A 113188-nucleotide genomic window follows, 5' to 3' on the forward strand; every position below is an offset into this window, starting at 1 on the left:
AACGACTGCGACCACATCGCAGCTGAACTCAACGACCGGCCACGTGAGCGGCTGGGCTTCAGGACACCGAGGGAGGCCTTCTCTCGGTACTAGCGGTGTTGCACTTCAAAGTTGACTTCAAGCCACTGTCGGATGAGAGCTCTGGAACTGTTCATGGCACTGAATGAAGATCCTTCGCTTCGGCGTAGCAAACGGTACAAACAACCGACATCTGGTTGAATTCACGGAAGACTTCCGTCAATTCGCCTTCGCGCCCATACAGATCTTCGCAGGCTAAGCACCAAGCCTGAAGGTCATTGGGGTCGCTAGAGTTCTCAACAAACCCAGCAGGGGCTGGCGCGCCACCGAGCAGGTGGCAACAAACCACAGCTGACGTTCGTTCTCCGTGGTCGCCACAGGCGATCATCATTGGCGCGACGGTGGACATGACTTGCAGAGGCCTAACGTTGAAGCTAACCGGCCCGCAGCGGCGTGGCGCGGCTGGCCGAGAATGAAATGACGGCCAGCCGGGGCATGCCGTTGCGGGTCCGGTTGAGCGACTGGTTGGGCCTCAGCCGGCTCGCGCTGCGCACGAACCCGCGAACCCCAATTGCTGGCGCTTGGCAAATTGCTCTTTGCATGGCTCGATTCTGCCTTCGCGCTCCAGCAGTGGCACTCGGTGAATGCCACCAGTGCAGCTCAACGCTCCAAACCCAAACGCTCCCGCGGACCGCCAACCCGAACTGCTTCAACCTGGCCAGAGCGCTCCGAATCGCACAGCTGCAACGCCAAACGCAAAGCGCCACCAGATTCTTCGCAGCGCTCCAACCTCACCGGCAAGAGGCCCAACGTTGAAGCTAACCGGCCCGCAGCGGCGTGACGCGGCTGGCCGAGAATGAAATGACGGCCAGCCGGGGCATGCCGTTGCGGGTCCGGTTGAGCGACGGGTTGGGCCTCAGCCGGCTCGCGCTGCGCACGAACCCGCGAACCCCAATTGCTGCCGCTTGGCAAATTGCTCTTTGCATGGCTCGATTCTGCCTTCGCGCTCCAGCAGTGGCACTCGGTGAATGCCACCAGTGCAGCTCAACGCTCCAAACCCAAACGCTCCCGCGGACCACCAACCCGAACCGCTGCGACCTGGCTGGAGCGCCCCGAGCCACGAAGCTCCAACGCCAAACGCAGAGCGCCAACAAGTGCTTCGCAGCGCTCCACCCTCACCGGCACGAGGCCCAACGTTTGAGCTGAGCTGCGAGCAGCGGCTGGGCACGTAAGGCCCAGAATGAAATGAGGGCCTGAAGTGACCAGCCGTTGCGAGTCAGCTCGAGCGCGAGGTTAGGCTTCTGGTGAGTGCAAACAATTTCCGAAAATTCCGTCAGCAAACTAACTCCCCCAGTTCGACAAGGTCGCCGTCGTTGAGTGCAAAGGAAGTATCTTGCTTTGGGCAGATTTCTGACTCCCCGCGGAAGACATGAATGTCGACGATGTACTGGATCCTTGACTCGCGCTCAGTCACGGTGAAGTACTTCACTTCTGACTCACCGGGCAATGGCTCCAAGCAGGGCGCTACAAGTACATTGAATGCCCGTTCATATTCGCGAATCGCTTCACCAAGAGTCTTGGCTTCAGAAGGAAGAGCGAGGTCGTTGTGCGGGCAAGTAGATCCCGTGTAGGTGTATCGCGAATTTTTTGGCCCGAAGAGTAGCGGCATTTCCTGACGCCTAACGTTGAAGCTAACCGGCACGCAGCGGCGTGACGCGGCTGGCCGAGAATGAAATGACGGCCTGCCGGGGCATGCCGTTGCGGGTCCGGTTGAGCGACCTGTTAGGCCGCAAATCGCCCGAAAGTCGCTCGAAAACTTTCATTTCAAATCAATCACTTAGAACAAGCGACTTGAGAGGCTTCACACCACCAGTTTATGGCCCCTGCTGCTAGTCGCTACTTGATAGTGGACTTCTCAAGCGCAATTTCCGCCTCGATTTCTCGCCTCATTTCCGTGATTTCCAAGTAGAGCTTCTTGGCTCCTCGTTTTCTAGCCAAATGCTCCTCCATCTTCTTGTACGACGTTAGCAATTTAGCTTTGAGCGCGATATCCGCCTTCGCCTTGCTGCGTGCCGAGGTAAAGACGCTTACGCTTGCGCAGCCTTCAGGTTTGGGGACGTTGGCCTGGTCTTTGCCCAGGATAGTGAATATCTTTGCACCGATCGAGCGTCTGCAATCCAGAATGTGTTCAAGCCATATTCGTCTGGCTTGAATCAACTCGCCTCGACTAAGTTTCGGCTTGACTACTTGGTTGCGAAACTCAGTCCCTGCACCGATCTGATGCATGTCATCCGTAATGGAGCGGCTAAATACTCGAACTTCTTCTACAACATCTGAAAGTCGCTGAGCTACCACTGAGTCGCGCGCGTGCACTGCCAGCTCAATCTGTTGCATCGCGTCAACTGAATCTAGGAAGGCCTTTGTTCGCCAGTACACGAGCTCGCCCCTTTCGCCAACTGGATTCCGGAGCTTGGGATCCACAAGTTGTGCCATACGATAATTGCTCTGGGTCATTTGGCCGAGAACTATATTGACAGCGGCAGAGAACTCTAGCACGCGATCCAGTAGCCATTTCCGCTCATCATCTGCGTGAGTTCGCTCCCAACGAGCCTGTTCCAGTGCAGTGGCTTGCGCGGCGGAGAGATACTGGAGCACCGAACTAGTAATCGCAGCAGCCAGGGCAGCCAGGATCCCAACTATGAGCGGGTTGGTCCAACGCGAGCGTGCGAACTCTCTTTCCTTCAGGCTCAGTTCAGCTCGCTTAATGTCCAATTCAGTAGAGATGGAAGGCTCAGCTGTACCTGCTTTCATCGGCACGCCCCTTGATCTGGTTTGACGAGTGCGAAGCGAACTTGAGGTTGGCACAGCATCTCAAGTGAAGCCTAACGTTTGAGCTAACCGGCCCGCGACGGCAGGACGCCGAAGGGCCAGAATGAAATGAGGCCCGAAGACGGCATGCCGTTGCGGGTCCGGTTGAGCGAGTGGTTAGGCCGCATCGCTACGACCCAAACCGAGGATCACCGTTGGAAAACTTAGGGCTGGAATGAGTCTTGCGCCGCAAGACTCCATCGGCATAGACATTGTGGCCAAAACCACACCCACTGACGTCTCCTAATTGCCGCAGTTCGACGTACTCAGGAGAGAACTGAAAGCCGATCTCGCACGTGCCACCGTAGTCAAGCACTTTACGAAAAACGCCAATGTTGCGTCGAAGCTCAAGTTCCCCATCAATCCATCCTGAGTTGTAGGAAGGAGCTCCTCTTTGCAACTCAAGTTGAAAGCGCAGCGTACTTCCCTCTTGCTTCGTTTTTAGCCACATGCCTGACTCCGCCGGGCCGTTGTATTCCCAGGTTCCGCTCATGTCTGCCGCAATCGCCTCTCCTTGGAGGACCGCTAAAAGAACTGCGACGGCATAGGTGAGGCGGCGCATTTTGAGGCCTAACGATGTAGCTGAGCTGCGAGCAGCGGCTGGGCACGCAGGGCCCAGAATGAACTGGGGGCCCGAAGTGCGCAGCCGTTGCGAGTCAGCTCGAGCGGTAGGTTATGCAGAGCGCCAACGACGAAGGCACCCTGCTTGCATGCAGCTTGTGCTGCCCAGGGCGCGAGCCGAGCAGGCGCGCCCGGAGCGCGACGGCGTGTACGGACCAGCGCGCAAGCCCCAACAGACCATAGACTTGAAAACGCGACCACGCACTGAGCGCTGCGAACTGAACCAGAAGCAGCCTTCGCTCGCGTGCGGCGCAAGCAAGTGAATGCCCGAGCCTCGCGACCGCGCGCGGACACCCAGCGGCGGCAGCCGCTTGCGGAAACCTCAATCGCAGTGGCTGTAAGACGCTGCATAACGTTGTAGCTAACCGGCCTGCAGCGGCGTGGCGCGGCTGGCCGAGAATGAAATGACGGCCAGCCGGGGCATGCCGTTGCGGGTCCGGTTGAGCGACTGGTTGGGCCTCAGCCGGCTCGCACGGCGCACGAACCCGCGAACCGCGATCGCTGACCCTGCCCACATTGCTCTTTGCATGGCTCGATTCTGCCTTCGCGCTCCAGCAGTGGCACTCGGTGAATGCCACCAGTGCAGCTCAACGCTCTAAACCCAAAAGCTCCCGCGGACCACCAATCCGTACTGCTTCAACCTGGCCGCAGCGCCCCGCGCCGCGAAGCTCCAACGCCAACCGCAAAGCGCCACCAGATTCTTCGCAGCGCTCCACCCTCACCGGCAAGAGGCCCAACGTTTGAGCTAACCGGCCCGCGACGGCAGGGCGCCGCAGGGCCAGAATGAAATGAGGCCCGAAGGCGGCATGCCGTTGAGGGTCCGGTTGAGCGACTGGTTAGCCACCTTGCCGCTCCGATATGAATTTGACGACGACGAACACAGCAACTACTGCAAGTAGCGCCCAACCATAACGAGCCGCGGCTTTTGCTTGGCTCTGTGTGGTTGGCACCAGCGGGGCACTATGCCAAGCCCAGAGATAGTACGCGGTGACGAACAGGCCTCCAAGCACCAAGACAACCAAAGACTGAGTTGCGATGGCCGCGACTACAGCAACGGCACAAAGCAAGCTGGAGATCGCGAAAATGCCACTTGATTCGCTTGTACTTACGTAGGACGGTTCACCACAATGGCTGCATATCGCTGGTGATGACGAGCCTGACCACCACTTGGCAATCGAGGAAACGCCGGGATACTTGCAATGCGGACACGTATTCAAGGTGGCTAACGTTTGAGCTGAGCTGCGAACAGCGGTTGGGCACGCAAGGCCCAGAATGAAATGAGGGCCTGAAGTGAACAGCCGTTGCGAGTCAGCTCGAGCGAGTGGTTAGACCTCATTTTTCGTCAACGCCCTTGCGGCGCAACTCGAGCACCCGGCCAAGTGGTTGATCCGGTGATTTGCGCCACTTCCTCGGCTTTGTAGACCGGACGTTTCCGTCAGCTTCGAAAAGTGCATCTTCGCTATCTGATCGAAGGGTCTGTGCGAGCACAGTGTCTTGTGCATGCCGCTCGGACCGAATGTCAAGAGCCTTCGCCTTTGGGATGAGCTTTCTAGCAGCCTTGTCGCTGCCGTCGTAGACATTTCTGCGATCCTTCTCGTAGCTCAAGCGCTTCTTCTCTTGCGGCGTCATGTTGAGGTCTAACGTTGTAGCTAACCGGCCCGCGACGGCAGGACGCCGCAGGGCCAGAATGAAATGAGGCCCGAAGGCGGTATGCCGTTGCGGGTCCGGTTGAGCGACTGGTTGGGCCTCAGCCGGCTCGCGCTGCGCACGAACTCGCGAACCGCGATCGCTGACCCTGCCCACATTGCTCTTTGCATGGCTCGATTCTGCCTTTGCGCTCCAGCAGTGGCACTCGGTGAATGCCACCAGTGCAGCTCAACGCTCCAAACCCAAACGCTCCCGCGGACCACCAACCCGAACTGCTGCAACCCGGCCAGAGCGCTCCGCATCTCAAAGCTCCAGCTCCAAACGCAAAGCGCCACCAGATTCTTCGCAGCGCTCCACCCTCACCGGCAAGAGGCCCAACGTTAATTGTGCAAACGCCCCCAACAAGAATTGGGCTGCGTATGCGGAATTTGATTGGCAGAGATTTTGACGCTGAACTCGCCCGTTGAGTCAGTCGGAAATTCCCTTCTTTTGGGGGATGTTGGTAGTGCGTTGGGCCGCCTAATTTTCCTGGGATGGCTGGCTGGTCGTTGGGGGATGTGATGAGCCTTCGGTACTTGCGTTCAGGGATTGATTCATCCTATGGGCCGTTCAGGTTCGATGCCTATGGTCTGGGCGCTTGCACGACGGTGCTCACCACCGGTCAGCGAACGGGTGGCCCTGACGGCGCCATCAGTTGTTGGCAGGCCCGCGAGCCGCAGGACCCATTTGGCCGGCCCGATCCCCCCTGGCCTGAGGGCTACACCACATGCCCGCCACGGAGTGGCGCAGCTCCAAACGAATCGCCCCCTCGTCCAGATGCGACCACAGCGCCGAAGCGCTCGCCCGTAGCAGCGGCGCCAAGCCTGCAGCCGGGCATGTGCACTGCAGCTGTGGGCAGGACAGTCTGCACGCCCGCACCCCCATCAACAAGGCCTGAGGTGTTTACTGCTGGCTTTGTACCCAGCCATGCTTCACGGCCTGCAAGCGGCAAGGCATCAGCCGCTATGACTGACAAATGCGCAGGTGGGGACCCCAGTCAGATGCCGCAAGACGTCGAACCGAGCCGAGCCACGAACACTGGCCGCGCGGGCGCAACATCAACTGCAGGGCAGGCGCCGGGCTGTTCCGCCGCAAGCAAACCAGGCGCAGCGCCAGATCATCCGCCGCTTGCTGATCTCCATTCCAGCGCCGCACCCGCCTTGAATGACACCCTGGCCGCCCTGCTGCAGCGCATGCGCAGCGAGCTGCGTGTGCGCCACTATTCGCTGCGCACCGAGCAGGCCTATCTGGAGTGGGCGCGGCGCTTTCTGTTGTTCCATGGCCGGCGCGAGCCTTCGGCGCTGGGTGCAGACGAAGTGGCGGGCTTTCTGAGCTATCTGGCCGCGGAGCGCGAGGTCGCACCGTCGACGCAGAACCAGGCCAAGGCCGCCCTGCTTTTTTTGTTTGGCCCGGTGATGGGCTTGGAGTTGCCCTGGCTCGATGAGGTGATCACCGCCCAGACCCGGCGCCGCCTGCCCGTGGTGCTGACGCCGACCGAGGTGCGTCAGCTGCTGCTGGCGCTCGAGGGCGGCACGCCGTGGCTGATTGCCTCGCTGCTGTACGGCACAGGCATGCGGCTGCTGGAAGGACTGCGCTTGCGCGTCAAGGACGTGGAGTTCAGCCGCCGCGAGATCATCGTGCGCGAAGGCAAGGGCGCCAAGGACCGCATCACCGTCTTGCCTGAAAACCTGATTGCGCCCCTGCAGCGCCAGCTGGCGCTGGCCAAGCGCCTGCATGAGGAAGACCTGCAAGCCGGCTATGGCGCCGTGATGCTGCCGCACGCGCTGGCCGCCAAAGACCCGCGTGCCGCGCTGGCCTGGGGCTGGCAGTGGGTGTTCCCGAGCCCGACGCGTTCGATTGACCCGCGCAGCGGCGAGCTGCGGCGGCATCATCTGCTGGAGTCCAGCGTGCAAAAGCCAATCGCGCTGGCGGCGCGCCGGGCCGGCATTGCCAAGCCCTGCTCGCCACATGTGCTGCGCCATTCCTTTGCCACCCATATGCTGCAGGCGGGCTACGACATCCGTACCGTGCAGGAGCTGCTGGGGCACAGCAATGTCAAGACAACGATGATCTACACCCATGTGCTGAACCGCGGCGGGCGCGGTGTACTCAGCCCCTTTGACCATATCTAAGAACGTCTGCATAGCGTTCTGAAAACGCGCCACGCCCGGCATGAAAGCTCGGCTCACCGCAGACCGGGTGCGGGCCAGGCCCGCTGCGGCCCGCGCAGTGTCTCGTAGGCCTGGGCCACGCGCAGCACGCCCAGATCGTCGTGCCGGCGCCCGGCGATCTGCAGACCGATCGGAAACCCAGCGGCGGTGTAGCCGCAATTGATGCTGGCGGCCGGCTGCTCACTCATGTTGTAAGGCAGCGTGAAGGCGATGTGCTCGAAGGGGCGCTCGGGGTCGTTGATCGGGCTGGCCCATGCGGCCGGAAAGGCGCTGACCGGGCTGACCGGCGAGAGCACATAGTCATACGGTTGGCAGGCGGCGATGCAGCGGTCGCGGATGGCCGCGATCTGGCTGTAGCCGTGGAACAGCTCGGCGGCGCTCAGCCGCTCTCCCCGATCGACCCAGGCGCGGATATAGGGCAGCACGCGCTCGCGCCGTTCGGCCGGCAAGGCCGAGATGTCCAGCCAGGAGCGCATCCGCCAGAAGGCGTCCAGCCCGTCCATCATCGCGCGGGTGCACAGGCTGCCCGGCGCCAGGCGTTCTATCTGCGCGCCGTGGGCAGCAAACAGCGCCGCCGCGGCCTCCACCGCCGCGGCAATCTCGGGCTCGACACGCAGACCCCAGCCGGCGTCCATCAAGAGGCCGATGCGCAAGCCCTGGAGCCGCTCGGCGGCGCTGGCAGCGTCCAGCGGCCTTGCGCCGCACAGGCTCAGCCAATCGATCTGCTGATGCGGCAGGCTCATGCCATCGCGCCAATCGGGCCGGGCCAGGGCGGCCATCATCAGCGCGGCATCGGCCACCGTGCGCGTCATCGGGCCGGCCACACGGCCGGCATAGGGCGGCTTGATGGGCACGCGGCCCAGGCTGGGCTTGAGCGTGAACACGCCGCACCAGGCCGCGGGCAGGCGCACCGAGCCACCGATATCGGTGCCCAGATGCAGCGGCCCATAGCCGGCCGCAGCCGCCGCGGCCGCCCCGCTGCTGGAGCCACCGGGGTTCTTGCTCAGGTCCCAGGGGTTGCGCGTCAGCGGGTGAAAGCTGGACAGGCCCGAGCTCAGCATGCCGTAGTCCGGCATCGTCGTCTTGGCCAGCAGCACGGCGCCCAGCTCCTTCAGCCGTGCGGCCGGCGGCGCGTCTTCGCTGGCCAATGTCAGCTCGCTGGCCGCCGTGCCCAGCGGCATCGGCGTGCCGGCGGTGGCGATGTTTTCCTTCAGCGTCAGCGGCACGCCATCAAGGGTCAGGTCTTGCCCGCCGAGGCGGATGCTCAGCGGCGCACCGGCCTGCCAGCGTGCCGCCGAGGCCCGCGCCTGCGCGCGCGCCGCCTCGGCATCGAAGGCATAGAGCGCCTGCAGCTGGGGCTCGCAGCGCGCGATGCGCGCCAGCACCGCCTCGGTCACGCGCACCGGCTCCAGCCGCCCGGCGCGGTAAGCCGCGATCAGCGCAACGGCGCTGTAGTCGGCCAGATCGAGGCCATCGTTCGTTTCTCTGCTCTGCTCATTGCTCTGGGCATTCATCGGCCGCTCACTCCCAGCGCAGCGTGGCGATGTCATTGACGAAGATCGGCATTTCGGTCCCCAGCCCCTTCAGGCCGCGCTTGGCCACAGTGATCCATTGCGGCTGGTAGAGATAGGCAGCCACCGCATCGTTGGCGATCTGGCGCTGCAACTCACCCAGCAGCTTGAGCCGGTCGGCCTCGCGCGGCGTGTTCAGCAGCTGGGCATAGCGCTCGTTGAAGGCCGCACTTTCATAACCCCAGTAATAGCCGGGCTTGGCGAAGTTGCCGAGGTCAAAGGGTTCGACATGGGCAATCAGCGTCATGTCAAAGGCCTTGTTGGCATAGACGCCCGACAGCCACTGCGCCCACTCGATGTTCTCCAGCTTGGCCTGCACGCCGATCTGCGCCAGCTGCGCGGCGATCAGCTCGCCGCCCTGGCGCGCGTAGGGAGCCGGCGGCAGCTTCAGGCTCAAGCCCAGTGGCAGCGCAAAGCCGAGCTGCTGAGCCGCCTCCTTGAGCAGCGCGCGGGCGCGGGCCGGGTCGTAGGCGTTGACGGCGGTCAGGTCGACATAGCCGGGCGCGCCGGGCACATAGTGGCTGCCGATGGGCACGCCAAAGCCATCGGCCGCGGCGGCGATCACGGCCTTGCGGTCGATCGCCATCGCAATGGCGCGGCGCACGCGCACATCGTCCAGCGGCTTCTTCTTGTGGTTGAAGGCCAGGATGGTCTTGGCCCGCGAGGGCGCGACGATGACCTGGAAACGCGCCGCGCCGCCGGCCTCACGTGCATCGCGGAACTGCGCCAGGCTGCGCGCCGCGGCCACGCGCGGGAAGGCGTCCACATCGCCGGACAAGAGCGCCGCCACCTGCGCCGCCGGATCGGCGATGAAGCGAAACGTCACCCGCCGGATCGCGGGCAAGGCCTGACCCCGTTCGGCATAGCCCTCGAAGGCCTTCAGCGTCAGGCTGGCGCCGCGCAGCCAGCTGCCCAGCTGGTAGGGCCCGGTGCCGATCGGCTGCACGTTGTTGCGCTCGGCGCTCTTGGGCTCGACGATGGCGGCCGGCGCCTGGCCCAGCAGGAAGAGCAGGTCGGGCTCGATCTGCTTCAGGCCCAGCACCAGCAGATCGGGCTCGGGAGTCGCGATGAAGGCGATATTGGCAAAGACGCGCTTGTCCTTGTTCGTGCTCTTCTCGGCCGCCGCGCGTTCGAAGCTGAACTTGACCGCCTGCGCATTGAAAGGCTCGCCGTTGTGGAAGCGCACGCCTCGGCGCAGCCGGAAGGTGTAGGTCTTCAGATCCGGCGACAACTCCCAGCCCAGCGCCAGCAGCGGCCCCGGCCGGCCATCGGGGCCAATGCGGGTCAGCGTCTCGAAGACGTTGTAGTGAACGATCTCGGCAATCGCCGAGGCCGCGCCCAGCGTCGGGTCCAGGCCCGGCGGCTCCAGCGTCATGCCGATGACCAGCGCGTCGCGGGCCGATGCGGCCTGCGCCGTCGCTACCAGCCAGGCTGCGGCGATGCCGCCAGCCCTTGCCATGATGTCCCGCCGCCGAATGCTCATGCTGTTTGACGCTCCTTGCACTTGATCGTTTGAGTCAACCGGCCTGCAGTGGCATGACGCGACTGACCGGGATTGAAATGCGCCAGCGGTGGCGTGCCGTTGCGAGTTCGGTTGAGCGTCAAGTTGGCCTTACGAGCTACTGCAAATGTATGGCTGAGATCGTGATCTTCTCGAGACCGGCTTCAAACGACTGCGACACAGAAAAGTCCATGTACTCCGCTGCGGCGAACTCGAAGGCAATCCCACTGGCTTGCTGCCGGATTGCTCGCGGCTTGCGCGCCAGAATGGCAGCGGCTTCGCGTCCGTAAGGATCAGGCCAACTCAACAGGGCTAGACGCTTGGCCATAGCCAAGATGGCACTGCGCGATGAACGCTTCGCCATCTGTCGTTCAGACGTGGCCTCAAGACCAAAGCTCTCGCAGCCGCCCACGACAGCGGCGACCGTTCCCATGTCTTTTGAATTCCAGCGAACCAAGCGCTGTTCGCGAATGTATTCGGCATCAGCGTGACGACGAGCCAATGCCGTGGCTTCAGCCTCGAAGTACTCCTGGTTCAGCAGGCAGTCGTCCGCAAACGCGGTCGAACTTGTCAACGCGAGGCACAAGGCCGAAAAGACGCAGCAGCAAATTCTCATGCGGCCTAACTTTTGAAGGAAACGCCCAATCAACTCTCCATGGCAATGCCATCAATCTGGCCAGACTCATCGAAGTGCACAGACAGAACATAGTCTGTCACATCCCCTGGCAGGGTGAAGTCGAAGTTCTCTGCATCATCTTCACCCCAGGAATCCCGCAGAACCAAGAGGCCAAGTACTGCAGACGGTTGCGGATCGCCTGACGATAGATGCTCGACCCAATAAGAGTTCGGCAATTCGTCCAGATGATGCTCGATGAACAGGTCAACGCTGTCGGCGCCTGCGTCAGTACCAAAGGCACTCTTAATGGCATCGAGTGCAAGAATGGCTCGCTCTTGGATGACGGACATTGTGTTCAGTCTTTCTAACTTGTGTTTGTCCAGGCCGCCATCATGGCATGCGCGGATCCAGCAGATCGCGCAGCGCATCGCCGAGCAGATTCAGGCCCAGCACCGCCAGTGCGATCGCCAGCCCGGGCCAGACGGCCAGCAGCGGCGCGCTGAACAGCCAGCCCTGGGCCTCGGCCAGCATGCGGCCCCAGGAGGCCTCGGGCGCCTGCGTGCCCAGGCCCAGATAGGCCAGCGCCGCCTCGGACAGAATCGCCAGCGCGAACTGGCTGCTGGCCTGCACGATCAACAGCGGCGCAATCGCCGGCAGCACATGCACCCAGGCAATCGCCAGCGGGCCGCGGCCAAAGGCGCGGGCGGCGCGCACATGGTCCAGCTGCCACTGCACCCGTGCGCTGGCTCGCGCCAACCGCGCGAACGCGGGCACGCCGTGCAAGGCGATGGCGGTAATGGCGATGGCAAGACCTGGCCCCCGCGTGGCCGCCAGGATGATGGCCAGCAGCAGCGCCGGAAAGGCCTGGCCGAGATCGCAGCCGCGCATGATCAGCGCCTCCGGCCAGCCACCCAGGGCCGCCGCCAGCAGGCCCAGCGCCGAGCCCATCAGCGCCGCCAGCCCGGCCGCCAGCAGGCCCACCTTCAGCGCGTTCAGCGCGCCGGCCAGCAGCAGGCTGGCGATATCGCGGCCCAGCGCATCGCAGCCCAGCCAGTGCTGGGCGTCGGGCGGCGCCAGCTTGCGCGCCAGATCGATGGCCTCGGGCGGCCAAGGCGTCCACAGCAGCGAGATCAGGCCGGCGGCCAGCAGCAGCGCGCACAGCAGCCCGCCGGCCACAAAGCCGGGGTGGCCGAGTGCACGTGCGGCAAAGCGCTCGCGGGCCGGCCTCATCGGGGCAGCTCCCGGCGCAGCCGCGGGTCGATCAGGGTCTGCAAGGCGTCGACGATGAAGTTGATCAGCAGCACCAGCGCCACCAGCAGCATCAGCGCGTTGCGTAGCACGATCAGGTCGCGGTTGGCAATGGCCTGGAAGATCAGCTGCCCAAGGCCCGGCAGCTGGAACAGCTGTTCGATGACGACCGCCCCGGCGACCAGCTGCGCGGCCTGCAGGCCCAGCAGCGTCAGCACCGGGATCAGCGCATTGCGCAGTGCATGGCGCATCAGCACGACGCGCGGCGACAGGCCCTTGGCGCGGGCGCTGCGGATGTAGTCCTCGCCCAGCACCTCCAGCAGCGCGGCGCGCAACAGCCGGGTCAGCTGTGCCGCCTGCACCAGGGCCAGCGCCACGGCCGGCAGCAGCAGGGCTTGCAGCGCGGGCCAGAAGGCAAAGCCACTGTCAGCGCCCTCGCTGCCCCAGCCTGGGAAGCCACCGGCCGGCAGCCACTGCAGCTTCAGCGCAAACAACAGCATCAGCAGAATGCCCAGCCAGAAGCCCGGCAGCGCCAGGCCCAGCTGGCTGAGCAGCAGCACCCAGCGCTCGCCGGCCCGGCCCTGGCGCGCCGCGGCATAGCAGCCGCAGGCCAGTGCCAGTGCGAGCGCCAGCAGCAGGGCCAGCGCGGTGAGCGGCAGGCTGACGCTGAGCCGTTCGGCAATCAGCTGCGCCACCGGCGCGCCATAGGCATAGGAGTCGCCCAGCTCAGCGCTGAGCAGGCCCTGCAACCATTGCAGATAGCGCTGCCACAGCGGCCGCTGCAGGCCCAGCTGCTCGGCCAGTGCCGCCACCGCCTCGGGGCTGGCCTCAGTGCCCAGCATCAGCTGAGCCACATTGCCGGGCAGCAGCTCCAGCGCGGCAAAGATCAGCGCCGAGGCGGCCAGCAGGCTGGCGGCGAGGCCGAACAGGCGCAGCAGCACCCGGGCAAGCAGCCGCCAGGAGGCCGGCGCGGGCATCACGAGGGAATCGGGCCAGCATGCGGCTGGCTGGTTGAGAAATACGTCATGGCTATGTTGGCAATACCGTAGCCATTTTGTGCGAGACCGGCGATGCCGGCAGCGGAGCCGGCTACCATGGCCCAAAACACCAAGGTCCGCCGCATGAACGTCAGCCCTGAGTCCACCGCCGCCAGCGCCACCACGGCCACGCGCCTGGCGCAGGCGCGCTGGACCGAGATCGACGATCTGATCGACGCCACCCGCCGCGTCGAGGCGGAGTTGCTGATGCGTGAGCTGCACGCCGACACCAGCCTGGGCCCGGTCGACCGGCTGCGCCTGCAGGCCCGCGAGCAACGAGTGGCGCTGCTGCAGGGCATGAACCAGGAGCAGGTGGACGCCGCGTTTGCGCTGGTCGACCAGGCCGAGCGCTTGGGCGACGCCTACACGCTGGCCGATTGCCTGTGCTGCCTGGCGCGGCTGCAGAGCAAGGCTCAGCTGACCGAGATGGCGCTGCAGGCGCTGGGCCGGGCGCAGGCGCTCTACGAAGGCCTGGGCGACGACACCGAGCTGGTGCGCTGCGTGACGCTGGCGGCCAAGCTGCTGCACGACGCCGAGATGCATGATCAGTGCATCGCAAGATTGCAGCCGCTGGTCGACAAGGCCGAGTGGCTGGCCCAGCTGGCGCCCCAGCAGCGCTACAGCCTGATGGTCAATCTGGCCGCCGCTTATTCCTACACCGAGCGGCGCGACAAGGCGCAGGCGATTCAGGAGGTGCTGTACCGCGAGTCCTGCATCGACGGCTCGCCGGAGCAGCGCGCCCGCGACACGCTGAACCTGCTCAACCACTACATCTGGGCCGGCGAGCTGGGCCGCGCTCGCACCATGCTGGACGAGGTGGCCGCGCTGGTGGCACAGCAGGCGCTGAGCCCCGACCGCCACATCTTCTACTTCCAGAACGAGGCGCTGTGGCTGTGGAAGAGCGGCCGCCATGCCGAGGCCATGCCCTGGTTCCACCGTGCGGCCGAGGAGGCCGAGCAGCGCAAGCAGTGGCCGATCTACGGCCGCGCGCTGCTGCGCCGCGCCGAGTGCGCCGAGGAGGGCGGCCTGTGGGACGAAGCGCTGGCAGCCCGGCGCACCCAGGTCAGCCATCTGGAATCGCGGCTGAAGACGCTGAAGCAGTCGATGGGCGGCAGCCTGGTCAGCCTGATCGGCCATGCCCGCACGCTGGCGCAGAACGAATACCTGCGCCAGCATGGCAACGAGCTGGAACGCGAACTGGCCGAGCGTAATCGCGAGCTGAGCCAGGCGCTGACGCGGGTGCAGAACGAGGTCGAGGTGCGCCGCCTGGCCGAAGCGGCGCTGGCCGAGGCCCGCGATGCGCTGGAGGTCAAGGTCGAGCAGCGCACCCAGGAGCTGGAGCGCGCGATGCGCCTGCTGCTGGAGCGCGAGAAGCAGACGGCGCTCAGCCATCTGGTCGCCGGCGTTGCCCACGAGCTGAACACGCCGCTGGGCAATGCGCTGCTGGCCATCGGCACGCTGGCCGACGCGCTGCGCAAGAACCAGCAGGCCTTTGCCGAGCAACGCCTGCGCCGCGAGGACATGCAGGACATGCACGAAGGCATGCATGAAGGCCTGAGCCTGGCCTCGCGCAGCATCGAACGGGCCGCCGCGCTGGTGGGCAGCTTCAAGGCGCTGGCGCTGGAGCAGGCCAGCACGCAGATCATCGGCTTCAAGCCCCGCGAGGTGATCGCCAACACGCTGCAGGTGATGGGCCCGGCGCTGCGGGCGGCCGCGGTCGAGGTCGACAGCAGCGCGCTCGACGACCCGCTGCTGCACAGCGACCCCGGCGCGCTCGGCCAGGTGCTGGCCCAGCTGCTGGAGAACTGCCTCAACCACGCCTTCGCCGATTGGGACGGGCCGCGCCGGCTGCGGCTGGCCAGCCGGATAGCCTGCGAAGGCGCGCACAGCAGCTGGCAACTCAGCATCAGCGACAGCGGCCGGGGCATTGCGCCCGAGCATCTGCCGCGCGTCTTCGACCCCTTCTTCACCACCCGGCTGGGCCAGGGCTCCTCGGGCCTGGGCCTGCATGTCGTCTACCGGCTGGTGACGCAGCGCCTGCAGGGCGAGATCACGGCCAGCAGCCCGGCCGGCCAGGGCTGCACGATGGAGCTGCGCCTGCCGCTGCAGGCCGGCTGAGCGCAGCCGAGCGCCGTGACGCTCAGTGACGCTCAGTGGCGCCCAGTGGCGCCCAGTGGCGCCCAGTTCTGCCCAGTTCTGCCCAGTGCTGCCCAGTGCTGCCCAGTGCTGCTCAGTGCCGCGCGGCCCGCAAGCGCCGCCGCGCCGCGCGGGCATGGGGCACCCAGCCCAGGGCGGCCCAGCGCCGCCACATCAGGAGGCCGCGCAGCCATTCATCGGCCGCGTAGGCGATCCAGATGCCGGCCAGGCCCAGACCCAGCCGCTCGCCCAGCAGCCAGCTGCCGCCAGCCAGCACGATCAGCATCGAACCGGCGCCAACCATCACCGGGTAACGCGCATCGCCGGCCGCACGCAGCGCATTGATAACGACCAGATTGAAGGTGCGGCCCGGCTCCAGCAGCACCGTCAGCGCCATCAGCGTGACGCCCTGGGCGATGATGGCCGCATCCTGCGTGAAGCCGCGCAGCAGCCAGGGCGAGGCCATCGCCGCGGCCGTCGCGACGACGACGCTGACCACCAGCCCGCGCGCCAGCGCCCGCCGCACCAGCCGGTGGGCATCGTGCAGGCGGCCGGCGCCGATCAGATGGCCGACGACGATCTCGGCCGCAAAGCCGGTGGCCAGGCCGAACAGCAGCACGAAGTACATCAGCTGCGAGACATAGGAATGGGTGGCCAGCGCGGTGGCACCCAGCTGCCCGGCCACCGCGATGCTGACCATGAAGGCCAGCCGGTAGGCGATGTTCTCGGCCGCCCCAGGCAAGCCGATGTGCAGGATGGCGCCCAGCTCCTGGCGGGGCAGCCGCCACCAGTCGCGCCAGCCGGGCCGCAGGCTCAGCCGCGCCCGCCACAGCCACAGATGCAGGCCCAGGCCGAGCCCGCGGCTGGCCAGCAGCGAGAGGGCAAAGCCCGGCAGGCCGAACTGCTGCATCAGCGGCACGGCCAAGCTCAGCTGCAAGCACTGCATCACCACCAGCACCGCCAGCGTGTCGCGGCCGCGCAGATGGGCGCGCATCACGCTGGCCATCGCGGCATTCCAGGCATCCAGCAGCATGGCCGGCGCCAGCCACTGCAGCAGCGGCACGGCCAGCGGCAGCAGCTCGGCCGGTGCATTCATCAGGCGCAGCAAGGGGGCCGCCGCCACGGCCGCCGCCAGCGCCGTCAGGCCGCCAATCCAGCTGCTGGCCCCCAGGGCAGCGCGCGCACTGGCGTCAGCCCGCGCCCGCTGTCCGCCACCCAGGCTTTGCGTGATGACCACGCTGATGCCGGCGCCGATGATGCGAAACAGAATGAACAGCGTGCCCGCGACATGATTGGCCAGCGCGAAGGCCGCCCCAGCGGCGTCGGAAACACGCGCCGCCAGCAGCGTGCCGACCAGGCCCACGGCAATGCCCAGGCACAACTCGAGGAACAGCGGCCAGGCCAAGGGAAACAGGCGAGGCGCGGGGATGGCAGGGGCGGGACTGGCTTGCATCGGTACTGCTGATGAACGGGAGATCCTAGAGCAGTCGCCAATGCGGCTTGGTAACCGCGCGGTAACCCCTTGGCGGCGCCGCGGCGCTGCGCCGACGGCCCGGCTGCGATTCAGCTGGCGGGCGCGAGCGTTTGCGCGCTTGGCGCTGCATCCGTCTGCCGCACGCCCGGCAGCCACAGCTGCACGCACAGCCCGCCCAGCTGTGTGGAACGCGACAGTGCGACCCGCGCGCCATGCAGCGCAGCGATGCGTTTGACGATGGACCAACCCAGGCCCGAGCCGCTTTCAGCCTGGCCGGCCGGGCGGAAGAAGCGCTGGCCCAGGCGGGCCAGCACGGCTTCATCCAGGCCCGGGCCGCTGTCGTCGACCTGCAGCAAGACCTGACCCTCGGGTGCCGCCTGCAACTGCAGCGCGATCTGGGCACCGGCCGGGCTGTAGCGCATCGCGTTGTCGATCAGATTGCGCAGCAGCACCGTCAGCAGCAGCTCATAGCCCAACACCCGCAGGCCCCCGTCCGGCGCCTGCAGGCCGAGCTGCTGCGATTTGGCCAGCGCCGCATCGGCCTGCTCGGCCAGCATCTGGCTGGCCAGGGCGGACAGCTCGACCGGTTGTGCCACACCACCCTCGCCGGCCTCCAGCCGCGCCAGTACCAGCAGCTGGTCGACCAGGCGCGCGGCGCGATCGCAGCCCCCCAGCGTGGCCTGCAAGGCGTGATCGCGTTCCGCCGCGTGCTCTGCGCCCAGCGCCACCTGAACCTGGGCGCGGATCGCGGCAATCGGCGTGCGCAGTTCGTGGGCAGCATCGGCGGTGAAGCGTCGCTCGCCTTCAAGCAGGCGAGCGATGCGCTCGAACAGGGCATTGAGTGCCGCCAGCAAGGGTTGCAGCTCAGTGGGTAGTTCGCGTTCGGCCAGGGGCTGAAGCTCGCGACCATCACGGCGGCGCAGCTCGCCGCTGAGCCGGCGCAGCGGCGCCATCGCGCGGCGCAGCGTCCACCAGACGATCAGCACCATGAAGGGCATGGCAGCCAGGCGCGGCAGCAGCACGTTGCGGCGCAGCGCCAAACGCAGGGTCTCGCGCGAGGCCAGCGTCTCAGCCACATGGATGCGCAGCCCGCCGCCACTGGCGGTATAGACCCGCCAGTCCTCGCCGCCCACCTGCACGGTACGCGCCCCCGGCTCGGCTGTGCTGATGGCCGCAGTCGGCATATTGACCGAGCGCTGCAACAACTGGCCGCGCAGCCAGATCTGGAATCCCAGCTGTGGCGATAGCGTGTGCAGCAGCGGCGCGTCGGGCTGCGGCTCGTCCTCCTCCAGCTCACTGGCCTGCTGGGCCAGCAGCAGGGCAGCCGACTGGGCCAGGTGGGCATCGAGCAGCTCATCGAGCTCGCGCTGCACCTCGTACCAGCTCCATCCCCCGGTACTCGTCGTCAACAGCAACAGCATGCCCAGCTGCGACAGCAGCAGGCGCAGCTGCATGGAACGCGGCGGCCAGAACCTCAGCAATGAGCGCATCAACGCGGCTCGGCCAGCAAGCGGTAACCCACGCCGCGCAGCGTCTGAATGCGCTCGGGCCCGATCTTGCGGCGCAGGTGGTGGATCTGCACCTCGACGGTATTGCTCTCGACCACGCTGCCCCATTGGTAGAGCTGCTGGGCCAGCTGCTCGCGCGACAGCAGCCGCGGCGTGGCCAGCATCAGCGCCTGCAGCAGATCGAACTCGCGGGCCGTCAGGTCCAGCGCCTCATCCTGCAGCTGCACGGTGCGCGCGGCCGGGTCCAGCGTCAGCGCGCCGCAGCTCAGCTTCTCCTGCGGCCGGCCATGGGCGCGGCGGATCAGGGCGCGCAGCCGGGCAGCCAGCTCATGCAGATCGGCCGGCTTGACCAGATAGTCGTCGGCGCCATGATCCAGGCCGCTGACCCGCTGCGCGATCGCATCGCGCGCGGTCAGCACCAGGATGGGCGTGGCAATGCCATCGGCGCGGGCACGGCGCAGGATGTCCAGCCCGTCGATGCGCGGCAGGCCCAGGTCCAGCACCATGGCGCCATAGCCGGCGTCATGCAGCTGCACCAGCGCCGCCTCGCCGTCCTGCACCCAGTCGACCAAAAAGCCGGCCTGGCGCAGGCCGGCACGCAGGCCGTCGCCGAGCAGCGGGTCGTCTTCAGCGAGCAGGATGCGCATGGTGGGCGCCAAGCATAACGGCGAAAGGAGGTGGCAACCGCGTCGCTCAGCCTGCCTTCTTGGCCACCAGCGTCAGGATGTCATAGCTGGCCACCAGTTCGCCGCGCTGGTTCATCACCTGCACGTCCCAGGCCACCACGCCTTGCGGCGGCTGGTCGGGGCGGTTGCCGCGGTCGATGCGGCGCTTGCAGGTCAGGCGTGCCTGGATGGTGTCGCCGATGGCGACCGGGTTGACGAAGCGCAGCGTGTCCAGGCCGTAGTTGGCCAGGACCGGGCCCGGGGCCGGCGAGACGAACAGGCCGGCGGCGGCCGAGAGCACGAAATAGCCATGCGCGATGCGCTGGCCGAACTGGGTTTCCTTGGCGGCGACTTCGTCGAAGTGCATGTAGAAGTAGTCGCCCGAGACGCCGCCGAAGTTGACGATGTCGGCCTCGGAGACGGTGCGGCGGTGCGTGAGCAGCGAATCGCCGACCTGGATCTCCTCGAAGTACTTGCGGAAGGGGTGGATCGCGTCTTCCTGCATCTTGCCGCCGCGCTGGTACTCGCCGGTGATGGCGGTCAGCATCGTCGGCGAGCCCTGCACGGCCACGCGCTGCAGATAGTGCTTGACGGCGCGGATGCCACCCAGCTCCTCACCACCGCCGGCGCGGCCCGGACCGCCGTGCTTGAGCATGGGCAGCGGCGAGCCGTGGCCGGTCGATTCCTTGCTCGATTCGCGGTCCAGCACATGGATGCGGCCGTGGAAGGCGCCGGCGTGGAAGACGGCTTCAGCGGCCAGCGCCGGTGTCTTGGTGACCACCGAGCCGACCAGGCTGCCGCGGCCCTTGGCGGCCAGCGCCAGGGCCTCGTCGAAATCGCCATAGGGCATCAGCGTGGACACCGGGCCGAAGGCCTCGACGCTGTGCACCGTCTCGTTCGTCAGCGCGTCGCGGCACAGCAGCAGGGTCGGGCTGTAGAAAGCGCCCTCCGCCACGCCCTCACCGACCGGCGCGAAGCCGTCGCGCTCGCCGTAGACGACCTCGTTGCCCTGGCTGAGCATCGCCACACGCGCGGCCACATCGGCCTGCTGCTCGCGCGAGGCCAGCGCGCCCATCTTGACGCCCTCGACCGACGGATCGCCGGCGCGGATCTTGGCCAGGCGTTCGCGCAACTTGGCGGCCACCGCATCGAGGTGCTGGGCCGGCACGATGGCGCGACGGATGGCCGTGCACTTCTGACCGGTCTTGGCGCTCATCTCGCGGAAGACCTCGCGAACGAAGAGATCGAACTCGGGATCGTCGGGCGTCACGTCCGGCGCCAGGATCGCGCAGTTCAGGCTGTCGGCCTCGGCGTTGAAGGGGATGGAGCGGGCGATCAGGTTCTTGTTGACGCGCAGCATGGCCGCGGTGTCGGCCGAGCCGGTAAAGGTGACCACATCGGTCTCCTCCAGGCGATCCAGCAGATCGCCGGAGCCGCCGATGATCAGCTGCAGCGAGCCTTCGGGCAGCAGGCCCGATTGCTGGATCAGGCGCACGCAGGCCTCGGCCACATAGCTGGTGGCGGTGGCCGGCTTGACGATGCAAGGCATGCCGGCCAGGAAGCTGGGCGCGAACTTCTCCAGCATGCCCCACATCGGGAAGTTGAAGGCATTGATGTGCACGGCCACGCCGCGCTTGGGCACCAGCACATGGCTGCCCCAGAACTGGCCTTCCTTGCCGAGCTGCTGGGCCGGACCTTCATGGACCACATTGCTGGATGGCAGCTCGCGCCGGCCCATCGAGGCATAGGCGTAGAGGGTGCCGATGCCGCCTTCGATGTCGATCCAGTTGTCCGAGCGGGTGCCGCCGGTATGGGCCGAGATCGCATACAGCGATTCCTTGTGCTCCATCAGATAGGCGCCGAGCTGCTTGAGCAGCGCCGCCCGCTGCTGGAAGGACAGCTTCAGCAGGCCAGGCAAGGCCTGACCCCGCGCATAGGCCAGGCTCTCGGCGAAGTCGAGCCCTTCGGCATGCGTCTGCGCCACCAGGCGACCGTTGACCGCGCTGTGCAAGCCGCGCGCGGCCTGTGTGCCGATCCAGCGACCGGCAATCAGGCTTTGTAGAACAGGGGTGGTGGCGCTCATCGCTAACTCCTCCGGAAATTGAAAACAGCGCTTCGCTGGGGCAAAGAAACAAACCACAGAGACACAGAGACACGGAGGAATTCAAGCAGCAGGCCTGTGAGCCTGCTTGGCCTGCCGGTTCAGCGTCTCGTTGCAGCTGGGTCTCAATGCATCAGCTGGAAGCCATGACAGTTGAAAGAAAACAATGGCCCTTGCGGGGCCAGGTGTTGCGCTAGCTTCGCCCGAACGCATTTCAAGCGAAGACATCGGGCAAAGGCAGTTCGTCGGCAGAGGGCGTAGCGAGCAGGTCGAGGTCAGTGCGAGCAGCACAGCCGTACTCTCGTACGGCGCGCAGCGCAGCGCTGAGATCGGCCTGCGCAGTAGCCAGATGCCGACGAACTTAGGGTTGGTAGAGCCAGGTGGCCTTGTCGATCTTGACCATCACCCGCGCCCGCTGATCCAGGCCCAGGTGGTCGTTGGCCGACATATTGAACACGCCATGGGCGCCCGGCTGCTCCTTGACCGCTTCCAGCGCATCGCGCAGCGCGGCGCGGAAGGCCGGCGTGCCGGGCTGGGCCTTTTTCAGTGCCGCCGGCACCGCCGATTGCAGCAGCAGGCCGACGTCCCAGGCATGGCCGCCAAAGGTGCTGGCCGAGCCCTTGCCATAGGCGCCTTCGTACTTGGCCACATACTCGAGCGCGCTCTTCTTGACCGGGTGATCGGCGGGCAGCTGGCTGGCCACCAGCACCGGGCCGGCGGGCAGGAAGGTGCCTTCGACATCCTTGCCGCCGACGCGCAGGAAATCGTTGTTGGCCACGCCATGGGTCTGATAGTACTTGCCGGCGTAGCCGCGTTCCTTCAGCGTCTTTTGCGGCAGCACGGCCGGCGTGCCGCTGCCGGCCACCAGCACGGCGTCGGGCTTGGCCGCCAGCAGCTTGAGCGCCTGGCCGGTCACCGAGGTGTCGGTGCGGTTGTAGCGTTCGTTGGCCACGATCGACAGGCCCTTGGTCGAGGCGACCTTGTTGAACTCGTTGTACCAGCCCTCGCCGTAAGCGTCGGCAAAGCCGATGAAGCCGACCGTCTTGACGCCCTGGCTGGCCATATGGGTGGCAATGGCCAGCGCCATCATGATGTCGTTCTGCGGGGTTTTGAAGACCCAGCGCTTCTTGGCGTCAACCGGCTCGACGATGCGCGACGATGCAGCCAGCGAGATCATCGGCGTCTGCGCCTCGGCCACCGCGTCGATCATCGCCAGCGAGTTCGGCGTGACGGTGGAGCCGACGACGACATCGACCTTGTGCTCGGTGATCAGCTTGCGGGTGTTGGACACGGCGGTGGTCGTGTCCGAGGCATCGTCGAGGATGATGTAGTTGACCTTCTGGCCGCCCAGCGTGGTGGGCAGCAGCGCGATGGTGTTCTTTTCCGGAATGCCCAGCGAGGCGGCCGGGCCGGTGGTCGACAGCGTCACGCCGATGTTGACGTCGGCCCAGGCGGCTTGGCACAGCGCCGCGCCGGCGGCCAGCACCAGCAGGGATTTCTTCAGGCTTGCTTTCACGTTGTCTCCTTGTCGATGTTCAATCGTTCGAATCGGGGTGAAAAGAGGTCGGGCAAGATGTCAGTCAAGTGGCCGATCCTTGGCCCTGCCAGCCAGCGATGAGGCTTCATCAGGCTTGCAGCGGGCTGACAGCGCCCAGGCCGCCAAAGAATAGATCAGCCACCATCGGCGCGACCGACTCATAGCTCAGTTCGCCATCGGGTTTCAGCCAGGTGAAGGTCCAGTTGATCATGCCGAACAGCAGCATCGTCAGCGGCTTGTGCAGCTTGGCCGCCTGCAGCTCGGGCCGCACCGCCGCCACCGCCTCGGCAAAGGCGCCGACGACGCCGCGCTCGATCGCCAGCAGCCGTGCCTGGTCGTCGGCATTGAGGAATTTCACGTCCTCGGTCAGCACCCGGTGTTCGTTCTGCGCCTGGCCATAGGCCTGCATAAAGCCGGCAATCAAGGCACGCAGATGGGCCTCGGCGTTCAGGCCCTGGGCCGCGGTCTCGCTGCGCACCTCGTCCACCAGCGCGGCCAGCGCCTCGACGTGGGTTTCGCAGATCTGCATCAGCAGCTCGTGCTTGTCGCGCACATAGTGGTAGAGCGTGGGCTTGCTCACCTCGCAGGCCTCGGCCACCTGATTCATCGAGGTGCCGGCATAGCCCTGCGCCGCGAACAAGCGCGCCGCCTGCACGAGGATCTGCTCGCGCGTTGCATCAAATCCGGGGGCTCTGCCTCTGGCCATGTCTTTGAAAACCTTGAAGATTAACCACAGAGCCACGGAGACACAGAGGAAAGCAAAGAAACCTCTATGAATTTTCTCTGTGACTCTGTGTCTCTGTGGTCGGTTCCGTCTGTTCAGCGTTCGTCAAACGAGATGACGACACGCGGTGTCAGCGCATGCGCCTGGCAGCTGAGGATGAAGCCGGCGGCGACCTCGTGCTTTTCCAGCGCGAAGTTCTTGTCCATGCGCACCTGGCCTTCGATCAGCTTGCAGCGGCAGGTCGAGCAGACGCCGCTCTTGCAGCTGAAGGGCACTTCCAGGCCGGCGCGGGCCGCGGCGTCGAGCAGGCTGGGGTCGTTCTTGCTGAAATCGAACTCGCGCGCCAGGCCGTCGCGGATCAGCACGATGCGGGCATTGTCGGCATCCTCGGGGCGGGCCTCGTGCGGCGCCGGCTTGCCCTGCTGCATCTCCGGCGTGCCGAAGCGTTCGATGTGGATGCGTTCCTGCGCCACGCCGGCGGCCAGCAGCGCGGCCTCGGCCTCGTCATTGACCTGATAGGGGCCGCAGATGAAGGCCTCGGAGATGCCGGCCGGATCAATCAGCGCGCCCAGGTACTCGGCGATCTTGTCGCGGTTGAGCATGCCGGCCATCAAGGGCGAATCGACATGCTCGTCGCTGAACACATGGTGCAGCGAGACGCGGGTCAGGTAGCGGTTCTTCAGATCCTCGATCTCTTCCTTGAACATCGTCGAGGCCTGGCGGCGGTTGCCGTAGATCAGCGTGAAGCGGCTGCCCGGCTCGCGCGCCAGCACCGTCTTCATGATGGACAGGATGGGCGTGATGCCCGAGCCGCCGGCGATGCCGAGGTAGTGGCGCTCGGCCTGGGCATCGACCGGCACGAAGAAACGGCCCTGCGGCGGGAAGACCTGGATCACATCGCCGGCCTTCAGCTCGCTATTGACCCAATTGGAGAACCTGCCGCCCAGCACCTTGCGCACACCGACGCGCAACTCGCCGTCGTCGACGCCGGCGCAGATCGAGTAGGAGCGGCGCAGGTCTTCGCCATTCACATCGGCACGCAGGGTCAGGTATTGCCCCTGGGTGAACTTGAACAGCTCGCGCTGCTCGGCCGGCACGTCAAAGCTGACGATCACGGCTTCTTCGGTGTCCGGCCGGACTTCGCGGACACGCAGGGGATGGAAGTTGAGGCTCATGATTCAGATGGGCTTGAAGTATTCGAAAGGTTCGCGGCAAGAGAGGCAGCGATACAAGGCTTTGCAGGCCGTTGACCCGAAGGCAGACAACTTCTCCGTCTGCTCCGAGCCGCAACGTGGACAGGCCAGTTTGCTCAGCGCATTGCGATGCACCAGGCGAATGGGCTGGCCGTGCGCCGGGCCCGCAGGCCCAGGCGGCGCAATGCCATAGGCCTTCAGCTTGGCCTTGCCCGCCTCGCTGATCCAGTCGGTCGTCCAGGCCGGCGCGCGTTGCATCGTGATGGTGATCTCGCCGAAACGGGCCAGCGCCTCGCGGACGTTGTCCTGAATCAGCTCGGTGGCAGGGCAGCCCGAGTAGGTGGGCGTCAGCACCACCTCCAGCCCGTTCGCTGTCTCCTTCAGATCGCGCACGATGCCCAGCTCGTCCAGCGATATCACCGGCACCTCGGGGTCGGGGATCTGGCGCAGCACCTCCCAGGCCGCCGAGAGGCGACCACAGGTGTTGGCGACCGGCAAATCGCTCATGCCCTCACCACACCCCGTTCGGGTAGCTACGCTGGAGATATTGCATCTCGGCCAACATATGACCCATATGCTCGCTGTGGATGCCCACGCGGCCGGCCGGCACATAGGCGCTGGCCTTGGGCTGGGCCAGGCCGGCTTCGCCGAGGATTTCGTCCATCGCGGCCTGCCAGTCGGCCTTCAGCTCGCTCCAGGCCGGGCCCAGCTTGCTCTGCACCGCGGCGGCGTCAACGGCATCGTCGGCGAACAGCTCGTTGAAGTAGGGCCACAGCGTCGCCAGCGCGGCTTCCATGCGCGCCCTGGACTCCTCGGTGCCATCGCCCAGGCGCAGCACCCAGTCGGCTGCATGTTGCTGGTGGTACTGGGCTTCCTTGACGGCCTTGCCGGCAATCGCAGCCACTTCGGCATCGCTGGACGACTGCAACCGTTGCCACAGGCCCAGCAGCCAGCTGGCCACGGCGAAGTTGCGCAGCGTGGTGAAGGCAAAGTCACCACGCGGCAGTTCCATCAACACCGGGTTGAAGTACTGGCGCTCGTCGCGCAGAAAGGCCAATTGGTCTTCGTCATGGCCCTGGCCATCGAGCTGGCCGGCACGGGTCAGGAGGCCACGCGCCTGGCCGACCAGATCCAGCGCCATATTGGTCAGCGCCAGGTCTTCTTCCAGGATGGGCCCGTGGCCGCACCACTCGCCCAGCCGCTGGCTGAGGATCAGGCAGCTGTCGGCAATGCGCAGCAGGTAGCGGACGTCGGCCTTGTCGCCGACCTTGATTGATTGTTGGCTCATCAGTCTTTCTCCCACCGCACCCCACCGGTATTCCCCAGCGGAGCCCGGAGATCCGGCTTTGCCGGGCTCTCGGGCTCGCCCCCTTGAGGGGGCGCGCGCAGCGCGTAGGGGGTGGTCACATATGGTTCACGGACTCTGGCAGCTCGTAAAACGTGGGGTGGCGGTACACCTTGTCTTCCATCGGGTCGAAGTACATGCCCTTCTCGCCCGGGTCCGAAGCGACGATCTGGCTGGACAGCACCACCCAGATGCTCACGCCTTCCTGGCGGCGGGTGTAGACCTCACGGGCCAGTTGCACGGCCATCTTGGCGTCGGCGGCATGCAGGCTGCCGCAATGCTTGTGGTCCAGACCGGCCTTGCTGCGTACGAAGACTTCCCACAGCGGCCATTCGTTCTTGGGGGCTTGCTTGACGTCGCTCATATAGATCCTTGCAAAGGGTTCAGTGGCAAACACACAGCCAGGGAGTTACTGAGAAGGCAATGCTTGGCATTTCTCTGTGTCTCCGTGGCTCTGTGGTTGGTTCGTGGTTGTTCAAGCGGCTTGTGCTCGGGTGGCTTGCTTCTTGGCATGGGCCAGCGCGGCTTCGCGCACCCAGGCGCCGTCGTCCCAGGCCTTGACGCGGGCGGCCAGGCGTTCGCGGTTGCAGGGGCCGTCGCCGCCGACGACGCGCCAGAACTCGGCCCAGTCGATGCGGCCGAACTGGTAGTGCTCGGTCTCGGCGTTCCACTTCAGATCGGGGTCGGGCACGGTCACACCCAGCACCTCGGCCTGCGGGATCGTCGCGTCGACGAACTTCTGGCGCAGATCGTCGTTGGAGATGCGCTTGATGCCCCAGCGCATCGACTGCTCGGAGTTCGGTGAGTCCTTGTCCTCAGGGCCGAACATCATCAGCGAGGGCCACCACCAGCGGTTGACGGCGTCCTGCACCATGGCCTTCTGCTCGGCCGTGCCCGTTTGCATCATCACCAAGAGGCTTTCGTAGCCCTGGCGCTGATGGAAGCTTTCCTCGCGGCAGATGCGGATCATCGCCCGCGCATAGGGCGCATAGGAGCAGCGGCACAGCGGCACCTGGTTCATGATGGCCGCGCCATCGACCAGCCAGCCGATCACGCCGATATCGGCCCAGGTGAGCGTCGGGTAGTTGAAGATCGAGCTGTACTTGGCCTTGCCTGTGTGCAGCGCGTCCAGCATCTGGTCGCGGCTGGTGCCCAGGGTCTCGGCGGCCGAGTACAGATAGAGGCCGTGGCCGCCTTCATCCTGCACCTTGGCCAGCAGAATCGCCTTGCGCTTGAGCGTGGGCGCACGCGTGATCCAGTTGCCCTCGGGCAGCATGCCGACGATCTCGGAATGCGCATGCTGGCTGATCTGGCGCACCAGGGTCTTGCGGTAGTGATCCGGCATCCAGTCCTTGGCTTCGATGAAGTCGCCCGCATCGATGCGCGCCTCGAAGGCATCGGTGCGCTGCTTGTCCTCGGCGCTCTGGACCTTGGCCGCCGTGTCCTGCGGACCGACGCTCATGGCTTGGGTGTACATAAAAAGATCTCCTGCTGCTTACTCAGCCAACAAACCGACCACAGAGACACGGAGGCACAGAGAATTTCAGTCCTCTTTGGCCGCCGGCTTGCATTGCTCTGTGTCTCCGTGTCTCTGTGGTGTATTTCTTACCGCCCAACAGCCGTCATTTCGGCCTTTGGTCGATAACCCGGCGGGCCTTGCCCACCAAGGTGCGTTCAATCGAATCCGGCGGGCCGACCACCACCTTGGTGGACACGCCGATCAGCGTCTTGATGCGGTGCTGCAGCGATTTACTGATCTCGGCCGGATTGGCGCTGTTGACGGCCTGCGGCTGCAACTCGCAGCGCACTTCCACCGCGTCCAGCGGGCCTTCGCGGGTGACGACGATCTGGTACTGGCCGGACAGCTGAGCCTCCTGCAGCACCAGCTCCTCCACCTGGGTGGGGAACATGTTCACGCCGCGGATGATCAGCATGTCGTCCGAGCGGCCGACGATCTTGCCCATGCGGCGCATGCTGCGGGAAGTGGGCGGCAAGAGGCGCGTCAGGTCGCGGGTGCGGTAGCGGATGATGGGCAGTGCTTCCTTGGAGAGCGAGGTGAACACCAGCTCGCCCTCCTCGCCATCGGGCACCACCTCGCCGGTCTCGGGGTTGATGATCTCGGGATAGAAATGGTCTTCCCAGATCACCGGGCCGTCCTTGGACTCGATGCATTCGCTGGCAACACCTGGCCCCATCACTTCGGAGAGGCCGTAGATGTCGACCGCATCGATGCCGGCCTTGCTCTCGATCTCGCGCCGCATCGCCTCGGTCCAGGGCTCGGCGCCGAAGATGCCGACCTTCAAGGAACTCTCGCGGGCGTCCAGGCCCTGGCGCGCGAACTCCTCGATGATTACCTGCATATAGCTGGGCGTGACCATGATGGCGTCGGGCTTGAAATCCTGGATCAGCTGGACCTGCTTCTCGGTCTGGCCGCCCGACATCGGGATCACCGTGCAGCCGAGCTTCTCGGCGCCGTAATGCGCGCCCAGGCCGCCGGTGAACAGACCGTAGCCGTAGGCGACATGAACGATATGCCCCGGGCGCACGCCGGCGGCACGCAGCGAGCGGGCCACCAGGCCGGCCCAGGTGTCGATGTCCTGCAGCGTGTAGCCCACCACCGTCGGCTTGCCCGTCGTGCCCGAGGAGGCATGGATGCGCGCCACCCGCTCGCGCGGCACGGCGAACATGCCGAAGGGGTAGTTGTCGCGCAGGTCCTTCTTGGTGGTGAAGGGGAACTTGGCCAGATCGGCAAGCGTCTTCAGCTCGCTGGGGTGAACGCCCTTGGCATCAAAGGCGGCCTTGTAATGCGGCACCTTGTCGTAGGCGTGCTGCAGCGTCCATTGCAGGCGTTGCAGCTGCAGGGCCTGCAGCTCGTCGCGGCTGGCGGTCTCGATCGCCTCCAGCTCAGCCGGCGCGGGGTTCTTCACGATCATTCGTCTCACTCCTCGTTCGCCTGCAAGCCCGGCACCACGGGCTTGCCCTTGATGCGGTAGGACTTGCCGCGAAACACCGCCACCAGCTCATCACGCTGGTTGCGCACGTTCACGTCGTAGACACCGGTCCGACCGGCGAGCGAAACCTCGTGGGCGACGGCGGTCAGCACGTCGCCAAGCCGCGCCGGCGCCACGATGTCTATCGTGATGCCGGAGGCCACCGTCAACTCGTTGTACGCGTTGCAGGCGAAGGCAAAGGCCGAATCGGCCAGGGTGGTAATCAGGCCGCCATGGCAGATGGCGAAACCGTTGAGCATGTCCTGGCGCACCGGCATCCGCAGCGTCGAGCTGCCCGGGCCAACGGCCAGGATCTCCATGCCCAGGCCCTTGGACGCATGGTCCTCGCGGAACATCGCATCGCGAACGGCTTCAGCCAGTTGCTGGGGATTCATGTGAGCCCCTCGTCCGATGCGTACATCGTCCGGTCCCCCGAGGGGACGCGGGCCGACTTGGGGCGGCCCGGCGTTCGGCCCGCTGCGCGCTTCGTAGCCATGCTCATCGGTCTTTAAATTGCGGCGCGCGCTTTTCGAGGAAAGCGCTGCAGCCTTCCTGGTAGTCATGGGCAAAACCGAGCTGGCTCTGCATCACCGCTTCGAGCTTGAGCGCGTCTTCGTAGTTCAGCTCCATCGCCTCGTCGAAGGCGCGGCGGGTCTCAACCAGGGCACGGGTCGGCATCGAGGCCAGTTTCAGCGCCGTGGCCTGCGCGGTGGCGGCCAGGTCTTCATCGGGCACGACGCGGGCGATCAGGCCCATGGCATGTGCATCGGCGGCAGCGAGCTTGTCGCCCAAGAGGGCCAGCTGCAGCGCGCGGGCGCGACCAACCAGGCGGGTCAGCAGCCAGGTGCCACCGCAATCGGGCACCAGGCCAATCTTGCTGAAGGCCTGGATGAAGCTGGCCGACTGGCCGGCGATCACCAGATCGCAGCCGAGCGCGAAGTTGGCCCCGGCGCCGGCCGCGACCCCATTGACGGCGCAGATCACCGGCACCGGCATCGAACGGGCGCGCAGTGCCAGCGGGATGTAGTAGTGGTCGAGCAGATGGCCGATGTCCTTGGCCGGCTTGCCCTCGCCAAACTCCGGCTTGATCAGCGGATCAGACAGATCCTGCCCGGCGCTGAAGGCCCGGCCGGCGCCGGTGATGACGACGGCACGGACGCTGGCATCGTTGGCCGCCTCGTCCAGCGCCAGGCGCAGCTGGGCCAGCAACTGGGTGGTGAAAGCGTTCAGCGCGGCCGGGCGGTTCAGCGTCAGCGTGCGCACCGCGCCTTCCTGGCGGGTCAGCAGCACGGACGCGGCGGCGTCTTGGGTCTCGGACATGGGGGCGGGCTCCGAAGAAACACAACAGCTTGAGATCGGCTTGAGCGGCATCAAACACTCTTGACCGACCGGTCGGTAGATCGTAAGGTGCGTCTTGACTTGGCACAAGGCCGCACCGCCTCGGGTAAACCCGCAAATTGCTGCCCGCCACACCCAAAACCCTGGAGTCTCTCCATGCCTTGCTACTCGATTGACGGCGTTGTGCCGGTCGTCCACCCCAGCAGCCATGTGCACCCGACCGCGGTGCTGATCGGCGATGTGATCGTCGGCCCGGGTTGCTATATCGGCCCCTGCGCCAGCCTGCGCGCCGACTTCGGCCGCATCGTGCTGCACGAGGGCGTCAATGTGCAGGACAGCTGCGTGATCCACGGCTTCCCCGATTCCGAGACCGTCGTCGAGCGCAACGGCCATATCGGCCATGGCGCGGTGCTGCACGGCTGCATCGTCCGGCACGATGCGCTGGTCGGCATGAACGCGGTGGTGATGGACGAGGCCGAGGTCGGCGCCTACAGCATCGTCGCTGCCTGCGCCTTTGTGCGCGCCGGGCTCAAGCTGCCGGAAAAATCGCTGATCGCCGGCCTGCCGGCCAAGGTGATGCGGCCGCTGAGCGAGGATGAGATGCGCTGGAAGCTCGAAGGCACCGAGACCTACCAGCGCCTGAGCGAACGCTGCCACGCCAGCCTGCGCGAGGTGGCGCCACTGGCCGAGCCCGAAGCCGATCGCCCAAGGCTGCAGGTGCAAGGGCCGCAGACCCTGGTGGCCAGCAAGCGCCAATAGCGGTCGCGGCGTGACATATCTGTGGCGCGAGGGCCGCAAGATGCAGCGCGGTCTACCCAAAGTCCCAGGCTGCGCTTAGTCTCTTCCCCATGCTTGCCCTGCAGTCCCGATGAGCAACGACACCGCCCTCAGCCCCTCACCCCCTTGCGAGTCCTGGCTGGAGCGCGCCCGCCAAGCCAACGACGCCCATCAGGCGCTTGAAGCGCTGCGCTGTGCCGAACAGGCCGAACAGTGCAGCGAGGCCATTGCCGAGCCGGACCGGCGCACGCGCCTGGGGGCCGAGGCGGCACGGCTGCAGGCACTGGCCGGCTGGGCCCTGGGTCGCCACGCGCTGGCCTATGCCTGCGCCATGCGCGCGCGCGCCCGGCTGAACGCCGGCGACGATGTCGACGGCGTGGTCGCCATGCTGACGCTGGCCGCGCTGGCGGCCTGTACCGTGGGCCTGCCCGACGACGCCCTGCCACTCGCTGTTGAAGCCACCGAGCTGGCCGCCGCAACGCCGGCGCTGTTCAAGGCCCTGCCCTCGGCGCTGGGCACCCTGGCTCATGTTCATGCGGCGCTGGGCCAGGTCGAGCAGGCCGAGTTGCTGCATCTGCAGGCGCTGTCGCGCGCCCGCGAAGCCGGCGACGGCCAGACCCTGGTGCGTGCCTATGCCAATGCGCTGCTGGCCGGCGCACTCGCGCACGACTCGTTGCAGGATCAGGGCCATGAGGCGCAAGCACAGGCCCTGGCGCAGCGCCAGCTGAAGCTGGTGTTCCAGGCCCGCCCCCATCTGGACGAGCCCTTCATGAGCGAGCGCCAGAAAATCGTGCTGCGCCTGAACAGTGCGATCTGCCTGATGCAGGCCGGCCGGCTTGATGAGGCCGACGGCTTGCTGAGCCAATCGATGCAGATGCTGGGCCGCGTGGAAAACGACTCGCTGGCCGATTCCCTGCACCATGCCTGTGCCGAGCTGAGCTTGCGGCGCGATCATCTGGCCGAGGCTCAGGCGCTGCTGGCACCGCTGCTGAGCACCGGCGGTCTGGACGCCAGCCCTTTTTTGCAGGAGCCCGTGCTGCATACGGCGCTGCGCCTCTATCAAAGGCTGGGCGATGCCGCCCGTGTCGATCAGCTGAACAAGCGCCTGCAACGGCTGAAGCAGGACCTGAAGGAACAGCGCGAGCAGGCCGCCAGCGAGCTGCGCAGCGCCCAGGCCCGCGTGCTGCAGGCGCTGCACAAGGCCTGAGCGCCGCGGCGCTCAAGCGTCCCGCGCAGCGCCCCTGTCAGGCGGCATCGGCCGCGAAACGTGACTCTGGGGCGACAACGGCCTTTTGCGGGCCATGCACCTCGATCATCTGCACCATGCCCGCGGCCATGGCGGCGGAGAGGTCGTGCTCCAGCACCGGCAAGGCCTGCTCGGCGGGCACCAGCAGCCTGTCGAGGCCGTAGGCACGGTTGCGCCCGTGGATCTTGCCCAGATAGAGCGCCATATCGGCCAGTTGCATGGCCTTTTCCCATTCGAACTGCAAGGGCCCTTGCTCTGGGAAGGGCACCGAGATGAAGCCGCCGCTGACGGTCACGGTAATGGCCTTGCTACTCGGCAAGGTGATGGGCGTGCCGCCGATCTGCTCGAGCACCCGCTCGACCAGCGCCGTCAGCTGGCTGACCTGGGTGCGCGGCGAAAAGATCAGGAATTCCTCGCCGCCCCAGCGCATCACCATATCGGTGTCGCGTACCGCCTCGCGCAGGCGCCGCGCCACCTCGATCAGCACCACGTCACCGGCCGCATGGCCGTGGGTGTCGTTGATGGACTTGAAGTAGTCAATGTCCAGCAGCAGCAGGCAATCAGGCTGCTGCTGGCTGTTCTCGCGCCGCTCACGTTCCACCCGGGCCGGCCGTGTGGCCATCAACTCATGAAAGGAGCGCCGGTTGTAGAGCCCGGTCAGCGGGTCGCGCACCGAGTGGAATTCCAGCTGCTTGTTGGCGGCCTCCAGATCGGCGTTGGCCTTCTTGACGCGGCGGTACAGCATGTAGACGAACACACCGATGATCAGCGCCAGCACCGCGCCCAGCGTCGCCGCAATCTGACGCAGGTGGTGGTTGGCGATCTCGACGTCCTTCAGCCGGTTCTCGCGCTCCAGCAGCGCGATTTCCTTCTTGCGCTTGTCGGCATCGAACTGCTCTTGCAGCGAGGCCACCGTGCGTGCGCGATCGGTGCGGAACAACTCGGCACTGATCTGCTGCTGCTCGCGCACCGCGACCAGCGCTTCCTTGTACAGCCCGGCCCGCTCCAGCATCTGGCTGTACTCACCGAGCAAGGCCTCGATATCGACCTGCGACTTCAACGCCCGGTAGTAATCCAGCGACTCCTTGATCGGCACCATGGCCTGCGCCAGCTTGCCCTGCCCACCGAGCGCAAAGCCAATATTGGCCTTGGAAGTGAAGAAGTTGGCCTTGTCATCAATCTTCTCGGCCAACTCCAGCGCTTCGCGGGACACCTTCTCGGCGCGAACGAAATCGTGGGTGCGCAGGTGATAGTCGGCAATATTGACCAGCAGCGACAGCTCCAGCGGTGGCACCTTGCCCTCGCGAGCACGGCCAAGGGCCCATTCATAGGCCTTCAGCGCCTCCGGCATGCGGCCCAGCTCGACCAGGGCGCTACCGCGGTTGAGGCTCAGCGAGGCCATGGTCTTGGGCGCCTGCACCTGGGTGCCCAGGGCCAGCGCCTGTTCGGCCGTCTCGAGGGCCTTCTCAGGGTTCTGCATCGCGCTGTACAGGCCCGACAAGGCCTGCAGCCGGTAGATCTTGTTCATCACCTGCCGCCGCGGCAGGCTGTCGCAAAGGCGCAGCGCCTCCAGCCAATGGGCCAACGCCAGCTCGAACTTGCCGGCCAGCTGATGGATGAAGCCATAGGCAACGGCCAGACGCAGCTGCACCTCGGGCAGCGGCTTCGTGCCCAGCGAGTCCTTGATGCGATCCAGCTCGGCCAGTGCGGCGCTTTGCTGCCCCGCCTCGACCAGATCAAAGCTCTTGGCAATCTGCGCCAGCGCAATCATGTTGCGGTCGCCCTGCCGGCTGGCCAGTTCGGCCAGCTCCTTGGCGAAACCCTCGGCTTCCTTGCCGCGCCCGGCGTCGTAGAGCAGCCCGGTCAGGCGGCGCAGGATCTCGGTACGCACCTTGTAGCTGGCGCCGGCCGGCAGCGATTTGTGGAACAGCAGCAGCTCGTTCAGTGCCGCATCGTTGTCCTGCTCGGACAAGGCTTCCAGCTGCTCAATCCGGGCCATGTCCGCCCGCTCATCGGCCCAGGCCGGTGCGGCGGCCACGCTGATGACGCTGAGCAGCAGACTGATTCCAAAAGACCTGATCGTGGACATACGCTTCCCAACCCTGGCCTGGCCTGCCTCATGGGCACCGCGTGGCCAAGCGAGTCTGCAGCCCGCCAGGGGCTGCTGCTTTTGCAAGGCGCAAGACCTGACCCCGATCGGGGCTTGCGCCTGCGCCGTCCAAGTATCACACCAGCTCGGCGCAAGATCGGGCCGGAATCGCGGCAATACCGGGCAGAACGCCGAGCATTGCGCAGGACCCAGGGAAAATCACTAGGGCGGCGCTGCCACAGATGGCGGGGCAGCCCTTCCCTACGGCGCCAGCAACTGCACGCCCGCAGCCAGGGTTTGCACCAGGGGCAAGGAGGGCGGGCTGGCGCCCGCCGTCATGCAAGCGCCAGCGCCGGCGGCCAAGGCAAAGCGCAGATGCTGAGCCGGCTCGGCATGCTTGTGCCGCAGCAGGCTGTAGAGCAGGCCGGCCATGCTGGCGTCACCGGCGCCAATGCTGTCGACCAGCTCGATCTCCGGCGGCCGGGCCGACAGTTCCACGCTGCCATGAAACAGCGTGCCGCCCTCGGCGCCGCGGGTCAGCAGCAAGAGCGCGCCAGGATTCCAGGCGCTGATCTGCGCCACGCCGGTGTGGTGATCGCCGCAGCGGAACAGGCCGCGCAGGTCTTCGTCAGACACCTTGATGACATCGGCCAGCCGGCACATCTGCTCCAGCGTGTCGTCATAGCGCGAGTCCATGGTCTGACGGAAATTGGGGTCGTAGCTGATCAGCTTGCCCTCGGCCTTCAGTTGCGCGGCCAAGAGCACCAGGCGCTCGGCCAGCGGCTGGCGTGCCAGGCTGATGCCGCCAAAGTGGGCGCAGCGCAGCGCGCGCCGCCAGCCTGAGGGCAGCCCTTCCGGCGCGAAATGCAGGTCGGCGCTGTCGTCACCGATGAAGAAATAGCGCGGCGGGTTCAACTCATGCACCACGGCCAGCAGCGGTGCGCGATCGAATTGCTGGATGAAACGCAGGTCCAGGCAGGCATCGGCACTGGCCTGCCAGATGGCCTGGCCAAACAGATCGCGGCTGATGCCGCCGGCAAAGGCCGACAGCTCACCCAAGCGCGACATCGCCATCGCCACATTCCAGGGCGCGCCGCCGCTGACCGTGCGCCAGCTGTCGTCGCCGGTGCGAATCAGATCGGTCAGCGCTTCACCAAAGGCGATGAAGCTGGGCAGGTCTGGATGCAGGACGGAACTCATGCCCTGATTCAAACCCCTCACGCCCAGGCTGGCAAGTGCTGATACCCATCTGCCGGGCGCGCTGTCGCTGCGACGGTGTAAGCATTTGTCAATGCTGGCAGCCCTGTACCGTGGGCACAGACGGGTCGCTACACAATGCGCCAGCGCCGCAGCCGGGCGCGCCCCGCCATGAACCTGTTTGTCTCGCTGAAATACCTGGTCGCGCTGGACGATCATCGCCACTTCGGCCGTGCCGCACTGGCCTGCCATGTGACGCAGCCCGCCTTGTCGAACGCGATCCGCGCGCTGGAGGAGAACTACGGCTGCGCCATCGTCAAGCGCGGCCGCAATTTCGCCGGCTTCACCGAGGAAGGCGAGCGGGTGCTGCACAGCGCGCGCCTGATGTTGCGCGAACAGGAGTTGCTGACGCAAGACCTGGCCAGCCGCGCCGAGGCGCCGCGCGGCCAGCTGCTGATCGGTGCGGTACCCACGGCCATGCCCATCGCGGCCCGCTTCGCTGCGCTGCTGCAGGACCGCCATCCCGGCATCGTGCCGACGCTGCGCTCGCTGAGCTCGGTGGAACTGGAGTCCGGCCTGGAGGCGCTGGCCCTGGACATGGCGCTGGGCTACATCGAACGCATGGCCGACAGCCGCGCCCAGCTGCGTGTGCTGCCCCAGTACACCGAGCACTATTTTCTGCTCCAGCGCTCGGCGGCCGCGCCCGGTCGGCCGCTGCAGCTGGGCGAGCCGATGCGCTGGGCCGAGGCAGCGACGCTGCCGCTGTGCCTGTTGAGCGCCGAGATGCACAACCGGCGTATCGTTGACCGCGCCTTCGCCAGCGCCGGTTGCACGGTGAACGCGGCGATCGAATCGAACTCCACCGTCACCCTGCTCAGCAGCGTGCAGGTCGGCCGCGTCAGCGCGGTGCTGCCTGGCGCGCTGCTCGGTGCCATTGCCGGTGATGCCACGCTGGAGGCCCGGCCCTTGATCGAGCCACAGGTCGAGGTGCCCATCGCCTTCATGGTGCAGGGCAGCGGCCGCCATTCCCGCTCGCTGCAGGCCGCGCTGGCGCTGGCCGAATCGCCCGAGTGGCTGGCCCATGCGGCACGCCACGCCGGCGCGCAGGCGGGCCTGACGGCAAGCGCCGCGCCGCCCCAGGGTCAACCCTGATTCCTGCCAGCTATCGATTCATCACCCGAATAAATTGGACTGCAGCGCTCTTGCTGCAAACACTGGCGATGCCAGCATCGCTGGCACAGGCACCGGACGAGTGCCGTCATGACCAAGGAGACAAAAGCAATGTCCACTGTCCTTGCAGACGGCAGGCCGTCGTTGGAAGGCACCATCAGCTACCGTGGCAGCAGCCCGGCGCTGGTCGTGCTGGCCTGGGCCGCGGTGGGCATCCCGCTGGCCTGGGGCGTCTACCGCACTGCCTTGAGCGTGGCGGCACCGGCCGGCGCCGTGACCATCGTTGTCATCGCGCTGATCTATAACAATCTCAGCCGCGACACCGCCTATCCTCCTTACTGGACATGAGCTCCGCCCCACCCGAGTCCCCGATGGAACAACAGATTCTTGCCCTGCTGGCCGCGCATCCGCCGGTCGATGGCGCCCTGCTGCCCCTGCTGCACGCCGTGCAGCAGCAGCTCGGCCATGTACCGCCCGCCGCCGTGCCGCTGATTGCCGAGCATCTGGGCCTGTCGCGGGCCGAGGTCCACGGGGTGATCAGCTATTACCACTTCTTCCGCAGCACGCCGCCGGGCCGGCTGCAGCTGCAGGTCTGCCGCGCCGAGGCCTGCCAGGCCCGCGGTGCCGCGGCCCTGTTGGCGCATGCCGAACAGCGGCTGGGCTGCACCGCGCACAGCACCCGCGCCGACGGTGCGGTGACGCTGGAGCCGGTCTATTGCCTGGGCCTGTGCGCCTCCTCGCCGGCTCTGCAGATCAATGAGCGCCTGCATGCCCGGATGACGCCGGCCAAGCTGGACGCCCTGCTCGAAAGCGAGGGCCTGTGATGAGCGCCGTGAAGATCTTTGTTCCCCGCGACTCGGCCGCGCTGGCCGTGGGCGCCGACGAGGTGGCCGCCGCCTTGCAGGCCGAGGCCGGCCGTCGCGGACTGGCGATCGAGCTGGTGCGCAACGGCTCGCGCGGCCTGTTCTGGCTGGAAACGCTGGTCGAGGTGGAAACCGCACAGGGGCGCATCGCCTACGGCCCGGTCGAGGCTGCCGATGTGCCGGGCCTGCTGGATGCTGGCTTGCTGCAAGGCGGCGAACACCCGCTGCGCCAGGGCGTGACCGAACAGATCCCCTTCCTGGCGCTGCAGGAGCGGCTGACCTTCCGCCGCGTCGGCGTGATCGATCCGCTCTCGCTGGCCGACTACGAGGCCCACGAGGGCTGGACCGGCCTGCGCCGTGCGCTCGGTCTGGATGGCGCCGCCATCATTCAGGAAGTGCTGCACTCCGGCCTGCGCGGCCGCGGCGGTGCGGCCTTTCCGGCCGGCATCAAGTGGAAGACGGTGCGCGAAGCGCAGGCTTTACAGAAATACATTGTCTGCAATGCCGACGAAGGCGACTCCGGCACCTATTCCGACCGCATGACCATGGAGGGCGACCCCTTCATGCTGATCGAGGGCATGACCATCGCCGCGCTGGCGGTGGGTGCCACCCGCGGCTACATCTACATCCGCTCCGAGTACCCGCATGCAATCGCCACGATGACCGAGGCCATCGCCCGCGCGAGCGCCGCCGGCTTCCTCGGCGACAGCGTCTGCGGCAGCGGCCACGCCTTCCAGCTGGAGGTGCGCAAGGCCGCGGGCAGCTATGTCTGCGGCGAAGAAACCGCGATGCTGGAGAGCATCGAAGGCAAGCGCGGCGTGGTGCGCGCCAAGCCGCCGCTGCCGGCGCTCGCTGGCCTGTTCGGTCAGCCGACGGTGATCAACAACGTCATCACCTTTGCCAGCGCGCCCATCATCCTGGCGCGCGGCGGTGCCTTCTATCGCGACTTTGGCGTCGGCCGTTCTCAAGTCGGCGCTGGGCCGTCCCAAGCCGGCTTGACCCCCTCGGGGGGCAGGGCGGGAGCATCCCGACCTGGGGGCTTTGCTTCGGGCACCCTGCCCTTCCAGCTGGCCGGCAATATCAAGCAGGGCGGCCTGGTCGAGAAGGCTTTTGGCCTGACGCTGCGCGAGCTGCTCTACGGCTTTGGCGGCGGCACGGCCAGCGGCCGGCCGATCAAGGCGGTGCAGGTGGGCGGCCCGCTGGGCGCCTACATTCCCGAATCGCAATGGGATGTGCCGCTGGACTACGAGGCCTACGCGGCCATGGGCGCCGTGGTTGGTCATGGCGGCATCGTCGTGCACGACGACACGGCCGATCTCTCGCAGCTCGCCCGCTATGCGATGGAGTTCTGCGCCATCGAGTCCTGCGGCAAGTGCACGCCCTGCCGCATCGGCTCGACCCGCGGCGTAGAAGTGATCGACCGCATCCGCAGCAACCAAAACCGCGCCGAGCAGGTGATCCTGTTGCGCGACCTCTGCGACACCATGACCCACGGTTCGCTCTGCGCCATGGGCGGCATGACGCCGTTCCCGGTGCTGTCGGCACTGAACCACTACCCGCAGGACTTCGGTCTTGCCGAGCCCGACCAGGCCGCCGCCTGAGTCCAGGAGCAGATCATCATGTTGAACCATCTGAAGCAAGACATCGATCACGGCACCCCGCGCCGTGAGTCGAGCGAAGAAGTCACGCTGGAAATCGACGGCTTCCCGGTCACCGTGCCCAAGGGCACCTCGCTGATGCGCGCCGCCGTGGACGCCGGCATCCAGGTGCCCAAGCTCTGCGCCACCGACAGCCTGGAGCCCTTCGGCTCCTGCCGGCTCTGCCTGGTCGAGATCGAAGGCCGCAACGGCTTCCCGGCCAGCTGCACGACACCGGCCGAGGCCGGCATGAAGGTCAAGACCCAGACGCCAAAGCTGCAGGATCTGCGCAAAGGCGTGATGGAGCTCTACATCTCCGACCACCCGCTGGACTGCCTGACCTGCTCGGCCAACGGCAATTGCGAGCTGCAGGACATGGCCGGCGTGACCGGGCTGCGCAATGTGCGCTATGGCGTGGGCGGGGCTGTTGTAGATGGGGTGGCGGGCGCCCACCACTGCGATTCGAAGAAAGACGAGTCCAACCCCTATTTCACCTACGACCCGAGCAAGTGCATCGTCTGCAACCGCTGCGTGCGCGCCTGCGAGGAGACGCAAGGCACGTTTGCGCTGACGATCTCGGGCCGCGGCTTTGAATCGCGCGTGTCGCCGGGCCAGGACCAGCCTTTCATGGAGTCGGAATGCGTGAGCTGCGGCGCCTGCGTCGAGGCCTGCCCCACGGCCACGCTGCAGGAAAAGTCGGTCATCTGGCTGGGCCAGCCCGAGCACAGCGTCATCACCACCTGCGCCTACTGCGGCGTGGGCTGCGGCTTCAAGGCCGAGATGAAGGGCACGCAGGTCGTGCGCATGGTGCCCTGGAAGGATGGCAAGGCCAATGAGGGCCACAGCTGCGTCAAGGGCCGCTTTGCCTGGGGCTATGCCACCCACCAGGATCGCATCACCAAGCCGATGATCCGCGCGTCCATCCAGGATCCCTGGCAGGAAGTCAGCTGGGAAGTGGCGCTGAACCATGCGGCCAGCGAATTCCGCCGCATCCAGGCCAAGTACGGCAAGGATTCGATTGGCGGCATCACCTCCTCGCGCTGCACCAACGAGGAAACCTATCTGGTGCAGAAGCTGATCCGCGCGGCCTTCGGTAATAACAACGTCGATACCTGCGCGCGCGTCTGCCACTCGCCGACCGGCTACGGCCTCGGCCAGACCCTGGGCACCTCGGCCGGCACGCAGACCTTCAAGTCGGTGGAGAAGGCCGATGTGATCATGGTCATCGGCGCCAACCCCAGCGCCGCGCACCCGGTGTTTGCCTCGCGGATGAAGAAGCGGCTGCGCGAAGGCGCCCAGCTGATCGTCGTCGACCCGCGGCGCATCGACCTGGTCAACTCGCCGCACATCCGCGCCGCCCATCATCTGCAGCTGAAGCCCGGCACCAATGTGGCGGTGATCAGCGCGCTGGCCCATGTGATCGTCACCGAAGGTCTGGTCAACGAGGCCTATGTGGCCGAGCGCTGCGACACCAAGAGCTTCAATGAATGGCGCGATTTCGTTGCCCGGCCGGAGAACTCGCCCGAGGCGCTGGAGGCCGCCAGCGGCGTGCCGGCGGCCGAGGTGCGCGCCGCGGCGCGCCTGTACGCCACAGGCGCGAGCAATGGAACGGCCGCCGTCACGCGTCGGCCAAATGCGGCCATCTATTACGGCCTGGGCGTCACCGAGCACAGCCAGGGTTCGACGATGGTGATGGGCATTGCCAATCTGGCCATGGCCACCGGCAACGTCGGCCGCGAAGGCGTGGGCGTGAACCCCTTGCGCGGCCAGAACAATGTGCAGGGCTCCTGCGATATGGGCAGCTTCCCGCACGAGCTGCCCGGCTACCGCCATATCAGCGACAGCACCGTGCGCGGCCAGTTCGAGGCCGCCTGGGGCGTGACGCTGAACCCCGAGCCGGGGCTGCGCATCCCGAATATGTTCGACGCCGCGCTGTCGGGCAGCTTCAAGGGCCTGTACTGCGAGGGCGAGGACATCGTGCAGTCCGACCCCAACACCCAGCATGTGGCCGAGGCCATGATGGCAATGGAATGCGTGGTCGTGCAGGACATCTTCCTGAACGAAACCGCCAAGTACGCCCATGTCTTCCTGCCCGGCTCCAGCTTCCTGGAAAAGGACGGCACCTTCACCAATGCCGAGCGCCGCATCAGCCGCGTGCGCAAGGTCATGCCGCCGCTGGCCGGCTATGCCGATTGGGAAGTGACGCAGAAGCTGGCGCAGGCGCTGGGCTATCCGATGGATTACAAGAATCCCGAGGAGATCATGGCCGAGATCGCCGCGCTGACGCCGACCTTTGCCGGCGTCAGCTACGAGAAGATCGAGCGCCTGGGCAGCGTGCAATGGCCCTGCAACGACAGCACCGAAGAGGCCGGCACCTCCATCATGCATGTGGACAGATTCGTCCGTGGCAAGGGCCGTTTCATCATCACCCAGTACGTGCCGACCGACGAGAAGGTCACGCGCAAGTTCCCGCTGCTGCTGACCACCGGCCGCATCCTCAGCCAGTACAACGTCGGCGCCCAGACCCGCCGCACGCCGAACAACGAATGGCATAGCGAAGACCGGCTGGAGATCCATCCGCACGATGCCGAGGAACGCGGCATCAAGCAGGACGACTGGGTCGGCATCCAGAGCCGTGCCGGCGAGACGGTGCTGCGCGCCGAGCTGACCGATCGCGTCCAGCCCGGCGTCGTCTACACGACCTTCCACTTCCCCGAGTCCGGCGCCAACGTCATCACCACCGACAACTCCGACTGGGCCACCAACTGCCCCGAGTACAAGGTCACCGCGGTGCAGGTGATGCCGGTGCAGCAGCCGTCCGAGTGGCAGCGCGAGTTCAGCCGCTTCGACCAGCTGCAGCAAGGCCTGCTGCAGGGCCGCCGCCACGAGACCGTCCATGGCAAGTAAGACCGCCAAGCCGGCATCGACGCTAGCCACCGCCGCGCCGTCGTTCTGCGAAGGCGCGCGCCCGCTGCCCGTGCAGGGCGTGCGCGCCGGCCGCGCCTTTGCGCTTGACGATTGGGTGGCCGACGAGGTGCCGGTGGCGCTGGAGTACAACGGCGTCAGCCATGCGGTGATGCTGGCTACGCCGCTGGACCTGGAAGACTTCGCGCTCGGCTTCTCGCTCAGCGAGGGCATTCTCAGCGCCGCGCACGAGCTCTACAGCGTCGAGGAAGAAGCCTCCGAGCAGGGCATCACCCTGCATCTGCGCATTGCCGGCGAGGCCTTTGCCCGGCTGAAGGAACGCCGCCGCACGCTGGCCGGCCGCACCGGCTGCGGCCTTTGCGGCACCGAGAGCCTGGCCCAGGTGGCGCGCGATCTGCCCCGGCTGGGCGCGCCCGGCGAGGGTCAGGTCTTGCGTCGCGAGGCGATTGCCCGGGCGATGAGCCAGTTCGTCGAGCTGCAGACGCTGCAGCAGGCCACCGGCGCCGTGCACGCAGCCGCCTGGTGCTCGGCCGAGGGCGAGGTCAAATGGCTGCGCGAGGACGTTGGCCGCCACAACGCGCTGGACAAGCTGATCGGCGCGCTGGCTCGCCACGAGGTGCGCGCGGGCGAAGGCTTCATCGCCGTCACCAGCCGGGCCAGCTTCGAGATGGTGCAAAAAACCGCGAGCGCCGGCGTGCCGCTGCTGGCCGCCGTCTCGGCCCCCACCTCCTTCGCCGTGGCCACCGCCGCGCGCGCGCAGATGACCTTGGTCGGCTTCGCCCGCGGCCAGGACCTGGTCATCTACTGCCACCCCGAGCGGCTGGCGCTGGAGCGCCCCGCGCTCGCGCCGGCCAACTGCTCCGCCCACTGAACGAATCGACTTATTCCCCATGGACATCGAAAAACTCGTCCGCATGGCCAACCAGATCGGCACCTTCTTCCAGGCCATGCCCGATCACGCCGAAGCCGTCGACGGCATCGCCACCCACATCAAGAAGTTCTGGGATCCCAGGATGCGCCGCGAACTGCTGGGGGCGATCGATGGTGGCGATGCCGCGGCTGCGGGGCTGCTGCCGCTTGTAAGGGAGGCCTTGCAAAGCATGAGCAATGATCAGGCCCAGCAAACACGCTCTGTCTAAAGCCCCAATCTGTAGAGCGCCTTACTACGAATCGCACTAGAAATCGCGCGGGCCTGCCTAGCGACGAGATCGCGCCGAGCAGAATCGGGAATCGCACTCAGAACAGCTGAGTCGAGCGATTCTCCACACTGCCCCTGCTCTGCGCACATTTTCAACATCAGCAGGCTGTCAGTTGAACAGTCAAACTCAGCAGCGCACATGGCAAGCAAGATCGCATGCTGAAGATCGCCTGATTCAAGAAAAATCGGTTCCATTCCCGGGCGAAGAGTTTTATCTTGACCTGAGTACTCGAGCCATGTAGCCAAGCCTGGGCCAATCCAGATCAAAGCCTCTTCGCCATAATTGAACAAGGCAGCTCGCAAATTCGCGCGAACTTTTTCTGCCGAACCGTCAATAAAGTCCTGTCTACTCAACTCGGCATCATGTGGATTCACCGGATTGGGGGCATTTTGCAGAGCTGCAATCAAATCACGCTCCGCTTGCCGCAGCGCACTCGGACTGTAAGCATACAGTGCGCCACATCGTTCGCGCAATTTCTGTCTCGCTGAAAATGCCTTATACAACTGCAGAATATTGCTTTGCAGCACCTCAACATGCTGATATTCAAGCAATATTGGTTTGCAGAAATTTAATATCTCCATCGCAACATAGTTATCCTCTGGTTTTTTGGATTCAAGACCCCGTCGAAAGTAGGCCAGAAGTGCGTTTGCATCCGCACGCCAAAAATCGGTGACAGCATCTTTAGATGCCTGCTTGACGAACGGGATATTGATCTGCGCCTCTGGCAAAGTCGCTACGCCACTGACAGCATGCATTTCAGGCAGATTTGATGATGTGGGAGCAGTCGGCGCCGCAACGACCAACGCTGACTCACTAGCCCCCGTCCACTCGAACAACAAGTAGCAAGCCAACGCCGTCGCGCCCAGCAACAATATGCCGCGCCAGAATCGCAATCGCGTCATAACGACTCTTTCTTGCATCCCTTATCACCGCCTCCACCTCCGCCACCGATCGGCACACTGAGCCTCACCACAACCTCGCCCGTGTACTCCCAAAAACCTCGAACAACAATTGTCGCCGGATCAGAAGACTGCGGATATTCGGTCACCCAACGCCCAGTCGGAAACTTTACATCGCGTTGAACAGTATTGCTGTTACCCGGACGATCCTCGCAAGGCGCATGCTTCAGAAGCCAATCCTTTATAGCAGTTTGTGAAACCGTGGATGGGGAATCAATGGATTCAACTCGAGTTTTTTTACCGAACGCGCACGATATGCCTGCCACATACGAACACTGCGCTGTCACATCCATATCATAGACTTCGCCGCTGGCATAAACCACTCGTACGATATCCCCTCGCTTGATCTGTTGCACATCCAAAAGCATGTAGAGCCGCGCAATGTTTCTGGCGCCGGCAAACTCAAGATCGCTGTCATCGGCAAAGCTGCGAATACTCGGATTTCTCAAACTGACGTTAAACGGCCCCCACATCTTTGCAACAGCCACAGTCGCAATCACCAAAAGCAACATGAGCCCTTTTCGCTTCCACGTCAACTTCATCTCAGCCTCACAGTATTGAGCGGTTTTTGAGACGCTATATTAACTTGTTATTTGCATGCCTCCAACACCCTCCAATGGGGGGCCATTGCGGAAGTGCCGTTCTCTTGAGTCTGTCGCCACCACACATCATGGACGTCGCAAAACTCGTCCGCATGGCCAACCAGATCGGCCACTTCTTTGAGGCCATGCCCGACCACGCCGAAGCGCTGGACGGCATCGCCACCCACATCAAGAAGTTCTGAGATCCCAGGATGCGCCGCGAACTGCTGGGGGCGATCGATGGTGGCGATGCCGCGGCGGCGGCACTGCTGCCCATCGTCAGGGAAGCCATCGATTTGCGCCGCGTCCACCTGGCGCCCTGAACGATGGGAGTCCACTGCCTCTTGTGCCATGCAGGCGCTGCGCCGTTGTGTCAAAGCTGCACAGCTGCGCTGCACCTGATCCCGACTGCTCCATAGTTGTTCGGATGCCGGCTCGGCGCCGGGCACCTACAGTCGGCCGGGTTGCACAACCGGAGCAGGCAGGCTTGGACATTTCTTCAAACGGCGGCACCTACAGTTTGAAGCGCCTCTGGGCCTGGTTGATCATCTGCCTCCTCGCCTGTGCTGCCATCGCCGGCATGCACGCCTGGCAGGCGCGGCTGGCGCCCTGCGGCGACCAGCTTGATGGCGGCTGGTCCTGGTTCTGCCCCTACGAGACCAACCGCTCGCTGCGCGTCGTCGGCTCGGCGCCAGATGCCGGCCTGATATCCATCCGGTTCAGTGACGACGACCTGCATGGCTGGGCGGTTGGAGCGGCCGGGACCTTGCTCCACACCCAGAATGGCGGCCTGACCTGGGAAGCCCAAGGCAGCGCCACCAAGTCCTTGCTGCTGGCCATTCGCCTGGCCAAGAATGGCCAGCACATAGTGGCTGTCGGCGAGGGCGGCACCATCCTGAGCAGCAAGGATGGCGGTCAATCCTGGAGCACGCAGACCTGGCCCAGCGGCGAACTGCTGACCGCGCTGCATGTTTCCTCAGACGGCGAGCAAGCCTGGTCGGTGGGCGAGGGCGGCTTGATTCTGCACAGCGAAGATGGCGGCAAGTCCTGGGACAGGCAAGACAGTGGCACCCAGAAACAGCTGATCGCCCTGCACTTTGCTGCCGACGGACAGACCGGCTGGGCGGCCGGCGAGGACGGCACCATACTCCGGACCGTGGATGCAGGCGCATCCTGGCAGCCGCAGATCAACAACAGCCAAGCATCGCTGTTCGCTATTCATTTCAGCACCGATGGGCTGCACGGCTGGGTGGTCGGTGATGGCGGCACCATACTCCGCACCACCGATGCAGGCGCATCCTGGCGGCCGCTGACCAGCGGCACGCGCGCATGGCTGAACGCCGTTCACATCAACGAAGACGGACGGCGCGGCTGGGCAGCAGGTGAGGAAGGCTTGATCCTCCATACCGAGGACGGTGGCGAGTCCTGGGCCCCTCAAGTCAGCAATACCCGCGCGACGCTTCTTGCGCTGCACTTCAGCCCCGATGGCCAGCGCGGCTGGGCAGCGGGGGAACGCGGCGTGATCCTGCGCACCGACGATGGCGGGCGCTCCTGGGTCACGCAGATCAGCCACTGGCGCCCATCAGCGACGGCGCTGCAGATTGGCCGCGATGGACAGCACGGCTGGGCCATCGACGAGAGGGGCGCGATCCTGCGCATCGACAAGGGCGGCAGGTCCTGGTCGCAGCTACGCGGCCCGACCAAAGTGATGCTGAACGCGCTCTACATCAGCGCCGATGAGCAGCACGGCTGGGCGGCGGGCAACGATGGCACGATTCTCGCCACCAAGGACGGTGGCAAGACCTGGGACACACAGGCCAGCGGCCTCAAGTCATCGCTGAACGCCCTGCACTTCAACGACGACGGCCAACGCGGCTGGGCGTCCGGCGAGGAGGGCGCGATTATGGCAACCCGCAACGGCGGGCTGTCCTGGCGCGGGCAGGCCCGCGCCAGCACCAAGCTGAGCGCGCTGCATTTCAGCCGTGACGGGCAACGCGGCTGGGCCGTCGGTGATGCTGGCTTAATCGCCGCGACGACAGACGGCGGGGAAGAATGGTTCTACCAGTCCAGCAATACCGGGGCATCGCTGCATGCCCTGCGATTCAGTGCCGACGGCCAGCGCGGCTGGATCGTCGGCGATGGCGGCACAGTACTCAGCAGCTCGAACGGTGGACAGAGCTGGACGGCTCAGTTCAGCGGCATCAAGAACGACCTCAGCGACCTCTACATCAGCGCCGATGGATTGCGCGGCTGGGCGGTAGGGGACGGCGGCACCATCCTGTCCACCCAGAACGGTGGGCGCAGCTGGGTGGCGCAGCCCACCAACACGAAGGAAAAGCTCATCGCCGTGCGCTTCAGCGGCGACGGCAAGCAGGCATGGGCCGTTGGCGAGCGTGGCGCCATCGTCCGCAGCGACAACGGCGGCAGCAGCTGGCAACTGCTGCGCTATGAACGCTGGCCCCCTCCGGCATACGGCGTGGCCTTGGCGCTGTTGGCCGGTCTGCTGCTGTCGGTCGGCATCAGGGGCATCACGCGCCGAGGTGAGTTGCGCCTGCTCAATCAGCTGCTGGGCCGCGCCGTAGACGACGCGCCGCTGCAACGTGCCGACGAAGACCTGCTCAATTTCGACCCCTTGGTGCGAGCCCTGAGCTTCTATCTGACGCACCAGAAGACCGCCCCGCCACTGACCGTGGGCATCTCTGCCCCCTGGGGTCGCGGCAAGAGTTCGCTGATGAGCCTGCTGCGCAGCCGCCTCGACCAGCGCGGCCTCAGCACCGTCTGGTTCAATGCCTGGCATCACCAGCGCGAACCGGTCTTGCTGGCGGCCCTGCTGCAGGCGATCGCGTCACAAGGCCTGCCGGGCTGGTGGACGATGAAAGGCCTGGTCTTCCGAACCCGGCTGGTCTGGGGGCGTTTCCTGCGCCGCCCCTTGCTCGGCGCCCTGCCACTGGCGCTGTGGTTGGCCATCGCCTGGGGAGGCCTCATCTGGCTGGTGCTGGGCTTGTTGGTGCAGGCCGCCGGCCTGGCCAGCGGCGGGGCCAACCCGGTGTTCTTCTGGTTGGTCGATCTCTTGCACAGTGCGGCCGCCAACATCGCCGGCAATCCGGCCGCCGAGGCGCTCTGGGCCGGCGAATGGGCGCGCTTTGCCCGCGAAACCTTTGGCGCCATCGGGCATGACCCGAGCAAGGTCCTGCCCCTGCTGGGCGTGCTGTGGCTGGCCCTCTCAGGCTTTCTGCTGGCAACCCACTACGCCCGCCCCTTCCCCGCCCATCCTGGTGCCTTGCTCGCCAGCTTTGGTCCGCGCTTCTCGCTGTCCGCCGCGGAAGAGCAGACCGGATTCCGCCAACGCTTTCGCGAGCATTTCGCCGAGGTCACGAAGGGCCTGCACGCGCTCAACCGCACGCTGACCATCTTCATCGACGACATCGACCGCTGCGAGCCGGCCAAGGCCGCCGAACTGCTTGAGGCCATCAACTACTTGATGGACTCGGGGCGCTGCTTTGTCGTGCTCGGCCTGGCCCGTGACGTCGTTGAAGCGCAGCTGGGTGAATCCTTCAAGGACCTCGCCGCGCGCGACCACGGCTTCGAGAAAGTTCGCCAGGAACGCCTGGGGAGCAGCGTCAGCGCCAGGCCTGGCGCCAACGAAGGCGTACAGCTGGACTTCGCGCGCCGCTACCTGGAGAAGCTGGTACAGCTCTGGGTGCCCGTGCCGGGCAGCGACCGTCTCAGCGATGTGCTGCTGGGCAATATGCATGCAGATGCGAACGCTGAGTCGGCGCGCCAGCGCCGCCAATATCTGCGTGAAGAGGAGCAGGCCGCGCGCATCAAGTCCACCGTCCGCACGATCCTGCTGGCGGGACTGATGCTGCTCGTGCTGGGCTGGATCAGCCTGCAAAGCGCCGCCTGGCTGAATCAGGAGAACAAACGTCTGACGCGCGCGCGCGCCACGATGCTGGCCGAGCGCGAGGCACTGGCCAAGCGCATCCGCGATATCAAGGCCTATGCGCAGTGGCGCAAGGAACAGGATGGCGGCGCTGGGCCCACCGGCAGCAAACGGACGCCGACCGCATCAGCAACGCGCAGCGAGCGGGCCGACTCGACTGGCCAGCCCGCCAGCGCCCAGGAGGTCCGCGCCAAGGGCGCCCCCAACGACGCCAAGCTGGCCGAGCAGCACCGCACGGTCACTCACGAGTGGCACGAGCAGCAGCTCAAGCTCGCACAAGAACGCTACAACGTGCTGAATGCCGAAGTGCAGCTGGCGATGCAGTCCGAGAACGGCTCTGCCGGTGAACTGCTGCCGCCACGCTTTCAAGAAGCCCATACCGCCATCGAAGACTTTCTGGCACCGCTGGAGAAGGCGAAGTCGGAAGAGCAGCAACGGGGCGCGCCGCACGGCCCGAGCGCCAGCGCTTCCAGCGCCCATCGAGCCGACGCCGCCAGCGCCGGCAAAACCGCAGGCCTGACGGAGACCCAGCCCCGGCGGCTGCAAAGCAGCAAGCCACGCGAAACCAGCGATGTGCGCGACACCACGCCGCTGAGCCTGAACATCCCCCTGCTGCTGCTGGCGGCCTTCGCCCTTGCCGTGATGTGGCTGGCGCGTCCCAAGCGCCGCGCCATCGACAGCCAAAGCTACCTCGATGCGCTGCAGGCCTGCGGTCCGATGCTGCAGCAAGGCGCCTCGATTGCCTCGCCCCGCGAGGCCAAACGCCTGCTCAATCTGACACGTTATGCCGCGCTGCGCATGCATCTGCGCGACCACCTTCAGCCCGAGGGCATGCAACGCTGGTGGCCACGGGCCAGACGGCGCTTTGAGGCCATGCTGCCGGCGGCGTCGCCATGGAGCGAACAGCAGATCGTCGTGGCCACCGCCATTCTGGCCACCGGGCGACGACTCTGCCCGAGCGTCGACCCCATCGAACTGCTCAAGGCCCCCGAGCGCTATCTGGCCACGCATGTCGACCCGCACACACTGGCGGCCGCGACCGCGCATCTCCAAAGCGCGGACACACCAGCCTTCATCGACGGTGCCACGGCCTTCCTCCAGGTGGTGGGCGAGGTGGATTTCAGCGCCGGCGCGGCAGCGCCAATCCCGCCGAGCGAGCCGGGCAATAAGAAGACAGGCAGCGCCTCATTGCAGTACTGAACGAAGCCCGCCAACGTGGCCGGCATGAACAGCAGGGCTTAGCCCGTGGGCGGGAGCTGCTTGGCCTCTTTAGCCCGCGCTTCGTGAAATTCTTCTCAAGTCCAGCCATCCGCTGACGATGACGCTGTGGCAACCCGCGGGCCAAGCCGTCTGCTCGCGGGTGCGGATTCAACTTCGCCAGAGCCGTTCCCGCAGAGAACGGCTGGCGAGGCGACGGCTTGTGTGCAAGAGCTGAACGCGCGCCAGCCGCTGTCTATCGCAGGCAGCCGACTGGGTCGGAGGTGCGACGATGAATCTGAGCCGAAAAGTTCCATTGGCCTTTGCGCTAGCCCTGCTGCTGTCGCTGATTGCCGGGGTGTCCGGGCTGTGGTTTTCCGGCCGGGCGCTGGACAGCTTCCACTCCGAGGTGATGCAGGGCGTCGCCGACGAGCGCGCCACCGCGGCCCTGTCCAGCCATTTCAAGACCCAGGTGCAGGAGTGGAAGAACACCCTGCTGCGCGGCTCCGACAATGCGCTGCGCGACAAGCACTGGGGCGCCTTCCAGAAGGAAGAGAAAGCCGTTCGCGACGGCGCACAGCAACTGCGCACGGCCTTGACCGAGCCCGAGTTGCGCGCACTGCTCGATCGCTTCATGGCGGCGCACGACAAGATGGCGCGCGGCTACCGCGAAGGCCTTGATAAGTTCCAGGCCGCGGGCCTGGAACCCTCGGTCGGCGATGTGGCGGTGCGTGGCATCGACCGCGAGCCTGCCACGCTGCTCGAAGAGCTGGCCAAGCAGATTGCCGCACGCAGCAGCGCCATTGCCGAGCGCGCCTATGGCTCGGGCCAGTCGGCCAAGCGCTGGGGCATCGGCCTGATGCTGCTGGCCAGCTGCCTGGGCCTGGGCATCGGCCTGATGCTCAGCCGCGATGTGGTGGTGCCGCTGCGCCGCGCCACGGCGGTGGCCCGCGATGTGGCCAGCGGCGATCTGGGTCGCGACATCGAGGTGCAGGGCCGCGACGAAACGGCCAGCGTGCTGCGCGCGCTCGGCGAGATGCAGGGGCAGCTGCGCCAGCTGGTCGGCAGCGTGCGCGACAACGCCGAAAGTGTGGCGACGGCCAGTTCCGAGATTGCCCAGGGCAATCAGGACCTCAGCCAGCGCACCGAGCAGCAGGCCAGCTCGCTGGAACTGACGGCCTCGACCATGCATGAGCTGGGTGCCGCCGTGCACCAGAGCAGCGAAAGCGCGCGCCAGGCCAATCAGCTGGCCCATGGCGCCAGCCAGGTCGCGCAACGCGGCGGCGAGGTGGTCGGCCGGGTGGTTCACACCATGCGCGGCATCAACGACAGCTCGCGCAAGATCGCCGACATCATCTCGGTGATCGACGGCATCGCCTTCCAGACCAATATCCTGGCGCTCAACGCCGCCGTCGAGGCCGCGCGTGCCGGCGAACAGGGTCGCGGCTTTGCCGTGGTGGCCTCTGAGGTGCGCAGCCTGGCCGGGCGCAGCGCCGAGGCCGCCAAGGAAATCAAATCGCTGATCAGCAGCAGCGTCGAGCAGGTCGAGCAAGGCACGGCCCTGGTCGATCAGGCCGGCCAGACCATGCAGGAGATCGTCGCCGCGATCCAGCAGGTCAGCACCATCGTCAGCGAGATCAGCGAAGCCAGCCAGGCGCAGCGCGCGGGGGTGGATCGCGTCGGTCATGCGGTGCAGGACATGCACCAGACAACGCAGCAGAACGCCGCCCTGGTCGAACAAAGCGCCGCCGCCGCAGAGAGCCTGCGTCAGCAGGCCGATCGCCTGGTGGCGGCGGTGGCGGTGTTCAAGCTGAGCTAGGGAAGTGCTGCTTGTGTCGGCGCGGGCCCGCGGCAAACGCGGGCCGACTGCCAGGCGCGTTGATGGACAGCGATGGTCACGCTGATGGCGTCCGTCAACGCGGCCTGAAGCTCGCTGCGCTGAGGCTCACGGCCTCAGCGCGCGTTTACTCGTCGCCCGAGATCAGCACCCAGTTGAAGTTGCGCACCAGATTGACCTGGAAGCCGACCAGCGGCGTGCCGTTGTCCAGGAAGTCGATGCCGACGGCCTTGCCCGAGCGTGCCAGCGGGCTGGGAAGGTGGTTTTGCGTCGGCACATAGAACGACGCGGGCTGGGCCACACTGATTCGCACCTGCTTGTTGACGTACAGGTTCTGGATGTTGTTCTTGATGTACATGCCGACGTCGGTGCCGCCATACAGGTAGGTGCCGGGTTGGATGGCATCGACGAAGCCGAACAGGGCCCGCTGCGGTGCGACATCCAGAATCCTGCCGGAGAAGCCGCCCATGGCCAGCACCAACTGGCTGCCCGCACCGGCCAGCTTGTTGTTGATGTAGTTGCCCAGCCAAGGCACCCAGCCCAAGGAGTTGTCGCAATTGGTCGATTGGGTCGGCACGAACTGCACATTGGCCCCGCTGACCGCACCCGAATAGGGGTTGTAGTCCAGGCTGACACTGATCGACCCGATCGTCAGCGAGGTATTGCACTCGAAGCTGATCGGGCCCTGCCTGCCATTGGTCTGCAACACCACGTCGTAGCTCAGGCCATCGAGCACAAAACGCAGGTTCCCGCCCTGCAGGCCGGACAGCGAGGCGTTGAGCGTGCCGTTCAGAATGCCGGACGGGTACTTCATCTTCACCGTCACATCGCCGACCTGGGAGGTTGCCGCGCGGATCGCGTCATTCAGTGCCCACTGGATATCCAGGTAGTAGCCCTGGGCAGTGTTGATCAGGTTGTTCATCTGCGCCGACTGGGCCAGATTGCCGGAGGTGATCGGCGTCGAGTTGCCATTCCACGTCGCCGAGGCGGCGTAGCTGCTGCTGCTCAGTGACGACTGGTAGGTATTGCCGCTGCGTGCCTGAGCGCTGCCGACACAGGCGAGCACGGCCAGGCCAAGACCCAGTTTCTGGATCATCTTCATGTTCAAGTCCCTCGTTGGATGATGAGAAGCAAGGCAGGGAATGGCTTCCTAACCCGTATGGATTGCGTCTCCAAGGCCTTGCTGGTTCGGTCGCTGCAGCACGCGGAGCCTAAGCGCTGCCTCCGGCCGCGACCCACCTGTCAACTCTGACAGGGCCGTCTGTCCCGCGCCCGTCCTGGGCAGCCCCGACGCCCCAGAGATTCCCGCTTGTTCCTCTAGGCGTAGCGCGCCTGACCGACAAACAGTACGGCGCCCAGGCACCCGCAATGGCGGGCGGCAATCGCACCATGGGCGAGCAAACGGCGCCGCAGCGTCAGGGACGTCGGCTCGGCGCGACATCGGGCCATCGGGCTACCAAAGCTGGCAGCTGCGCCCGCCCGGCACTTGTGCTTGCATCGCGCTCCTTAAGCGCAGCCGCGAAGTTGGCGAGTTGGCATAAAGCCCGGCAAAGCGCCGCACGATTGCCGCTCCTCGCGCGCTGCGGCCACAATCAAACCTTCGCATCACCGTGCTGCAGCGATGACCCCAAGCGGCTATTCCGGCACCCCGTTGGCCAAGAAGCTGGGCCTCAAGCCCGGCATGCGCATCGCCGTCATGAACGCCCCTGAGGGCTATGGGGACTGGCTGGCGCCACTGCCGCCAGGGCTGCAGCTCAGCGCGCAGCCAGCGCCCGATTGCGAGCTGCTGCACTGGTTCCTGACCCAGCACAGCGAACTCGTCAGCGGCCTGCCAAGGCTGCTGGCTCTGCTCAGCGACGGCCGCCCGCTCTGGGTCTCCTGGCCCAAGAAGGCGGCGCGCAAGCAGATGCCCAGCGACATTGACGAGGACGCGATCCGTGCCGCGGCGCTGCCGCTCGGCCTGGTCGACATCAAGGTCTGCGCCGTCAGCGAGATCTGGTCGGGGCTCAAACTGGTGTTGCGCCGTGAGCGACGCGGCTGAAGCCGCTCAAGCCTCCGGGTCCAGCGTCACCCCCCACAGCCGCTTGCCGTCCAGATCGTGCAGCGAGACCTGCATCACGCGGGTCCTGGGGTCGATGCGGGCGCAGCCGTAGTACTGCTGCAAGGCCGTTGGCGGGTTGCTCTGCGGGTTGTTCTTGGGCACGCTGCAGTAGCGCACCTCGGGGCCGAAGGTCGGGTCGACCTCGTTGGGGCCGAAGGTGCCCGCATTGATCGGCCCGCCAATGAACTCCCAGAAGGGTTTGAACTCGCTGAAGCGGGCGCGCGCCGGGTGGTAGTGGGTGGCTTGCGCATAGTGCACATCGGCGGTGACCCAGACCACATTCTTGATGTCGTGCTGCTTGATGAAGCGCAGGATCTCGGCCAGCTCCAGCTCGCGGCCCGAGGGCGCGCCCGCATCGCCGTTGGCCAAACCCTCGTAGGTGCCCTTGGGCACATCGGGGTTCAGATCGGGCACAACCAGCGAGATCGGCATATCGCTGGCGATCACCTTCCAGCTCGCCTTGGAGCGCAGCAGCGACTGCTTCAGCCACTCGGTCTGCGCGCGGCCCAGGAAGGCCGATTCATCATCCAGCCGGGTCTGCCGGTTGGCGGTGTTCGGGCCGCGGTAGCTGCGCTCGTCGAGCATGAACACATCGAGCAGCGGGCCGAACTGGAAGCTGCGGTAGATCTGCTCCGGATCCTCGCGGTTGATGCGAAACGGGTTGTACTCCAGCATTGCCTGGCGCGCGCGCTGGGCCAGCACGGCCGCTTCACGTTGCTGGTAGCGCTTTTCCTGCGGACCGATGATCTGCCCCGGGTACCAGTTGTTGCGCGCCTCATGGTCGTCCCACTGCACCAGGAAGGGCACCTCGCTGGCGAAGCGGCGCTTGTGCTGATCGAGCTGGTTGTAGGCGAAGTTGCCGCGGAAGTCGTCCAGCGTCTGCGCCACATGCGACTTGGCCTCGGTGGTGATATTGGTCCAGATCGTGCCGTCGGCCAGCTTCACTTCCGGCTGAATCGGGCCATCGGCATAGATCTGGTCGCCCGAGTGGATGAAGAAATCCGGCTGCTCGCGGCGCATTGCCTCATAGAGCCGGTAGCCGCCGAAGCGCTCGTTGATGCCATAGCCCTGCCCGGCCTCGTCGCCGGAAAACACAAAGCACACGGGCTTGTCGGCGCGCAGCGAGGGCGTGCGCAGCCGGCCCAGCAGAGGCTCGCTGTAGACCGATTCATGCACCAGGTCCTGAAAGCGCACCCGGTAGAACAGCTCGGCGCCGACCGGCAGGCCTTGCAGATCGACCCGCGCCGTCAGGCCGGTCGCGCCAAAGGCGGCCGGGCCCTCGATGCGGGTCGCATTGGCAAAGCGCTTATTGCTGGCCACTTCGACCAGCATGCGCGCCGGCCGGTCGCTGCGGCTCCAGACGATGGCGCTTGCGCCCTTGCTGCCGCTGCTCACATCGCCGCTCATCACCCCACCGGGCAGCTGCGGGCGCAGTCGCTCGGACGTCACCAAGGCCGGCGCCTGGCCCTGGGCCAGCACGCTGCCGATATGGCCGCTGCCCAGCAGCGCGGTGCCGGAGGCCAGCCCTTGAATCAGCTTGCGGCGGAGCTTGGAATCGGTGTTGAAAGCGTCGGTCATCGCAGGGGCATCGCAGTTCAGATGCGGTGAAGCCTAGTGGGCTCAGATGACAGTCCTGGGACAGCGCCGACGAGTTATGCGTTCAACGCGCAGGCCCTAGGCCTCACGCTGCAGCTGCGCGCGCAGCCGGCTCAGGCTGACCGGCGTGATGCCCAGATAGCTGGCGATGTGGTGGTGCGCCACCTGTTGCTCCAAGCCCGGCAGCTCGCGGCGCAGGGCCAGCAGCCGTTCGCGCGCCGGCAGCACCGCCAGCGACCATTCGCGCTCGGCGCGGCGCAGCAGTTCGGCGCGCAGGACCTGATCGCCCCATTGCCTGACGGTCGGATCGGCCACCATCAGCGCGTGCAAGGCCTCGGCATCGAACAGCACGACGCGCACCTCGCTCAGAGCATCGCACTGCGTGCGCGAGCGGCCATCGACACTGCGCGCGATGGCTGGCGTCATCGCGCAGGGACCACGGTGAAAGCTGAGCGTGACGGCACGCCCTTCGGCATCGCCGACCCAGCTGCGCAGCATGCCCTCCAGCACCAGGCATTCCTGCGCCGGCGTGGCGCCCATGGCCCAGAGCGTCTGCCCGGCCTTGAGCTCGCGCCAGCACATGCAGCCGAGCAAGGGCATGAAGGGCTCGCGCGGCCAGGTGGCGGCGCCGGGCACGATGCCCAGCAGCGCCTGCAGCACCTGCGCGGCCTGCGCCGGCGAAAAGGCGCCAGGGCCTGTCTTATCCGATGTTATTGAAGTCATTCCGGTCGTCCGCGAGCATCCGCCTGCACAGCGCCTCATCTTAGACAAGGACCTCGCTCATGACGCCCTCCAAGACCCTCCCCCGCACTACCCGGCTGCGCCGCCTGAGCCAACTCTTCGTTGCGCTGAGCCCGCTGCTGCTGGCCGCCTGCAGCACGGTTGCGCCGACGGTGACGCAAGACCTGACCCTGCCGCGCGTCCAGCTGCGCGGCCACTGGCTGCATGCCGAGGCACACGGCCCGGCCAATGCGCCGGTGCTGATCGTGCTGCACGGCGGCCCGGGCGCCGACTACCGCTACCTGCTGGGCCTGCAGGCGCTGGCGGACCGCTACCGCGTGGTGTTCTACGACCAGCTGGGCAGCGGCCTGTCCGAGCGCGTGCCGGCCGAGCAGATCACCGTGCAGAGCTTCATCGACGACCTTGATGCCGTGGTCGCGCATTTCGGCCGGCAGCGCCCGGTGCATCTGCTTGGTCATTCCTGGGGAGCGATGCTGGCCAGCGCCTATGCCGGGGCGCACCCGGACAAGATCGCCAGCCTGGTGCTGGCCGAGCCCGGCTTTCTCGACCAGGCCTCTCTGGCCGGATTGCAGCAGCGGGGCGCTTGGCCGGGCTGGCGCCAGGTGGCCGGCGTCAGTGCCGCCTGGCTGGGCCAATGGCTGGTGCGCGGCGAGGGCGATGCCTATGCGCGCGACGACTGGTTCGTCCAGCAGATGGTGGCCCTGGCCCAGCCCGCCACGGCGCTCTGCGAGGGCCGCCTGCCGCCGCTGCAAGGCTGGCGCGGCGGCAGCCCGGCCTTCCAGGCAACGCTGGGGCGGATGATGAGCGACAAGGCCTATGCGAGCTCGCTGGATTTCAGCCGCGGCCTGGCGCAGCTGCAGGCACCGGTGCTGTTCCTGCGCGGCAGCTGCAACGAGGCGCAAGGAGAGGCACACCAGCGCCGCATGATGGCGCTGTTCCCGCCCGCCAGCCAGGCGCGGCTGCAGCGTATCGACGGCGCCGGCCACTTCATGTTCAACGACCAGCCCGCGGCGAGCCTGGGCGCGGTGAGGCAGTTCCTTGATGCGCGCTCCGGCTGATCACGGGCCGGCGCAGCGGGGCGCGGTTCAGCACGATCAGCGACCGATGGAGCCGCTGCAACCGAGCGGATCGAAGCGCGCGTGCGACTGGCGACACGCGGCCGACGAAGCCGCCCAGCCGGCGACGAAATCGCTGCCAAGCAAGCCCAGTTGCCGCGCAGGCCACGTCTGAGCTGCCGCCAGCACCTGCTACCGGCTGCGACGAGGCTCTGCCCAATGGGCCTGCCCCTTGGCTGCTTGCTGCGCCGCCCTCTACATTGCGGCGTCTCCACAGCGCCCAGCCATGGGCCCGCATGATGAGCATTCGCGAAAAGACCTACTCAATACGCCAGCGCCTGGCGCGCGCCCTGCTTGGATGGAGCCTGCTGTACGCAGTGAACGCCGGCGCTGGCGGCCTGGTCGCGCCGCCGGCCCCGGCCCTGCGCGAGGCGGCAGCATCGCAAGCCCGGCCGGTCGAGGCCTTGCCCACGGAGCTCGCGCACATCGGCGATGCAGTGCTCGAATTCCATCGCCGCCAGACGGCTCAGCCGCACGCCACGCTGGTCTTCGAGAACGGACTGCAACTGCCGCTGGAGACCTGGAGCAAGGTGCTTGAGGGCCTGGGCGATCAGGTCAACGTGCTGCTCTACAACCGACCTGGCGTCGGACGCAGTGCCATGCCCGACAGCGGCGACGATCCGACGCAAACGACCCGCCGCCTGAAGGCGCTGCTTGCCGAGCAGGGCCTGCACCCACCGTACATTCTGGTCGGCCATTCGATGGGCGGGCTGTACGCGCAACAGTTCGCGCGGCTCTACCCAGAGCAAGTGTCGGCGCTGCTGCTGGTTGATGCGCTGCCGCCGGGTGCCTTGAAGCCCTACGCCGAGTTCCCCTGGCTCACCCGCGTGGGTCTGCGCTGGTTCGCGCCGCCGCAGGTACTGCGCGAAGTGAAGCATGCGTCGATCATCGGTGGCACGCTGCTCGCCGAGCCAGGCCGCTTCGCCGGGCCGGTAACCCGGCTGCTGGCCGAGACACCGCAGATGCCCAAACCCCAGGGGCTGATCAAGGATCTGCTGCGCGGCACGCTCTATGCCGAGGATTTCGGCATCACCGCGATGGATCCGGACGCGGCCGAGGCGCAAGTCGCTGCGATCTATCCTCACTCGACGCTGCTGAGAGTACGCAGCTTTCACCGCGTGCAGGAACTGGCACCGCAGGCCGTCGTGGCGGCCATCCGTGACATCATGGGCAGATTCACAGTCAGAAGCCCATGACCGCCCGCGCGCCGCTTTCACCCATGTCCATCATCGACCAGTTTCGCCACAGCCTGCCCCGCTTCAGATCCGAACGCCTGCAGCTACGCCCTTTTGAAGCGCAGGACTTCGACGGCCTGGCCGCGTTCTTTGCCCACCCGGTCTCGGCCACCTACGGCGGCCCCTGCGGCCGCGACGAGGCCTGGCGCAAGTTCGCCGCCTACCTGGGCCACTGGGCGCTGCGCGGCTATGGCCCCTGGGCGCTTGAACGGCTCAGCGATGGCGCCTTCATCGGTCTGGCCGGCCTGTGGTTTCCGGAGGGCTGGCTGGAGCCCGAGATCACCTGGGCGCTGCACCCCGACGCCCATGGTCAGGGCTACGCGACCGAAGCGGCCCGGCGCGCGCTGCAGGCGGCCTACGAGCATTTCGGCTGGACGACGGCGATCAGCGTCGTGGCCGCCGGCAACAGCGCCTCGGCCGCGGTCGCGCAGCGCCTGGGTGCCACGCTGGAGCGAACCATTCCTTTTCGCGGCGGCGAAGGCCTGGTGTTCAGGCATCTGGCGCCGGGCCTGCTGGCCGCTGACTGCTGACTGCTGAAGAGCGCTGAACGGCGTTGAGCAAAGCGCGCATTCCTTGCGCTCGGGCAATGCCCCCGCGCGCCGGTGCACGCTCGGCCACAGGCACAATCAGCGCATCATGGCCGAACGCATCATTCCCCTGCACGCCGAGCGCGCCCGTCAGCCGGTGCCGGCGGTACCGCCGCTGAGCGCCGGCGCCGCGATGCCAGCGGGGCCGCTGCTTGATGCCCTGGGCCGGCCGCTGCGCGATCTGCGCATCTCGGTCACCGACCGCTGCAACTTCCGCTGCAGCTATTGCATGCCCAAGGAAGTCTTCGACCACTACCATGCCTTCCTGCCGCACAGCGAGCTGCTGAGCTTTGAAGAGATCACCCGGCTGGCGCGCATCTTCGTCGGCCTGGGGGTGCAGAAGCTGCGCCTGACCGGCGGCGAACCGCTGCTGCGCAAGCATCTGGAAGTGCTGGTCGAGATGCTGGCCGCGCTGCGCACGCCCGAGGGCCAGCCGCTGGACCTGACGCTGACCACCAATGGCTCGCTGCTGGTCAAGAAGGCCGCGGCGCTGAAGGCAGCCGGCCTCCAGCGCATCACCGTCAGCCTCGATGCGCTGGACGACAAGGTGTTCCGCCGCATGAACGATGTCGACTTCCCGGTCGCCGAGGTGCTGGACGGCATTGCCGCCGCACAGGCCGCGGGCCTGGGGCCGATCAAGGTCAATATGGTCGTCAAGCGCGGCGTCAATGTCGACCAGATCCTGCCCATGGCGCGGCACTTCCGCGGCACGGGGGTGGTGCTGCGCTTCATCGAATACATGGATGTCGGCGTCAGCAACGGCTGGCGCATGGACGATGTGCTGCCCTCGCGCGAGCTGCTGGCGCTGCTGCAGCGCGAGTTCGAGATGCGCCCGCTGTCGGCCAGCGCGCCGGGCGAGACGGCCGAGCGCTGGGCCTATGCCGATGGGGCGGGCGAGATCGGCCTGATCTCCAGCGTCACCCAGGCCTTCTGCGGCGACTGCAACCGCGCCCGCCTGTCCACCGAGGGCCAGCTCTACAGCTGCCTGTTCGCCAGCCGCGGCCACGATCTGCGCACGCTCCTGCGCGGCGCCGGCGAGCAGCTGCCGCCACGCAGCGACGCCGAAATTGCCGCCGCACTGGCCCCGCTGTGGGCGGCCCGCGCTGACCGCTATTCGCAGCTGCGCGGCAGTGCCACGGCGGCCGTTCAAAAAATCGAGATGCACTACATCGGAGGATGAGGGCATGCGCGAGCCTCACCCCGTCCAACAAGCACTGAGCCACTGGTTCACGCCGGCCGTGCGGCGCCGGCTGAGCTTGTACTTGGTGGTGAGTCTGGCCCTGCCCTGGCTGGCCGGCGAATGGGCCAAGCAGTTCGTGCAGCCGGGCCTGCATCAGGACCCGCAGCGCATGGCGCTGCTGATCGACTATATGGTGCTCGGTGCGATTGCCTTCGGGCTCAGCATGGTGCTGACCTGGCTGATTGGCACCTGGATCACCGCGGTGATGAAGGGCCGCCAGTACCTCGGCGACGAGTTTCCCGCCACCAGCCACCAACCCAGCCCCCGCGATGACGACAGCTCGCTGCGCCGCTGACATCACCGGCCTGATCCTGGCCGGCGGCCGCGGCCGCCGCATGGGCGGCGCCGACAAAGGGCTGCTGCTGCTCGATGGCCGCCCGCTGGCCGCCCATGTGCTGGCGCGGTTGGCACCGCAGGTGGCTGCCTTGATGATCAATGCCAATCGCCATGCCGAGGCCTATCAGGTACTGGGAGCCGCGTCAGCGTCGGGGTCAGAAATACCGGTGATTGCCGACCCGCTGCCGGGCGAATTCGCCGGGCCGCTGGCCGGCATGCTGGCCGGGCTGTGCGCCTGCGGCAGCGAGTGGCTGCTGGCCGTGCCTTGCGATTCGCCGCGGCTGCCGCTGGATCTGGGCCAGCGCCTGCTCGCCGCGGCACAGGCCGCAGACGCCGATCTGGCCGTGCCGCTGGCCTGCAGCGAGGCCGGCAATGATGCAGGAAGAGAGCCGCAGATCCAGCCGGTGTTCTGCCTGCTGCGCCGCAGCCTGATCGCCTCGCTGGCCCGCTATCTCGATGGCGGCGAGCGCCAGCTGCAGCGCTGGCAGCGCCAGCAGCGCCATGTGCTGGTCCGATTTGATCGGCCCGAGGACGCGCTGGCCTTTGGCAATACCAACACGCCCGAGGATCTGGCGGCGCTGGCCGCCCCGGCGCCGGCGCGCTGAGGCGGCTGCTCGCAGGCCTCTACTTGAGGTTGAGCGTCAGGCCCGAGAAGGCCGTATAGCCGTACACGCCGATATAGACGACGTCACCAGCGGCCACCGCCAGCGAGCAGCTCTCGTTGGAGCTGCTGCTCCAGGAGCGGCAGCCATAACTGCTGGTCGTCGGCGCCGCCCCCTTCTTCAGGTACAGATCGGCATCGCCGCTGCTGCCGGTGGTGTTGAAGCTCACGCTGCTGACGCCGGCCGGCACCGTGTAGCTGTAGTTCAGCCAGCTGCCCTTGGCGGCCGAGAGATTGGTCTTGGGAAAGCCCGTGCCGCTGCTGGTGACGTTGACCGTGGCTGACTTGCTGGCCGTGGCGCCCTTGTCGTCGGTCACGGTCAGATTGACCGTGTAGCTGCCCGCACCGGCATAGCTGTTGCTCACCTGCAGGCCACTGCCGCTCTTGCCATCGCCATACACCCAGGCGTAGCTGACGATGCTGCCATCGGCATCGCTGGAGCCGCCGGCATTGAAGGAGCAGCTCAGGCCGTTGCAGCTGCTGGTGAAGTTGGCCACCGGCGGCTGGTTGGTGCTGCCGCCGCTGTCGCCATTGGGCACCTGGTTGTTGAAGTGCGTCGCCACCTGAGGCCAGATCTTGCTGATCTTCACGCCCTGGTTGGTGCAGCCGCCGAAATGGTGCAGCGCAATCGCCTTGTTGCTGATGCCGGCGATCACCGGCGAGCCCGAGGAGCCGCCTTCGGTATCGCAGTAATAGGCGGCATCGGTACCGGCCGCATTGCCCGCCGCATTGGCATTGTTGATCTTGCAGTTGCCACCGCCATCCTGGTCGCTGGTGATGGCCAGCTGCTTGGGCCTGCCACCGCCGTGCTGGGCAATATAGATCGCCTCATTCAGCGTCGGGTCGCGCACTTCCAGGCCCAGATAGCCGAAGCTGGCCACATTGGCAAAGTTGTTGATCGTGAACAGCGAGTAGTCCAGCGTGGCATCGGTCTTGAGCAGCGTGCCGCCGGTCACCTTGGTCACCGTGCCCTGCGTGCTGCCGCCACAGCTCGTGTTCTGGTAGTTGAACCAGACCTCGGTGTTGGTCAGCGTCGCCTGATCGGCGAAGCAGTGGTTGTTGGTGAACATGCGGTTGTCGGCGCCGACACGCCAGCCGGTGCACAGGCTGCTGCCGGCCATCAGCAGGCGGGCCACCGGGCGAGTGCGGTCGTACTGCGTGGGGTTGCTGCTGGCAAAGCAGACCGGATCGCGGCGTTCGTCGGTGCCGCAGACCGACAGCGGCGTGCGCTCCTCGATACCCATCTGGCCGGCGTGGAACTGATCCACGCGCAGCACGTTTGACGGTCCCCAGGCCACGCCTGCAGGCAGCACCAGCGTCACGATGGCCGTCTCACCAAAGACCGACAGCGCGGCAAAGCGGGTCAGGCCGTCCTCACCCTGGGCGCGGTCGTAGGTGCGGTTGTTCTGTGCCTCGGCGTCGTAGCGATGGACCTCCTGACCGTCGGCCGAGCTGACCAGCACATAGGCCCCCGCCGGCAGGCGAAACTCGGCGAAATGGACCTTGATGAAGTCCGCGCCGGCCTGGCCAACTTTCTGCGCGATGCGGCGCTCGCCGTTGGACAGGGCCTGGCGCGGATCGACCTTGAAGCGCACATCGGCGCTGACCGCCTGGGCCACCGTCAGCGGCTTGGGATGGGTGTTGGTGGCCTGCGCGGCGCTGATCAGCGGCATGGCGGCGCTCAGGCTGAGTACCAGGGCGGTGAGGGAGCGCGCTTGCAGGCGCGACGGGCTGCGTTCGAGGGCCATTGATGTCTCCATTCGGTTGTGATGCACCTATCCGCGGGAAGCACCGACAGCGACCGAGCATCAGCGGGTGCAAAGTCAGGCCTCGCGGAGCGCGATCATCGGCAGCACATCCCTGCTTGACCACTGCAAAGAGTGACAGGGTGTTGGCATCGCATATGCTGCTAGTCCATGACCCGTTCCGAGCCCATCCCCCATCCCTGCGCCACTGTCGAGCTCCGTCTGATGCACGAGGCCGATCTGCCGGCCTACAAAGCCTTACGCGATGGCATGCTGGAAGGTCATGAAGACGCCTTCACCTCGGACGCGGCCAGCGAGCGCGCCCGCCCGGCGAGCAGCTACCGCAGCCGTCTGGCCAATGGCGAGACCCTGCTGTTCACCCTGCTGGCCTGGCAAGACGGTGCGCTGCTGGGCGCGCTGACCATCGAGCGCGACCAGCGCAGCAAGGTCGCCCACCAGGCCCATCTGGTCGGCATGATGGTCAGCGATGCGGCGCAGGGCCGCGGCATCGGCCGCCGGCTGATGGACGAGGCCCTGCGCCTGCTGCGCCAGGATCAGCGCCTGAGCCTGCTGACGCTCAGTGTCACCGCCAGCAATGCCGGCGCGGTGCGCCTCTACGAAGGCGCTGGCTTCAAGCGCTATGGTCGCCTTGAAGGCGCCATCCGCCTGCCCGACGGCCGGGTGCTGGACAAGGACTTGATGGTGCTGCGGCTGCGCGATTGAGCCGCCAGCCGCTGCGGCCTACTTGAGCACGCTCAAGGGGTCGACGACGTCGACACCCTGCATATCGCCAAGCCAGTGGTCGAACCAGGTCTTGTGCGCCGCGCCGACGATCACCAGCACGCGGGCGCCGGGGCGCTCGCGGAACGTCTCGCGGATATTGGCGACCATGCGCAGATTGCGCACCTCCCAGCCGCCGACCCAGACCTGCGGCGAGCGATGGCTGGCCTGGCCGCGCATCGCCGTGCCGACATTGGCATCGGCGTCGACGCGCAGCGCTGCCGGTGAATTCATCAGCCGGTACAGCGGCAGCAGATCGCTGGCCCGGGCCAGCCCGTCTTCCTGCTGCCGCAGGGCCTTGGCGGCGTCGGTGCCGTTGTTCCAGGCCTGCTGCACGGCGTCCCAGAAGGCCTTCTCGTCCGCGGGCTTGACGTCGATGTTGTCGCCGGTGTGGTTGTCAACCGCGTGGACACGAGTCAGCCCGGCGCCGGCGGCCAACCTGGCGGCAATCAGAAAGCTCTCATTGCGCACTGTCTCCAACTTGCGCAGTCGCTGCACCAGCGCGGCATCCAGGCCATCGCCCTCGCGGCGCTCGGCCTCGGGCAGTTGCAGCCACTGCACATAGGCTGAGGCCTCATCGGCAGCCGCCATGAAGACGGCGGCCAGATGGCGGCGCTCGGCCGGCTTCGGCTGGGCCGGCCAGGCCTTGAGGAGTTCGTGCTGCGCGGCCAGCGCGGCGGGCAGGTCCAGGCCGGTGGCGGTCTGGGCGGCGCGGGTATCGGCACAGTTGAAACCGTCGCCATAGCGTTGCCGGTGGCGACGCATCAGATCGCATTCCTCGCCGGACTGGTGCTCGATGGTGATGATGTCCGGCTTGAAGGCGGCGAGCCGCTGCATCAGTCCGTCCAGCGCCTTGGGATCAAAGCTCTTGGGCAGGCCGTTCAGATGCACGGTGCCCAGCACCAGCACCTGGGCGCGCTGCCCCACCATGCCCTCGTCCATGCGCAACGCGCCGGCCTGTGCGGCCAGGCTGATGCCGAGTGCCACCACCATGGCGCCGAGCTGTCCTGCTCGCTTGATGTGCTTCATTGCTATCGCTTCCTTGTCTGCTCATGCCCTGCCCCAACAGCCAGTCGGCCGCGGGTCTGGCGGCGATTGTGCTGAGTGAGGCCGATGAACAGCAGCGCCCTGCGACACGCCGCAAATCAGGCGGCATGGAACGAAGCAGCCGCCGATGCACACACCCGGCAGGCCATGAAAAACGGCGGGCCTGGGCCCGCCGTTCTCAGTCCATCAGCGCCATCAGCGCCTGGAATTGGCAAAGGCGATTACCAGAGGCGAATGCGCTCGCTGCTGGGCTTGAACATCTGGTCGCCGGACTTGGTGCCGAAGGCCTCGTGGAAGGCATCGCTGTTGACGGCAGCGCCGTTGGCGCGGAACTCGCTGGGCGAATGCGGGTCCGTGGTCAGGCGTTGCAGCGCGGTCTGCTCGCGCGACTTGCTGCGCCAGACCTGCGACCAGCCGATGAAGAAGCGCTGATCGCCGGTATAGCCATCGATCACCTCGGCCGGCTTGCCGCCGAGCGAGCGGCGGTAGGCCTTGAAGGCGACCTGCAGGCCGGACAGATCGGCGATGTTCTCGCCCAGTGTCAGCTGGCCGTTGACATGCTTGCCGGGGATGGGCTCATAACCGTTGTACTGCGCAACCAGCTTGGCCGTCACCGCATCGAAGGCCTTGCGATCGGCCTTGCTCCACCAGTTGCGCAGCTTGCCGTCGGCGTCGAACTGGCTGCCTTCGTCGTCAAAGCCGTGGCTGATCTCGTGGCCGATCACGCCGCCGATGCCGCCGTAATTGACCGCATCATCGGCCTCGGCATTGAAGAAGGGCGGCTGCAGGATGGCGGCCGGGAAGACGATTTCATTGGTGGTCGGCTCATAGTAGGCGTTGACCTGCTGAGGCAGCATGCCCCACTCGCGGCGGTCGACCGGCTGGCCGGCCTTGGCGGCCAGGTACTGCCACTCAAAGCGCTGCGAACGCAGGCGGTTGCCCAGCGCATCCCCGGTACGCACGTCCAGCGCGCTGAAGTCGCGCCAGATTTCCGGATAGCCGATCTTGACCATGATCTTGCCGAGCTTCTCGTGCGCGGCCTTCTTGGTCGGTGCCGACATCCAGCTGAGGCTGTCGACCGACTCGCCAAAGGCAGCGAGCAGATTGCCGACCAGCTGGTCCATCTTGGCCTTGTGGGCGGCCGGGAAGTACTGGGCCACATAGAGCTCGCCCAGCGCCTCGCCGAGCGCGGCATTGACCTGCTCGACACCCTGCTGCCAGCGCGGCCGCTCGGCGCTGGCGCCGCTCAGCGCCACACCGCGCAGCTCGAAGCGGGCCTCGCGCAAGGCCTTGGGCAGCACGCCGGCATGGGCGTCCAGCGTGTGCAGCTTGGCGTAAAGCTTCCAGTCGGCCAGCGGCTCGCGGGCCACCAGGCGGGCCACTTCACGGGCGGTGCTGGGCTGGCCGACGATCAGGCGGTCGATCTTGGCCAGATTGGCCGCGGCCAGCAGGCCCTGCCAGTCCAGGCCAGGGGCGGCCTTGGTCAGCTGGGCCGGCGTCATCGGGTTGTAGGTCTTGGTCGGTTCGCGCAGGCGCACCGGGTCCCAGTGCGCCGCGGCGATCTTGGTCTCCAGCGCCAGCACGCGCTGTGCGGCGGCGGCCGGGTCGGCCTCGCCCAGCGTCGTGGCCAGGGTGGTCAGATAGCGCACATAGGCCTCGCGGGCCTTGGCCATGCGGGCATCGTCGCGCTTCAGGTAGTAGTCACGGCCGGGCAGACCCAGGCCGCCCTGGCTGGCCACCGTGCGGTTGACGGTCGGCTGCTTGAAATCAGCGCCCACATTCAGCTGGATCGGCGTGGCCTGCTGGCCTTGCACCGCGCCAAACCAGGCCGACAGCTGCTTGGCATTGCCGATCGCATCGATGGCCGCCAGCAGCGGCTGCACCGGCGCCAGGCCGGCCTTGTCGATCGCCTCGGTATCCAGGAAGGCCTGGTAGTAGCGGGCGATCTTCTCTTCCTTGCTGCCGGCGGCAGGCTGGCCAGCCAGCAGACTGTCGAGCAGGCTGCGCACGCGCTGGTCCGACAGATCGCGCAGTTCGATGAAAGCGCCATGCACGCCCTTGTCGGCCGGCAGTTCGACCGTCTTCAGCCAATGGCCGTTGACGGCGCCGAACAGGTCGTCCTGCACGCGCACCGTGGCGTCGAAATGCTGCTTGTCGATGCCGGACGGCGCCGCCGACACGGCAAACGCCGCCTGCAGCAGCATGACCAGCGCGCTGCGCTTCAGAAAGGTGGACTTATTCATCTGGAGGGAATGCAGAGTTTGGAGTGCGGCCGCCTGACGACTGTCGAGCAAGGAGAGGCGGCCAAGAAAGGCCGCAAGCGTAAGCGATCGTGCTGACAAGGCCGAAAGTTTTGGGGGCGGCGTACCGACAGGCAGCCACCCCGCACCACTGCTTCACTGCCGCTGGACTCCCCGCCAGCGGCAGTGAATTCCAACTCAATCCGCCCGCGTTAGGGAAGGTCTGCATAAGTCGGCGCGGCCCGTGGCAAGCGCCAGCCAGGGCCTGCCAAGGGCCGAGCCGCGGCTCAGGCTGGTGGCCTGCGCAAGGCTCGCAACACCGGCAGGGCGTGGCTGGTACTTGCCCTGCGGATTGAGAGCAAAGGGGCCCCCACGGGCGTTGTGCTGCTCGGCTGTCGGGCCACCAGCCCGACCTTCGCAGCGCGCCGTAAATCATTGCTGTAGGGCCGCCCCGTTTCTCTCAACCGCGGCCGACGCCGACTTATGTAGACCTTCCTTAGGGCGGCCTCCGGCGCAAACCCCGCCTTCGCGGGGCAGGCCAGAACAGCTTCAAGGAATCGGGCAACGCTTGCTGGGATCACGCAGGCTGCATTGCCATTGCCAATCCACATTGACTTGCTCGATCAGGCTGACGCCAATCGTCACGCCAGGCACGCTCAACTGCAGATTGGCGACATTGCCGGTGATCTGCGTATTGAACGGCTCGCCCGCGCCATAGACGCCCTTCACTACCGCACCCTTGCCGATCTTCAGTGTGAGCTGGCTGTTGGCGATCAAATAGGCCAGGTTGTTGTTGACATACTGGCCGATGGCAAAGGTCTGGCCATTCGGCAGCGTGATCACCTTGTCGGCCGGAATCAGCTGATTCAAGCCGGTCAGGTAATTTTGGTCGCGGCCGAAGAACAAACCGTCCTTGAGCTGCGACAGCGCGCCGGTCACGCCATTGACGATACCCTGATCAATTTTCCCTTCGGCGGTATTAATCAGGATATTGCCGAGGATAGGAAGAATCCAGCTGATATTCGAATCGCAATCGGTAGAGGATCCGACATCGGCATTGACGCCCACCTTGTCGGACAGCAGCCGACCATCCGCCGCACCATACTGACCCGTCACCCGGATATTGGCCAGCGAGGCGTGATTGCTGCAGTCGTACGAGAAAATCCCCCAGCGCTTGCCGCTGAACTGCGTGTAGGCGTCGTAGCTCAGGCCCGTCAGGCTCAGCAGCACCGCGCCATTGCCCTGCGGCTGGATCTGCACCGTCGGATCACCGCTCAGCGAACCGCTGACGAAATTGACCCCCTTGCTGACCGCCGCCTGGCGCATGAAATCGTTCAGCGAACTCTGGAACGCGTACGGCGCCGCCGCCATCTTGCCCGCAAAGCTGCCCAATGGCCCATTCGCCCTGCGGTCTTCGCTGTAACTCAGACTGGCACCGCCATAGCTGACGGTTGCGATGTACTGCGCCGAAACCACCCGCGGCGACCAATCGGCCTGCGCCACTCCAGCGCCGAGCAGCGCCATCATTCCTACAGTCAGACGACCGAGTTTCATCACTGATTTCCCATTCTGAAAGCAAGCCCCGACCGGTGGCCACGCAGCGTATATCGCATGCCCAGCACACCCCGCAGACATTCATTTGCACCCGCCGGTCAAGGCAATTTGGGAAACCCGGGAGCTGAACGGCACCAATCTCAACCTCCCTGATTGATGCGGAATCATCGTCCCAGAAGAGATCTGGCAAGACAGCTGTTAGTTCTAACAGCTTGCCAAGCAAAGGCAATCACCTATCAAATTATTTCCGCAGCAGAAATTCACGGAAATATTTCAAAACGATGAATCGTGAGTTATTCGATGCAATTGTTTTGCAACTTCATCCGCCTGCCTTCGGCGCATGACTTGTAGGCGCGCGTTCGGCGCTACAGCGCCATCGCAAGTCCGCCCGGTGCCCTCACCCCGGCAGCAACAAACTCACCTCCAGCCCGCCGCCCTCGCGGTTGGCCAGCAGAATGCGGCCGCCGTGGGCCTCGGCGATTTCGCGGGCCAGGGCGAGGCCCAGACCGGTGCCGCTGCGCTTGGTCGAGTAAAAGGGCAAGAGCGCCTGGGCCAGCACGGCCTCGCTCATGCCGGGGCCGCGGTCGGCCACGCTGATCCACCATTCGCCGGCCCGGCGGCTGACGGCCAGGCTGACTTGCTCCGGCGGGCCGCCGGCCTCGTGGGCGTTCTTGATCAGATTGATCAGCGCCTGCTCGAGCTGCGCAGCGTCGAAGCGGGCCGTCTCATCGGCCAGCGGTGTGAGCAGCTGGAAGCTGCAGTGGTCGGCCAGGCCGCGCGCAAAGGCAGCCCAGCGCTGCTCACTGATCTGCGGCTGCGGCAGCTTGGCGAATTGCGCATAGCCGGCCAGGAACTGGTGCAGATGGCGGGCGCGCTCGCCGATGCTCTGGAACACCTGCGGCAGGCGCTCGGGCTGGCCGCGCCGCGCCAGCTCGGCGCCGCTGTGGGCCAGCGAGGAGATCGGCGCCAGCGAGTTGTTCAGTTCGTGGCTGATGACGCGGATCACGCGCTTCCAGCTCGCCACCTCCTGGCGCGACAGCTCGCGCGTCATCCGCCGCAGGAGCAGCAGCCGGTAGGGCTGGCCCTGCAGGCTGAGCGCGCGCTGCGACAGATGAAAGCGCTCCTCGATGCCGGCCTCTTCCATCGCGAACAGCTGATCCTGCCCGCTGGCCAGCGCCTCGCGCAGCGCGGCCGGGGCCTCGGCCAGCAACGCGTCCAGCGTGCTGCTGGCCAGGCTGCGGCCACGCGCCAGCAGCTGGCGTGCAGCGAGATTGCCGTAGGCGACCTGGCCGCGATCATCGATCAGCAGCAGCGCCATCGGCGTATGTTGCACCACCGTATCGAGCAGCAGTTCGCGGGTGGCCAGCTGCTGGCGTTGCTGGCGCAGCGCCTGGCCCAGCTCGGCATGCAGGCGCAGCAGCTCGCCCAGCTCGCCACTCTGCCCGGCCGCGCTGATCGACATGCTGTAGTCGCCGTCGCCATAGCTGAGCACCGCGCCCTGCAGCGCGCGCAGCGTGCGCTGCAGCGGCGCGCTGATGGTGCTGGCCAGCCAGATGTAGAGCGGCAGGAGCAGTGCCAGGCTCCAGGCCAGGGCCACCGCGCTCCAGGGCTCGGGCGCCTGCAGCTCCCAGCCCCAGCCCTGGCGCGCCGCGTCCAGCACCTGCGGCAGCGGCCACAGCACCAGCAGCGCATGCACGCCCCAGGCCAGCAGCGCGGCGGCCAGGAACAGCAGCACCAGGCGGCCGTGCAGCGGCAGCACCAGGGCGTGGCGTGACTTCATCGTTGCACCTCAGTCATTCGGGCCGAGCGCCGGGCCGCCCCAAGCCGGCCCGATTTGGCGATGCTTGCCGGCCGCACCGGCAAGCATCGCCGCCCCCTCGGGGGGCCGGCCAAGGCGAGCCTTGGACGAGGGGCTCCACATTCATTCCTTGGCCAGCCCGTAACGCTCCATGCGCCGGTACAGCGCCTGGCGCGACAGACCTAACTGCTGCGCCGCGCGGCTGACGACGCCGCCGGCGGCGTCCAGCGCAGCCAGCACGGTGTCGCGGCTGGGCTCGTCGATATTGCGCGAGGCGGTGCCGGCCAGCGCGGCTTCCAGGCCCAGGTGCTGCACATGGATGGGGCCGCCCTCGCCGGCCAGCAGCGCGGCACGGGCCAGCACGTTCTTGAGCTCGCGCACATTGCCCGGCCAGCTATGCGCCAGCAGCGCCTCGCGGGCGGCCTCGCTGAGCCGGCCGGCTTCGGGCCCGAGGAAATGCTCGGCCAGCGGCAGCACATCGTCGCGGCGCTCGGCCAGCGGCGGCACGCGCAGCTCGATCACATTGAGCCGGTAGAACAGGTCTTCGCGGAAGCTGCCGGCGGCGACCATGGCACGCAGATCGGCATTGGTAGCGCTGAGCACCCGCACCTTGCTCGTGCGCGTGCGGCTGGAGCCCAGGCGCTCGAACTGGCCGGTCTCGAGCACGCGCAGGAGCTTGACCTGGCCAGCCAGCGGCAGATTGCCGATTTCGTCGAGGAAGAGCGTGCCGCCATCGGCCGCCTCGAAACGGCCCTCGCGGGCCTTGACGGCGCTGGTGTAGGCGCCGCTGTCGGCACCGAAGAGTTCGGCCTCGATCAGATCGGCCGGCAGCGCGCCGCAGTTCAGCGCGACAAAAGGCCCCTCGGCCACCCGCGAGTTGGCATGCAGCATGGCCGCCACCCGCTCCTTGCCGCAGCCATTGGGCCCGGTGATCAGCACCGGCAGATCGGCGCGCGCCACCTGGCCGGCCATCTCCATCGTCGCGATCATGGCCTCCGAGGCCAGCACCATATCGCCGAGCTTGAAGCGCTGGCGCAGCGCGGCCAGGCGCTGGCGCCGGGCCTGGCGGTGGCGGCTCAGCTCGCGGCTGGATTCGCTCAGCTCCAGCAGGTTCTCGATGCTGGCCACCAGCTTGGCATCGTCCCAGGGCTTGGCCAGATAGTCGGCCGCGCCGGCCTTGACCAGGGCCACCGCACGCTCCAGCTGGGTCCAGGCGGTGAGCAGGATGAGCGGCAGATCCGGGTAGGCGCGGCGGATGCGCTGGAACAGCGCGGCCCCCTCCTCGCCCGAGGTGGTGTCGGCGCTGAAATTCATGTCCTGGATGACCAGGTCGACCTGCTCGCGCGCCAGCAGGGCCAGGCCCTGCTCGGGGCTGGCGGCGTAGAGCGGCGTGATGTCGTGCAGCGACAGCAGCAGCGACAAGGCCTCGCCGACGCCCGGGTTGTCGTCAATGATCAGAACGGTTCTCATTGGGGCGCGAGCATAGCCGCTGGCAGCCCCCGGCGACCAGTGTGTTGCGGCCGGCGCTCAGGCACGCAGCGCCGCCACCGGCGGCAGCTCGGCGGCGCGGCGGGCCGGGCCGAGCACCGCCAGCTGGCCGAGCAGCAGCAGCGTGCCGGCGCCGACCGGCAGATAGGCCAGCGGCAGCCGCGGCACCTCGTAGCTGAGCATCAGCAACAGATTGATGCCGAAGGCGCCCAGCGTGCCCAGCAACAGGCCGGTGCCGGTGAGCAGCAGATTCTCCAGCTGGAAGTAGTGCAGGATCTGCCGCCGCGTGGCGCCCAGCGCACGGCGCGTGCCTATCATCCGCTGGCGCTGACGCACCCAGAAGCTGGCCAGGCCGACGATGCCCAGCGCCGTGACCACCAGCAGCAGCAGGCAGACCAGGCCGAGCAGCGCGGCCATATAGCGGTCCTGCCGGAAATAGGCCTCGCGCTGCTCGGCAAAGGGCCGGGCGCTGGCCAGCAGGCGGCGGCCGCCCTCGGCGTCGAGCCGCGCGGTGGCGGCCTTGAGCAGCGTGTCCTGCTGCGCGGGGTCGACACGCAGCAGGTAGAGGCCGGTGGAGAAATCGGTGCGCAGCGGCACGATCAGGCTGCCCGGCCCCTGGCTGCGCAGATCGCTGGGGCGGGCGCGGATCAGCTCATCGACGATGCCGATCACCTGCACCGGCTCCGGCCCGCCCGGATAGATCTCGCGCCCCAGCGCCGACTCGCCCGGGAACAGCTGCTGGGCCAGCGCCTTGTTGATCAACGCCACGCGGACCTTCTGGCCTTCGTCGGCCCGCACCTGGGCGATCGTGCGGTATTCGTCGGGCCTGAAGTCGCGCCCCTCGATCAGGCGCACGCCCATGCTCTGCAGCCAGCCTTCGCCCACGTTGTACCAACCGACATTGAAGCCGCCGCTGGCGTCATCGGCGCGCACCGACACGCCGCCACTGCTGGAATGGTTGCCAAAGGGCAGCTGGTTGACCAGGGCCGCGCTCTGCACGCCGGGCAGCGCGCGCAGCAGGGCCAGGTCTTGCGTGCTGATGGCATCGAGATCCTGGCCCTTGGCATAGCTGCTGTAGCGCAGCACCAGCAGGCCGGCTTCCTGCAGGCCGCTGGGAATCTGCATGGCAGCCAGACGCTGGCCGATCAGGAACACCGCATTGCTGATGATGGCGCAGCTGAGCGCCACCTCGAGCACGATCAGGCCGGCCGCCGTCTTGTGGCGCAGGAGACTGCTGAAGATGGGGCGCAGATGCAGCAGCACCTGCAGGGATGAGGGCAGGCGAATCATCACTGCGCTTTCAGATGGAGGGCGGGCGGCACGCCAGCGGCGCGCCAAGCCGGCAGCACGCCAGCCAGCAGGCTGGCAATCACGGCCACGGCCAGCGTGGCCAGCAGCATGGGCAGGTCGAGCGCGGCCAGCCGGGCATAGTCGCTCGGGCTCTGGCGCACGCCCATCAGGCCCAGCCAGGCCAGCGCCAGGCCGAGCAGGCCACCAAACAGGCCGAGCAGGCCGGCCTCGACCAGGAACTGGCTGAAGATGGCCGCGCGGCTGGCCCCCAGCGCGCGGCGCAGGCCGATCTGCGGCGCCGCCCGCAGGCAGCGCGACAGCAGCAGGCCCACGGTGTTGAGCAGGCAGACCAGCAAGAAGCCCAGCGCCAGCCACAGCTGCAGCCGCACATCGCCGGGCAGCACCTGCTTGTAGCGCAGCCAGTCCTGCACATTGCGCAGCCGCGCATTCGGCGCCCGTTCGAAGCGGCCGGCCGCCTGCTGGCGGGCCGAGTATTCATTCAGGTAGGCCAGAAAGGCCGGCGCCTCGGCCGCGCTGTCCAGCTCGACCCAGTACTGGATCCAGCTGCAGGCGGCGTTCAGCGCACGCGGATCGTTCAGCCGGTCACGCGCCCAGCAGTTCATCGAGCCGCTGCGCGGCAGCACCAGCTCGTGCGCGGTGGACAGCGGCAGATAGACATCCTCGGGCTCGACATACTCGCCGAAAAACACATCGTAGAAATGCGGCACCGGGCGCCAGGCACCGAGCACGCCGATGACGCGGAACTCGCTGTCCTGCAGGCGCAGGCTGCGGCCCAGCGGATTGGCGCTGCCATAGAGCTGCTCGGCCAGCTGGCTGCTGATCACGGCGACGCGGGCATGCTGGGCGTCGTCTTCGGCCGTCCAGCCGCGGCCCTGGGCGAAGGGCGCGCCGAACATCGCGAAGAAGTCGGCCGAGCTGTAGCGCGCGTCGACCCGGCGCGGCTTTTGCGCAGCGGGCCCGTCGATCTCGGCGACGATGCCGCCGCCGGCCATCATCGCCTGATGACGGGCGCGGCCTTCACGCAGCAGCGCTTCGGCGTCAAAGCGGGTCAGCTGCTGTTCGGGCTCGCCGCCGGCGCGCTGGCTGGCCAGCGGGCCGACATCAAGCTGCACATTGAAGACACGCTCGCCGCGGCCCGGCAGCGGATCGGCCGAGAGCACGTGGTAGACGGTCAGCGTCGTCATGCTGGCGCCTATGCCCAGGCCGATGGCCAGCACCATCAGCGCGGTGACGGCCTTGTTGCTGCGGAAGCTGCGCAGCGCCAGCTCCAGGTAGTAGCCGAACATGGTCTCAAGCGCCTCGCAGCGCCGCCACCGGCGGCAGCGCCGCGGCGCGACGGGCCGGCGACCAGACGGCCAGCTGGCCCAGCGCCCACAGCGCCAGCGCGCTGACCGGCACATAGACGAGCGGCAGCCGCGGCATCTCGTAGAACTTCATCAGCATCAGGCTGATGCCAAAGGCCGCCGCGACGCCGAGCACGATGCCCATGGTCGAGAGCAGGAAGTTCTCGGCCTGGAAGTAGCGCAGGATCTGGCCGCGGGTGGCGCCGAGCGCGCGGCGGGTGCCAATCATCTTGGTGCGCTGCTGCACCCAGAAGCTGGCCAGGCCGACGATGCCGAAGGCGGTGACGATCAGCAGCGCGATGCAGACGCTGATCAGGAGCCAGACCATGAAGCTGTCCTGCCGGTAATAGGCCTCGCGCATGTCCGAGAGCTTGTTCTTCTCGCGGACGATGCGCAGCGGATCGTTCTGGGCCAGCGCCGCGATGGCCGCCTTCATCACGCGATCGCGCGCTTCCGGGCTGGTGCGCAGCAGGAAGTTGCCGCTGCGATAGCTGGGCCGCTCCGGACTGAACACCGCGTAACGGCCTTGCTCCCCATCACCGGTGGGCTGGGCGGAAATCAGCTGCTCCAGCACGCCGACCACACGCTTGGGCACATCGCCATCGGTGTAGATGGACTTGCCCAAGGCATCACCGTTGAACAGGCGGTCGGCCAGGGCCTTGTTGATGACGATGGCCTTGACCGGATTGCCGTCGTCTTCGCCATCCACACTCTCGTCGCGATATTCATCGGCCGTGAAGTCACGGCCGGCGATCAGCTTGAGCCCCAGCGTCTGCAGCCAGCCCTCGCTACCGCGGTAAGTTGATACGTTGATGCCGATTTCGTTCTCGTCGGCGGTCAGCTTGGCGCTGGTCATTTGGTGGGAGTCACCGAAGGGCACGGTGCTGATCATCGTGCGCGCCTTGACGCCCTCGACCTTCTCCAGCGCCTGCAGATCGGCCCGGGTCAGGGCCACGAAGTTGGGGTTGGGCGTCAGGCTGGAGATGCGCAGGCTGATGATCTCCTGCTCGGCCAGGCCGCTGGGCGCATTGATGCGCTCCAGGCGCTGGAAGATCATGAACAGCGCGTTGCTGACGATGGCGCAGGTCAGCGCCACCTGCAGCACGATCAGGCCGGCGGCGGTCTTGTGACGCTTGAGCGTCGCGAGGATGGGCATCAGGTCCATGGTGGTGTCGCTTTCTAGTCGCTCACTGGGTCTTCAACTGGATGGCCGGCATCACCTGGCAGGCGCGCCAGGCAGGCAAGAGGCCGGCGATCAGGCTGGCCAGAAGGGCCAGTCCGAGGGTGGTGGCCAGCATCGGCAGATCCAGCTCGATCAGCCGGGCGTACTGGCTGCCGCCATGACGCACGCCCCAGAGGCCCAGCAAGGTCAGGCCCAGGCCCAGCAGGCCGCCAACCAGGCCCAGGCTGCCCGCCTCGACCAGGAACTGCTTGAAGATCTCTCGCCGCGAGGCGCCCAGCGCCCGGCGCACGCCGATATCGCCGGAGCGGCGCAGGCATTTGGCCAGCAAGAGGCCGACGGTATTGGTCAGGCAGACGGCCAGGAAGCCGAAGGCCAGCCAGAGCTGCAGGCTGATGTCGTCAGGCACGACCTGTTTCTTGCGCAACCAGCTCATCACATCGCTGAGCACCGCGCGGCTGGGCCGCTCGAAGCGGCCGGCCTCGCGTTGACGGTCCGAGTAGTTCATCAGGTAGTCGTGATAGGCGCTCACCTGCGCCGGCGTGTCCAGCTGCACCCAGTACTGCAGCCAGCCGCAGGGCGCATTGACGCCACGCGGGTCGCCCGTGACATTGCCCCAGCACCACATGCTGCCCATGGCGCCAAAGCGCAGCTCCTGCGAGGTCGAGAAGGGAATGAAGACCTTTTCCAGCTCGCCGAAGCTGCCTATCGTCAGGTCATAGAAATGCGGCACCGGCTGCCAGTGGTCGAGCACGCCGACGATGCGGAAATCCTTGCCGCGCAGGCGGATGTTCTTGCCCACGCTGTTGGCGCCGCCGAACAGCTCATCGTTCAAGGAGCGGGTGATCACGGCGACGCGGTCCTTGGCCTCGTCCTCGGTCTTGCTCCAGCCGCTGCCGTACTGGAAGGGCGTGTCGAACATGGCGAAGAAATCGGCGCTGGTGAAGCGGCCCTGGCTGAAGAAGGAGGCCTTGCCCTGGCCCTCCGGCGTGATGGCCACGTTGCCGGCCGTCATCACCGCCTGGTGCACGCCCTTGGCATCGCGCAGCAGCGCCTCGGCGTCAAAGCGGGTCAGCTGGTCGGCCGGCTCGTCGCCGGGCTTGAAGCCGCGCAGCGGCTGCGAGTCCAGCTGCACGTAGAACAGCTTGTCGCTCTTGCCCGGCACCGGATCGGCGCTGAGCACGTGAAAGACCGTCAGCGTCGTCATGCAGGCGGCCACGCCCATGGCCAGCGTCAGCAGCATCAGCGCCGTCAGGCCGGGGCTGCGGCGGAAGCTGCGCAGCGCGAGTTCGAAGTAATAGCCAAGCATCAGGTGTTCTCCATCAGCAATTGATTGACCTGGGCCAGCTCGGCTTCACCGAGCCGCCCGGCCGCCTGTTGCAAGAGCAGTGTGGCCAGCACATAGCGGTGCCGCGCCTGCTGCAGCGCGTTCTGCGCGTTGGACTGGGTTTGAATCGCCAGCAGCAGATCGGTCATGCTGCGGGTGCCCAGGGTCTGGCCGGCGCGCGTGGCGGCCAGCATCTGGTCGGCCGCCTTGACGGCCGCCTGCCCGCTGGCGATCTGCAGCAGACTGGTCTGCACCGCCTGGTACTGGGCCTGCGTCTCGCGCACCAGAGCGCGGCGGCTGACTTCCATGTCCTCACGCGCTGCATCGCGCTGGTAAACCGCCTGGCGCTTCTGCGACTCGGTGGCGCCGCCGGCGAACAGCGGAATGTTCAGGCGCAGCGCCACGGTGCTGACCATGCGGCCGGCGTCGGCCGGCGCCACGGCACTGCCGCTGCGCCGTTCGCTGTCCAGGCCCAGGCTCAGCGTGGGCAGATGGGCAGCACCGGCGGCAGCAATGCGCTGCTCGCTGGCGCGCAGCTGCAGCGCATAGGCCTGCAGTGTCGGGTTGCCTTGCAGCGCCTGCTCCACCCAGGCCTGCGCGTCCTGCGGCGCCGGCGGCTGAGCCTGCAGCAGCGCCGTCAGCGGCTTGAGCTTGCCGGGCATCTGGCCGGTCAGCTGGGCCAGGGCCTCGCGGGCATCGGCCAGCGCCTCGCGGGCCTGCAGCGTGCCGCCGCGGGCCAGCTCGCGGTAGGCCCGCGCCTGGTCGACATCCAGCTGGGCCGACAAGCCGGCCTCGAAGCGGCTCTGCGCCTGTGCCACCTGCTGGGCAAAAGCGTCTTCATTGGCGATTGCCGTGGCCAGGCTGGCCTCGGCCGAGAGCACGCCGAAATAGACGCTGGCCACGCGAGCGCAGAGCTGCTGCTCGGCGGCGCGCACGCGGGCGTCCTGGGCCGAAAGCTGGGCCTCGGCAGCGTCCCAGCTGCGCAGCTTGCCCAGATCGATCAGCACCTGGCTGACGCGGCTGTTCAGGTCTTGCGTGCGGCCGCCGTCCTGCTGGGCACGGCTGTCGCTGTAGTCCAGCGACCACTGCGGCAGCAAGGCCGCACGGGCCTGGGTGGAGAGTTCCTGCTGCTGGCCGCGCTGGGCGGCGGCGCCGGCCAGCACTGGATCGCTGGCGCGCGCCTGGGCATAGACCTGCAAGAGGTCTTCGGCGCGGGCGCTGACACTGAGCGTCAGCACCGCCGCCAGCACCCAGCTGACGCGCCGGGGAAAACAAACGCCTTTCATCATCAGCTCACCGCGGCCACATGGCCCTTCAGCAGGGCCGGGTCCAGATGCAGCTCGGCGGCGATGTCGACCACCTGGCCGTCGATCACATGGACGTTGCGCTGAGCGCGGGCGGCCAGCTGCGGGTCGTGGGTGACCATGACGATGGTGGCGCCTTCGCGATGCAGCTCTTCCAGCAGGTCCATCACGCTGCGCGCCATGCTGCTGTCCAGATTGCCGGTCGGCTCATCGGCCAGCAACAGCTTGGGTTCACCGGCCAACGCGCGGGCAATCGCCACACGCTGCTGCTGGCCGCCCGACAGCTCGGCCGGATAGTGCTTGGCCCGGGCCGACAGGCCGACACGCGCCAGCGCATCGGCGGCATGCTGGCGACGCTCGGCCGCGCCCATGCCGCGATAGCGCAGCGGCACCTCGATGTTGTCCAGCACGTTCAGATCGGGGATCAGATTGAAGGCCTGGAAGATGAAGCCGATCTTCTGGTTGCGGATCTTGGAGCGGGCGTCGTCGTTCATGCCGCTGACATCAACGCCATCGAGCTCATAGCGGCCACCGCTGAAGGCCTCGAGCAGGCCGGCGATGGTCAGAAAGGTGGTCTTGCCCGAACCGGAGGGGCCGGTGACGGCGACAAACTCGCCCTGCTTGACCTCGAGATTGAAATTGCGCAGGGCATAGGTCTCGACCATCTCGGTGCGGTAGACCTTGGACAGCGATTGCATCTTCAGCATGGTTTCTCTCCTCTGGGTTCAATTCGAAATCGCGACGCGCTCGGCGCCATGGAAACTGTCGGCGCCCGAGATGACGACGCGCTCGCCGGCCTTCAGGCCTTCAAGCACCTCGACCTTGGACAGGCTTTGCACGCCCAGGCGGATGGCGCGCTTGCTGGCCACGCCGTCCTGCAACACATAGGCCCAGCGGCCGCCGCCCTCTTCGATGAAGCTGCCGCGCGGCAGCGTCAGCACGCGATCACGCTGGTCCAGCAGCACGCTGACCGAGAGGCGCTGGTTCTGGCGCAGCTGCTCGGGCAGCTTGCCTTCGAAGCGCAGCCGCGCCGCCACCTCGTTATTGACGACCTCGGGCGAGATCGAGCTGACCACGCCCTTCCACTGCTGGCCATTGCCGCTGATCTTGCCGGGCATGCCGGGCTGCAGCTCGCGGGCGAAGCTCTCGGCCACTTGCATCTGCACTTCCAGTGCGCTCAAGTCCACGACCGACAGCAGCTTGGCATCCTTGGCCACGCTCATGCGGTCGGTGACGAAGAGCTGGCCGACCTGGCCATCGACCGGCGAGCGCAGGTTCAGCTCGTCGAGCTGGCGCTCCAGATCGCGCACCTGCAGCTGCTGGCGCTCAAAGGCCTGGCGCTTGGCGGCCAGCTCGAACTTGGAGGCATCGTCCTTCAGGTTCAGCAGATCGCGGGCCTGCTTCAGCGCGACCTCGGCGCGGGCCACGCCATCACGGGCCTGCTCGACCTGCATGGCCGCGGTGGCGCCGGCCGCGAAGGCCTGCTGCTGGCGGGCCAGATCGTTCTTGGCCGTCGTGTGGTTGATCAGCGCGGTATCGAGATTGCTCTGCGCCTGGGCGCGCTGCTGGCGGATATCGGCCTCGGCGCGCAGGGCCTCGCTCTTCAGCGCGTCGGCGTTGGAACGCTCCTGGGCCAGCCGCGCGACCAGCTCCGGGCTGACCAGCTTGAGCAAGACCTGACCCTTCTTGACCTGGTCGCCGGCCTGCACCGCCAGCGTCACCGTGCCGGCATTGCCGGCATACAGCGTCGGGCTGACGGCGGCCACCACCTTGCCCTCGCCGGCCACATCGCGCACCAGCGGGCCGACTTCGGCCGCGGCGACGTTCAGTCGCGAAGCGCTGATCGACTGGCCGATGGACAGGCTGGCGGCCAGCTTGGGCACGCCCCAGGCGGCCAGGCCGACGGCAGCCGCCGCACCGGCCCACAGGGCCAGACGACGACGCCCGCCGCGCTGTGGGGTCAGAACCTGGTCTTGGGCAGAGGTATCTCGGATCATGGAAGAGGTGGCTTGGCTGAGCCCGGACAGCGGGCGACGGCCTGAAGATCGCAAGCCTCGTGCCAGCCACGGCAGCCGGTCGTTTTCCTTGTCGATCAATGACTTAGCGCTTCTAGCCCGGCGGCAAATGTGTCCGCGGACAGTGGCCGGACAGGCTGTCCGGACAAGCGCGGCGGACATTGTGCACAGCGCGCCCCGCCCGGCCGGCTACCATCGCCGCAGACCACGGGGAGCCAGATGAACACAATCAGCACCGAGCCCGGCGCCACCGCCTTGCGTCGCTATGAAGACCTGCCCAGCCCGCCGGCGCTGCCCATCGTCGGCCATCTGCTGTCGCTGGACCGGCCGCGGCTGCACCAGCAGATGGAAGCCTGGGCACGGCAGTACGGGCCGCTGTACCGGCTGCGCCTGGGGCGCTTCAGGCTGATGGTGGTGGGCGAGCACAAGCTGGTGGCCCAGGTGCTGCGCGACCGCCCCGATGGCTTTCGCCGCACCGAACGGCTGGGCATGATCTGGACCGAGATGGGCCTGCCGGTCGGCGTCTTCGGCGCCAACGGCGAGGCCTGGGCACGCCAGCGCCGCATGGTCATGGCCAGCTTCGACCCGGCCCATGTGCGCCACTACTTTCCCTCGATGCTGAAGGTGGCCGAGCGGCTGCGCCGCCGCTGGCAGGGCATGGCCGAGCGCGGCGAAGCCATCCAGCTGCAGCCGGAGCTGATGCGCTACACGGTGGACACCATCGCCGGCCTGGCCTTTGGCGCCGAGGTCAACACGCTGGAGTCCGACGAGGACATCATCCAGCAGCACCTCGACAAGATCTTCCCCGCGCTGTTCCGCCGCATCCTGACCCCGCTGCCCACCTGGCGCTGGTGGCCCAGCCAGGCCGACCGCGAGCTCAAGCAAAGCATCCCCGCGGTGCTGGCCGCGGTGGACGGTTTCATCGCCGCCGCCCGCGCCCGCATGGCCGCCGATCCGGCCCGGCGCGAACAGCCCGCCAATCTGTTGGAGGCGATGATCAAGGCCGCCGACGAGCCCGGCAGCGGCATCCAGGACGGCGATGTGGCCGGCAATGTGCTGACCATGCTGCTGGCCGGCGAGGACACCACGGCCAACAGCCTGGCCTGGCTGATCGAGCTGCTCTGGCAGCATCCCGAATGCCTGGCCCGGCTGGAACAGGAACTGGCCACCGAGCTGACTGGCAGCGAAGCGCCAACGCTGGAACAGCTGGGTCGGCTCGACTACCTGGAAGCCTGCATCCACGAGTCCATGCGGCTCAAGCCGGTGGCGCCGCAGATCCCGCTGCAGGCGCTGCGCGACACCCAGATCGGCGATGTGCAGGTGCGTGCCGGCCAGATCGTCATCAGCCTGATGCGCAGCGACAGCGTCAGCGAGCAGCACCTCAAGGACGCCAGCCGCTTCCTGCCCGAGCGCTGGCTCAGCGCGGGCGGCGACAGCGGCGAGTCCGCCGCGCCTGGGCTGCAAGCCAGCGCCGCCAAGCGCATCGCCATGCCCTTCGGCGCCGGCCCGCGCATCTGCCCCGGCCGCTATCTGGCCCTGCTGGAAATGAAGCTGGCCATGGCCACGCTGCTGCGCCACTTCCGCATCGGCAGCGTCGACACCCCCGACGGCCAAGCCGCCGCCGAGCTGCTGGCCTTCACGATGACGCCGGTGGGCCTGAGCATGCGGCTGAAGCCACGCTGACCGCCTGACTGCGATCCGCGTGGCCGGCGTTCAGGGCGCTGCCACAGGCAGCAAACGCCCCTTGAGCAGCGGATGCCAGAGCCTGGCCTCATGCAGCGGCGTCTGCGCCGGCAAGTCCGGGTTGGCCAGCACGATCCAGCGGCGTTCGGCCAGGCGGGCGCGGGCCACCGCCGGGCCCAGCACGCGTTCGAACAGCGCGGCAAAGCTGCCGTCGGCCAGCACCAGCTCCCAGCCGGCATGCAGGCGGCCAAGCAGCTCGGGCCGATGCCGGCCGACGAAGAAGTGCGAGGCCGCCGGATAGGCGATCAACCAGTCGTCGAGCACGCGGCAGTCGGGCAGCGGCTCGACGATGGCCTGCGCCTCGGTCACGCCCAGGGCAAACAGGTCGGCGCGACCGCGGCGCAAGGCTTCGGGGAAGAGCTCCAGCCGCGGCAGGCTTTGCACCTGCAGGCCATTGGCCTGCAGCACCGCCAAATCGGGCCAGCCACTGACCTGGGCGATGCGCTCGCGGCGCAGTGCCGCCAGATCCGGCAGGGCCGACAGCTCAGCGCTGCGCCGTTTCAGCGCGATGGGCAGCCGCACGCCGAGCAGACCGCGATGCAGGCAAACGCGCAGCGGCTCGGCCAGCGCCTCGTGCTCGCGCGAGGTCAGCGCGACGGCGAGATCCAGATCGCCGGTGGCCAGCTGCCGGAACGAGCGCGCCTGGCTCATCGGCGGCTGCTCCATCAAGCGGTAAGGGCCGAACTCCGCCGCGGTCTTGTCGAGCAACAGACGCAGGACTTCCAGCTCGTAGCGAAAGATCGCCGGCGCGCCCGGGCGCAGGTCGATGCCGTGGCGGATCTCCAGCATGGGCTGGGCGCCGCAGCGCAGTGCCGGCCAGGCCAGCGCGGCGGTCAGCAGGCGCCGGCGCGGCAACGAGGCAGCAGCGCGGCTCATGCTGACTCAAGCCTTGCCAGCGCGGTAGAGCCGCTCGCGCACCAGCGGATGCCAGAGCCGTTTGTCCTGCAGCGGCAGGCTGTCCAGCGGCAGATCGGGGTTGTTCAAGGCCAGCCAGCGGCGCTGCGCCAGCCGTGCCCGGGCCACCTCGGGCCCGGCCCATTGCTCGAACAGCGCAAAAAAGCTGCCGTCGGACAGGGCCAGGTCCCAGCCCTCACGCAGGCGCTCGGCCAGTTCGGGGCGCTTGCTGTTGACGAAAAAGTAGTACACCGAGGGGTAGGCCAGCGCCCACTGCTCCAGCACCTTGATGCCACGCATCGGCTCGACGATGCCGTGCGCCTCGTCGGCCGCCAGCGCGAACAGATCGAAGCGGCCCAGGCGCAGCATGTCCTCGAACAATTCCAGCCGCTGGATGCGCTGCAGCTTGAAGCCATTGCGCTCCAGCACCTGGCTGTCCGGCCAGCTCTCGACCTGGGCAAAACGCAGCTGCCGCACGGTGGACAGGTCCGCCACCGCGTCCAGCTCCAGGCGGCGCGCATGCAGACCGATCGGCAGGCGGATGCCGTTGAGGCCCCGGCGCAGGCAGACACGAATGGGAATGGCTGCCGCTTCACGCGCCTGCGAACTCATGCTGGCCCAGACGTCCAGCTCGCCCTGCTGCAGCTGCAGCAAAGCCCGGCTTTGCGTGCCCGATTCCACGTGCTGCAGCTGGTAGGCGCCGTGGCGCGGCATTGTCTTGTCCAGCAGCAGCTTGAGAACGGAGAAACGATAGCTGCGCGGCTGGCCGAGATCGATCAGGCTGTGGCGGATCAGCTGCGGCTCGGCCGCCCGCGCCGGCGCGCACAGCGAGAGGCCGCCAAGCACTCCCGCGCTGATCAGCGTGCGCCGCGACGGGCCGAGGCTCACAAGCACTCCACGGGCCGGCAGCCCGCCGCATCAGCCTTCGGCGCGGGGCAGATCTTCAAGCGCAATCCTCCAGAAATGCATGGCACAGCGCGATCACCCGCTCGGGCTGATCACGCTGTGGTGAATGGCCGCATTGTTCCAGCGCCAGCACCCGTGCACGGCTGCAGAGTTTCCCTATCGTCTCGATCTGCGCCAAAGTACCGTATTCGTCATCCACCCCCTGCAGCGCCAGCACCGGGCAGCGGATCGCGGCCACCTCGGCCTCGATATTCCAGTGTTCAAAATCCGGCCGCAGCCAGGCCTCGTTCCAGCGGTAGAAGGCCAGATCGGCATCGGCGTGCCGACGGGCCAACGCCTCCCGCAACTCGCTGCCCGGCGCCTCGTAGGCACGGCGCACCTCGCGCAAGCCCTGCAGCGTCAGCGGCTCGACGAAGAGATGCGGCGCCATCGCCACCACTGCCGCGACGCGATCGGGAAAGGCCGCTGCAAACAGCAGCGCCAGGCTGGCGCCATCGCTGTGCCCGAACAGCAGCAGGCGCTCTTGCTGCAGGCCCAGCGCATCGAACAAGGCCGGCAGCTGCTCGCGGGCCTGGCGCTGCAGATAGTCGACCGGCCAGTCGCGCTCGCCGGGCAGCGCCGTGCTGCGGCCATAGCCGGGACGCGAATAAACCAGGCCGCGGCAACCCAGCGCCTCACACAGCTGCTGCGGGAAATCGCGCCACTGGCCCAGGCTGCCCAGGCCTTCGTGAAGAAACACGATCAGCGGTGCCGCGGCCCGCGGTGCCGAGGGCTGCAGCCACTGGCATTCGACCTGCAACACCGCCTCAGCCGCCACACCGGGCAGGCGCAAGGCCTGTAAAAACGGGGTTTCTGCCATGCGCACGATTGTGCAGGGCCGACACGAGTCTGCGCGGCCTTGCCCCTGCGCCAGCCGCTACATTGCGCACATCACCTAGCTCTGCCCGCGCCCATGATCCACACCGAACGCATGACAGCCCGCCTTGATGGCGATTTCGTCGTCTTCCTGATCGGCATGCGCATCAACAAGCCGCTGCGGGTCGACAAATGGTGGCCCGCAGCCAGCGCCATGCCGCGGATGATCCGCGAGCTGAGCCGCCAGCCGGAGCTGGGCTTTCTGCACGCCGAGATGTGGTTCTCGCGCACCATCATCCTGGTCCAGTACTGGCGCTCGATGGAGCAATTGCTGAGCTATGCGCACCAGCGCAATGCCGCCCATCTGCCGGCCTGGCAGGCCTTCAATCAGAAGGTGGGTAGCGATGGCAGCGTCGGCATCTGGCACGAAACCTATCTGGCCGGCCCCGGGCGCTACGAGAACGTCTACGTCAATATGCCGGCCTTCGGCCTGGGCCGCGCCGGCAGTCTGGTGGAGGCGCGCGGCGAACTGAAATCGGCCAGCGGTCGGATGCAAGCCGGGGCCGCCGAGTCCAAGCCGGACTGAGCCTCCTGCAGCTGATCATTGGCCATGGCAGGTCTGCACACCTCGGCCGCCACTGGCCCGCAAGCAAAGCAATGGTTTAGTTGCTAGTACTAAAAGTGATGGTGTTGACATCAATAAATCGCCCAGCGCCTTCAAGATCGCCAGACCGGCATGTGCCGGTTCCACCACGAGAGGAGATCGATCTATGAAGCTGCTGAGCACGAGCACCCCGCTGCCGCATGATGATGTGGCGCAACGCCGTGATTTCCTGCGCCGCAGTCTGATCGGGGCCGGCATGGTCTCGATTGGTCCGGCGAGCGCATGGGCTCAAGGACTTCCGGCGCTGCCGGCCAACCCGTCCAGCGGCGGTGCGCTGCAAGCCATCGGCTCGCTGTTGGCGATCGGCCCTCTGCAGGCCCCCGACGCCAATGGCCTGCGTCTGCCCTCAGGATTCAGCTCGCGCCTGATCGCACGCAGCGGCCAGAAGGTGAGCAACACCGGCTACAGCTGGCACAGCACGCCCGATGGCGGCGCCTGCCTGCCACGCAGCGGCGGCGGCTGGATTTATATCTCGAACTGCGAACTCGATGGCGGCAAGGGCGGCGCCTCGGCCATTCAGTTCGACACCAACGGCGGCATCCTGAGCGCCTATTCGATCTGCAGCGGCAGCAACCGCAACTGTGTGGGCGGCATGACACCCTGGGGCAGCTGGCTGTCCTGCGAAGAGGTCGACCGCGGCCGGGTGATCGAATGCGATCCCTATGGCGTCAAGGCGCCGGTGGTGCGCAATGCGCTGGGTTGGTTCGACCACGAGGCGCTGGCCTTTGACAGCCGGACCGGCTACATCTATCTGACCGAGGACAAGAGCGACGGTCGCTTCTACCGCTTCCGCCCGGCCAAGGCCAATGACCTCAGTGCCGGCACGCTGGAAGTGGCCAAGCGGGTCGGTAGCGCGGCGCCATACAGCCTGCAATGGCTGACCGTCCCCACGCCCAACCCCAGCAGTTCCGGCACCCGTACGCGCAGGCAGGTCAGCGGCAGTTCGAGCTTCAACGGCGGTGAGGGCTGCTGGTTCCACAACGGCGTCGTCTACTTCACGACCAAGGGCGACAACCGCGTCTGGGCCTATGAGACCGCCGCCAACCGCCTGGACATTCTTTACGACGACAACACCTCGAACAATCCGGTACTCACCGGTGTCGACAACGTCATCGTCTCCCAGCTGGGCGATGTCTATGTGGCCGAAGACGGTGGCGATATGCAGATCTGCGTGATACGCCCCAGTGGCGAGGTTGCACCGATCGTCAAACTCGAAGGCCACAACCAGAGCGAGATGACAGGCATCGCCTTCAGCCCCGACGGCACACGGCTGTATTTCAGCTCCCAGCGCGGCACCACGGGCAGCGGCAGCGGTGGCATGACCTTTGAGATACGCGGGCCCTTCCTGTCGATCTGAGGCGCGTACCTGAAGCGCCATGGACGGGCTGTCAGGCCCTTGTCCATGGCAGTCTGCGGCACTGACGGCGCTTGAGCGGGGTGCCGCGCATCACTTCCCGCAGGGCAAAGACGGTGCCGCATACTTGCCCTCCCTTCAACAGATGTGATCCGGTACCACGCCCCATGTACAGCTCGACCTTCATCTTCGCCAGCGGCCAGTTCGACGAGGACTTTCACCGCATCGACCAGGACATCGCCGCCTTTGCGCGCGCCATCCCCGGCTATCTGGGCGAAGAGAGCTGGACCAATGCCGAGACCGGCCTGGTCTCCAACGTGTACTACTGGGACTCGCTGCAGGCCTTGCAGCAGTTGGTTCAGCACCCGCGCCACCAGCAGGCCAAGTCGCGCCAGGGCGAGTGGTTGGCCGGCTACCAGGTGGTCATCTCACAGGTACTGCGCCGCTATGGCGATGGCAAGATCGCCGCGCAACTGCCGGCTGCGCTGAGCGAGGCCGAACGATGAGCGCGTCCAGCCTGGAAGCCATCTGGCGCCGCTTTGACGAGGCCGAGCGCCGCCTCAGCACGCCGCTGAGCCAGCGCATGCTGGAACTTGCCGCACTCGCGCCCGGACAACAGGTGCTGGATCTGGCCTGCGGGCGCGGCGAGCCGGCCATTCCCGCGGCCTGGCGCGTTCACCCGGGAGGACAGGTGCTGGCCCAGGATCTGGACGCCAGCATGCTGAGCCTGGCACGGGAGCGCGCCAGTGCCGTGGGGCTACCCGCCGGCCTGCTGCAGCTGCGAGAAGGCAATGCCGAGCGACTCGACGGCCTGGCCGACGCCCACTTCGATGCCGTGTTGCTGCGCTGGGGCCTGATGTATTTCAAGCAGCCGCTCACTGCCTTGCACGAGGTGCGCCGGGTGCTCAAGCCGGGGGGGCGCTTCGTCGCCGCGCTGTGGGTCGAGCCGGAGCAGGCCAGCTTCTTCACGCTGCCACGCCGCGTGCTGGCGCCCTGGCGCGAACTGCCGCTACCGGACCTGACCCAGCCCGGCACCTTTGCCTATGCCGAGCAATCGCGCATCGAGCAGGACCTGGCCGCCGCCGGCCTGCAGCTGCTGGCGCTCGAGCAGCAATGGGTGCCGGTGATGGAAGCGGCCGACGCCGAGGACCTGATCGCTTGGGTGCGCAGCTTCGGCCTGAACCGCGCGATGGCCGGGCTCGATGAGGCCGCCCAGCAGGCCTGGGAAGCCGCCCTGCTGGCCGCCTGCGAGCCGCTGCGCGAGGCCGACGGCTTCATCCGCCTGGGTGGCATCAGCCGCCAGGTGCTGGCCGAGCGCACCAAGGACTGAAAGACACGCATGATCACCGTCTCCATCCGCTACCAGATCGACCCCTACCAGCTGGCCGAGTTCGAGCACTACGCGCGGCTCTGGATTCCCCTGGTGCAGCGCTTCGGCGGCCAGCACCATGGCTACTTCCTCCCGTCGGAGGGCGCCAACAACATCGCGCTGGCGCTGTTCTCGTTCGACAGCCTGGCCGCCTACGAGCAGTACCGGCGCGACTCGCTGCAGGACGCCGAATGCCAGGCCGCCTTTGCCTACGCCGAGCAGACCCGCTGCATCGTCAGCTACGAGCGCAGCTTCATGAGGCCGCTGCTGCCATGAATCCGGCCTACCGGCTGCGCGTCACACAGGCGCAGGACATCGCCGCCACCTTCGAGGTGCGCGCGCAGACGCCGGACAACGCGATCGCGCCCGAGCGCCTGGCGCTCCTCGGCATCACGCCGGACAGCCAGCGCGAGGCGCTGGAGCGCGGCGAGCAACTGAGCTGGGTCGTCGAGCGCGACGCGGTGGTCCACGGTTTCTGCTGCGCCGACCCGGGTTCAGGCGAGGTGCTGGTGCTCGCCGTGCGCGCCGGCCATCAAGGCCAGGGCCTCGGCCGCGCTCTGCTTCAGGCCGCGCTGGACGGCCTGCGCGCCGCCGGCAGCCCGCCTGCCTGGTTGTGGGGCGCCGCCGACCCCAGCCTGCGCGCGCCCGGCTTCTACCGCAGCCAGGGCTGGCAGCCGACCGGGCGGCGCAACGCGCATGGCGATGAGGAGCTGCGCGCGCCGCCACCTTGAGTGTCCAGTGCCTGTCCGCGGACTGTCCGCGGACACCGGACAGTGCGCCAAGTCCTTGTCAGGCCAGGGGCCAGGTGCAGGCATGAGGCTTGCAAAGGCTATCGGTATCGCGGGCCGCCGGCCTGCTCTGATCGATGGAAGCTGTTCATGTCCCTGCGCCCCACCCGCCGCCCGTCCCTGCGCCGTGCCTTCTGCCGCCAGCTGCTCGCCATCGCCGGCACGAGCCTGCTCCTGCACGCCAGCGCCACGGCGGCCGAGCCGCCCGTCATTGGTGACACCACGCTCGAAGCCCAGCTGCAGCAGGCGCTGCACGGCAGCCGCGTGCCGGCCATCGCCGCCGCCGAAATCCGCGCTGGCCAGCTGAACCGCCTGGCCGTGGCCGGGCAGCGCCGCAATGACGGCCAGGACCCGGTGCAGCTGGGCGACCGCTGGCTGATCGGCTCCAACGGCAAGCCCATCACGGCGGCGCTGATCGCGCGCCTGGTGGACCAGGGCCGCCTCGCCTGGGACACGCCGCTGGCCGAGCTGCTGCCGGAGCTGAAGGCCGGCATGCACAGCGCCTACCGCAAGGTGACGCTGCTGGAGCTGCTCTCACATCGCGCCGGCCTGCCCGAGAACGTCAGCGACCTGAAGTTCTTCGAGCGCTTTGCCCACGACCGGCGGGCCTTGCCGGCGCAGCGCCTGGCCTACGTCAGCCGTGCGCTGCGCGACAAGCCCATCGCCCCGCCGGGCAGCAAGATCAGCTATAGCAATACCGGCTTCATCCTCGCTGCCGTGATCGCCGAGCGCCACACCGGCCGGGACTGGGAGACGCTGATGCGCGAACAGCTGATGGCGCCGCTGGGCATGGACTCACTGGCCTTCGGCACGACCGGCGCCGGCGAGCCGCGCGGCCATCTGAAAGGCAAGCCGGCGCTGCGCCCCGAGGACAGCAACCCGCTGATGTTCGCGCCGGCCGGCAATGTCAGCATGAGCCTGCAGGACTGGGCGCGCTTCTGTCTGGACCAGCTGGCCGGCGCGCGTGGCGAAGGCCGGCTGCTCAGCCAGGACAGCTACCAACGCCTGCAAAGCCTGCGGGCCGGCGCGCTGCCGGCCAGCCAGAAGACGCCCGCCGCGCTGGGCTGGGGGGTGCAGGCCAGCGTCGCCGGCCGACCCGGACCGGTGCTGCTGCACGGCGGCTCCGACGGCAACTGGTTCGCCCTGGTGGCCCTGTTTCCCGAGAGCGGCGACGGCGCCCTGGTGGTCGCCAACGCCGGGCCGGACATGGGCGGCGAACAGCTGGTCAGCCAGGTCTTCGTGAGCCTGCTGCCGCCCAAGCCCTGAGCGGCAGCCAGGCGAGGAGCGACAGCGGCGATACTCCTGCGATTACCAGGAGTTTCAAGACCGTGGAGACCTTGCATATCGAGGTGGATGCGCGCGGCGTCGCCCACCTGACCATGAATCGCCCCGAGGTGTTCAACGCCTTCAACGAGGCGATGATCGCCGAACTGAGCCAGGCGGTGGACCGGCTGGTCGCCGACCCGCATGTGCGCCTGATCGTGCTGGCCGGCGCCGGCAAGGCCTTCAGCGCCGGGGCCGACATCCAGTGGATGAAGCGCGCCGCCGCCGCGACGCAGGAAGCCAACCTCATCGACGCGCGGCTGTTCGCCGAGATGCTGCACAAGCTGGCCAGTTGCCCCAAGCCGACGCTGGCCCGTGTGCAGGGCCTGGCGCTGGGCGGCGGCGTCGGCCTGACGGTGGCCTGCGATCTCGCCGTGGCCAGCAGCGATGCCAAGTTCGCCGTCAGCGAGGCCCGCTTCGGCATCCTGCCGGCCGTCATCGGCCCCTATGTGATCAATGCCGTCGGCCCGCGCCAGGCGCGCCGGCTGGCGCTGACGGCAAGCCGCATCGCCGCCGCCGAGGCATTGGCGATGGGCATGGTGCATGAGGTGGTCGAGCCGGCCGAGCTGGATGCGGCCGTCGAACGCTGGATCAGCGAGCTGCTGGCCAATGGCCCGCAGGCCCAGGGCGAGATCAAGCAGCTGTTTGCGCAGCTCGAAGTCGGCCCGGTGACGGCCGAGGTGCGCGAACTGACCGCACAGACCATCTCGCGCGTGCGCACCGGCGCCGAGGCCCGCGAGGGCTTTGCCGCCTTCCTCGACAAGCGCCCGCCGGCCTGGGGCTGATCCATCAAAGAACCGACATCCATCAAAGAACCGACCACAGAGACACGGAGACACAGAGGAAACAGCCGGAGTTGAAAACACAGAAGGCCTCCGTGTTTCCCCCCTCCGTTTTTTCCTCTGTGTTTTCTCTGTGTCTCAGTGACTCTGTGGTCTGCATTCCTGAATACGAGCGGCCCCTAAGGGCCCGGAGACATGCCATGAGCTTTACCGAACAACACAGCCGCTGGCGCGTGGCCAGCACGGCGCCGGCCGAGGCCTGCATCGGCGTGATCGGCGCCGGCGTGATGGGCGCCGGCATTGCCCAGGTCGCCGCGCAGGCCGGCCACCCGGTGCGCCTGCTCGATGTGCGCGAAGGCGCCGCAGCAGCAGCCATCGCGCAAACCGCCAAGGCGCTCGACAGCCTGGTGACCAAGGGCCGCATGGAACAGGCTGAGCGCGACGCCGTGATGGCGCGCATCAGCCCGGCCCTGGCCACGGCCGAGCTGGCCGAGTGCGCGCTGGTCGTCGAGGTGATCATCGAGAAGCTGGAGCCCAAACAGGCGCTGCTGCGCGAGCTCGACGCGCTGCTGCCGCCCGACGCCATCATCGCGTCCAACACCTCGTCGATCAGCATCACCGCGCTGGCCAATGGCATGACGACGCCATCGCGCCTGGTCGGCATGCACTTCTTCAATCCGGTGCCACTGATGAAGCTGGTCGAGGTCGTCTCCGGCGCCGAGACCGAACTCAGTGTCGCCGAGTCGATCTACGCACTGGCCAAGCGCTGGGGCAAGACGCCGGTGCATGCCAAGAGCACGCCGGGCTTCATCGTCAACCGCATCGCCCGCCCCTATTACGCCGAGACGCTGGCGCTGCTGCAGGAACAGGCCGGCACGCCGGCGCAGCTGGACCGGGCGCTGCGCGGTGTCGGCTTTCGCATGGGCCCCTGCGAGCTGATGGACCTGATTGGCCACGACACCAACTACCTGGTCACCCAATCGGTCTACGACGCCAACTTTGGCGACAAGCGCTATGTGCCCTCGCTGGTGCAAAAGGCGCTGGTCGATGGCGGGCGCCTGGGCCGCAAGGCCGGCAAGGGCTTTTACGAGGGCGTGCCCGCAGCGCCGCTGCCGGTTGCCGCGCCCGCCGCCTCGGCCGCAGCCTTGCCCGCGCTCAGCGTGGTCGGCCGTGGTGCGCTGCTGGAGCGCCTGGCCGACTGGCTGACGCACAAGGGCCTGAGTTTCACCCGTGGCGAATCGGCCGACTGGTGCGGCCTGCAGCTCGGCGAGCTGCAGCTGCATCTGAGCAGCGGCCACAGCGCCGCGCAGCTGGCCCATGAACGCCGCCATGCCGAACTCGGCGTGATCGACTGGCCGGTGGCCCCCGATCGCACCGACGCGCTGGCCCTGGCCTTTGCGCCGCACACCAGCCATGCGCACCGCGAGGCCGCCGCCCAGCTGCTGCTGCTGCTCGGCTGGCAGCCGCTGGTGTTGCGCGATGTGCCCGGCCTGGTGGTCGCGCGCACATTGGCCATGCTGGTCAATGAGGGCGCCGATGCGGTCTGGCAAGGCGTTTGCGATGCGCAAGGCGCCGACCTGGCAATGAAGCTGGGCGTCAACTACCCGGCCGGCCCCTTCGAATGGCTGGCCCTGCTCGGCGCCGCACCGGTGGCCGAGCTGCTCGACGGTCTGTTCACCGCCTACCGCAGCGAACGCTACCGCGTCAGCCCGCTGATCCGGCAGCAGACCTGGGGCGGCTGAGGGCGCCGAGGTAGATCTGCATAAGTCGGCGAACCGATCTCAAGCCGCAGGCAGGTGCCGCGTGACCTTGGCGCGCAGCAGCTTGACCAATGCTGGATCCATGAAACGGTATTTGTCCGGAATGTCCAGACATACGACGCGTTTGCCGCGCAGCAGCTCGGCAAAGCGCGACTGCAGCTTGCGGCGATGCTCGCGCTCCATCACAAACACCAATTCGGCCCATTCAAGCAGGTCCGGCTCCAGCACCTGCTCGGCATCGGGGCTCAGCCCGGCTGAACGGCAGTCAACGCCCGGGTGCTCGCTGAACAGCTGCTCGGCCGTGGGGCTGCGCCATTGATTGCGGCCGCAGAGGAACAGCACGTTCAGCATCGCTGCTTCAGGCGCCCGGCAGGTACTGCATGCCCGGCCCCTCGTCCGGCCGTGCGACGAAGCCATGGCGTTCGTAGAAGCCGCGCTTGCCGCGCGCGCTGAAGAGCTGGATGTCGGTGATGCCGGCCAACTGGCAGATCGCCAGCAGCTCCTTGAGCAGCCGGGAACCCAGGCCCTGCCCCTGTGCCTCGGGGTGGACGATCATTTCATTCACGTAGGCGTGCAGCACGCCATCAGAGATCAGCCGCGCGAAGCCAACAAGGCGGGGCTTGCCTGCAGCATCCGAGCCATAAGCGGCCACCACCCGCCAGGAGCCGGCCAGCGCACGCGCGTAGTCGTCCGGATTCCGATGGGGGGAACCCCAGCCGGTGCTGTCGTACAAGGCCTTGAAGTCAGCGGCGCTCGGCGGCTGATCACTCAACGTGAACACCTGCACAGCGGCCGCTCACTTGATGAAATAGCCCGAGACCTTCCAGCTGCCATCGGCCTCGCGCATCGGCGTGACCGTCTCGACGGCGCCGGCCTTGTGCTCGAACTCGCTGTCGTACTGGACCACCAGAAACGGCCCGCCCTTGGCGCCGGGCAGGGCCTTGGTCCAGGTCGCCGATTTCATCGTGCGCGACTTCAGCGCGCCCAGCGGACTGCGAACCGCCTTCAGCGCCTCTTCCCATTTGGCCTTGCTGATGCTCTGCTGAAAGACGGCGGCAGCTTGATCCCAACTGGCCGCGTACTGGCCGCCATCGCTGAGCGCCAGCCATTGCGTAGCGGCCGCTTGAGCGCGGCCGATGTCTTCCGCACCTTGGGCCTGCACGGAGCAGACCCACGCCAGTCCGAGCAGACAACAGATTCTTCTGCTTGCCTTCATCATCGCGCCTCCCTCATTGCCTACTAGGCTATGGCGGCCGACTATAGCAATGCGATGACGCGACTCACTGCAGCTTCTGGCCGAAGCGGCCCAGGCGCGGCAGCCAGTCGCCCTTGATGTCGGCCGAGGCCAGGATGCGCACCGCGCGGCCGATCAGCAGCTGGCGCGGCACCAGGCCGATGTAGCGCGAATCGGCGCTGTTGTCGCGGTTGTCGCCCAACATCAGGTACTGGCCGGGCGGGATCACCACGGGCTCGAAGCTGCTGATCGAGCGCACGCCTTCAAGCCGCTGCATCCGGTGTTCAAGCGCGCCCAGCTTCTCGGTCATCTGCAAGGCCTTGACGCTGCCAAAGGGCTCCAGCGGCTCGGGCTTTTCCTGCACATCGTCGTACTGGGCCGATTCGCCATTGATGAGCAGGCGGCCATCGCGCATCTCGACGGTGTCGCCGGGTACGGCGATCAGGCGCTTGATCAGCCTGGTGCCGTCGCGCGGCGAGCTGAAGGTGACGATATCGCCGCGCTGCGGATCGGCCAGCGGGGCGATGATGTGGTCGGTCAGCGGCAGCTTGAAGTCATAGGCCAGGCGATTGACGAAGACCACATCGCCCTCGAGCAGATTGGGCCGCATCGAGCCGGAGGGAATCGGGTTCCAGTCCGCCACCGCGGTGCGGAAGAAGCCGAAGCAGAGCAGGAACAGCAGAAAGCCGCGGTTGTGCTTGAACCAGTTTTTCATTGCCTTGACTCCATCGGTGGCAGCGTGAACGGCAATGATGGACGGCAAGAATTAGGCGCGGCTTAAGGAAGGTCTGCATAAGTCGGCGTGGGTCGTGGTTGAGAGAAAAAGGGCGGCCACGTAGGCGCGCTGCGAAGGTCGGGCTGGTGGCCCGACAGCCGAGCAGCGCAACGCCCGTGGGGGCCCTTCTTCTCTCAACCCGCAGGGCAAGCACCAGCCACGCCCTGCCGGTGTTGCGAGCCTTGTGCAGGCCACCAGCCTGAGCTGCGGCTCGCGCCTTGGCAGGCCCTGGCTGGTGCTTGCCACGGCCCACGCCGACTTATGCAGACCTTCCTAAAGGACGGTCCGCAGACTTCAGCTGAATCTCGAATTCCACCGTCACCGCATCCTGCATCGCCAGCAGGCCGCCAAGCACGCTGAAGGGCGTGATGCCGAAGTCCGACTGCAGCAGCACCAGCTGGCCACGCACCTGCCAGGGCGCCGCGGGCTCGCTGCCGCTCTGCCGCGCCTGCATGGCCAGCCACTGCTGATGTTGCTGGCCATGCCAGCTGATCTGCACCAGCGCCGCCAGCTGCTCGCCCTCGCCAACGATCTGCAGCGAGTGCAGCTGCAACAGCGGGTGCCGCGCGGCGTCGAGCAGACGCGGGCCCAACATATTGGCGCGGGTGGCGGCCACATCCTCCGGCGTCAGCGTGGAGGCGAAGGCCTCGCCAAGGCGGGCCCGTTCGGCCGGATCGTCCAGCCGCAGCCGCGCAAGCGGGAAGCTCAGCGCAAAACTGGCCCCGGCAAGACCTGACCCCGGCAGCTGCAGCCAGCCCTCGAACTCGGGCGCGGTCAGCACATGGTTGTGCCCCAGGCGCGCGGCCGTGCCGGCCCGAAAGGCCAGCATGCGCAGCCGCGAGGCGGCCGGATCAACGCGCCAGAGGCGGCCACCGGCCGGCGCCAATAGCGCTTCGCTGGCAACGGGCTGCGGCGCTGCGGGCGGTGCCGTGCTCTGGCAAGCCGTCAGGCCCAGGCTGAGGCCCAGCGCCGCCGTCAGCCAGCCACGCCGGCCCAGGCTCACTTCTTGCCGGCCTTCCAGCGCTCCACGGCCTTCAGCATGGCGTCGACATGGCCGTCGGCATTCATGCTGGCGTGAACGGCGGCGATCTTGCCGTCCGGCGTGATCAGGTAGGAGATGCGGTCGGCCATCTCGACCATGGCCAGCTTGGCATCGTAGGAACGGATGATCTTGGCGCCGGCATCAGCGGCGACCGAGAACTTGTTGCGGCAGGCCTCGACCGAGAACTTCTTCAGCGTGGCGATATCGTCATTGGAGATGCCGACGACGCGGGCGCCCAGCGCCTTGAACTTGTCGCTGGCCTCGGCGAACTGGTGCGCCTCGACGGTGCAGCCGCTGGTGAAGGCCTTGGGGTAGAAGTACAGCACCACCGGCCCGTTCTTCAGGTTCTCGGCCAGATCAAAGCGGCTGGCCTCGCCGGCGGTGGCGGCTTCGGTGGTGAAGGTCGGCGCGGCGGCGCCAACCGCCAGCGCGGCGCTGGCGTCCAGGCTCATGAAGGCCAGCGCAGCGGCGACCAGGCGAAGACGAAGAGAGAAACGCGGTGGGTGGTACATGGTGCACGGGCGGGGTTGTCGCAGAAGGCGCCCATCATGCGCTGAAGCGCCATTTCCTGCTGGCGCGCAGGGGAAATTCAGTCCGGCGCGACTTGGCTTTGCTCGGCCAGGCTTTCCTCGGCCAGCCATTGCTGCAGATGGCCGATCACCCGCGCTGCCGCCTCTTGCTCACCGGCTTCGCTGGCCGCCAGCGCACACAGTGCGGCAAAGCTGGCGCCGTCGAACACCGCCGTCCATAGCGCAGCTTCCAGCCCGGTGACCATGCGCCACTGCGTCTGCAGCCCGCGGCGCCAGACCAGCAGCAGTTGCTGCAGCGGCTCGGGCGCCGCCAGCTCGCCGGCCGGCTCGCCCTCGGTCTGGCGCAGCAGCGCCCGCCAGGCCGGCGCGATCGCCCAGTGGAGCGCCAGCAGCTGGGCGCTGGCACGCGGGCGCAGGCGCAGCGCGGCCCACTGCTCGGGGGGCAAGCTTGCCAGCGTGGCGGCCTGCAAGGGCTGGTCGTCGGGCGCATCAAAGGCGCCGCGCAACGCCCAGTCCATCCGGGCCAGATCGAGCAGGGCCGGATGCGGCAGCAGCGCGGCGCCGGCACCCGCCAGAAACTCGGGCAGCCGGTCGCCAAACCAGCGTATCGAGGCATGGACCGAAGGATGCGCGGCCAGATAGGCCAGGCCCATCGCATCAAAGGCCTCGTCGCCGAGTGCCTGGTGCAGCACCGCGTAGTTGTCGCGCAAGGCGGCCAGCAAACGGGCGCGGTAGGCATGGCGGTAGGCGGCCAGGCCGCGCTCGCCGGCCACGCCAACAACGCCGGCCTGCCCGGAAAACACGGGCGCCTCATCACTGAGCACGGCAGCCTGCAGGCGCTGCTGCAGGGCGAGCAACTCGCTGTTCAGCATGGCTGGGCCTCGGCGGCAAAGAGCTCGACCGAGACCTGCCGTGCCTGGTCCAGCTCCTGCAGCAGCTCGGCCAAGGGCGGGATGTGATCGTCGCGCTCAATCATCGTCGGCACCGGCCGGCCCAGGCGCTCCAGCGTGTGGCGATAGAGCTGCCAGACCGGATCGCAGACCGGGTGGTCATGGGTATCGATCACCAGCTCGCCCAGGTCTTCGTGGCCGGCCAGATGGATCTGCACCACCTGCTCGGGCGGCATCTGGTCGATATAGGCCTTGGCATCGAAGCCGTGATTGCGCGCCGAGACATAGACGTTGTTGACGTCCAGCAGCAGCTGGCAGCCGCTGCGGCGAAGCAGCGTCGCGACGAACTCGGCCTCACTCATCTCGTCTGCCACAAAGCGCACATAGCTGGAGACGTTCTCCAGCACCAGCGGCCGCGCCAGCAACTCCTGCACCTGCTCGATGCGGCTGCAGAGATGATCGAGCGCTGCCCGGGTGTAAGGCATGGGCAGCAGATCGTGAAGATTGCGGTGGTCGACGCCGGTCCAGCAGAGGTGGTCAGACAACCAGGCCGGCGCGATGCGATCGGCCAGCTGGCGCAGGCTGCGCAGATAGTCCAGATTGAGCGGGTCGCTGGACCCTATCGACATCGACACGCCATGCATCACCAGCGGGTAGTCGCGCCGGATGCGTTCCAGATGCGCCAGCGGTGCGCCACCGGGCACCAGGTAGTTCTCGGAAATGATTTCGAGCCAGTCGGGGCGCTGCCCGGCGGGCAGACCTGCCTCGAAATCGGCATAGTGCTCGGTGCGCAGACCGAGCCCAAAGCCCTGGACGTTTGGCATGGGGACTCCATCAGCACCGCGGCCAGGCCGCGGTGCGCTTCACAGGCGATGCGTATGCGGCTTACTTCAGCACCGTGCCGCCGGCCTTCGAGCATTCGCCAGCACTGGCCTTGCTGACCCAGCCCTGGCCCTTGCAGCTGTTGTGGCCCTTGCACTCGTTCTTGGCCGTCTTGCACTCGGACGTGCCCTTGCAGCTGTTGATGCCCGAGCACTTGACCATGCCGGCGTCGGCGGCCTGCACCGTGGTGCTGACGGTGGCGGTGGCGAACAGAGCGGCAGCAGCGGCGGCGACGGACAGGCCGGTCTTCAGGGATGCGTTCATGGGGTTCTCCTGTTTCGGTTGGGGTTGAACAGGCTGCAGCGGCGCCGCAGCATGTGCCCTTCGGTCGCGGTGATGCCGCCAGTCCTTACAGCGCGTCCGATAAATATCTTTGCCGCGCCGCCCCGGCGGAATCGGCGACACTGCGCCGCCATGACGACCGTGCGATCAAGCCCCTGGGCCTGGGTGCCCAGCCTCTATCTGGTGCAAGGCCTGCCCTATGTGCTGGTGATGAGCTTGTCGGTGGTGATGTACAAGAACCTCGGCCTGGGCAACACCGAGATCGCGCTCTACACCTCCTGGCTTTACCTGCCCTGGGTGATCAAGCCGCTGTGGTCGCCGCTGATCGAGCTGCTGGGCCGCAAGCGGGGCTGGATTGTGGCGATGCAGGGGCTGGTGGGCGCGGCGCTGGCCGCCCTGGCGCTGGCCTTGCCGCAGCCCGGTTTTGTGCAGGCCACGCTGGCCCTGTTCTGGCTGATGGCCTTTGCCTCGGCCTCACACGACATCGCCGCCGACGGCTTCTATCTGCTGGCATTGCCGCGCCATCAGCAGGCGGCTTTCGTGGGCGTGCGCTCCACGTTCTACAAGCTGGCGAACATCGGCGCCCAGGGCGGCCTGGTCTTTCTGGCCGGTTGGCTGCAGGCCGAGAGCGGCAGCTTCCAGAGCGCCTGGGCCCAGGTCTTCGGCCTCGCCGCCGCGCTGCTGCTGCTGGCCGCGCTCTACCACCAGCTGCGCCTGCCCAAGCCCGTGGCCGATCAGCCGCAGGGCGCCGCCTTGGCTCCGGTGGCCCGCGAAAGCCTGCAGGTGTTTCGCAGCTTCTTTGCCCAGCCGCGCATCGCCGTGGTGCTGGCCTTTTTGCTGCTCTACCGCTTTCCCGAGGCCCAACTGCTGAAGCTGGCCAGCCCCTTTCTGCTTGATGAGCGCAGCGCCGGCGGCCTCGGCCTGTCCACCCAGGCGCTGGGCCTGGCCTATGGCACGGTAGGCCTGGTGGCGCTGATGCTGGGCGGTCTGCTCGGCGGCTGGCTGATTTCGCGCCATGGCCTGCGCCGGCTGCTCTGGCCGCTGGTGCTGGCCATGCATCTGCCCAATCTGGCCTTTGTGGCGCTGGCGCAGATGCAGCCGGAATCGCTGGCGCTGATCAGCGCGGCGCTGGCCATCGAGCAGTTCGGCTATGGCCTGGGCTTCACCGCCTATCTGGTCGCGATGATGCTGTTTGCCGAGGGCGATGGCGACAAGGGCGAGAACCGCTACAAGACCGCGCACTACGCGCTGTGCACCGGCTTCATGGCCCTGGGCATGATGCTGCCTGGGCTGTGGAGTGGCTGGCTGCAGGCCCAGCTCGGCTATCTGCACTTCTTCCTCTGGGTGTTGCTGGCCACCTTGCCCTCGCTCGCGGCCACGGCGCTGTTGCGCGTGCCCGAGGGCTTTGGCCGGCAGGAGCCATCAGCATGAGCAACATCCCCACCCGCCGCCAGGCGCTACAAGGGCTGGCTGGCCTTGCTGCGATCGGCCTGGCGGGCTGCGCCGCGCCCCATAGTCGAGGTCCAGGTCCAGGTCCAGGCCCCGGCCCGCGCCTGCGCACCGCCCCCGAGCTGGCCGCTGCCGCCCCGGCGCCGGCACGCGAGTTCCGCGCCGCCTGGGTCGCGACCGTCGCCAATATCGACTGGCCCAGCCGCGCCGGCCTCAGCCGCGAGCAGCAGATCGCCGAGATGCTGGCCCTGCTCGATCGGGCCCAGGCACTGCGCCTGAATGCGCTGATCCTGCAGGTGCGCAACAGCGCCGATGCGATCTACCCGTCGGCGCTGGAGCCCTGGAGCGAGGTGCTCAGCGGCGTGCAGGGCCAGGATCCCGGCTGGGACCCGCTGGCGCGCTGGGTTGACGAGGCCCATGCCCGCGGCATCGAGCTGCATGCCTGGTTCAACCCCTACCGCGCGCGGCCCAGCGGCGCCCGCGGGCCGCGCGCCGCCGGCCATCTGAGTCAAACGCGGCCGGACTGGGTCAAGGCCTATGGCGATCAGCTCTGGACAGACCCGGGCGAGCCCGAGGCGGCGGCGCACACGCTGGCTGTCATCGACGATGTGCTGCAGCGCTATGCCATCGATGGCGTGCACATCGACGACTACTTCTATCCCTACCCGATCAAGGACGCGTCCGGCAGCCAGGAGCTCGACTTCCCCGACGAGCCGAGCTGGGCCCGTTACCGCGCCGGTGGCGGCCAGCTGGCGCGAGCCGAGTGGCGGCGCGACAACGTCAACCGCCTGGTCGCGCAACTCAGCCAACAAGTGCGCCGCAGCCGCCCCGGCATGTTGCTGGGCATCAGCCCCTTTGGCCTGCCGCGGCCCGATCTGCGCCCGGCCGGCATCAGCGGTTTCTCGCAGTACGACAAGCTCTACGCCGATGTCGAGCGCTGGCTGGCCGAGGGCTGGCTGGACTATCTGGCACCGCAGCTCTACTGGCCACGCGCCCAGGCGGCTCAGGCTTTTGCGCCGCTGCTGCAGGCCTGGCGTGGCCTCAACCCCAAGAGCCGGCACATCTGGCCGGGCCTGTTCAGCAGCCGCATCAACAGCAACGCCGACAGCTGGCAGCCCGACGAGATCCTCGGCCAGATCGCACTGAGCCGCGCGGGCAGCGATGCGCCCGGCCATGCCCACTTCAGCATGGTGGCGCTGGCGCAGAACCGCCGCGGTCTGGCCGATGCACTGCTGGCCGGGCCCTATGCCGAACCAGCGCTGCCGCCGGCCATGCCCTGGCTGGCCGAAGACCGCGCCACACCGCCGCCGCCGACGGCCCCGCTGCTGGAACAGCGCGCCGATGGCAGCCTGCGCCTGCACTGGCAGGGCAGCGCCGGCGCCCATCTGCTCTGGCTGCTGCACGACGATGGCCGCTGGCGCTGGCAGCGGCTCTGGGGCCGGGAGGCCCTGCTGCCGGCCCAGGGCTGGCAGGCGCTGGCGCTGGCCGCGCTGGACACCGCCGGCCGCGAGGGGCCCCGGCAGGCCTGGCGCCGCGCCTGAGGCCGAGCCCGGTCTGGCGCTGAAGTAGGGAGCCCTCCCGCCATCCAGGCGTCAATGTTGCAGTGCACAATAGGCCATCTGCAGCTGCACGGGAAGGGTTCTTATGCGTCGTGTCGTGTTCAATCAAAAAGGCGGAGTCGGCAAGTCCAGCATCACCAGCAATCTGGCCGCGATCGCCGCCGCGCAGGGGCGGCGCACCCTGGTCGTCGATCTGGACCCGCAGGCCAATACCAGCCGCTACCTGCTCGGTGACGCAGCCGATGAGCCCACGCCGGGTGCGGCCGAGTTCTTCGAGACCACGCTGAAGTTCAGCGTGCGCACGCCCAAGACCAGCGACTTCATCGTCGAGACGCCCTGGGAGAACCTGCATCTGATGCCGGCCAGCGCCCTGCTCGAGGAACTGCACAGCAAGCTGGAGAGCCGCTACAAGATCTACAAGCTGCGCGACGCGCTGCGCGAGCTGGCCGGCGATTACGACGAGGTCTGGATCGACACGCCGCCGGCGCTGAACTTCTACACCCGCTCGGCGCTGATCGCCGCCGAGGGCTGCCTGATTCCCTTCGACTGCGACGAGTTCGCCCGCCGCGCGCTCTACGGCCTGCTGGACAGCGTCAAGGAAATCCAGGCCGATCACAACGAGCAGCTGCAGATCGAGGGCATCGTCGTCAACCAGTTCCAGCCGCGCGCCGCGCTGCCGCAGCGCACCGTGCAGGAGCTGCTCGATGAAGGCCTGCCGGTGCTGCAGCCCTACCTGAGTGCCAGCGTGAAGATGAAGGAATCGCACGAACTGGCGCGGCCGATGATCCACCTGGACGCGCGCCACAAGCTGACGCAGGAACTGCTCGCGCTGTACGCGGCGCTGCCGGGCTGAGCGGCTGCGCCCCCGGGGCCGCCAGGGCGACCCGGCGTTCAGAGAAACTCGCCGCGGATGTCCACCGTCGAGTCGATGCCGATCTGATCGAAATGCTCCCCCAGCCAGGCCAGCGCCTGGCGCCGGCCGGCATCGCGCAGCTCGCACAGATAAGGCCAGGCGGTATCCATCTTCGAAGCCACACCCTGGGCGGCCATCAGCGCATCGCTGCGTATCGAGTGGATGCGCATGCGCCGGGCATCGTCGGGCGAGAGCTTGCCGCGGTCAATCAGGCTGGTGACGAAGGCGATGGCGCGCATCTCGCGCATCAGCGAGGAATTGAAACTGATCTCGTTGACCCGGTTGGCAATCTCGGCCGCGGTGCGCGGCACGCCGCGGCGCAGCACCGGGTTGACGTGGACGATCAGCACATCGGCGCTGTCGCACTCATAGATCAGCGGGAAGATGGCCGGGTTGCCCATATAGCCGCCGTCCCAGAAATGCTCTCCGTCGATCTCGACCGCCTGGAACAGCGTCGGCAGGCAGGCACTGGCCAGCACCACATCGACGCTGAGCTGCTGGCGCTCGAAGACCTTGATCTTGCCGGTCTCGACATTGGTGGCACTGACAAAAAGCTTCAGCGCGGGGCTGGCCCGCAGGGCCTCGAAGTCGATCTGCTGCTCCAGCACCTCGCGCAGCGGATTGATGTTCAGCGGATTGAGCTGGTAGGGCGACATCATCTGCATCAGCCCGCTCATCCACAGATAGGGCGGCGACCATTCCAGCGGCACCGCCTGCTGCATGCCATGCATGAAGACATCGAGCCAGGGCGGGCGCAGCAGATTGAAGCGACCGGCCTCGGCGATGGCCTGCCAGAGCCGCTGCAGCGACTCGCGCGCCCCATCGACGCCGCCACGCCGCCAGCCATCGGCCAGCGCCACCGCATTGAGGCTGCCGGCGCTGGTGGCGCTGAGCGCTTCCAGCGTCAGCCGGCCATCGGCCAGCAAGGCATCGAGCACGCCCCAGGTGTAGGCGCCATGGGCACCGCCACCCTGCAGCGCCAGGTTCAGCGGCTTGAGCGCCGAGCCATGGCCGGCTGCCTCCGGCTTGGCCGAAGCCTTGGCTTGGGGCCGGGACGCGGCGGTGCGCGGGGCGGGCGGAGAACGTCTCACCATGGCAGGCCTCTGGCAATGCGGCTGGGGCGGCGCGTACTGCACAGGGCCGCGGGTACGCCCACTCTAACCGGAGAGTGTCGGGCCGGGTTTCATCACAGCGTCAACTCAATCCGATGACTCGCAGCGCTGTGTAGCCAATGCCCGGTCTCGCGCGCCCACGCCGGCCAGCTCGGCGTCGCCGAGGCGCTCGCTACAGGCCATGCGCAAAAGGCTTCGATGCGCCAGGCCTGCACGGGCTTGCAGGTTGATGTTGCGCAGCGAACGCTGGCCCAGGGCCTCGGGCCGTGTCGGGTCCGCGAATCGCGGCTCGTCGGCCTGTTCGGCAGGCTGCTGCACCACAGCGAGCAGCCCGGCCAGCATCAGGCACAGCAGCTGCACGCGCAGACGCAGGCCGACGCCCAGCATCAGCCCTATCCAGCCGCGCGATGCACGGCGCCAGCGAAGCAGCGGTTCCATGGGCGAAGAAGTGTGGAAAACGGCAGATCATAAGACGCACAGTCTGGACGCTATCAAGAGGCCTCGCCGCCATCCGGTGCCTGCCCAACTGGGACGAAGCAACGGTTCGCTGTTCGCGCAGCCCAGCTCGTGCACAAACTTTGCACACTTCGCCGGACTGCGGCAACAATCGCGGCCTCATTCATCCAACAGCGCACCGCCACCATGGATCAGCGTCAGCGACTCAGCCCCCTCACCATCACCCTGCACTGGTTGATCGCCGCGGCGATGATCACGCTGCTGATCGTCGGCCTGCTGATGAGCCGTCTGGAAATCTGGCCGCTCTACCCCTGGCACAAGGCCTTTGGCATGCTGGTGCTGCTGCTGACCGTGCCGCGCGCGCTGCTGCGGCTGCGCGAAGGCTGGCCCGCGCCGCTGGGGCCAACGCCGCCGCTGCAGCACCGCCTGGCCCTGCTCACCCACGGCGCGCTACTAGCCTGCACCCTGTTGATGCCATTGAGCGGCGCCCTGCACTCGGCCGCCAGCGGCCACGGCATCAATGTCTTCGGCCTGGAGCTGGTGCCGCTGCAGATGGACCCGGCCCACCCGGGCGAGGTGCTGCCCTTCAACGCTGCGGCCGCCGAGTTCGGCGAAACAGCCCATGAGCTGCTCGGCTACACGCTGATCGGCTTGCTGCTGCTGCACCTGGCCGGCGCGCTGAAGCATCACTTCATTGACCGCGACGCGATCTTGACGCGGATGCTGGGGCGCTAACGCCAAGCCTGCCCACACCCCCCCTAACGAGAGAATCCCGGATGCCCACCGTCCACCTGATCGAAGGCCCCGTCGGCGCTGGCAAGAGCACCTATGCGCTGCGCCTGGCCCGTGAACTCGGCACCGTGCCGCTGGCGCTGGACGCCTGGTTCGCCCGGCTGTACAGCCCGGACCGCCCCAGCGGTGATTTCATTCCCTGGTACGTCGAACGCAAGGCGCGCTTGCTGGAGATGCTGTGGCAGCACAGCCAGCAGTGGCTGGCCGCCGGCCACGATGTGGTGCTGGAGCTGGGTCTGATCCAGCGCCAGCCCCGCCACGCTTTTTGCCGCCAGGTGCTGGACAGCGGCCATGCGCTGCAGCTGCATGTGCTGGATGCGCCCCGCGAGTTGCGCCGGGCTCGCGTTCAGCAGCGCAATACCGAGCAGGGCGAGACCTTTGCGATGCTCGTGCCCGAGCCCATCTTCGAGCTGGCCAGCGATCTGTGGGAAGCGCCGGACGAGGACGAGGCCGCCGAGTGGCCGGTGCGCCATATCGACAGCAGCGCCTGAAGCAGGCGCTGCGGCTCAGCGGCGGCTCAGTGGCTTGAACCGGCCTTGCCGCCCTTGCCCATCTGGTCCGCCATGCCGCCCATCGGCTTGACGCCCAGCGCCGTCGTCGCATGGCCGGCATCGCCGTCGGCGCCGACGGCGGCTTCGAGCTGGATGTTGACGGCCAGCGCGTCGCCAACCAGGTCCGCGTAGGCATCCAGGCCAAAGTCGGAGCGCTTGATCGTCGTCGTTGCCGCAAAGCCGACCGAGGGTTTTTCGCTGACCTGATTCAGGCCCAGCTTGTTGAAGCGCAGCTGCAGCGTCACCGGCTTGGTGACGCCGGCCAGGCTGAGCTCGCCGTGCAGCAGGCCTTGCTGCGGCCCGGTCTGTTCCAGCTTTGTGCTGCGAAAGCCGATCTCGGCGCGGCTGAACAAGGCCTTCCAGGCGCTGTCGCCGCGGATCTGCTGGTTCCAGACGGCGTCGCCCATGTCCAGCGAGGGGATGGGCATCTTCACCGCCACCGAGGACTGGCTCCAGTCCTCGGCATCAAAGACGAAATTGCCCGGCGCCAGGCGCAGCGTGCCAAAGAGCTGGATGAAGCCCTGGTGCTCCAGATTGAAGCTGACCCGGGACAGCTTGCTGACGATGGTGTAGGTCTGCGGGGCGGCGGTGGCCGGGCCGGCCAGCAGCAGGCCAGCGAGCACGGAGGCGGCGATCAGGGTTTTGGTCATCATTTGAACTTTCGAGACGGGTGGGGTGGCGCTGCAAACCGTGCAGCGAAGGCCTGGTTTGTAGTGGGCGCCCCGCCCCGCTGACCTGAAATCCGCCTGAATCGCGCCTGAATCGCTCTGAAATCGCCTGTGCTGGCGCTCAAGCGCCATCCAGGCGCCACCAGGCCGGCAGCAGCGCACGCACCTCGCGGCGCGCAAAGCGGTCGTCGATCAGGTGCAGATGGCCTTGATCGCTGACGGTGCGTATGACCCGCCCGGCCGCCTGCACCACCTTCTGCAGGCCCGGGTAGAGGTAGGTGTAGTCGTAACCGGCGCCGAACAGCTGCTCCATCCGTTCGCGAATCTGCTCATTGACCGGGTTGAGCTGCGGCAGGCCCAGCGTGGCGACAAAGGCGCCGATCAGCCGCTGGCCCGGCAGATCGATGCCCTCGGCAAAGGCGCCGCCCAGCACCGCCAGGCCGATGCCGGCGCGGCCCTGCTCGTCGAAGCGGGCCAGGAACTGGCGCTGCTCGGCCTCGCTCATGCGGCGCTGCTGGGCAAACACCGGCAGGGCCGGATAGTGCGTGGCCAGATGGTCCTGCAGCTGCTGCAGATAGTCGTAGCTGCTGAAGAAGGCCAGGTAGTTGCCCGGCGCGGCGGTGTACTGGTGCGCCATCAGCGCGGCAATCGGCGCCACGGACGCGGCACGGTGCTGGTAGCGGGTCGAAATCTGCTGGTGGATGCGCACCTGCAGCTGGCTGGCCTCGAAGGGCGAGGCCATGTCCATGGCCACATGCTGTTCGGGCAGGCCCAGCAGATCGGCATAGAAATGGCTGGGCTGCAGCGTGGCCGAGAACAGCGTGGCGCAATGCGCCGCTTCCAGCCGCGGGCGTAGAAACGGCGCCGGCACGATATTGCGCAGGCACAGCGTCGCGGCGGCCGTGGGTTTGGCCACGCTTCTGGCGCTCCGGCGCGGCTCGGCCAGGCTCAGATCGACCAGCGAATGACTGTCCAGCTGCTCGGCCAGCCGGGCCAGCTGCAGGGCCTCGAAATAAAAGGCCTGCAGCGCCGGGTCGGGCTTGAAATGCGCGGCATCGTCCAGCGCCGCACTGAAGTGTTCGCCCAGCACGACGATGCAGTTCTGCAGCGCGGCAAAGAGCTTGTCCGGCAGCGCCGGCAGCACCGCGTAGGGCTCGGTCTGGGCGCGCGCGAGCACGGTCCAGGCGCGAGAGAGCTTGTCCAGCGCCTTCTTCAGCGCCGGATCGGCGCGCGCCGCGCTGCCGCGCCGGGCCTCGGCCAGCGTCTCGGGCAAGAGCTCGGCGCTGTACATCTTGCGGCCGCGCTCTAGCAGGTTGTGCGCCTCGTCAACCAAGAGGCCGACGCGCCAGTCGTTCAGCTGCGTCAGGCCATGCAGCAGCGCGGCAACGTCGAAGTAGTAGTTGTAATCGCCGATCACCACATCGACCCAGCGCGCCAGCTCCTGGCTCAGGTAGTAGGGGCAGACCTGATGGGCCAGCGCAATCGCGCGCACGGCCGCCTGGTCGAGTTGCGCGGGCGCAGCCACGGCCTCGGCGCGCGCCGCCGGCAGCCGCTCGTAAAAGCCTTGGGCCAGCGGGCAGGACTCGCCATGGCAGGCGCGGTCCGGGTACTCGCAGGCCTTGTCGCGCGCGACCAGCTCCAGCGTGCGCAGTGGCGCGCCGGCCTGACGCAGGCGCTGCAGCGCGTCCAGCGCCAGCTGCCGGCCCGAGGTCTTGGCGGCCAGGAAGAAAACCTTGTCCAGGCGCTGCCCCGGCATCGCCTTCAAGAGCGGAAACAGCGTCCCCAGCGTCTTGCCAATGCCGGTGGGCGCCTGGGCCAGCAGGCAGCGGCCCGAGGCGGCGCCGCGGTAGACGGCCTCGGCCAGCGCCCGCTGGCCCTGGCGAAACTCGCCAAAGGGAAAGGCCAGCACCTGCAGCGCCGCATTGCGCTGCTCGACATGGGCCAGCTGCTGCTCGGCCCAGCCGAGAAAGCGCTGGCACAGCAGCTCGAAGTGGGCGCGCAGCTCGGCGGCCGTGCAGCGCTCACTGAACACCGTTTCCTGCTGCTTCAGCACATGGAAATAGACCAGGGCCAGCTCGATCTCGTCCAGCCCCTGCTGCGCGCAGAGCAGCCAGCCATAGACCTTCAGCTGCGCCCAGTGCAGCGCCCGGTGCGCCTCGGGCTGGCGGTCGAGCCGGCCCTTGTAGGTCTTGACCTCCTCCAGCCTGCCCCGCGCCGGATCGAAGCCATCGGCACGACCGCGCACCACGAGCCGCCCGGCATAGTCGCCGCTCAAGCTCAGCTCGGCCTGGTAGCTGGCACTGGCCTCGGCGCGGCCCTGGGCCACCAGCGCATGGCCGGCAATGCCTTCCTGGGCGCTTGGTGCGGGGGTGAAACGCAGGTCCAGATCACCGCGCTTGGCACTGAACTCGCAGAGCTCACGCACGGCGATGCTGTACATCAGCCGGCTCCGTCAGGCGCGGCCACAGCGGCCACAGCGACGGCGGCGGCCACCGCATCGACGCGATCCTGCAAGGGCAGCTGGCCGGCGGGCTCGTTCTCGTCAAGCGCCTCCTCGCGGCGCAGCGGCGCCGCCTTGGCCAGCGCCAGCCAGACGGCAAAAGGCAGCGTGCAGGGCTGGTGCCGGGCCGGGCGCAGCAACTCGAACTGGCCATCGCCCACATCGCCATGCAGCACCCAGACGCCGAACTCCAGCGGAATCTCGTTGGGCTTGGCCACGCCGGCCGGGAACACGTAATAGACCTCGCTGCACAGCCATTGATACGCCGCTCGCTTGGCGGCATGGCGCAGGTCAGACAAGAGATCGGCGCGGCTGAACTTGATCTCGTGAACGATGGGCTGCAGATAGGCCGGCACCGAGGTATTGCGCAGCGAGAACAGATCGGGCCGGGCCATGCGCCAGACCTTGCGGGCAGCGACGGCGACCGCGCTATCGGGCAGGGCCTCGCCGAACAGCGAGGGCGGTGGCGCCTCGGCGGCCTGCAGCGCCGGGGTCAGGTCTTGCGCGCTGCCATCGCTGCCGCACAGCGGCAGCGGCGGCGCCGCCTCGGCCTCCAGCTGCGCGCGCAGCGAGAGCTCGCGCCAGACGATGCGGCCGCTATCGATCAAGCGTTCGGCGAACTTCTGCGCCAGCCGGTCATGACCGCTGGCCGCGCGAACGCCGCGCTGGCGCGCCTCGGCCAAGAGTGCAATGCCGGCCTCGCTGAGCCGCAGCGTCTCGCGGCCATCACTGCCCTGCTGCAGCTGCAGCAGGCCGGCCGCCAGCAGATCGATCTCGATGCCATCCTTGCAAGGCCAGCCGGCCGAACGCCAGACCTGCATCAGGCGAGCGCGGTGGTGGCGGGTCAGGGCGGGCGCGGTCATGGCGGGCGGGCGAGAGACACAGACTACTGATTATAAATACAGTATTCACCTCACCGGCCGCTGTGCCACCGCCCAGCGCCGCCCCGGCTCCAGCCACTCGACACGGCTCAGGCCATGAGGGCTCAGCAGTGCCTGCACCTCTGCCTCGGCCAGTGGCAGCAGGCGAAAGCTGTGCCGCCAAAGCTGATCAGCGGCGCGGTAGGCCAGCGTCATGGCGACACTGCCATCGTCATGGCGGCGCACCGTCTCCAGCGTCAGCGCCATGCCGTCCAGCTCGCCGAGCGGTCCAGGCTCGGCGCTGCGCAGCCAGGCAGCGTCCTGTCGCTCCAGCAGCAGCACACTGTGTGGCGTCAGGTGCCTGGCAGCCGCGGCGACCAGGGCCTGGCGCAGCGCTGCATCGACTTGGTTGATCAGCCCGCTGGCCAGCAGCACCACATCGAAGCGCTGATCCAGGGCCAGGCCTTCGATATCGGCCAGGCAAGACCTGACCCCCGGCAGGGCCAAGGCATCCAGCTGCGCCAGCATCTCGGCCGAGTTGTCGACAGCCACCACCACGCAGCCCAGCTGGGCCAGCCGGCGGCTCAGCCGGCCGGTGCCACAGCCGAGTTCCAGCACCGTCGCGCCCGGCTTCAGCCAGCGCAACAGGCCTTCCAGCTCACCGCGATAAGAAGACCGCTGATACAGCTCGACCGAACAGCCATCGCGGGCCTGGGCGCCCGGCCCCTCACCATGGAAATCCGTCATTGCCGCCACTGTGACCCTCCTGTCTGCGCTGCCGCATTCTGGCCTGCTGCACAATCCCAGCCACGATGAGATTGCGCCTTGCTGCCCCTGCCTCCCTGGCCACGTTTCCAGCACGCTTCCCCGCCACGCTGCTGGTCGCGACGCTGATGCTGGCTGGCTGCGCCACGGCACCGCCGCAAGGCGTCCGCATCGACACCCGCTATGTGTCTGAGAACCAGGACAGCCGGGTGCTGTTCCTGGTGCTGCACTACACGGTGGGCGATTTCGAGAGCTCCTTGAAGACGCTGACCACCGGCGGCAAGGTCTCGGCACATTACCTGGTGCGTGACGAGCCCGTCACCACCTACCGGCTGGTCGACGAGAGCCGGCGCGCCTGGCATGCCGGCGTCAGCTACTGGCGCGGCTCGGCCAATATCAATCCGGGCTCGATCGGCATCGAGATCGTCAATCCGGGCCGCCTGGTTGGCGCCGATGGCACGGTCAGCTATGCGCCCTACCCGGACAAGCAGATCGACGAGGTCATCCAGCTGTGCAAGGAGATCGTCGCGCGGCACCAGATCCGGCCCGAGCGCATCGTCGGCCACAGCGATATCCAGCCGCAGAGCAAGCAGGACCCGGGGCCCATGTTTCCCTGGAAGCGGCTGTGGCAGGCCGGCCTGATCGCCTGGCCCGATGAGGCCATGGTGGCCGAGCGCCGGCCGGGCTATGAGCTGTCCCTGCCCGACGTCGCCTGGTTCCAGGCCAAGCTGGCCCGCCACGGCTTTGATGTGCCGCGCAACGGCGAGCTGGACCGGGCGACGCGCAATGTCATCGCCGCCTTCCAGATGAAGTACCGCCCGGCCCGCTACGACGGCGAACCCGATGCCGAGACGGCCGCGCTGCTGGAGGTGGCCACGCTGCCCGAGGGCATGCGCATGGTCCGGCCGCAGCCGGCGCCGGCTGCCGAGAAGGCGCCATAGGGCCCGCGATGCCGTTCAAGTTCCTGCTCGGCCGCCTGGCCACCTTGCTGCCCACGCTGCTGGGCGTCACCCTGGTCGCCTTCTTCCTGATCCGCCTGGTGCCCGGCGACCCGATCGAGGTGATGATGGGCGAGCGCGGCCTGGACCCGGCCACCCACGCGGCGCTGGCCAAGCAGCTCGGTCTGGACCGGCCGCTGGCCGCGCAGTATCTGAGTTACGTGGCTCAGCTGGCCCAGGGTGATCTGGGCCAGTCGCTGATCAGCCATGAGCCGGTGGCCACGGAGTTTGCCCAGCGCTTCCCGGCCACGCTGGAGCTGGCCGGCGCCGCCCTGCTGCTGGCGGTGGCGCTGGGCCTCAGCCTGGGCGTGCTGGCCAGCCTGCGCCGCGGCTCGCTGCTCGACCAGGGCGTGATGGGGCTGGCGACGGTGGGCTACTCGATGCCGGTGTTCTGGTGGGGCCTGATCCTGATCATGGCCTTCTCGGTCAACCTCGGCTGGACGCCGATCTCCGGTCGCATCGCGATCGAGTACGAGGTCGAACGGCTCAGCGGCTTCATGCTGTGGGACAGCTGGCGCAGCAGCGAGGAAGGCGCGTTTCTCTCCGCGCTGCGCCATCTGGCGCTGCCGGCGCTGGTGCTGGGCACCTCGACGATGGCGGTGATTGCGCGAATGACACGCTCCTCGATGCTGGAGGTGCTGCGCGAGGACTACGTCCGCGCCGCGCGGGCCAAGGGCCTGTCGCCCGCCCGGGTGGTGATCGTCCATGCGTTGCGCAATGCGCTGGTGCCGGTGCTGACGGTGATCGGCATGCAGGCCGGCAGCCTGCTGGCCGGCGCGGTGCTGACCGAAACCATCTTCTCCTGGCCGGGCATCGGCAAATGGCTGATCGACGCGATCGCGCGGCGCGACTATCCGGTCGTGCAGGCCGGCATCCTGATCTCGGCCTGCACCTTCATCGCCGTCAACCTCGTCGTCGACCTGCTCTACGGCCTGCTCAACCCACGGCTGCGTTCGCGCTGATGTCAACCGTCCCGCCTCAGCCTCCGACACCGGACGCCTCACCGCCGTCGCCGCCCTCGCCGCCCTCGCCGGCCGCGGCCTTCTGCGCCGCCTTTGCCGCCAACCGCGGCGCGCTGGCGGCGCTGATCGTCTTTGCGCTGATCGCGCTGGCGGCACTGCTGGCGCCCTGGCTGGCGCCCTACAGCCCGATTGAACAGTACCGCGAGCACATGCTGACCCCACCAGCCTGGCAGGCCCAGGGCAGTGCGCGCTTTTGGCTCGGCACCGACGAGCTGGGCCGCGATCTGCTATCGCGGCTGCTGCATGGCGGCCGGGTCTCGCTGGGGATTGCGCTGGCCTCGGTCGTGCTGTCGCTCGTGCCCGGCGTGATGCTGGGCCTGACGGCGGCCTTCTTCCCCCGCTGGGCGGCGCCGGCCATCATGCGGCTGATGGATGTGATGCTGGCGCTGCCGGGCCTGCTGCTGGCGATCTGCGTGATCACCGTGCTGGGGCCAGGTCTTGTCAACACGGTGATTGCCATCGCCATCGGCGCGCTGCCCGGCTACACCCGGCTGGCCCGCGCCGCCGCGCTGGGCGAGCTGGGCCGCGACTATGTCAGCGCCAGCCGCGTGGCCGGCGCCGGCACGCTACGGCTGATGTTCTCTACGGTGCTGCCCAACTGCCTGGCACCGCTGATCGTCAACGCCACGCTGGCCTTCTCCTCGGCCATCCTGGAAACCGCCGGCCTCGGCTTTCTGGGCCTGGGCGTGCAGGCACCGACGGCCGAGTGGGGCTGCATGCTGGCGGCGGCGCGCGACTACATCGCCCGCGCCCCTTGG

The 113188-nt window shown here is 67.2% G+C and carries 101 protein-coding genes and 1 pseudogene (1 of these 102 cut by a window edge); 40 read left to right on the forward strand and 62 right to left on the reverse strand.

Features of this window, described 5'->3' with window-relative positions:
- Positions 1–1351: 1351 nt before the first annotated feature.
- From RQP53_RS20920 to RQP53_RS20935, 4 genes are all read right to left on the reverse strand, one after another.
- Positions 1352–1687 (reverse strand): hypothetical protein, encoded by a 336-nt coding sequence (locus RQP53_RS20920; protein ID WP_315652641.1) that lies wholly within the window; start codon positions 1685–1687, stop codon positions 1352–1354.
- Between the two features lie 227 nt (positions 1688–1914).
- Positions 1915–2829: a hypothetical protein gene (locus RQP53_RS20925; protein WP_315652642.1), complete on the reverse strand. Its 915-nt coding sequence runs from the start codon at positions 2827–2829 to the stop codon at positions 1915–1917.
- A 187-nt stretch (positions 2830–3016) separates the two neighbouring features.
- Entirely contained in the window at positions 3017–3448 is a 432-nt protein-coding gene (locus RQP53_RS20930; RefSeq protein WP_315652643.1) for a hypothetical protein, read from the reverse strand.
- A 1391-nt stretch (positions 3449–4839) separates the two neighbouring features.
- Complete coding sequence (locus tag RQP53_RS20935) at positions 4840–5373, reverse strand: hypothetical protein (RefSeq protein WP_315652644.1); 534 nt, start codon at positions 5371–5373, stop codon at positions 4840–4842.
- Positions 5374–6386: 1013 nt separating this feature from the next.
- On the opposite strand from RQP53_RS20935, the gene RQP53_RS20940 reads away from it, so the two are divergent.
- Positions 6387–7325 carry an integron integrase gene (locus RQP53_RS20940; protein WP_315652834.1) on the forward strand — a complete coding sequence of 313 codons (939 nt, stop codon included), beginning with the start codon at positions 6387–6389 and terminating at the stop codon, positions 7323–7325.
- A gap of 53 nt (positions 7326–7378) precedes the next feature.
- Here the strand turns inward: RQP53_RS20940 and RQP53_RS20945 are convergent, their stop codons facing one another.
- The 6 genes from RQP53_RS20945 to RQP53_RS20970 all read right to left on the reverse strand — a co-directional run bounded on the left by RQP53_RS20945 (position 7379) and on the right by RQP53_RS20970 (position 13277).
- Positions 7379–8878 carry an amidase gene (locus RQP53_RS20945; RefSeq protein WP_315652645.1) on the reverse strand — a complete coding sequence of 500 codons (1500 nt, stop codon included), beginning with the start codon at positions 8876–8878 and terminating at the stop codon, positions 7379–7381.
- A 7-nt stretch (positions 8879–8885) separates the two neighbouring features.
- On the reverse strand, positions 8886–10418 hold the full coding sequence (locus RQP53_RS20950) for an ABC transporter substrate-binding protein (protein ID WP_315652646.1): 1533 nt from the start codon (positions 10416–10418) through the stop codon (positions 8886–8888).
- A 136-nt stretch (positions 10419–10554) separates the two neighbouring features.
- Positions 10555–11010 (reverse strand): hypothetical protein, encoded by a 456-nt coding sequence (locus tag RQP53_RS20955; RefSeq protein WP_315652647.1) that lies wholly within the window; start codon positions 11008–11010, stop codon positions 10555–10557.
- A 71-nt stretch (positions 11011–11081) separates the two neighbouring features.
- Entirely contained in the window at positions 11082–11402 is a 321-nt protein-coding gene (locus RQP53_RS20960; protein WP_315652648.1) for a DUF2004 domain-containing protein, read from the reverse strand.
- Positions 11403–11442: 40 nt separating this feature from the next.
- Positions 11443–12282, reverse strand: coding sequence for an ABC transporter permease (locus RQP53_RS20965; RefSeq protein WP_315652649.1), 840 nt, complete (start codon positions 12280–12282; stop codon positions 11443–11445).
- Entirely contained in the window at positions 12279–13277 is a 999-nt protein-coding gene (locus tag RQP53_RS20970) for an ABC transporter permease (RefSeq protein WP_434064134.1), read from the reverse strand. Before RQP53_RS20970 ends, RQP53_RS20965 begins: the two co-directional genes overlap by 4 nt.
- A 117-nt stretch (positions 13278–13394) precedes the next feature.
- Here RQP53_RS20970 and RQP53_RS20975 point away from each other — a divergent pair, with 117 nt between their 5' ends.
- Positions 13395–15455 carry a sensor histidine kinase gene (locus RQP53_RS20975; RefSeq protein WP_315652650.1) on the forward strand — a complete coding sequence of 687 codons (2061 nt, stop codon included), beginning with the start codon at positions 13395–13397 and terminating at the stop codon, positions 15453–15455.
- Positions 15456–15567: 112 nt separating this feature from the next.
- Here the strand turns inward: RQP53_RS20975 and RQP53_RS20980 are convergent, their stop codons facing one another.
- The 14 genes from RQP53_RS20980 to RQP53_RS21045 all read right to left on the reverse strand — a co-directional run bounded on the left by RQP53_RS20980 (position 15568) and on the right by RQP53_RS21045 (position 30330).
- A complete protein-coding gene (locus RQP53_RS20980; protein WP_315652651.1) occupies positions 15568–16926 on the reverse strand; it encodes an MATE family efflux transporter in 1359 nt (452 codons plus the stop codon).
- Between the two features lie 110 nt (positions 16927–17036).
- Positions 17037–18401, reverse strand: a complete 1365-nt coding sequence (locus tag RQP53_RS20985) for an ATP-binding protein (protein ID WP_315652652.1) — start codon at positions 18399–18401, stop codon at positions 17037–17039.
- A gap of 35 nt (positions 18402–18436) precedes the next feature.
- Positions 18437–19102: a response regulator gene (locus RQP53_RS20990; RefSeq protein WP_315652653.1), complete on the reverse strand. Its 666-nt coding sequence runs from the start codon at positions 19100–19102 to the stop codon at positions 18437–18439.
- A 46-nt stretch (positions 19103–19148) separates the two neighbouring features.
- Positions 19149–21203 carry a phenylacetic acid degradation bifunctional protein PaaZ gene (paaZ, locus tag RQP53_RS20995; RefSeq protein ID WP_315652654.1) on the reverse strand — a complete coding sequence of 685 codons (2055 nt, stop codon included), beginning with the start codon at positions 21201–21203 and terminating at the stop codon, positions 19149–19151.
- Between the two features lie 379 nt (positions 21204–21582).
- On the reverse strand, positions 21583–22725 hold the full coding sequence (locus RQP53_RS21000) for an ABC transporter substrate-binding protein (protein WP_315652836.1): 1143 nt from the start codon (positions 22723–22725) through the stop codon (positions 21583–21585).
- Positions 22726–22846: 121 nt separating this feature from the next.
- On the reverse strand, positions 22847–23464 hold the full coding sequence (locus RQP53_RS21005) for a TetR/AcrR family transcriptional regulator (RefSeq protein WP_315652655.1): 618 nt from the start codon (positions 23462–23464) through the stop codon (positions 22847–22849).
- A 113-nt stretch (positions 23465–23577) separates the two neighbouring features.
- A complete protein-coding gene (gene paaE, locus RQP53_RS21010) occupies positions 23578–24657 on the reverse strand; it encodes a 1,2-phenylacetyl-CoA epoxidase subunit PaaE (protein ID WP_315652656.1) in 1080 nt (359 codons plus the stop codon).
- Positions 24658–24660: 3 nt separating this feature from the next.
- A complete protein-coding gene (gene paaD / locus RQP53_RS21015; RefSeq protein ID WP_315652657.1) occupies positions 24661–25182 on the reverse strand; it encodes a 1,2-phenylacetyl-CoA epoxidase subunit PaaD in 522 nt (173 codons plus the stop codon).
- A gap of 4 nt (positions 25183–25186) precedes the next feature.
- Positions 25187–25963 (reverse strand): 1,2-phenylacetyl-CoA epoxidase subunit PaaC, encoded by a 777-nt coding sequence (gene paaC / locus RQP53_RS21020; RefSeq protein ID WP_315652658.1) that lies wholly within the window; start codon positions 25961–25963, stop codon positions 25187–25189.
- 115 nt (positions 25964–26078) lie between these two features.
- Positions 26079–26384, reverse strand: a complete 306-nt coding sequence (gene paaB / locus RQP53_RS21025; protein ID WP_315652659.1) for a 1,2-phenylacetyl-CoA epoxidase subunit PaaB — start codon at positions 26382–26384, stop codon at positions 26079–26081.
- Between the two features lie 111 nt (positions 26385–26495).
- Entirely contained in the window at positions 26496–27497 is a 1002-nt protein-coding gene (gene paaA, locus RQP53_RS21030) for a 1,2-phenylacetyl-CoA epoxidase subunit PaaA (RefSeq protein WP_315652660.1), read from the reverse strand.
- A gap of 145 nt (positions 27498–27642) precedes the next feature.
- Positions 27643–28953 (reverse strand): phenylacetate--CoA ligase PaaK, encoded by a 1311-nt coding sequence (gene paaK, locus RQP53_RS21035; protein ID WP_315652661.1) that lies wholly within the window; start codon positions 28951–28953, stop codon positions 27643–27645.
- Between the two features lie 5 nt (positions 28954–28958).
- Positions 28959–29405 carry a hydroxyphenylacetyl-CoA thioesterase PaaI gene (gene paaI, locus RQP53_RS21040; protein WP_315652662.1) on the reverse strand — a complete coding sequence of 149 codons (447 nt, stop codon included), beginning with the start codon at positions 29403–29405 and terminating at the stop codon, positions 28959–28961.
- Between the two features lie 103 nt (positions 29406–29508).
- The gene (locus RQP53_RS21045; RefSeq protein WP_315652663.1) at positions 29509–30330 is read right to left on the reverse strand and encodes an enoyl-CoA hydratase-related protein; all 822 of its coding nucleotides are present in this window, start codon (positions 30328–30330) and stop codon (positions 29509–29511) included.
- Positions 30331–30504: 174 nt separating this feature from the next.
- Here RQP53_RS21045 and RQP53_RS21050 point away from each other — a divergent pair, with 174 nt between their 5' ends.
- Both RQP53_RS21050 and RQP53_RS21055 read left to right on the forward strand, forming a co-directional pair.
- Positions 30505–31107 (forward strand): phenylacetic acid degradation protein PaaY, encoded by a 603-nt coding sequence (locus tag RQP53_RS21050; protein WP_315652664.1) that lies wholly within the window; start codon positions 30505–30507, stop codon positions 31105–31107.
- Positions 31108–31216: 109 nt separating this feature from the next.
- Positions 31217–32332 (forward strand): hypothetical protein, encoded by a 1116-nt coding sequence (locus RQP53_RS21055; protein ID WP_315652665.1) that lies wholly within the window; start codon positions 31217–31219, stop codon positions 32330–32332.
- A gap of 37 nt (positions 32333–32369) precedes the next feature.
- Here the strand turns inward: RQP53_RS21055 and RQP53_RS21060 are convergent, their stop codons facing one another.
- Positions 32370–34460 (reverse strand): tetratricopeptide repeat-containing diguanylate cyclase, encoded by a 2091-nt coding sequence (locus RQP53_RS21060; RefSeq protein WP_315652666.1) that lies wholly within the window; start codon positions 34458–34460, stop codon positions 32370–32372.
- A 261-nt stretch (positions 34461–34721) separates the two neighbouring features.
- A complete protein-coding gene (locus RQP53_RS21065; RefSeq protein ID WP_315652667.1) occupies positions 34722–35660 on the reverse strand; it encodes a carbohydrate kinase family protein in 939 nt (312 codons plus the stop codon).
- 168 nt (positions 35661–35828) lie between these two features.
- Here RQP53_RS21065 and RQP53_RS21070 point away from each other — a divergent pair, with 168 nt between their 5' ends.
- The 7 genes and pseudogenes from RQP53_RS21070 to RQP53_RS21100 all read left to right on the forward strand — a co-directional run bounded on the left by RQP53_RS21070 (position 35829) and on the right by RQP53_RS21100 (position 43391).
- The gene (locus tag RQP53_RS21070) at positions 35829–36809 is read left to right on the forward strand and encodes a LysR substrate-binding domain-containing protein (protein WP_315652668.1); all 981 of its coding nucleotides are present in this window, start codon (positions 35829–35831) and stop codon (positions 36807–36809) included.
- A gap of 189 nt (positions 36810–36998) precedes the next feature.
- Positions 36999–37085, forward strand: a pseudogene (locus RQP53_RS24780) (MFS transporter small subunit); the annotation flags it as partial.
- 113 nt (positions 37086–37198) lie between these two features.
- The gene (locus RQP53_RS21080) at positions 37199–37651 is read left to right on the forward strand and encodes a formate dehydrogenase subunit gamma (RefSeq protein ID WP_315652669.1); all 453 of its coding nucleotides are present in this window, start codon (positions 37199–37201) and stop codon (positions 37649–37651) included.
- Entirely contained in the window at positions 37651–39291 is a 1641-nt protein-coding gene (locus RQP53_RS21085) for a formate dehydrogenase beta subunit (protein ID WP_315652670.1), read from the forward strand. The genes RQP53_RS21080 and RQP53_RS21085 overlap by 1 nt, the downstream gene beginning before the upstream one ends.
- An 18-nt stretch (positions 39292–39309) precedes the next feature.
- Positions 39310–42234, forward strand: a complete 2925-nt coding sequence (fdhF, locus tag RQP53_RS21090; RefSeq protein WP_315652671.1) for a formate dehydrogenase subunit alpha — start codon at positions 39310–39312, stop codon at positions 42232–42234.
- On the forward strand, positions 42224–43123 hold the full coding sequence (gene fdhD, locus RQP53_RS21095; protein WP_315652672.1) for a formate dehydrogenase accessory sulfurtransferase FdhD: 900 nt from the start codon (positions 42224–42226) through the stop codon (positions 43121–43123). Before fdhF ends, fdhD begins: the two co-directional genes overlap by 11 nt.
- Positions 43124–43142: 19 nt before the next feature.
- A complete protein-coding gene (locus RQP53_RS21100; protein ID WP_315652673.1) occupies positions 43143–43391 on the forward strand; it encodes a formate dehydrogenase subunit delta in 249 nt (82 codons plus the stop codon).
- Here RQP53_RS21100 and RQP53_RS21105 read toward each other — a convergent pair.
- Complete coding sequence (locus tag RQP53_RS21105; protein WP_315652674.1) at positions 43388–44353, reverse strand: hypothetical protein; 966 nt, start codon at positions 44351–44353, stop codon at positions 43388–43390. The genes RQP53_RS21100 and RQP53_RS21105 overlap by 4 nt on opposite strands.
- Positions 44350–44952, reverse strand: a complete 603-nt coding sequence (locus RQP53_RS21110) for a hypothetical protein (protein WP_315652675.1) — start codon at positions 44950–44952, stop codon at positions 44350–44352. Before RQP53_RS21110 ends, RQP53_RS21105 begins: the two co-directional genes overlap by 4 nt.
- Before the next feature lie 128 nt (positions 44953–45080).
- Between RQP53_RS21110 and RQP53_RS24785 the strand changes: the two genes are divergently transcribed.
- The 3 genes from RQP53_RS24785 to RQP53_RS21125 all read left to right on the forward strand — a co-directional run bounded on the left by RQP53_RS24785 (position 45081) and on the right by RQP53_RS21125 (position 51950).
- The gene (locus RQP53_RS24785; RefSeq protein ID WP_434064135.1) at positions 45081–45194 is read left to right on the forward strand and encodes a formate dehydrogenase subunit delta; all 114 of its coding nucleotides are present in this window, start codon (positions 45081–45083) and stop codon (positions 45192–45194) included.
- 284 nt (positions 45195–45478) lie between these two features.
- Positions 45479–50134: a YCF48-related protein gene (locus RQP53_RS21120; RefSeq protein ID WP_315652676.1), complete on the forward strand. Its 4656-nt coding sequence runs from the start codon at positions 45479–45481 to the stop codon at positions 50132–50134.
- 289 nt (positions 50135–50423) lie between these two features.
- On the forward strand, positions 50424–51950 hold the full coding sequence (locus RQP53_RS21125; RefSeq protein ID WP_315652677.1) for a methyl-accepting chemotaxis protein: 1527 nt from the start codon (positions 50424–50426) through the stop codon (positions 51948–51950).
- 145 nt (positions 51951–52095) lie between these two features.
- Here the strand turns inward: RQP53_RS21125 and RQP53_RS21130 are convergent, their stop codons facing one another.
- The gene (locus RQP53_RS21130; protein WP_315652678.1) at positions 52096–53070 is read right to left on the reverse strand and encodes a hypothetical protein; all 975 of its coding nucleotides are present in this window, start codon (positions 53068–53070) and stop codon (positions 52096–52098) included.
- Positions 53071–53589: 519 nt separating this feature from the next.
- On the opposite strand from RQP53_RS21130, the gene RQP53_RS21135 reads away from it, so the two are divergent.
- Positions 53590–54009, forward strand: a complete 420-nt coding sequence (locus tag RQP53_RS21135) for a DUF3052 family protein (RefSeq protein WP_315652679.1) — start codon at positions 53590–53592, stop codon at positions 54007–54009.
- Positions 54010–54015: 6 nt separating this feature from the next.
- Here the strand turns inward: RQP53_RS21135 and RQP53_RS21140 are convergent, their stop codons facing one another.
- Together RQP53_RS21140 and RQP53_RS21145 are read right to left on the reverse strand one after the other, a co-directional pair.
- Positions 54016–55647 (reverse strand): alkaline phosphatase D family protein, encoded by a 1632-nt coding sequence (locus tag RQP53_RS21140; RefSeq protein WP_315652680.1) that lies wholly within the window; start codon positions 55645–55647, stop codon positions 54016–54018.
- Between the two features lie 96 nt (positions 55648–55743).
- Positions 55744–56388: a Crp/Fnr family transcriptional regulator gene (locus RQP53_RS21145; RefSeq protein ID WP_315652681.1), complete on the reverse strand. Its 645-nt coding sequence runs from the start codon at positions 56386–56388 to the stop codon at positions 55744–55746.
- A gap of 59 nt (positions 56389–56447) precedes the next feature.
- Here RQP53_RS21145 and RQP53_RS21150 point away from each other — a divergent pair, with 59 nt between their 5' ends.
- From RQP53_RS21150 to mobA, 6 genes are all read left to right on the forward strand, one after another.
- Positions 56448–57464 (forward strand): alpha/beta fold hydrolase, encoded by a 1017-nt coding sequence (locus tag RQP53_RS21150; RefSeq protein ID WP_315652682.1) that lies wholly within the window; start codon positions 56448–56450, stop codon positions 57462–57464.
- Positions 57465–57760: 296 nt separating this feature from the next.
- A complete protein-coding gene (locus RQP53_RS21155; RefSeq protein ID WP_315652683.1) occupies positions 57761–58717 on the forward strand; it encodes an alpha/beta fold hydrolase in 957 nt (318 codons plus the stop codon).
- A 23-nt stretch (positions 58718–58740) separates the two neighbouring features.
- Positions 58741–59286 (forward strand): GNAT family N-acetyltransferase, encoded by a 546-nt coding sequence (locus RQP53_RS21160; protein ID WP_315652684.1) that lies wholly within the window; start codon positions 58741–58743, stop codon positions 59284–59286.
- A gap of 106 nt (positions 59287–59392) precedes the next feature.
- Positions 59393–60523, forward strand: a complete 1131-nt coding sequence (moaA, locus tag RQP53_RS21165) for a GTP 3',8-cyclase MoaA (protein ID WP_315652685.1) — start codon at positions 59393–59395, stop codon at positions 60521–60523.
- A gap of 4 nt (positions 60524–60527) precedes the next feature.
- Entirely contained in the window at positions 60528–60878 is a 351-nt protein-coding gene (locus tag RQP53_RS21170) for a hypothetical protein (RefSeq protein WP_315652686.1), read from the forward strand.
- Positions 60853–61524 carry a molybdenum cofactor guanylyltransferase MobA gene (mobA, locus tag RQP53_RS21175; RefSeq protein WP_315652687.1) on the forward strand — a complete coding sequence of 224 codons (672 nt, stop codon included), beginning with the start codon at positions 60853–60855 and terminating at the stop codon, positions 61522–61524. The genes RQP53_RS21170 and mobA overlap by 26 nt, the downstream gene beginning before the upstream one ends.
- A 19-nt stretch (positions 61525–61543) precedes the next feature.
- On the opposite strand, the gene RQP53_RS21180 is transcribed toward mobA, so the two are convergent.
- Positions 61544–63328 carry a PKD domain-containing protein gene (locus tag RQP53_RS21180; protein ID WP_315652688.1) on the reverse strand — a complete coding sequence of 595 codons (1785 nt, stop codon included), beginning with the start codon at positions 63326–63328 and terminating at the stop codon, positions 61544–61546.
- A 168-nt stretch (positions 63329–63496) separates the two neighbouring features.
- Here RQP53_RS21180 and RQP53_RS21185 point away from each other — a divergent pair, with 168 nt between their 5' ends.
- The gene (locus RQP53_RS21185) at positions 63497–64048 is read left to right on the forward strand and encodes a GNAT family N-acetyltransferase (RefSeq protein WP_315652689.1); all 552 of its coding nucleotides are present in this window, start codon (positions 63497–63499) and stop codon (positions 64046–64048) included.
- Positions 64049–64066: 18 nt separating this feature from the next.
- On the opposite strand, the gene RQP53_RS21190 is transcribed toward RQP53_RS21185, so the two are convergent.
- The 12 genes from RQP53_RS21190 to RQP53_RS21245 form a co-directional block, all read right to left on the reverse strand.
- On the reverse strand, positions 64067–65134 hold the full coding sequence (locus RQP53_RS21190) for a DUF5694 domain-containing protein (protein ID WP_315652690.1): 1068 nt from the start codon (positions 65132–65134) through the stop codon (positions 64067–64069).
- Positions 65135–65373: 239 nt separating this feature from the next.
- Positions 65374–67395 (reverse strand): M13 family metallopeptidase, encoded by a 2022-nt coding sequence (locus RQP53_RS21195; RefSeq protein WP_315652691.1) that lies wholly within the window; start codon positions 67393–67395, stop codon positions 65374–65376.
- Between the two features lie 546 nt (positions 67396–67941).
- On the reverse strand, positions 67942–69027 hold the full coding sequence (locus RQP53_RS21200; protein WP_315652692.1) for a hypothetical protein: 1086 nt from the start codon (positions 69025–69027) through the stop codon (positions 67942–67944).
- 316 nt (positions 69028–69343) lie between these two features.
- A complete protein-coding gene (locus RQP53_RS21205; RefSeq protein WP_315652693.1) occupies positions 69344–70726 on the reverse strand; it encodes a sensor histidine kinase in 1383 nt (460 codons plus the stop codon).
- Positions 70727–70867: 141 nt separating this feature from the next.
- A complete protein-coding gene (locus RQP53_RS21210; protein ID WP_315652694.1) occupies positions 70868–72214 on the reverse strand; it encodes a sigma-54-dependent transcriptional regulator in 1347 nt (448 codons plus the stop codon).
- A gap of 57 nt (positions 72215–72271) precedes the next feature.
- Positions 72272–73522, reverse strand: coding sequence for an FtsX-like permease family protein (locus RQP53_RS21215; RefSeq protein WP_315652695.1), 1251 nt, complete (start codon positions 73520–73522; stop codon positions 72272–72274).
- A complete protein-coding gene (locus RQP53_RS21220; protein WP_315652696.1) occupies positions 73522–74829 on the reverse strand; it encodes an ABC transporter permease in 1308 nt (435 codons plus the stop codon). Before RQP53_RS21220 ends, RQP53_RS21215 begins: the two co-directional genes overlap by 1 nt.
- A gap of 4 nt (positions 74830–74833) precedes the next feature.
- Entirely contained in the window at positions 74834–76051 is a 1218-nt protein-coding gene (locus RQP53_RS21225) for an ABC transporter permease (RefSeq protein WP_315652697.1), read from the reverse strand.
- A 22-nt stretch (positions 76052–76073) separates the two neighbouring features.
- Positions 76074–77375, reverse strand: a complete 1302-nt coding sequence (locus RQP53_RS21230; protein ID WP_315652698.1) for an ABC transporter permease — start codon at positions 77373–77375, stop codon at positions 76074–76076.
- Positions 77375–78679, reverse strand: coding sequence for a TolC family outer membrane protein (locus RQP53_RS21235; RefSeq protein ID WP_315652699.1), 1305 nt, complete (start codon positions 78677–78679; stop codon positions 77375–77377). Before RQP53_RS21235 ends, RQP53_RS21230 begins: the two co-directional genes overlap by 1 nt.
- 2 nt (positions 78680–78681) lie before the next feature.
- The gene (locus RQP53_RS21240) at positions 78682–79404 is read right to left on the reverse strand and encodes an ABC transporter ATP-binding protein (RefSeq protein ID WP_315652700.1); all 723 of its coding nucleotides are present in this window, start codon (positions 79402–79404) and stop codon (positions 78682–78684) included.
- 18 nt (positions 79405–79422) lie between these two features.
- Positions 79423–80694: an efflux RND transporter periplasmic adaptor subunit gene (locus RQP53_RS21245; protein ID WP_315652701.1), complete on the reverse strand. Its 1272-nt coding sequence runs from the start codon at positions 80692–80694 to the stop codon at positions 79423–79425.
- Positions 80695–80931: 237 nt separating this feature from the next.
- Between RQP53_RS21245 and RQP53_RS21250 the strand changes: the two genes are divergently transcribed.
- Positions 80932–82395: a cytochrome P450 gene (locus tag RQP53_RS21250; RefSeq protein ID WP_315652702.1), complete on the forward strand. Its 1464-nt coding sequence runs from the start codon at positions 80932–80934 to the stop codon at positions 82393–82395.
- Between the two features lie 30 nt (positions 82396–82425).
- Here RQP53_RS21250 and RQP53_RS21255 read toward each other — a convergent pair whose 3' ends face one another.
- From RQP53_RS21255 to RQP53_RS21265, 3 genes are read right to left on the reverse strand one after another with little or no spacing between them, the layout of a single operon-like run.
- On the reverse strand, positions 82426–83331 hold the full coding sequence (locus RQP53_RS21255) for a hypothetical protein (protein WP_315652703.1): 906 nt from the start codon (positions 83329–83331) through the stop codon (positions 82426–82428).
- 6 nt (positions 83332–83337) lie between these two features.
- A complete protein-coding gene (locus RQP53_RS21260) occupies positions 83338–84237 on the reverse strand; it encodes a hypothetical protein (protein WP_315652704.1) in 900 nt (299 codons plus the stop codon).
- Positions 84238–84292: 55 nt separating this feature from the next.
- Entirely contained in the window at positions 84293–85114 is an 822-nt protein-coding gene (locus RQP53_RS21265; RefSeq protein WP_315652705.1) for an alpha/beta fold hydrolase, read from the reverse strand.
- A 111-nt stretch (positions 85115–85225) separates the two neighbouring features.
- Here RQP53_RS21265 and RQP53_RS21270 point away from each other — a divergent pair, with 111 nt between their 5' ends.
- From RQP53_RS21270 to RQP53_RS21310, 9 genes are all read left to right on the forward strand, one after another.
- On the forward strand, positions 85226–85696 hold the full coding sequence (locus RQP53_RS21270; RefSeq protein ID WP_315652706.1) for a DUF4188 domain-containing protein: 471 nt from the start codon (positions 85226–85228) through the stop codon (positions 85694–85696).
- Between the two features lie 184 nt (positions 85697–85880).
- Complete coding sequence (locus RQP53_RS21275) at positions 85881–87131, forward strand: alkaline phosphatase PhoX (protein ID WP_315652707.1); 1251 nt, start codon at positions 85881–85883, stop codon at positions 87129–87131.
- 164 nt (positions 87132–87295) lie between these two features.
- Complete coding sequence (locus RQP53_RS21280) at positions 87296–87634, forward strand: antibiotic biosynthesis monooxygenase family protein (RefSeq protein ID WP_315652708.1); 339 nt, start codon at positions 87296–87298, stop codon at positions 87632–87634.
- A complete protein-coding gene (locus RQP53_RS21285) occupies positions 87631–88458 on the forward strand; it encodes a class I SAM-dependent methyltransferase (protein WP_315652709.1) in 828 nt (275 codons plus the stop codon). The genes RQP53_RS21280 and RQP53_RS21285 overlap by 4 nt, the downstream gene beginning before the upstream one ends.
- Before the next feature lie 9 nt (positions 88459–88467).
- Complete coding sequence (locus RQP53_RS21290) at positions 88468–88773, forward strand: NIPSNAP family protein (protein ID WP_315652710.1); 306 nt, start codon at positions 88468–88470, stop codon at positions 88771–88773.
- Complete coding sequence (locus tag RQP53_RS21295) at positions 88770–89228, forward strand: GNAT family N-acetyltransferase (RefSeq protein WP_315652711.1); 459 nt, start codon at positions 88770–88772, stop codon at positions 89226–89228. Before RQP53_RS21290 ends, RQP53_RS21295 begins: the two co-directional genes overlap by 4 nt.
- Before the next feature lie 147 nt (positions 89229–89375).
- The gene (locus RQP53_RS21300) at positions 89376–90551 is read left to right on the forward strand and encodes a serine hydrolase domain-containing protein (protein WP_315652712.1); all 1176 of its coding nucleotides are present in this window, start codon (positions 89376–89378) and stop codon (positions 90549–90551) included.
- Between the two features lie 62 nt (positions 90552–90613).
- Positions 90614–91393, forward strand: coding sequence for an enoyl-CoA hydratase-related protein (locus RQP53_RS21305; RefSeq protein WP_315652713.1), 780 nt, complete (start codon positions 90614–90616; stop codon positions 91391–91393).
- A gap of 197 nt (positions 91394–91590) precedes the next feature.
- The gene (locus RQP53_RS21310) at positions 91591–93132 is read left to right on the forward strand and encodes a 3-hydroxyacyl-CoA dehydrogenase (protein WP_315652714.1); all 1542 of its coding nucleotides are present in this window, start codon (positions 91591–91593) and stop codon (positions 93130–93132) included.
- A 39-nt stretch (positions 93133–93171) separates the two neighbouring features.
- Here the strand turns inward: RQP53_RS21310 and RQP53_RS21315 are convergent, their stop codons facing one another.
- From RQP53_RS21315 to bufA2, 9 genes are all read right to left on the reverse strand, one after another.
- Positions 93172–93501, reverse strand: coding sequence for a low molecular weight protein tyrosine phosphatase family protein (locus RQP53_RS21315; protein WP_315652715.1), 330 nt, complete (start codon positions 93499–93501; stop codon positions 93172–93174).
- Between the two features lie 7 nt (positions 93502–93508).
- Complete coding sequence (locus RQP53_RS21320) at positions 93509–93931, reverse strand: GNAT family N-acetyltransferase (RefSeq protein ID WP_434064136.1); 423 nt, start codon at positions 93929–93931, stop codon at positions 93509–93511.
- 15 nt (positions 93932–93946) lie between these two features.
- Positions 93947–94366 (reverse strand): DUF4019 domain-containing protein, encoded by a 420-nt coding sequence (locus RQP53_RS21325; RefSeq protein ID WP_315652717.1) that lies wholly within the window; start codon positions 94364–94366, stop codon positions 93947–93949.
- Positions 94367–94430: 64 nt separating this feature from the next.
- Positions 94431–95099, reverse strand: a complete 669-nt coding sequence (gene lepB / locus RQP53_RS21330; protein ID WP_315652718.1) for a signal peptidase I — start codon at positions 95097–95099, stop codon at positions 94431–94433.
- A gap of 319 nt (positions 95100–95418) precedes the next feature.
- On the reverse strand, positions 95419–96162 hold the full coding sequence (locus RQP53_RS21335) for a YceI family protein (RefSeq protein WP_315652719.1): 744 nt from the start codon (positions 96160–96162) through the stop codon (positions 95419–95421).
- The gene (locus tag RQP53_RS21340) at positions 96159–96713 is read right to left on the reverse strand and encodes a peroxiredoxin (protein WP_315652720.1); all 555 of its coding nucleotides are present in this window, start codon (positions 96711–96713) and stop codon (positions 96159–96161) included. Before RQP53_RS21340 ends, RQP53_RS21335 begins: the two co-directional genes overlap by 4 nt.
- Before the next feature lie 77 nt (positions 96714–96790).
- Positions 96791–97603, reverse strand: coding sequence for an HvfC/BufC family peptide modification chaperone (locus RQP53_RS21345; RefSeq protein ID WP_315652721.1), 813 nt, complete (start codon positions 97601–97603; stop codon positions 96791–96793).
- Complete coding sequence (bufB, locus tag RQP53_RS21350; protein WP_315652722.1) at positions 97597–98445, reverse strand: MNIO family bufferin maturase; 849 nt, start codon at positions 98443–98445, stop codon at positions 97597–97599. The genes RQP53_RS21345 and bufB overlap by 7 nt, the downstream gene beginning before the upstream one ends.
- 61 nt (positions 98446–98506) lie before the next feature.
- The gene (bufA2, locus tag RQP53_RS21355; RefSeq protein ID WP_315652723.1) at positions 98507–98767 is read right to left on the reverse strand and encodes a BufA2 family periplasmic bufferin-type metallophore; all 261 of its coding nucleotides are present in this window, start codon (positions 98765–98767) and stop codon (positions 98507–98509) included.
- A gap of 150 nt (positions 98768–98917) precedes the next feature.
- On the opposite strand from bufA2, the gene RQP53_RS21360 reads away from it, so the two are divergent.
- The 3 genes from RQP53_RS21360 (at position 98918) to RQP53_RS21370 (ending at position 102646) form a co-directional block, all read left to right on the forward strand.
- Positions 98918–100216 carry an MFS transporter gene (locus tag RQP53_RS21360; RefSeq protein WP_315652724.1) on the forward strand — a complete coding sequence of 433 codons (1299 nt, stop codon included), beginning with the start codon at positions 98918–98920 and terminating at the stop codon, positions 100214–100216.
- Complete coding sequence (locus RQP53_RS21365; RefSeq protein ID WP_315652725.1) at positions 100213–101775, forward strand: glycoside hydrolase family 10-like protein; 1563 nt, start codon at positions 100213–100215, stop codon at positions 101773–101775. Before RQP53_RS21360 ends, RQP53_RS21365 begins: the two co-directional genes overlap by 4 nt.
- 103 nt (positions 101776–101878) lie before the next feature.
- On the forward strand, positions 101879–102646 hold the full coding sequence (locus RQP53_RS21370; RefSeq protein WP_315652726.1) for a ParA family protein: 768 nt from the start codon (positions 101879–101881) through the stop codon (positions 102644–102646).
- 38 nt (positions 102647–102684) lie between these two features.
- Here RQP53_RS21370 and RQP53_RS21375 read toward each other — a convergent pair whose 3' ends face one another.
- Both RQP53_RS21375 and RQP53_RS21380 read right to left on the reverse strand, forming a co-directional pair.
- The gene (locus RQP53_RS21375) at positions 102685–103800 is read right to left on the reverse strand and encodes a patatin-like phospholipase family protein (RefSeq protein ID WP_315652727.1); all 1116 of its coding nucleotides are present in this window, start codon (positions 103798–103800) and stop codon (positions 102685–102687) included.
- Positions 103801–103905: 105 nt separating this feature from the next.
- A complete protein-coding gene (locus RQP53_RS21380; protein WP_315652728.1) occupies positions 103906–104256 on the reverse strand; it encodes a hypothetical protein in 351 nt (116 codons plus the stop codon).
- A gap of 204 nt (positions 104257–104460) precedes the next feature.
- On the opposite strand from RQP53_RS21380, the gene RQP53_RS21385 reads away from it, so the two are divergent.
- Together RQP53_RS21385 and RQP53_RS21390 are read left to right on the forward strand one after the other, a co-directional pair.
- The gene (locus RQP53_RS21385) at positions 104461–105009 is read left to right on the forward strand and encodes a cytochrome b (RefSeq protein WP_315652729.1); all 549 of its coding nucleotides are present in this window, start codon (positions 104461–104463) and stop codon (positions 105007–105009) included.
- Between the two features lie 41 nt (positions 105010–105050).
- Positions 105051–105557 (forward strand): P-loop nucleotide/nucleoside kinase family protein, encoded by a 507-nt coding sequence (locus RQP53_RS21390; protein WP_315652730.1) that lies wholly within the window; start codon positions 105051–105053, stop codon positions 105555–105557.
- 26 nt (positions 105558–105583) lie between these two features.
- Here the strand turns inward: RQP53_RS21390 and RQP53_RS21395 are convergent, their stop codons facing one another.
- The 4 genes from RQP53_RS21395 to RQP53_RS21410 form a co-directional block, all read right to left on the reverse strand.
- Positions 105584–106270: a YceI family protein gene (locus RQP53_RS21395; protein ID WP_315652731.1), complete on the reverse strand. Its 687-nt coding sequence runs from the start codon at positions 106268–106270 to the stop codon at positions 105584–105586.
- 136 nt (positions 106271–106406) lie between these two features.
- Complete coding sequence (locus RQP53_RS21400; protein WP_315652732.1) at positions 106407–108725, reverse strand: ATP-dependent DNA helicase; 2319 nt, start codon at positions 108723–108725, stop codon at positions 106407–106409.
- Positions 108725–109648, reverse strand: coding sequence for a hypothetical protein (locus tag RQP53_RS21405; RefSeq protein ID WP_315652733.1), 924 nt, complete (start codon positions 109646–109648; stop codon positions 108725–108727). Before RQP53_RS21405 ends, RQP53_RS21400 begins: the two co-directional genes overlap by 1 nt.
- Before the next feature lie 45 nt (positions 109649–109693).
- A complete protein-coding gene (locus RQP53_RS21410) occupies positions 109694–110392 on the reverse strand; it encodes a class I SAM-dependent methyltransferase (RefSeq protein ID WP_315652734.1) in 699 nt (232 codons plus the stop codon).
- A gap of 65 nt (positions 110393–110457) precedes the next feature.
- On the opposite strand from RQP53_RS21410, the gene RQP53_RS21415 reads away from it, so the two are divergent.
- The 3 genes in view from RQP53_RS21415 to RQP53_RS21425 are tightly spaced (at most 8 nt apart) and all read left to right on the forward strand, a layout consistent with a single transcriptional unit that may run on beyond the window.
- The gene (locus RQP53_RS21415; RefSeq protein ID WP_315652735.1) at positions 110458–111351 is read left to right on the forward strand and encodes an N-acetylmuramoyl-L-alanine amidase; all 894 of its coding nucleotides are present in this window, start codon (positions 110458–110460) and stop codon (positions 111349–111351) included.
- An 8-nt stretch (positions 111352–111359) separates the two neighbouring features.
- A complete protein-coding gene (locus RQP53_RS21420; protein ID WP_315652736.1) occupies positions 111360–112370 on the forward strand; it encodes an ABC transporter permease in 1011 nt (336 codons plus the stop codon).
- On the forward strand, positions 112370–113188 hold the 5' portion of the coding sequence (locus tag RQP53_RS21425) for an ABC transporter permease subunit (protein WP_315652737.1). It continues 108 nt past the right edge of the window; the window shows 819 of its 927 coding nt (coding positions 1–819); the start codon lies at positions 112370–112372; its stop codon lies beyond the right edge, outside the window. Before RQP53_RS21420 ends, RQP53_RS21425 begins: the two co-directional genes overlap by 1 nt.

The sequence above is a fragment of the Roseateles aquae genome (genome assembly GCF_032337115.1).
Classification (GTDB): domain Bacteria; phylum Pseudomonadota; class Gammaproteobacteria; order Burkholderiales; family Burkholderiaceae_C; genus Roseateles_C; species Roseateles_C aquae.

What these genes read in the sequence shown, in the direction of transcription:
- RQP53_RS21285 (WP_315652709.1), top strand. Translation starts at nt 87,631, where the DNA reads ATGAGCGCGTCCAGCCTGGAAGCCATCTGGCGCCGCTTTGACGAGGCC.
- paaC (WP_315652658.1), bottom strand. Translation starts at nt 25,963, where the DNA reads ATGAGCCAACAATCAATCAAGGTCGGCGACAAGGCCGACGTCCGCTAC.
- RQP53_RS21065 (WP_315652667.1), bottom strand. Translation starts at nt 35,660, where the DNA reads ATGAGTTCCGTCCTGCATCCAGACCTGCCCAGCTTCATCGCCTTTGGT.
- RQP53_RS21080 (WP_315652669.1), top strand. Translation starts at nt 37,199, where the DNA reads ATGGAACAACAGATTCTTGCCCTGCTGGCCGCGCATCCGCCGGTCGAT.
- RQP53_RS21230 (WP_315652698.1), bottom strand. Translation starts at nt 77,375, where the DNA reads ATGCTTGGCTATTACTTCGAACTCGCGCTGCGCAGCTTCCGCCGCAGC.
- RQP53_RS21135 (WP_315652679.1), top strand. Translation starts at nt 53,590, where the DNA reads ATGACCCCAAGCGGCTATTCCGGCACCCCGTTGGCCAAGAAGCTGGGC.
- RQP53_RS21310 (WP_315652714.1), top strand. Translation starts at nt 91,591, where the DNA reads ATGAGCTTTACCGAACAACACAGCCGCTGGCGCGTGGCCAGCACGGCG.
- RQP53_RS21185 (WP_315652689.1), top strand. Translation starts at nt 63,497, where the DNA reads ATGACCCGTTCCGAGCCCATCCCCCATCCCTGCGCCACTGTCGAGCTC.
- RQP53_RS21265 (WP_315652705.1), bottom strand. Translation starts at nt 85,114, where the DNA reads ATGGCAGAAACCCCGTTTTTACAGGCCTTGCGCCTGCCCGGTGTGGCG.
- RQP53_RS21160 (WP_315652684.1), top strand. Translation starts at nt 58,741, where the DNA reads ATGTCCATCATCGACCAGTTTCGCCACAGCCTGCCCCGCTTCAGATCC.
- RQP53_RS21390 (WP_315652730.1), top strand. Translation starts at nt 105,051, where the DNA reads ATGCCCACCGTCCACCTGATCGAAGGCCCCGTCGGCGCTGGCAAGAGC.
- paaZ (WP_315652654.1), bottom strand. Translation starts at nt 21,203, where the DNA reads ATGAGCGCCACCACCCCTGTTCTACAAAGCCTGATTGCCGGTCGCTGG.
- RQP53_RS21225 (WP_315652697.1), bottom strand. Translation starts at nt 76,051, where the DNA reads ATGGACCTGATGCCCATCCTCGCGACGCTCAAGCGTCACAAGACCGCC.
- paaA (WP_315652660.1), bottom strand. Translation starts at nt 27,497, where the DNA reads ATGTACACCCAAGCCATGAGCGTCGGTCCGCAGGACACGGCGGCCAAG.
- RQP53_RS21270 (WP_315652706.1), top strand. Translation starts at nt 85,226, where the DNA reads ATGACAGCCCGCCTTGATGGCGATTTCGTCGTCTTCCTGATCGGCATG.
- RQP53_RS21180 (WP_315652688.1), bottom strand. Translation starts at nt 63,328, where the DNA reads ATGGCCCTCGAACGCAGCCCGTCGCGCCTGCAAGCGCGCTCCCTCACC.
- paaI (WP_315652662.1), bottom strand. Translation starts at nt 29,405, where the DNA reads ATGAATCCCCAGCAACTGGCTGAAGCCGTTCGCGATGCGATGTTCCGC.
- RQP53_RS21140 (WP_315652680.1), bottom strand. Translation starts at nt 55,647, where the DNA reads ATGACCGACGCTTTCAACACCGATTCCAAGCTCCGCCGCAAGCTGATT.
- RQP53_RS21385 (WP_315652729.1), top strand. Translation starts at nt 104,461, where the DNA reads ATGGATCAGCGTCAGCGACTCAGCCCCCTCACCATCACCCTGCACTGG.
- RQP53_RS20960 (WP_315652648.1), bottom strand. Translation starts at nt 11,402, where the DNA reads ATGTCCGTCATCCAAGAGCGAGCCATTCTTGCACTCGATGCCATTAAG.
- RQP53_RS21100 (WP_315652673.1), top strand. Translation starts at nt 43,143, where the DNA reads ATGGACATCGAAAAACTCGTCCGCATGGCCAACCAGATCGGCACCTTC.
- RQP53_RS21325 (WP_315652717.1), bottom strand. Translation starts at nt 94,366, where the DNA reads ATGAAGGCAAGCAGAAGAATCTGTTGTCTGCTCGGACTGGCGTGGGTC.
- RQP53_RS24785 (WP_434064135.1), top strand. Translation starts at nt 45,081, where the DNA reads ATGGACGTCGCAAAACTCGTCCGCATGGCCAACCAGATCGGCCACTTC.
- RQP53_RS21240 (WP_315652700.1), bottom strand. Translation starts at nt 79,404, where the DNA reads ATGCTGAAGATGCAATCGCTGTCCAAGGTCTACCGCACCGAGATGGTC.
- RQP53_RS20945 (WP_315652645.1), bottom strand. Translation starts at nt 8,878, where the DNA reads ATGAATGCCCAGAGCAATGAGCAGAGCAGAGAAACGAACGATGGCCTC.
- RQP53_RS21105 (WP_315652674.1), bottom strand. Translation starts at nt 44,353, where the DNA reads ATGACGCGATTGCGATTCTGGCGCGGCATATTGTTGCTGGGCGCGACG.
- RQP53_RS20990 (WP_315652653.1), bottom strand. Translation starts at nt 19,102, where the DNA reads ATGCGCATCCTGCTCGCTGAAGACGACCCGCTGCTCGGCGACGGCCTG.
- RQP53_RS21145 (WP_315652681.1), bottom strand. Translation starts at nt 56,388, where the DNA reads ATGACTTCAATAACATCGGATAAGACAGGCCCTGGCGCCTTTTCGCCG.
- RQP53_RS20925 (WP_315652642.1), bottom strand. Translation starts at nt 2,829, where the DNA reads ATGAAAGCAGGTACAGCTGAGCCTTCCATCTCTACTGAATTGGACATT.
- RQP53_RS20965 (WP_315652649.1), bottom strand. Translation starts at nt 12,282, where the DNA reads ATGAGGCCGGCCCGCGAGCGCTTTGCCGCACGTGCACTCGGCCACCCC.
- RQP53_RS21070 (WP_315652668.1), top strand. Translation starts at nt 35,829, where the DNA reads ATGAACCTGTTTGTCTCGCTGAAATACCTGGTCGCGCTGGACGATCAT.
- RQP53_RS21130 (WP_315652678.1), bottom strand. Translation starts at nt 53,070, where the DNA reads ATGAAGATGATCCAGAAACTGGGTCTTGGCCTGGCCGTGCTCGCCTGT.
- RQP53_RS21315 (WP_315652715.1), bottom strand. Translation starts at nt 93,501, where the DNA reads ATGCTGAACGTGCTGTTCCTCTGCGGCCGCAATCAATGGCGCAGCCCC.
- paaB (WP_315652659.1), bottom strand. Translation starts at nt 26,384, where the DNA reads ATGAGCGACGTCAAGCAAGCCCCCAAGAACGAATGGCCGCTGTGGGAA.
- bufA2 (WP_315652723.1), bottom strand. Translation starts at nt 98,767, where the DNA reads ATGAACGCATCCCTGAAGACCGGCCTGTCCGTCGCCGCCGCTGCTGCC.
- RQP53_RS21190 (WP_315652690.1), bottom strand. Translation starts at nt 65,134, where the DNA reads ATGAAGCACATCAAGCGAGCAGGACAGCTCGGCGCCATGGTGGTGGCA.
- RQP53_RS21055 (WP_315652665.1), top strand. Translation starts at nt 31,217, where the DNA reads ATGAGCAACGACACCGCCCTCAGCCCCTCACCCCCTTGCGAGTCCTGG.
- RQP53_RS21170 (WP_315652686.1), top strand. Translation starts at nt 60,528, where the DNA reads ATGCGCGAGCCTCACCCCGTCCAACAAGCACTGAGCCACTGGTTCACG.
- RQP53_RS21050 (WP_315652664.1), top strand. Translation starts at nt 30,505, where the DNA reads ATGCCTTGCTACTCGATTGACGGCGTTGTGCCGGTCGTCCACCCCAGC.
- bufB (WP_315652722.1), bottom strand. Translation starts at nt 98,445, where the DNA reads ATGCCAAACGTCCAGGGCTTTGGGCTCGGTCTGCGCACCGAGCACTAT.
- RQP53_RS21395 (WP_315652731.1), bottom strand. Translation starts at nt 106,270, where the DNA reads ATGATGACCAAAACCCTGATCGCCGCCTCCGTGCTCGCTGGCCTGCTG.
- RQP53_RS21245 (WP_315652701.1), bottom strand. Translation starts at nt 80,694, where the DNA reads ATGATCCGAGATACCTCTGCCCAAGACCAGGTTCTGACCCCACAGCGC.
- RQP53_RS21215 (WP_315652695.1), bottom strand. Translation starts at nt 73,522, where the DNA reads ATGATTCGCCTGCCCTCATCCCTGCAGGTGCTGCTGCATCTGCGCCCC.
- RQP53_RS21370 (WP_315652726.1), top strand. Translation starts at nt 101,879, where the DNA reads ATGCGTCGTGTCGTGTTCAATCAAAAAGGCGGAGTCGGCAAGTCCAGC.
- RQP53_RS21085 (WP_315652670.1), top strand. Translation starts at nt 37,651, where the DNA reads ATGAGCGCCGTGAAGATCTTTGTTCCCCGCGACTCGGCCGCGCTGGCC.
- RQP53_RS21250 (WP_315652702.1), top strand. Translation starts at nt 80,932, where the DNA reads ATGAACACAATCAGCACCGAGCCCGGCGCCACCGCCTTGCGTCGCTAT.
- RQP53_RS21380 (WP_315652728.1), bottom strand. Translation starts at nt 104,256, where the DNA reads ATGGAACCGCTGCTTCGCTGGCGCCGTGCATCGCGCGGCTGGATAGGG.
- moaA (WP_315652685.1), top strand. Translation starts at nt 59,393, where the DNA reads ATGGCCGAACGCATCATTCCCCTGCACGCCGAGCGCGCCCGTCAGCCG.
- fdhF (WP_315652671.1), top strand. Translation starts at nt 39,310, where the DNA reads ATGTTGAACCATCTGAAGCAAGACATCGATCACGGCACCCCGCGCCGT.
- paaD (WP_315652657.1), bottom strand. Translation starts at nt 25,182, where the DNA reads ATGAGCGATTTGCCGGTCGCCAACACCTGTGGTCGCCTCTCGGCGGCC.
- RQP53_RS21150 (WP_315652682.1), top strand. Translation starts at nt 56,448, where the DNA reads ATGACGCCCTCCAAGACCCTCCCCCGCACTACCCGGCTGCGCCGCCTG.
- RQP53_RS21220 (WP_315652696.1), bottom strand. Translation starts at nt 74,829, where the DNA reads ATGTTCGGCTACTACCTGGAGCTGGCGCTGCGCAGCTTCCGCAGCAAC.
- RQP53_RS20930 (WP_315652643.1), bottom strand. Translation starts at nt 3,448, where the DNA reads ATGCGCCGCCTCACCTATGCCGTCGCAGTTCTTTTAGCGGTCCTCCAA.
- RQP53_RS21375 (WP_315652727.1), bottom strand. Translation starts at nt 103,800, where the DNA reads ATGGTGAGACGTTCTCCGCCCGCCCCGCGCACCGCCGCGTCCCGGCCC.
- RQP53_RS20985 (WP_315652652.1), bottom strand. Translation starts at nt 18,401, where the DNA reads ATGCAGCTGCGCCTGCTGCTGTCGCAGCTGGGCATGCTGTTGCTGTTG.
- RQP53_RS21195 (WP_315652691.1), bottom strand. Translation starts at nt 67,395, where the DNA reads ATGAATAAGTCCACCTTTCTGAAGCGCAGCGCGCTGGTCATGCTGCTG.
- RQP53_RS21420 (WP_315652736.1), top strand. Translation starts at nt 111,360, where the DNA reads ATGCCGTTCAAGTTCCTGCTCGGCCGCCTGGCCACCTTGCTGCCCACG.
- RQP53_RS21235 (WP_315652699.1), bottom strand. Translation starts at nt 78,679, where the DNA reads ATGAAAGGCGTTTGTTTTCCCCGGCGCGTCAGCTGGGTGCTGGCGGCG.
- RQP53_RS21205 (WP_315652693.1), bottom strand. Translation starts at nt 70,726, where the DNA reads ATGAAGTCACGCCACGCCCTGGTGCTGCCGCTGCACGGCCGCCTGGTG.
- RQP53_RS20970 (WP_434064134.1), bottom strand. Translation starts at nt 13,277, where the DNA reads ATGCCCGCGCCGGCCTCCTGGCGGCTGCTTGCCCGGGTGCTGCTGCGC.
- RQP53_RS21290 (WP_315652710.1), top strand. Translation starts at nt 88,468, where the DNA reads ATGATCACCGTCTCCATCCGCTACCAGATCGACCCCTACCAGCTGGCC.
- paaE (WP_315652656.1), bottom strand. Translation starts at nt 24,657, where the DNA reads ATGAGCCTCAACTTCCATCCCCTGCGTGTCCGCGAAGTCCGGCCGGAC.
- RQP53_RS21045 (WP_315652663.1), bottom strand. Translation starts at nt 30,330, where the DNA reads ATGTCCGAGACCCAAGACGCCGCCGCGTCCGTGCTGCTGACCCGCCAG.
- RQP53_RS21400 (WP_315652732.1), bottom strand. Translation starts at nt 108,725, where the DNA reads ATGTACAGCATCGCCGTGCGTGAGCTCTGCGAGTTCAGTGCCAAGCGC.
- RQP53_RS21405 (WP_315652733.1), bottom strand. Translation starts at nt 109,648, where the DNA reads ATGACCGCGCCCGCCCTGACCCGCCACCACCGCGCTCGCCTGATGCAG.
- RQP53_RS20980 (WP_315652651.1), bottom strand. Translation starts at nt 16,926, where the DNA reads ATGCAAGCCAGTCCCGCCCCTGCCATCCCCGCGCCTCGCCTGTTTCCC.
- RQP53_RS21275 (WP_315652707.1), top strand. Translation starts at nt 85,881, where the DNA reads ATGAAGCTGCTGAGCACGAGCACCCCGCTGCCGCATGATGATGTGGCG.
- fdhD (WP_315652672.1), top strand. Translation starts at nt 42,224, where the DNA reads ATGGCAAGTAAGACCGCCAAGCCGGCATCGACGCTAGCCACCGCCGCG.
- paaK (WP_315652661.1), bottom strand. Translation starts at nt 28,953, where the DNA reads ATGATCGTGAAGAACCCCGCGCCGGCTGAGCTGGAGGCGATCGAGACC.
- RQP53_RS20975 (WP_315652650.1), top strand. Translation starts at nt 13,395, where the DNA reads ATGGCCCAAAACACCAAGGTCCGCCGCATGAACGTCAGCCCTGAGTCC.
- mobA (WP_315652687.1), top strand. Translation starts at nt 60,853, where the DNA reads ATGACGACAGCTCGCTGCGCCGCTGACATCACCGGCCTGATCCTGGCC.
- RQP53_RS21410 (WP_315652734.1), bottom strand. Translation starts at nt 110,392, where the DNA reads ATGACGGATTTCCATGGTGAGGGGCCGGGCGCCCAGGCCCGCGATGGC.
- lepB (WP_315652718.1), bottom strand. Translation starts at nt 95,099, where the DNA reads ATGAAAAACTGGTTCAAGCACAACCGCGGCTTTCTGCTGTTCCTGCTC.
- RQP53_RS21415 (WP_315652735.1), top strand. Translation starts at nt 110,458, where the DNA reads ATGAGATTGCGCCTTGCTGCCCCTGCCTCCCTGGCCACGTTTCCAGCA.
- RQP53_RS20940 (WP_315652834.1), top strand. Translation starts at nt 6,387, where the DNA reads ATGCGCAGCGAGCTGCGTGTGCGCCACTATTCGCTGCGCACCGAGCAG.
- RQP53_RS21345 (WP_315652721.1), bottom strand. Translation starts at nt 97,603, where the DNA reads ATGCTGAACAGCGAGTTGCTCGCCCTGCAGCAGCGCCTGCAGGCTGCC.
- RQP53_RS21200 (WP_315652692.1), bottom strand. Translation starts at nt 69,027, where the DNA reads ATGTCTGCGGGGTGTGCTGGGCATGCGATATACGCTGCGTGGCCACCG.
- RQP53_RS21295 (WP_315652711.1), top strand. Translation starts at nt 88,770, where the DNA reads ATGAATCCGGCCTACCGGCTGCGCGTCACACAGGCGCAGGACATCGCC.
- RQP53_RS21125 (WP_315652677.1), top strand. Translation starts at nt 50,424, where the DNA reads ATGAATCTGAGCCGAAAAGTTCCATTGGCCTTTGCGCTAGCCCTGCTG.
- RQP53_RS21155 (WP_315652683.1), top strand. Translation starts at nt 57,761, where the DNA reads ATGAGCATTCGCGAAAAGACCTACTCAATACGCCAGCGCCTGGCGCGC.
- RQP53_RS21060 (WP_315652666.1), bottom strand. Translation starts at nt 34,460, where the DNA reads ATGTCCACGATCAGGTCTTTTGGAATCAGTCTGCTGCTCAGCGTCATC.
- RQP53_RS21255 (WP_315652703.1), bottom strand. Translation starts at nt 83,331, where the DNA reads ATGAGCCGCGCTGCTGCCTCGTTGCCGCGCCGGCGCCTGCTGACCGCC.
- RQP53_RS20920 (WP_315652641.1), bottom strand. Translation starts at nt 1,687, where the DNA reads ATGCCGCTACTCTTCGGGCCAAAAAATTCGCGATACACCTACACGGGA.
- RQP53_RS21340 (WP_315652720.1), bottom strand. Translation starts at nt 96,713, where the DNA reads ATGTACCACCCACCGCGTTTCTCTCTTCGTCTTCGCCTGGTCGCCGCT.
- RQP53_RS21360 (WP_315652724.1), top strand. Translation starts at nt 98,918, where the DNA reads ATGACGACCGTGCGATCAAGCCCCTGGGCCTGGGTGCCCAGCCTCTAT.
- RQP53_RS21210 (WP_315652694.1), bottom strand. Translation starts at nt 72,214, where the DNA reads ATGAGAACCGTTCTGATCATTGACGACAACCCGGGCGTCGGCGAGGCC.
- RQP53_RS21110 (WP_315652675.1), bottom strand. Translation starts at nt 44,952, where the DNA reads ATGAAGTTGACGTGGAAGCGAAAAGGGCTCATGTTGCTTTTGGTGATT.
- RQP53_RS21300 (WP_315652712.1), top strand. Translation starts at nt 89,376, where the DNA reads ATGTCCCTGCGCCCCACCCGCCGCCCGTCCCTGCGCCGTGCCTTCTGC.
- RQP53_RS21280 (WP_315652708.1), top strand. Translation starts at nt 87,296, where the DNA reads ATGTACAGCTCGACCTTCATCTTCGCCAGCGGCCAGTTCGACGAGGAC.
- RQP53_RS21005 (WP_315652655.1), bottom strand. Translation starts at nt 23,464, where the DNA reads ATGGCCAGAGGCAGAGCCCCCGGATTTGATGCAACGCGCGAGCAGATC.
- RQP53_RS21365 (WP_315652725.1), top strand. Translation starts at nt 100,213, where the DNA reads ATGAGCAACATCCCCACCCGCCGCCAGGCGCTACAAGGGCTGGCTGGC.
- RQP53_RS20950 (WP_315652646.1), bottom strand. Translation starts at nt 10,418, where the DNA reads ATGAGCATTCGGCGGCGGGACATCATGGCAAGGGCTGGCGGCATCGCC.